The following is a 111223-nucleotide window of genomic DNA, read 5'->3' as shown; positions in this document are numbered from 1 at the left end:
GTCGTAGTGAAATGACAACACAAACGTATTTTTATATTGAAAAATACTACAACTCAGTAAGAAGGCATGGCACCCTAGGGTATAAAAGTCCCATGCAGTACGAACAAGTTAATTAAACCCCGTGTCTACTTTATCGGGGTCAGATCACGCGGCTGATCGCTGACGGCTGAAAGCTGATAGCTCTGTGTTGGGTTTCGCTGTGCTCTACCCAACCTACGCCAGATCCTCAAACTTTTCCCTTTCTAACTTGCAACTTTACTCTCGCAAACTTGCTTCCCCTACCTTGTTATGCGATAAAGCGTTTTATATTTGTAATACAATTAAGGTTTGCTGTGTCTCGTAAGAAAACGACCAAGTCAAAAGGTTCTTCAGGTTTAAATCGTAAAAATAGTGAAGCATTTATTGCTAAGTTCTCATCGCATCCAGATACGCATCTATGCCCGTCGGGTTTAATGTATAAAGTGATTGATGATGTTGCAGGAGAATGCATATCAGAGTTCGATACAGTGGTTATTAATCAACGTATTATGCTTGCTGATGGCAGTATTATTGCCGACAGTTATAAAGCGGGTATGCCTGAGGTGTTCGCATTATCCGAAGCTATAGAAGGGTTAAGAGAAGGGTTGCTATTAATGAATATCGGCTCTCGTTATGAATTTGTGATCCCCCCAGAGCTTGCTTGGGGTAAAAAAGGTAACGGTGGCAAAATTGGCGCAAATGCAGTGCTGCATTTTGATGTTCGTTTAATGCGTTTAGCTTAACTCTCTGAGCATAACAGCCTTAGCATAAGTCGACAGAGTATTTAAAACGCGTTAACGTTCACTAATGGTTTACTGAGGAACATTATGGACGCATTTACTTCACGAGTTTACTTTCTTCGCCATGGCGAAATAGCTACGCCTGGAATTCTTTCTGGGCAAATCGATGTCGATTTATCAGAGCTTGGTCATAAGCAAATGCGTCAAGCCTCTGCTGAGCTCATAAATTTAAATGCCATATATAGCTCACCACTAAAGCGTTGCTCAGTCCACGCTGATTATTTAGCAAATCAGCACTCACTGCATGTACAGTATTATAACGCGCTAAAAGAGTTTAATTTTGGTGATTGGGATGGCCAAGACTACCAACAGCTTTGGCAGCAAACGAGTAAGCCTCATATTGGTGATTTTTGGCAACACCCTTGGCAAGTAAAGGTCCCCAATGGTGAATCTATGGCTGATTTTTACGCTCGGGTAGAGGCATGGTGGCACACGTTTTTACAATCACTATGTGAATCTAAGCATGAACAGTCATTGGTAATAAGTCATGCAGGTGTGATTAAACAAATTCTCGCTATTGTTTGTCAGATGCCAAAACAATCAGCCACTCATTTAAATGTTTTTCATCTTCCTTATGCGAGGCTTATTACACTCGATGTATATATAGATGAACAAGGACAAGCTTGGCCTAAAATTGTTTTTTAGCCATCTAGAGCGATATTCATTGAATTATTTACTTAGCCCGCCATAATACTCATATGCTATGGAATGGAGTGAAATTCTCCAGCTGTTCCCGCAACTGTAATCCATCTAAATAATGGTCAGCCAGATACTTAGCACTAACAACTAATCATCGAGCGGGTCAACTCACATCATTTTCTGGTACTTACCAGTGCTTTCTTGTGCGTTGCGATTGCTCGTCAAGAGAGAATAAGCTTGCAACAAAATAGCCATAGCGCTGCACCATTAATATCAGTGTCTGATTTAAGTTGGGGTACTGCGAATAAAACCATACTTGAATCAATTAACCTTGAGTTAAAAGCAGGGCAGTTTATCGGTCTACTTGGCCCTAATGGGGCTGGTAAATCAAGTCTGCTACGTTGTCTTTATCGTTACTTGAAACCTCAGCAAGGGGTTGTTTTGCTAAGCGGTCAAGATATTTGGCAAATCAGTGCTGATGAATATGCAAAGCAGGTTGCAGTGGTTTTGCAAGAGTCTCCATCGCAGTTTAATTTGTCTTTGTTCGATGTAGTGAGTTTAGGATTAACACCTCATAAGCGACTTTTCAGCGGCACGTCTGCCAATGATAAGCAACGAATATATCAGGCGATAGAGCAGGTTGGTTTGTCTCATCATAGTGAGCAAGCATTTGATTCGCTCTCTGGTGGTGAAAAGCAAAGAGCGCTTATTGCACGTTCTATCGTACAACAACCTAAGTTGCTCATCATGGATGAGCCTACCAGTCACCTTGATGTTAAATACCAAATTCAAATAATGGAATTAGCAAAGTCCCTCGATGTGACAGTGCTTGCCTCTTTCCATGATTTAAATCTCGCAGCGAGTTTATGTGATGAATTATTGGTGATTGATGAAGGGCGTTTGGTTTGTCAGGGGCAACCAAAAGCGGTGCTAACTGAGCAGCTGTTGAGTGATGTATTTGGTGTCTGTGCAGCGGTATCTGCTCACCCTCAATCAAGCACTGATAAGTTTATTCCGCACATCACTTATTTTTATGGCTATCAGACACAGGAGCATCAACATGACTGATGCAATGCGTTTAAGTATCTGTGTTGTCGTAGGGCTTATTAGTTGTTTTTTAGCATTGAGCTTTGGTGCTGCAAATACGCCACTGAGTGATGTTTTTAATGGTTTGTTTAGCCAAGGTAGCGATGAATTTGTGCAGCGTATTATTTGGCAGTTACGTATGCCCAGAACAATGCTGGCATTTTTAGCAGGTTCTGGGCTGGCTCTTGCAGGATTAATTTTGCAGACCGTAACCCGAAACCCGCTTGCTGACCCTTACTTGTTTGGTATTTCTTCTGGGGCTTCATTTGGTGTGGTGTGCTTTATAGCCCTAACCGGTGTGAGTTTTGGCTTTAGTATGTCAGTTGCAGCATTTGCCGGAAGCTTACTTTCTATGCTGTTGCTTATTGCTATTGCAGGGCGTCGCCATGTTGGCCAAGTTGAAGCCATGTTACTCGCTGGTGTTGCTTTATCTTTCTTATTTAGTGCTCTGACTAGTCTGCTGCTTTATTTTAGCGATCCACAAGCCATCACCGCTATCTTGTTTTGGACGATGGGCAGTTTTTCTCGTGCTCAGTGGGGCACTCTTTGGCTGCCGTTTGCAGTTATTATTGCCTGTATGACTTTGATGATTGCATTTCGTCGTCAGCTAAATGCGATGCTGCTTGGTGATGAAAGTGCAGCGACTTTGGGGATTCATGTACAACGCTTTCGGATCATGATGCTACTGCTAAGTTCATTAATAACAGCGGTGCTTGTTGCTATGTGTGGTGGCGTTGGCTTTGTCGGCCTGATGATCCCACATATTGTGCGCTACTTTTCGCCGCAAGGCAGCAGCCATAACTTAGTTATGACCTCCTTGGTCGGTGGCATTTTTATGGTGTGGGTCGATGTGTTATGCCGAACCCTATTGAATAACCAAGAACTACCTGTTGGTGTGATCACAGCCGCTATCGGTAGTGTGTTCTTTTTATTCTTACTTTATTTTCGTAAACAGAGCAGGTAGCGAATGTTTAATATCATGCCTATTGATCAGCAATTTTCAGCTGTAATTCAACAAAAAATAGACCTTAAAACAAAGCCGCTAGGCGCTTTAGGTCAGCTTGAAAGTTGTGCCAAACAATTAACGCTTATTTTTTCAAAGCAGCTTGATAGTGAGCAGGCGCTAGTTGCCTTTAAACCGGTTATTTCAAACCCTTCTCTAGTTGTATTTGCAGGCGATCATGGTGTGGCAAGCCAAGGCGTGTCAATTGCTCCTAGCAGCGTTACATCACAAATGGTGGCAAACTTTGCAGCAGGAGGCGCAGCTGTCAACGTGTTTTGTCGTCAGTTGGGCTGGCAGCTGGAAGTTGTGGATGCAGGAACTCTCAATACTTCACACGATAAAAGTGTGCATAACCAGCGTTTAGGTGAAATCACTGCACCACTGAATACTGAAATGGCTATGTCTCTTAATCAGGTTAAAAAAGGGTTTGCATTAGCCAAGCAGCGAGTTCATTCACTCTATGAGCAAGGTTGTAATACCATCGCCTTTGGTGAGATGGGTATTGGCAATACCACAAGTGCTGCGGCATTAATGGCTGCCTTGTTGTCGTTACCTGCCAGCCAATGTGTTGGTAAAGGCACAGGTGTGAGTGACGAGGTTGTTGCTAAAAAAATCAAGGTTGTCGAGCAAGCCCTTCAATTACATAAAGCTCACTTTGATGAGCCACTAATGACGCTCGCTGCATTAGGCGGTTTTGAAATTGTACAGATCACCGGTGCCATTTTAGCTGCTGCCGAGCTTGGTATAGCGGTGATCGTGGATGGCTTTATTTGTACCGCAGCGGCGCTTGTTGCAACTCGCATTAATGCAAACGCTCGCGATTATATGTTATTTGCTCATGCCTCAGATGAGCAAGGGCATAAAGCAATGCTCAATGCCTTGCACGCATCGCCTTTATTGCAGCTTGATTTAAGATTAGGAGAGGGCACCGGGGCTGCGCTTGCCTTACCTTTACTGCAAGCATCTTTGGCATTTTACAATGACATGGCAAGTTTTGCCGATGCCAATGTTGAGCAAGTTGTCTGATATGAGCGCTGAACAACACACTTCTGACTCTACCCCAAGTCAGCTTCAACTATTTTTACTGGCGCTTAGTTTTTTAACGCGGATACCCGTTAAATTAAACTTTGCAGTATCGAGTCAGGCACTCAATCAGGCCAGCCGCTATTTTGCATTGGTCGGTGTAATATTAGGTGTACTTTTAGCGCTGATCTTTTTACTGCTAAGTTGGTTATTCCCTGCAGCCATTGCAGTCGCGTTAGTTATGGCGTTTAGCTTGATAATCACAGGGGCATTTCATGAAGATGGCCTTGCAGATGTCTGGGATGGCTTTGGTGGTGGTTGGCAAGTAGCAGATAAGCTGAGCATTATGAAAGATAGTCGCTTAGGTACCTATGGTGCTGCGGCGCTTGTGATGGCCTTATTAATTAAGTACCAAACACTCGTCGCACTTAGTGAAGTAACCAGTACTGTGATTATTGCACTTGTTTTAGGGCAAAGCTTAAGTCGGGTTGTAGCAACAAGTTTAATTGCAGACATGGACTATGTAAGTCAGGACGCCACATCTAAAGTAAAACCCATTGCGATGCATTTAAGCACGCAGAGTTATCAAATACTGCTAGCAACTGGCGGTGCGGTGTTAGCAATTGCATGGTTGTTTTTTGGCTTTACTTTAGGGCAATTATTAATACTCATCAGTGTGCTTTGTGTTACTCGCTTACTATTAAAGCGCTGGTTTGAAAAACAGTTATCTGGCTACACCGGCGATTGCTTAGGGGCAGCCCAGCAAGTATCTGAGCTTGTTACTTACCTTTGCTTGGTGAGTTTATTATGAGCCAACAACATACTTTAATTTTAGGCGGTGCTCGCAGCGGTAAAAGCCGTTTTGCTGAGCAGCTGGCAACAGATTCAAACAAGCCGCTTATCTATATTGCCACAGCCAATGCGGGTGATGAAGAAATGACAGCCCGAATTAATAGGCATCAAGCAGAGCGCGCTAAGCATTGGCAGCTTGTCGAAGAGCCTTTGTATTTGGCTAAAGCACTACAACAATATAGCCATGCTGAAAACTGTATTTTAGTGGACTGTTTAACCCTATGGTTGAGTAATTGCTTATGCCAGCAGGGTGAAGCATTTTGGCTTGAGCAAAAAGCGGACTTACTCGATGTGCTATCTCAATTGCCGGGTGAGGTGATTTTTGTCAGCAATGAAGTGGGTCATGGTATTGTGCCGCTGGGTGAATTAAGCCGTCAGTTTGTTGATCATTCAGGTTGGTTGCATCAAGCCTTAGCACAGCAAGTTGCACGTGTTGAGTTTGTGATTGCAGGTCTTGCACAAACCTTAAAAAGAGAACAATGATGAAAACAATAATGGTGCAAGGCACGACCTCAGATGCAGGTAAAAGTACTCTTGTAGCAGCACTTTGCCGGATCTTTGCTAATCGAGGCATTAAGGTTGCGCCTTTTAAGCCACAAAATATGGCGTTAAATAGCGCCGTAACCGAAGATGGTGGCGAAATAGGTCGCGCACAAGCTTTGCAAGCAGTAGCGGCAAAAGTCCCCGCAGAAGTCGATTTTAACCCTATCTTATTAAAACCTAATAGCGATACCGGAGCGCAGGTAATCGTTCATGGTAAAGCGCTTTCGAATATGGAAGCGGGCAGTTATCACGACTACAAAAAAGTGGCGATGGATGCAGTTCTTACTTCGCAGCAGCGTTTAAGTGAACGTTTTGAATTACTGGTTGTTGAAGGTGCAGGGAGCCCAGCAGAAATTAACCTGCGCGAAAACGACATTGCTAATATGGGTTACGCTGAGGCGGTTGATTGCCCGGTGATCATCATTGCCGATATCGATAAAGGCGGCGTGTTTGCTCATTTAGTCGGAACGTTAGCCTTGTTGTCTGAGTCGGAGCAAGCGCGCGTTAAAGGCTTTGTGATTAACCGTTTTCGTGGTGATATTGCGTTATTGCAAGGAGGCCTTGATTGGTTAGAGCAATACACCAATAAGCCAGTGCTTGGGGTGTTACCTTATTTACATGACTTAGCACTCGATGCAGAAGATGCCGTTGCTATAACTAATCAGGTAGATAAACCGCAATTACGCATAGCCGTGTTGCTACTTCCTCATATTAGTAATCACACAGACTTCGATGCACTGCGATTACAACCAGAAATTGATTTACAGTATGTACGTCATACCCAGGCTATTCCAAGTGTTGATCTGATTATTATTCCGGGCAGTAAAAATGTACTCGGTGATTTAGCGTTTTTAAAAAATGAAGGCTGGCATAAACAAATAACACGTCATCTACGCTATGGCGGTAAAGTGCTGGGAGTATGTGGTGGGCTGCAGATGCTAGGCAACTACCTTACTGATCCACATGCTGTGGAATCTAATTTAGGCAGCGCAGCAGGGCTTGGGCTTGCTGACTTTGAAACGCAATTAGGGCAACAAAAAGTACTAAGCCAAGTCTCTGGTACTCTTCATTTAAACAATAGCGATAAAGCAATATCTGGTTATGAAATTCACGCCGGGATTAGTCAAGGGCCGGCACTTGAAAAGCCATTTTTGAGTTTTAATGAACACCCAAGTGGATTCAAAGTAGATGGTTTTATTAGTGATGATAACCAAGTAGCAGGTACTTACTTACATGGCTTGTTCGATACCCCTGAAGGCGTATCTGAGCTAATAACTTGGCTTGCAGCAAATAGCCAAATTAAGCCAATTGATATTAACTTAAACCGTGAACAGCAGTTAAGCCGTTTAGCTAGTATAGTAGCAGAGAATCTCGATATTGAACAAATCATCAATATTTATGAGAACTTCAATTTAGAGACATAAGGAACAACAATGAGCGAACAGAATCAAGATAAGCACCAACAACGCCAGCAAAAAGTAAAACAAAAAGTCGACGAACGGATTGCTGCTGCACAAAAAGAGCAGGGTATTTTTCAGGTTATAACTGGCAACGGTAAAGGGAAATCGACTTCTGGGTTTGGTACTGTTGCACGTGCGGTAGGTCACGGAATGAAAGCAGCTGTGTGTCAGTTTATTAAAGGCACATGGGAGTGCGGTGAACGCAACCTACTGGAAAAAGCAGGAGTTGAATTTGTTATTATGAACACCGGTTTTACTTGGGAAACACAAAATAAAGAGTCAGATACTGCTGCTGCGCAAGTGACATGGCAAGAAGCAAAAAGAATGCTGAAAGATGAGTCGATTAACCTCGTTATGCTAGATGAAATAACCTATATGATCACCTACGGCTATATTGATTTAGACGAAGTGCTAGAAGCCGTTAGCTCTCGCCCTGCTATGCAATCAGTGATTATTACAGGTCGTGGTGCGCACCGTAAACTAACCGACTTAGCTGATACAGTCAGTGAAGTCAGAAACGTAAAACACGCTTTTGATGCAGGAATAAAAGCACAAAAAGGGTTCGATTATTAACATGAGAACCATTAAGTTTGCACTCGTAAGTGTTTTATTTTATTTACCAACATTGGCTCAGGCTAATGAAATAAAAGAGCCTCAACGTATTGTTGCCTTAGCCCCACATATCGTTGAAAACCTGTTTGCGATTGGTGCTGGAGAGCGCATTGTGGGTACTGTTGACTATGCAGACTTTCCTCAGCAAGCGAATGATATCGAACGGGTAGGTGGCTATTACGGAATTAACATGGAAAAGCTGTTGTCGTTAAAACCAGACCTAGTTCTGGCTTGGAAAACGGGTAACAAAGCTGAAGATCTCGCTTACATTGAAAAGTTAGGTATTCCGGTAGCGTACAGCAATCCAAATCAGGTTGATAATGTGGCAGATGAACTACGTAAACTAGGCACGCTTACGCATTTGCAAACCAAGGCAAATAAAGTAGCCAAACAGTTTGAAACTAAACTCAACGCTATTCGTACAGCGCAAGAAGGCAAACCTAAAGTGTCGGTGTTTTATCAATTATGGCCTGAGCCAATGATGACAGTTGGCGGAAATACTTGGATCAATCAGCTATTAACTATTTGTCATGCGGATAATGTGTTTGCTAATAGTGATACAGACTACCCGCGCATTAGTATTGAAAATGTATTGGTTGCCAATCCAGAGGTCGTGATTATTCCAGATGAAAAATCGAAAAAGCCTCAGCCTAAAATTGATTGGCGACAATGGCCTGAATTACCAGCGGTGCAGCATAACCAGTTTATTAGTGTAAACGCAGACTTATTGCACCGTTTTACAATCCGTATGCTTGATGGTTTGACCGACATGTGTGGTAAAATAGACGTTTCTCGTCAGCAAATACAGGCTTCAAAATGAACGATTGGCAAACATTTCTAGATACTGAGCTTGCTAAGCCCTACATGCAAGAAACCTTACAATATGTGGCCGATAGACGCGCAGCAGGCGTTACCGTTTATCCCAAAGACGAACAGGTATTCTCAGCTTTTGATGCTACCCCTTTGAATGAAGTTAAGGTGGTTATTTTAGGGCAAGATCCTTACCACGGAGAAGGGCAAGCCCATGGCTTGTGCTTTTCGGTATTACCAGAAGTTAAAAAGCTGCCCCCGTCTTTGAAGAATATGTACAAAGAGTTGGCTACTGATATAGAAGGTTTTGAGATACCTCATCATGGCTATTTGCAAAGCTGGGCCGAACAAGGCGTGTTCTTACTCAACACAGTATTAACGGTTGAGCAAGGGCAAGCTCATTCTCATAAGCATCTTGGCTGGGAAAAGTTTACTGATGCAGTAATTGCGCTTATCAATCAGCACTGTGACGGTGTGGTGTTTGTGTTATGGGGCGCACATGCTCAGAAAAAAGGTAAACACATTGATACCTCGCGTCATCATGTGATCCAAGGCCCGCATCCATCACCGCTTTCTGCACATCGTGGCTTTTTTGGTTGTCAGCATTTTTCAAAGACAAACCAGCTGCTTACTGATCAAAATAAAGCACCAGTAAATTGGTCGTTGCCGCAAATGCAAAAGGCCCTTACGGGCCTTTAATTAAAAGTCTAATTCATCAAGCTCAACGCTGTCTGTGAAATAGTCTAACTCCTGTAGTTCTTTGCGAAGTCTATGCTTGTCTTTCAACGCTTCGATTTCGCGCCATTTTCTCTTTTTATTTTTTGTAGAGGTCTTTTTTGTTGTACTAGGACCTTCTAATATTTCTAAAATATCGTCTAGGCTATCCATGAACTTCTCCTATTGATTTTTTGAACCTCGGAAATACCTATACCACAGGCTGCTCAAAAATAGAATAAAAAAGTGACAATACTGTTACAGAACTGTGATTGATAGATGAATAGATCAAAGAAGGTGGTTTTTTAGAAACAAAAACGCCACCTAGCGGTGGCGTTTTAAAAAATACTGTAATTTAAATTACATTGCTTTAAAGCGTGCTTCTAATTCAAGCTGTGCTTGAGCAAAAGAACGAATACCCTCAGCAAGTTTTTCTGTTGCCATAGCATCTTGGTTATGTAACCAGCGGAATTGGCCTTCAGTTAGTGGTGCTGGTTTTTCTTCAACAGTAAAGTCGCTCTCTAGTATGTACTCTTGTGCATCCGTTAATTGGCCTAACTCTTCTAAAAGAGCAGGGCTAATCGTTAACTTATCACAGCCAGTCAGTGCGATGATCTCGCCTGTGTTACGGAAGCTTGCGCCCATAACAACCGTTTTGTAATCGTGGCGTTTGTAAAATTCGTAAATGCTACGTACAGATTGCACACCTGGATCGTTTAGCGGATCTGTTGGTTTTTCCATGCCGCTAGCAACGTGCCAGTCTAAGATACGGCCAACGAATGGTGAAATTAAAAATACGTTCGCATCGGCACATGCGCGAGCTTGTGCTTCAGAGAATAACAGCGTTAAGTTACACTTAGTGCCTTCTTTTTCAAGCTGTTCTGCAGCTTTGATGCCTTCCCAAGTTGATGCAACTTTGATAAGGATTTTATCTTTGCTAACGCCTTCTTTTTCGTAAAGGCTCAGTAACGTATGTGCTTTGTCGATAGTCGCTTGGGTATCAAATGATAAACGTGCGTCTACTTCTGTAGAGATATAACCAGGTACGATTTCGCTAATTTCTTTACCAATTAATACAGCAAAGTAATCACATGCTAACTCAAGTTGTTTAGCTGCATCTTGCTCGGTTTCTTTGGCATATTGCCACGCTTTATCTAAATAAGGCTTATACGCTTCAATTTCACTGGCTTTTAAAAGTAGAGATGGGTTTGTTGTTGCATCTTCTGGTTGGTGCTTTTTGATAGCTTCAATATCACCTGTATCTGCAACAATAGATGAATGCTGTTTAAGCCTTTGTAGTGCTGAAGTCATTTGCTTTCCTCATTCCAAGCAAGTTAAAAGAAAATCCATTATAGCGGCCTTTATGCTGCAACACTATGACAGTGTTTAATAGGTCAAATGTCCTTAATACAGAAAACTAGAACATTATGTATGAAAAGAGCAGCGGATAAAGGCAGGACGAAACAAAACGTGCATTTTGATTCAATTAATGTTGAAATTGACATCAAACAAATTACAAGTCAATAGCTAAGTATGATCACTGTTATTTCACCTGCAAAAAATTTAGATTACGAAACACCAGCCACGACCGATAAATTCACTCAACCTGAATTACTCGAGCACAGCGAAGAGTTAATGTCAGTTTGCCGTGATTTAACACCAGCGCAAATTGGTAGCCTAATGAAAATCAGCGATAAACTAGCTGGTTTGAATGCGGCACGTTTCGCCGAGTGGTCACAGCCATTTACGCAAGACAATGCAAAACAAGCCGTGCTAGCCTTTAATGGTGATGTATACGGTGGCTTAGATGCGCAAACGCTAAGCGATGCTGATCTTGATTACGCACAGTCGCACTTACGTATTTTGTCTGGTCTTTATGGTGTGCTTAAACCATTAGATTTAATGCAAGCTTACCGCCTTGAAATGGGTACTAAGTTAGAAAACCCACGCGGTAAAAACTTATATGAGTTTTGGGGCAGTGTTATCGCCGAAAAGCTAAATACAGTGCTTGCTGAGCAAGATAGCAAATACTTGGTAAACCTTGCTTCGAATGAGTATTTTAAAGCGGTTGATAAAAAAGCATTAAATGCACAAATCATCACCCCACATTTTAAAGACTGTAAAAACGGCCAATATAAAGTGATCAGCTTTTATGCGAAAAAAGCCCGCGGCATGATGGCGCGTTACATCATTGAAAATAAAATCACCCAATTAAGTGATTTAAAAGATTTTACTGTTGCTGGTTATTACTTTAGCAGCGATGCAACAGCAAAAGAATTAGAGCCTGTTTTCTTACGAGAAGAGCAGAACTAAACTTTTAGTAAAATGAATTAAAACAGCCGTGCTAAGCACGGCTTTTTTGTGCTTGTATGAAACTGGCGCTTATTTTGCAAAACACCTTTTATGTTTCTTAATGTATCAGGTAGTCGCATGTTAAAAATACCAACCGTCGGTGAAGCCGAAAAACTTATAGAAGAAAAGCTCGGTGGCTGGGTTGATATCATCATAAGCCATATCCCTAACTTTATTGTTGCAGTAATCATTACTATCGTGTTTTCACTGCTGGCGCGTATCGTTGGCTCAATGCTTAGAAAGCTATTACGCCGCTCGTTAGAGTCTTCGCAAATCGCAGACTTAATGTCATCGATAGTAAAAGTCATCGTGTTATGCGTAGGCTTATTTGTAGCCCTTGATTTCTTGGGCCTCAGAGGCACGGTCACCTCATTACTAGCTGGTGCGGGTATCGTAGGCCTTGCAATTGGTTTTGCCTTTCAGGACATGACAGAGAACCTTATAGCGGGTATTGCTATGGGTATTCGCAAACCATTTAAAACAGGGGATGTAATTCGCACTGAAAGCGTGTTTGGTACTGTACGGGCGATTAACCTTAGAAACACCCTCATTGAGAACTTTTATGGGCAACTTATCTTAGTGCCTAACAAGATTCTATTTAGAAATATACTCAGTAACTACAGTACCTTAGGTGTGCGTCGTATCGAAGTGCCAGTGGGAATTTCGTATGCAGATGACCCCGAGCAAGCTGCTGAGGTGATTGTTAAAAAAATCAATGAGTTTGATTTTGTGATCAAACAAGAAGAAACCGCAGTTTACGCCGAAAGCTTTGGTGATAGCAGCGTTAACTTACTAGTTTGGTTTTGGATTAAATACCCCGGCGAAGCGGATTTCATGACCGTTCGCCACAAGGCTGTTGTGGCAGTTAGAAACGCCCTAAGCGAAGCTGACATGACCATCCCATTCCCAATCCGCACGTTAGATTTTGGCATCAAAGGCGGCGAGAAATTAAATGCCATGATAAGCGAAAAGCAACAGAGTAAAGACGCGGAACCACAAGCGACTGATGAGTAAAATTTACTGACTCATCGGCGTGATTTACACAGGGAAGTGTGGTTGAGGTGGAGTTCATTCGCAAAGAAAGTGATTAGTAATTAAAGTAAAGTTATTTGTTATTTCTCATATAATACTCAAACTCCTCTCTACTTATATTAGCTATTGAAAAGTTTGGTATAACTTGCTTTGTTGCAGGTATAGCTCTCGTTTCCGGAGGGAAATGCCAAATATTAAAGTCATTGTTCGGCATTGTATCGTATGCAAGAGAATCCCAACCTAGAATACTTGCCATTTTACTTATAGCTATTTTCTTAGCTAGCTGCATTTGTGCCGAAGGATTAAAAAACAATTGATAACTACTGTTAACTGCGCCAGTTAATATGTCTACTGTTTGTAAGCCCCAATGATATTTAGAATCTTCCATTGCAACATGATGTACTTTTGAAGATGTTGGCAGCTTCGCTAACATATGATTTGTTACTATCTGCATTACTTCATTTTGTTTTGAATAAGAGCTAGATTTTTGATCTGCAAAAACAGTTATTTTTGCATTTTTCGAACGGCTACTCTCACGGATGAGGAAATCATAAGTCGTGTAAAAAGCTGTCTCCTCATTGCTATGCCACTTTCTATATGGTTGCTTATATACTGCTATAGCATGAAATGAAACAGGACTGGTTAATATGAATCTCAGTATATCTATACATAAATTTATCTGACCAGCACTTTTCCTAACTTTTTCCCATTTTATTTCACCTTGTAGACCACTTTTATCGTAAATGTCAGAAATTTTTTGATTGAATTCAGCGAAGTAGTGCTTGGGAATGGCAATTATACCTATCGTGTAGCAGGGACATCCTTTTGAGGTTCCACTTTCATCGGCAAATGCAAATATTTCATCCATGACTCAAATACCTTTTGACTCTCAATAATTTGGTTGTTCATAAATTGTACAAATGAATAATAAAACATTTTTAACAAATTAACTAAGGAATTACTACCGGAAAGTTATCTTCGTAGCTGATGTTCGCGCGAAATGAATTTTACGCCTAGGGTGAGCCGTATCTGACTTAGCGCTTAAAATTTACGGTTTAAAGCTTTTAATTAACGTGCTGGTTTTTGCTTTGCTTCAAATTTTAACCCACAGGCTATTCCCCCTAAGTAAGGGGGTTACATTTTAAGTGGACACCTGTTGCGCAACACGCTACACTTTGGCAATGATCAAGACATTCAAACATAAAGGCTTGAAAAAGTTCTTCGAGACTGGAAGCAAAGCAGGGATTCAAGCCAAACACGAGCGCCGTTTGAGAATGCAACTAGCCGCTATAGATACCGCTTCGATTATTGAAGATATCGATTTACCTGGGTTTAAGTTGCATCCATTAAAAGGCAATCGTGATGGTGTTTGGTCAATAACTGTAAATGGTAATTGGCGAGTAACATTTGAATTTAAAGATGGTAACGCCTACATATTAAACTACGAGGATTATCACTAATGACTATGCATAATCCACCGCATCCGGGTGAATTTATTTCCGATGTATATATGGAGCCTTTCGGTTACAGCTGTAGATTTGTCGCGAAACAATTGGATGTCTCACCTTCAACTCTTAACAGAGTCCTTAAGGGGCAGAGCTCAATTACTCCTGAAATGGCATTAAGATTATCTAAGGCTTTGGGTAGAAGCCCTGAAAGTTGGCTATCGATGCAGGATAATTACGATCTTTGGCAAGCTAAACAAAATGTTAACCTAACCAAGGTACACCCTATTAGTTTTGCAGTAGCGTAATGAGAATAATCACAAGCTTGCTGCTACTTTGGCTGTTCACCTGAAATTTCTTGTGTGTTATTTATAAGAAATAAGCCATCGCGCAAAATAAATTTCACGCCTACGGTAAGCTATTTATGGCTTAGGGCTTGAAATTTACGGTTTAAAGCTGTGTTCCCGTGTTGGGTTTCGCTGCGCTCAAACCAACCTACCTTAAAGTTTTGTCCTACAAAAAAAGCGCAAGCAGTTTAACTGGTTGCGCTTTTTTATTTATTCGGTATACCAATGATTAGTGAAGGATACGTGCTCTGATAGTCCCTTCAACAGCACTTAGCTCTTTAAGAGCGACTTCTGATTGGTCTGTATCTACATCAATTACTACGTAACCAATTGATTCATCAGTTTGTAAGTACTGGGCTGCGATATTAATGCCGTGCTGTGCAAACGCTTGGTTAATTTGCGTTAGAACACCTGGGCGGTTGTGGTGTACGTGTAATAAGCGGCTGCGGTTTGCAAGTTCAGGCAGTGACACTTCAGGGAAGTTAACCGCCGTAATGGTTGAACCATTATCTGAGTACTTAGCAAGTTTGCCCGCTACTTCAATACCGATATTTTCTTGTGCTTCTTGTGTTGAACCACCAATATGCGGAGTCAAAATCACGTTATCGAACTCGCGTAGCGGTGATACGAACTCTTCATCATTTGATTTTGGTTCTACAGGGAACACGTCGATTGCAGCGCCGCTCAGCTTTTTATCACGCAGTGATTCTGCTAGAGCGTCAATATCAACAACAGTGCCGCGAGAAGCATTGATCAAGATTGCGCCTTGCTTCATTACTTCAAGCTCAGCCATACCAATTAGGTTCTTCGTTTGTGGTGTTTCTGGTACGTGTAAGCTAATAACGTCAGCACGTTGTAGTAACTGAGTTAGGTTATGAACTTGCGTTGCATTACCCAGTGTTAGCTTGTCTTCGATATCGTAAAACTCAACGTTCATGCCGATATTTTCAGCCATGATACCTAGCTGTGTACCAATGTGGCCGTAACCAATAATACCTAAGGTTTTACCACGTGCTTCAAATGAACCGTTGGCTGATTTTAACCAACCACCGCGGTGTGCTAGGGCATTACGCTCTGGAATACCACGAAGCAGTAATAAGATTTCACCAAGTACTAATTCTGCAACAGAGCGGGTGTTTGAAAATGGTGCGTTAAATACCGCAATACCACGTTCACGAGCACCTTGCAGGTCGACTTGGTTAGTACCGATACAGAAGCAGCCGATTGCGACTAGCTTTTCAGCTGCTTCTAATACCGCTTCATTAATATGAGTGCGAGAACGAAGGCCTACAAAGTGCACATCTTTAATGCGCTCAATGAGCTCGTCTTCAGGTAAGGATGTTTTTACGTAATCAATATTACTGTAGCCATTACGCTTAAGCGTTTCTACAGCACTTTGGTGCACGCCTTCCAGCAAGAGAATTTTAATTTTGTCTTTTGCTAACGATACCTTACTCATATCCTCATTCCTATTTACTTTATTTGCGGCCCGTTTTTGGTGCCGATAATGACTTTATCTGCGCCGCGATGGGCAAATAAGCCGTTTGTTACTACACCAACAATCTGGTTGATTGTTAGTTCTAATTCTTTGGCGTTGCTGATATCTAAATTGTGCACGTCTAAAATGACGTTACCGTTATCTGTTACAACACCTTCACGGTAAACAGGGTCACCGCCTAGTTTTACTAGTTCACGCGCTACATAGCTGCGTGCCATAGGGATCACTTCAACCGGTAGTGGAAATGCGCCTAATGTTGTAACTTCTTTAGATTCATCAACAATACAAACAAATTGTTTTGCTACCGCTGAAACGATTTTCTCGCGTGTCAGGGCTGCACCACCGCCTTTGATCATCTCATTGTGTGGGTTGATTTCGTCTGCGCCATCAACATACACATCAAGGCTTGATACATCGTTTAGTTCGAATACTTCAATACCCAGTGCTTTTAACTTTTCAGTTGAAGCCTCAGAGCTTGAAACCGCACCAGTAATGGTGTCTTTTACTGTATCAAGTGCATCAATAAAGTGATTCACTGTAGAGCCTGTACCTACACCAACAATGGTATTTTCATTTACAAACTCTAGGGCTGCCCAGGCAGCGGCTTTTTTTAATTCATCTTGCGTCATAATTATGTGCTCAGTTAGCTGTCAGAGAGGGCCTATAGTATACAAACAGTTTGCTTACCATTGGTAGATTTTCTCTGGGGTTATAATGTGTTTTAACGGTACATCCCACGATTCAATTGGCAATGCTGAAACATGCTGACATTGATGGGCAAGGCCTATCAAAATCGGTTTTTGCCAGTTTTCTTGGTAATACCGAGCCAACGTTTTGTCATAAAACCCACCGCCCATTCCTAAACGGTTACCTTGATCATCAAATGCCACTAATGGCATAAGTAAAATATCAAGCTTGTCTAAAGGACATATTTGACTGCAATTCAACTTGGGCTCCAAGATACCATAGCGGTTTGCAGTCATGGGTGAATTTTCTTCATACCTCTGAAAGTATAAAGTTGTGCCATTAAAGGGGTGAATTATAGGCAGATATAAATGCTGCTCTTGCTTCCATAACTCTTTAATTAACAATGAGGTGTCTAATTCGCCATCATTGCTAAAATAAATGCCGATATGGACATTTTTAGGTGTTTTTAGTGATTTTAAGTGTTGAGTAAAATTCACTTTTAGCGCAATGGCTGCATTTTTTTGTTGTTCAACAGTCAGTGAATTGCGCTTTTTTCGAATAGATTGTCTGATTTCTGCTCGTGTGTTGCTCATGTCAATATTAGTGTTAACTTTCTAAAAAGGAGAAAAGTTCAGGAAAAAGCTCCACTACACCCAAAATGATCAATAACACTATGACCATGGCAATAAGCGAATAGAGTAGGGTGTTTGAGCGTTTTTTAACGGGCTCTGTTAATTCGTCTTCAAGTAGCAAGTCATCTTCTTGCCAGCTATCGTCGCTATCAGCAACGCTGTTATTTTCAGGCTCAGGTAAGCGTTGCTCTAAGTCATCAAGTTTTTCTTCTAGGCGAATAAGGCTACTGGTGATGTAATCGAGGGCATCAAAAATACGTTCTTCACGCTCTTTGGTCTGTGCATCTGTATTGCTTGATTGGTTGCTGGTGGCTGCTTGGTTTATCGGTTGGAGCTTGGCTTTAATGCCAACACTTGCGAGTAATTTTGCTTGTTTTAGTGCTTTATCTTGCTCGCTTGGTGCAAATAATGGCTTATGCTCAAACAGGGTTGCAACTTTGTCTGTTGTTGTTTTTAGTTTTGCAGCTAATTGTTCTGTTGCTTGTGCTTGGTCGACACCGGCTTCAAGCCCTGCAAACATTACGCGAAATTTTTCTGCCATTTGCTGATTATCCAAATCCTTAAATCAATGACTTGAGTATATACCCAAAAAGATTAGTGGAAAAACAAAAGCCCGTATAAAACGGGCTTTTTCTATTATGGATTTGCAAATACGCTGTTTAGTATTTTGCTGCTTTGCCTTCGGCTGGTAGTGATTTAAGGATGAAATCACGTAAGTCGTTATTTGATGACTCAAGATCAGCATGGCGTAAATACATCATGTGACCACTGCGATAGCCTTTAAAGCTTAAGCGCTCTTTCATTTTGCCGCTTGGATCTAACTGCCACATTGTGTATTTAGCATCAAAGTAGTTTGTTGCACCGTCGTAGTAGCCAGATTGAATCATCACGTTTAAGTATGGGTTTTGTGCCATTGCTAAACGTAAGTTTTCACCTGTGTTGTTGCCTGAGCGATCCCAAGGGTGAACATTACCAAATAGGTTATATTTGATATCGGTTTTGTAGTTAAGCTCTTCACGTAGGTAATAGTTAATCGCTGGCGTGAATGAGTGTAACCATGAAGTAAGCTCAGCCCAGTAATCAGGTGACTCACCTGCATCACGTTTGTCGATACCTAAATAGCGAGAATCTAAACGGCCTACAGTTTGGCCGCGCTCGCGCAATAGCTCTTTCCAGAAGAAGTTATTTGGGATATCAAGGTTATTTTGCTCAACAAACTTTTCAGATAAACCTGCGTATTTTGCCGCTTGCTTGATAATGGCACGCTTTTCATCAGCAGGTAAGAAACCACCTTTAGCAATTGCAGGTAAGAACTTATTCACGGTGAACTGTTCAACTTCAGGGAGTAACTCGTCTAAGTCTTTTGCTTGTAAGTCTGCGCTAAGTGCTTTGTGGTACCAAGCGGTTGCAGCAAAGTAAGGTAGGCGGTTAGCAGCTTCTACAGGGCCTTCGCGCTTAATACCAATCTCAGTTGGTGATACTAAAATAACACCGTTGATGTACATCCATTGGCGATTTTGTAATTCGTGAGCAAGGCCAGATACACGAGTCGTACCATAGCTCTCACCAATTAAAAATTTAGGAGAGCGCCAGCGCTCGTTGCGAGAAACAAAGGTATTTAGCCACTCTGCTAAGTATTTGATGTCAGCGTTAACACCAAAGAACATTTTTTGTTGATCTGATTTACTTGGTAGCTCACCTTTTTCGTTTTCAAGAACACGTGAATAACCGGTGTTAACAGGGTTGATATAAACAATATCAGCCACGTCTAAAATTGAGTAAGGATTATCTTTTACGCCATAAGGTTGAACAGGGTAGCCTTCGTCATCAATTTTTAATACACGCGGTCCAGTATAGGCAAGGTGCATCCATACTGACGCAGAACCTGGGCCACCATTGAACGAAAAGACTAAAGGGCGTTTTGTTCTATCGTCTACTTTGTCGCGGGTATAATAAGTATATTGTAGCGTTGCAACCGCATCGCCTTGCTCATTCCAAACTGGTTGTGTGCCTGTGGTTGCGGTATATGAAAAGCGCTCACCATTAATGCGGGCTTTGTGTTCTGTCACCACTTTACTGTCAACGTCAATACGACGTCCATTATCAGCAAAGCTTGGAGTACTGAAGGCCAGTGTTAATGCTGTCACTGACAAGCCAATAAAACTAACAAGTTTCATGTTGATTCCTTATTATTCGAATTGCAGCTATTAAAAAGTAAAGCCAACTCGATGACAAACTAATGAGACTAGTCACCAATATTAGCTGTTAAATAAAAGAAGAAATGCAGGGTGAGTTACAAAAAAGTGCACTTTTTAGTAAAGATAGCTTGGTTAAATATTTAGCTAGATTAAAAAATGGCGTATATTGAGCAAGTTTATAAATGGTATACCCAAACCACCTCAAGATGCAGAATTCAGCGTTTCACAGGTGCTTAATATCAAGGCGTTACTTTGCAACAATGGCAGTCCCTTTTAAAAAGTAACAACGATGAGAGTAAGTGCCTGTGTAACGCCCAAAGGGTTGGTTTAAAAGCGATTTATACTGCGTTATTGATTTTAACAATAGAACCACTATTACTTGCAATCAATGCCTTGTTTAAAGCGCTTTTAATTCCAACTGAAACTCGCACCTTGAGGTGGTTTGGGTATATACACGAGCTTAAGAAAGAGAAGTTGCAATGCAAAGAGTGTTAGTTGTAGAAGACAGTAAAGTAGTACAGCAAGTGTTACGGCATTTAGCAGCTCACTACCTTGATGTAGCTGTTGACTTTGCGTGGTCCTTAAAAGAGGGCGTAAACTATATCGCTAAGCATGACTACACATTAGCTTTGGTTGATTTAACATTACCTGATGCGATGAACGGCGAAGTGGCCAGATATACCCTCTCAAAAGATATTCCTACCGTGGTGCTAACATCTAAAATTGATGAATACATTCGTCAGCAAATGTTAGAACTAGGTGTGGTTGATTACGTAGTTAAAGACAACCGTGATTCATATCACTACGCGATTAAACTTGTTGCGCAATTGCTTAGAAATCATGGTTGTAAAGCGCTAGTGGCTGATGATTCGGTGTTAAGTCGTACTTTGATGAAGCAAATGCTTGAAAAGCAGCTTTTCAAAGTAAGTGATGCGCAAGATGGTGAGCAAGCACTACAAATGCTTAAAGACGACCCAGAAATTAAGTTATTGCTAACGGATTATGCGATGCCAACAATGGACGGCTTTGAGCTTGTTAAAGCGGTACGTAACTTTCGTGGCCGCGATGACCTAGCAATAATTGGCCTATCAGGTGCGGGTAAGCATGGTTTATCTGCGCGGTTCATAAAATATGGAGCTAATGACTTTTTAACTAAGCCATTTATGAACGAAGAGTTTCATTGCCGTGTGATGCAAACTATGGAGCAGTTGTCATTAATAGCCGATATAAAAGAAAGTGCATACCGCGATCATCTAACTGGTTTGTATAATCGACGTTATTTTTATCAATATGCTGAAAGAGTATTAAAAAATGTAGAGCAAGATAACGTGCTTGCCCTGCTTGATATCGACTTTTTTAAGAATATCAATGATCAGTTTGGTCACGAGGCGGGTGATCAGGCATTAAAGCAAGTAGCTTCATTTTTGAAAAGAAAGTTTGATGATTTTACAGTTGCTCGTATTGGTGGTGAAGAGTTCGCTGTAGTATTAAACAATATGGATCTCGAAAAGGCTCAGCCTAAGCTAAATACGTTTCGTGAACAGTTAGCTGAGCACGCCTTTTCAATTAATGGTGAACCTTACTCACTAACGATGAGTATTGGTATAACAAAATTCCATAAAGTATCCCTCACAGCTGCAATGCGCACCGCAGATAAAGCCCTTTATCAAGCCAAGCAGCAATCGCGAAATTGCTTAGTTCAACTATAGTTGTGTTAATTGCACCAGAGCAGGTTAATTGTTAAAAAAATGCACCATTAGGGTGCGTTTTTTTTGTTCAAAAACGCAGTTTTGTTTTTAACTTATTGAAAGGATTAAATAAAAAATAGTGGCATAAAGGTTGGATTGTATAAGTCAACAGGATAACAATAAGCGTCCGAAGGGGGCCACTATGAAAATGATTAGTGCAATAATAAAGCCATTCAAACTTGATGATGTGCGTGAAGCATTGGCTGATTTAGGCATTGAGGGGATGACAGTTGTCGACGTTAAAGGCTTTGGCCGTCAACGTGGTCATACTGAGCTATATCGTGGAGCTGAATACCAAGTCGATTTTATTCCAAAGATCAAACTTGAAATTGCAACTCGTAGCGAAAATTGTCAACGCGTTGTTGAAACCATCACAAAAATTGCTTCAACAGGCAAAATTGGTGACGGCAAAATTTTTGTTTACGACTTAGACCAAATCGTTCGTATCCGTACGGGCGAACTTGATGAAGAAGCAATTTAAGGGGGAATTATGGAAAACACTATCGTAGAGTTGAAGTTCTCACTCGACACTTTTTACTTTTTGATGTCGGGTGTTTTAGTAATGTGGATGGCGGCTGGTTTCGCTATGCTTGAAGCAGGTTTAGTTCGTGCAAAAAATACAACAGAAATTCTAACTAAAAACGTTGCACTATTTTCTATTGCTTGCACTATGTTTTTATTAGTGGGTTACAACATCATGTATGTTGATAACGCAGAAGGTGGTTTCATCCCTTCATTTGGCGCATTAATCGGCACGCAAGCTGCTGATGCTGATCACTCTTTAGAGTCTGATTTCTTCTTCCAAGTTGTGTTTGTAGCAACAGCTATGTCAATCGTATCTGGTGCGGTTGCTGAGCGTATGAAGTTATGGGCATTCTTAATTTTTACTGTTATTTTAACCGGTTTCATCTACCCAATCGAAGGTTACTGGACTTGGGGCGCGGGCTTTTTATCAGAAATGGGCTTTGTTGACTTCGCTGGTTCTGCAATCGTTCACGGTGCAGGTGCTGCGGCAGCGCTAGCAGGTGTGCTTTTCTTAGGTGCTCGTAAAGGTAAATACGGTAAAAATGGTGAAATCTACCCAATTCCTGGTTCTAACTTACCGTTAGCAACATTGGGTACATTAATTCTTTGGATGGGTTGGTTCGGCTTCAACGGTGGTTCGCAACTACTTGTTTCTGATGCTGAAAACGCAACAGCAGTTGGCAAAATCTTTTTAAACACTAACGCAGCAGCAGCGTGTGGCGCAATCGCAGCACTATTTGTATGTAAAGTGTTATGGGGTAAAGCTGACTTAACAATGGTTCTAAATGGTGCATTAGCAGGTCTGGTAACGATTACTGCTGAGCCAGCATCACCAACACCATTACTTGCTTGTTTACTTGGTCTATTAGGTGGCTCACTGGTTGTATTTAGCATCGTTGCACTTGATAAAGCGAAAATCGATGACCCTGTAGGTGCTATCTCTGTACACGGTGTGTGTGGTGCATTAGGTATTATGCTAGTGCCACTTTCAAACTCTGATGCAACCTTTGTTAATCAATTAATTGGCTTAGTATGTATCTTAGGATTTGTATTCATCGCGTCATCAATCGTATGGGCAATCCTGAAAAATACCATGGGTATCCGTGTTACCGAAGAAGAAGAACTAAACGGTATGGATCAACATGACTGTGGTATTGATGCTTACCCTGAGTTTGTTTCAGTTCGCAGTAACTAATCTTAGTGCGTGCAATAGCACGCACATAAAAATATCATTGTGTGTTCAAATCGAAGCTCTACTTAGGTAGGGCTTTTTTGCGTTTAAATAAGTCTTTTCTGATAGGCGAAATAGTCGTTTTTTGACTATGCTTTTAATTCTGAATTAATAAGGAAAAACGATGGATAACAAACTCTTGCTTATAATTATTTCGCTGTTTTTACCACCTGTAGCGGTATTTTTGAAAGCGGGTGCTGGTAAAGACTTAGTAATTAACATTATTTTATGCTTTATCTTTTTTATACCTGCTGTGATCCACTCACTCTGGTTGTGTACACGCTAGTCGAGTTTAAGTGACTGTTAATTTTACAGGTGTTAGTATTGTGCTGTTTAGGGCTTAATCCTGTAAAATTAACTGACCAATAGCGAACTCAATGGCTGATAAAAAAACTCCTGCAAAAAAGTCGTCTAGCAAACCTAAAGCGGCATCAAAAAAAACTACTACTAAGCGCTCACGCACATCTCAAGTGCCTGCTAAAACAAGTTTATTGAGAAAACTTTGGTCAATTTTTTGGAAGCTTTCACTCGCAGTAATAGTTGCCATGGTGCTGTATCTAATTTATTTAGATGCAAAAATCACTCGCCAATTTGAAGGCAATAAATGGCAGTTACCTGCACAAGTATATGCCCGCGCAATGAGCTTTTATCCCGGGCAGTATTTGTCTCAGCAAGAGGTTATTTGGGAGTTAAACCGTTTAAATTACTCATCTGTAAACAAGCTAAGCCGTACAGGTCAGTATGTTAAATCGGCTAACAGTATTAAAGTGTACCGTCGCGAGTTTGAGTTTTATGATGGCCTTGAAGATGCACACGTTATTGAGCTGCGTTTTTCAGGGCAGAAATTAGCAACTATCAAAGATAAGTTTGGCCGCCGTTTAAACAATGCTCGATTAGAGCCGGTTCAAATAGCTCGCATTGGTAATGATTCAAAACAAGACCGCGAGTTTGTACCGCTTGATAAATTTCCGCCGATGCTAAAAGATACCTTGCTGGTGGTTGAAGATCGCAATTTCTATCAACACCATGGTGTATCTGTGTGGTCAATTATGCGCGCTTTATACAGCAATATTAAAGCCGGACGTACAGTGCAAGGGGGCAGTACTTTAACCCAGCAATTAGCAAAGAATATATACCTTACCCGTGAGCGTTCACTGGTGCGTAAGTTTAATGAAGCGCTTATTGCCTTGATATTAGATTACCGCTACAGCAAAGATGAAATATTAGAAGCCTACCTGAATGAGGTGTATTTAGGTCAGTCTTATAATCAAGGCGTGCATGGTATGGGCCTTGCCGCTGAGTTTTATTTTTCAAAGCCTGTGGATGAGCTTGAATACGACCAAATTGCGCTTTTAGTGGCTATGGTGAAAGGTCCATCGTATTACAACCCACGTCGTTATAGTGAGCGCGCAATGGAGCGCCGTGATTTAGTGCTGCGCTTAATGGTTGAAAACAAGCTAATTGATACCCGTGAGTACCGCGCAGCATTAAAGCGCCCTATTGATATTGCACCAATGAAAGACAGCTTGCAAAAGTCGTATCCGGGTTACTTAGAATTAGTTAACCGAGAATTAAAGCGCCTGCTACCTGATCAGCAGGTGTTAGATGCTGGGGTGCGTGTATTCACTTATTTTGACTTACAAAAGCAAACGGCCATGGAAGAGTCTGTTGAGGCAAGTCTACCTTATCTAGAAAGACGCCCTAAAACAGAAGAGCTTGAGGCAGCGATGATTTCTGTTAATGTCGAAAAAGGTGGAGTGTCGGCGCTAGTTGCAGGCCGTGACGTACGTTATTTTGGTTTTAACCGTGTGCTTGATACCAAACGTAATATTGGCTCATTAGTTAAGCCAGCAGTTTATTTATCGGCATTTGAAAGTGGTCAGTTTAATGTTGCTACGTTGGTGGATGACTCACCGCTGCAAGTGACTAATGAGCAGGGTAAAGTGTGGCAACCTGAGAACTTCGACAAGCAGTTCCGCGGCCCTATGCCTCTTTATAAAGCATTTAGTAACAGTATTAATATCCCTGCGGTTAACACTGGCCTTGATGTTGGGGTTGATAAAGTAGCTGATACCTTGAAGCGTCTAGGTGTAAAAGGGCGAATTGATCAATATCCATCATTGTTATTAGGCGCTCTTGAGCTTTCAAGCTTTGAAGTAGCGCAGCTTTATACAACGCTGGCTGCTGATGGTCAGTATCGTGAGTTAACATCTATTTCAGCACTGACAGACTCAGTAGGTAAAGTGCTTTATAAGCATGATGTCAGCTCACAAAAACGTTTTGATGATGCATCAATTTACATGACTAAGTATGCAATGAAGCGCGTGACTAAAGATGGCACGGCTAAACGCCTAAATGCTCATTTCCCATCAATTCAGCTTGCTGGTAAAACAGGCACCAGTAATGACTTACGCGATAGCTGGTTTGCAGGTTTTGACCAAAATACCGTAACTGTTGCATGGATTGGTCGCGACGATAACAAGAGCACAGGTTTAACGGGCAGTGTTGGCGCACTAGAGGCCTACATTCGTTACCTTAAACCACTCAACCCTGAAGCTATAGCAGATACTCGTCCGGCTTCTATTCGTTGGGCATTCATTAATGAAGAAACCGGCCTGCAAGCGCCTCCGGGTTGCGGCAAAGTGGTGCAGCTACCCATACGTGCAAGCGAGTTTGAGCCTAGACCTAATTGTCAGCGCTAAACTTGGCCATTGAATCATTTAGCTCAACACAGAGTTGAGCTAAATTTTGTACGCTATTCATTGCCATAAGTGCGCTTTTCTCTGTGTCTCTGGCAAGTTCACTGACATCTTCAGCGTGGTGTAAAGCGTTTTGAATTGCAGTGCCTTGCTGATTGACTTGAACTGCTATTTGCTTTCCTTGCATGCCAATATCAGACATTGATGCTGCGACAGCTAATAAATTATTTTTAGTGTGCTCTGCACTTTGTGAACCTTGTTCCATCTTCTCTACGCTTGCTTGCATTTTATCTTGTGTTAGCTTTGTTGCGGATTGAAGTGAATTAATAATTTGGTGGATCTCATGAGTTTGTTGTTGAGTGCGTTTTGCAAGGGTTCTTACTTCATCTGCAACAACCGCAAAGCCTCGGCCTTGTTCACCAGCTCTAGCTGCTTCTATCGCAGCATTCAAAGCTAGTAGGTTGGTTTGCTCGGCAATTTCATTTATACCATTACTCACGCTACTAATCGCTTGGCTGTCTTTAGCAAGTAACTCTAAGGCAGCAAGACCCTCGTTGAACTCTTGTTGTAAATGACTCATGTGCGTGGCTAAATGTGCGCTTTCATCAGCACCTTTTTGTACTTTTTTGGCTGCAGATGAAGCTAAATCAACGGCTTGAGAGGCAGACACCTCGACATGTTCGGCAGCTTGGCTCATTTCTGATAAAGCTTGGCTAATAGTTGACACACTTTGTTGCTGAACTTGTACATCTTGACTGGTTTTTTCAGAGTGACTCGTCACTGTATCTGTGGTTGTTATGACACTGTTCGTAGTGTGCTTGACTTCATTTACCATCAAAGAAAATGATGCCAATACATGATTAAACTCTTTTCCTATTGAGGTTAACTCATCTTTACCTGTTAACTTTAAACGCGCAGAGATATTACCTTGCGCGGCACTGTTAGCGGTTTCTGAAAAAAGCTTTAGGGTATCAACTACTAAGCGATAAAATCCAAGCATCAAGTAACTGGCTATTATTAAAGATAATAGAGCCGCAGCGATAACAAGGTACAAAATGAATTGTTCATTGTTTAGCTTATAACTAATGATACTCGTAAGGGCTGGCTCAGTGTCAGCAATGTACTCATCTATACTTTGGTTTAAATTCGCTTTAAGGCTCAAAAATTGTGCTTTGCTTAATTCTATCGTATCAGGCTCCAACAGCCTTTGGTTAACTTGTTGCGAGAACTGAGATATGTTTTCTAGTAATGTTTCAGCACTTGGAGATAGTTGCTCTTTTATTTTATTGTCTTGTTGGAAGGCGATGGATAACGCATCTTTAAATTGCCCAGATAACTGGGGCATCGCTTTAATTTGGTTTGATAAAGCAATAAAGCTTTCTGGCGTAAACTTACCTTGATTTAATACTTTTTCAGCACTTTGGTAGGTGCTATTAAGATGGTAAATCAAGTTAGGCAAATGGGTGACTAAAGTACGATTTAAGTAATTAATGGTGAGGTTTTGACTAACAGCTAATTGCGACTCAATTGATACTGTTTCAAGTATGTTTTCTTCACTCGATGCATTGTGAGCATAACCTAAAGTTTGGGCGGAATTCAGCATGTCTTGTTGCTTGTTATCGACAAGATACGATAACAGCAAGCGGTAACTACTGATGCCTTTGTATTGTTGTTTTGAAACTTGGATATTTTCATTTAACAGACTGATTAGAAAAAATAAGCTCAGACACAGAGGAAAAACTAATAAACTAAACAATAAAGTAATTTTATGTTTGTACTTAAGTTGTGCCATTAAATTAACAGCAGGTATTATGAGTCTATTCACAGTTTTCTCGCTAAACAATACTAGTATAAAAAGAATAGACCGAAAAATAAGATATTTTCATTCAAATAAAAAAAGCCCTCACACTTTCATGTGAGGGCTTTTTCAAAATAATAGCTTTTTACAGCTTCGCGAATGCGCGCTCTGAGGCTGCAATGGTGTCGTTGATCTCTTTTTCAGAGTGTTCAGCGCACACAAAGCCTGCTTCAAACGCCGAAGGAGCGAGATAAACACCTTCTTCTAGCATTAAGTGGAAGAACTTTTTGAAGCGTTCTAAATCACACTCAGTCGCTTGTTGGTAGCTAGTTACTTTTTCTTTATCAGTAAAGAAGAAACCGTACATACCACCTGCGTAGTTTGTTGTAAGTGCAATACCTGCTTTTTTCGCAGCGGCTTCAAAGCCTTCACAAATTGCTTTGCTCTTTGCTTCAAGCTCGTCGTGCAGGCCGTCAGCACTTAAAAGTTCTAAAGATTTTAAACCGGCAGCCATGGCAATTGGGTTACCTGATAATGTGCCCGCTTGATAAACTGGACCAACAGGTGCGATGTAATCCATGATTTCTTTCTTACCGCCAAATGCACCCACAGGCATACCGCCACCGATCACTTTACCTAAACAGGTTAGGTCTGGTTTGATGTTGTAGTAAGCTTGTGCGCCACCTAAAGCAACACGGAAACCTGTCATTACTTCATCAAAAATAAGCACAGATTTGTATTCATCACACACCTCACGCAGACCTTCTAAGAAGCCTGGTACAGGTGGAATACAGTTCATGTTGCCAGCAACTGGCTCAACGATGATACAAGCAATTTCGTCAGCATATTTTGCGAAAATTGCTTTTACTTCATCAAGGTTATTAAACGACACAGTTAATGTGTGCTTAGCAAAGTCTTCAGGAATACCTGGTGAGTTTGGTACACCCATAGTCAGTGCGCCTGAGCCTGCTTTTACTAGTAGTGAGTCTGCATGACCGTGGTAACAGCCTTCAAACTTTAAGATTTTGTCACGGCCAGTGAAACCACGTGCTAAGCGAATTGCACTCATTGTTGCCTCAGTACCTGAGCTTACCATACGTACTTTTTCGATTGATGGTACTAGCTCTTTTACTTTTTCGGCCATTAAGATTTCAGTTTCGGTTGGCGCACCATAGCTTAAGCCATTTTCTACGGCTTCTAATACCGCTTGCTTAATAGCTGGGTGGTTATGGCCCATGATCATGGGTCCCCATGAACCAACGTAATCGATATAACGGTTACCATCAGCATCAAAGGTAAAAGGGCCTTCAGCTTTAGTGATGAATAAAGGAGTACCGCCAACGCCATTGAAGGCACGAACTGGTGAGTTAACACCGCCTGGGATTGATTCTTGCGCGCGATTAAAAAGATCTTGGCTAATTGTCATGAATAGTCCTATTGGGTTGTCACGTTAAATGAGTTGGTTTGCGAGGGCTCAAAGAGCCCAAAACGAAGCAAGTTAGCTATTACGTTTACGGCTAAACCAAGGCACGTCGACTTCATATTGCTCAACTTTGTCGGCAACATCTAAGGTTAGAGCAAACAACGCCATGCGAATTAACACGCCATTTTGCACTTGGCGGAAAATTGCTAGGTTGTCGTTGCTATTTAAATCGTTATCTAGCTCGTTTGCCTCTAAACGGCTGTCACGAGGGAGCGGGTGCATCAATACTGAGTTTGGCTTACAGTGTGCGTTGTAAATTGCTTGGCTGATACGGAAACCACCACGGTATTTGTTAGCTTCTTCTTGTGAAGGGAAGCGTTCTTCTTGGATACGGGTTTGATACACAATATCGGCCGCCAAGTTGCCTTCCATCTTATCGACTACTTGAATTTTATGACCTGCGTTATCTACAGCATCTAAAATGTATTCTGGCATTTGTAAGCCATCAGGTGCCACCATAGAGAACTTAACGTCTTTATAATGACAAAGTAATTTAGATAAAGAGTGCACAGTACGGCCATATTTTAAATCACCTACTAGGGCAATGTGCATACCGTCGATGCTTTGGTTGAAGCGACCTAGTTCACGCTCAATTGTTAGTAAGTCCAGTAGGGCTTGTGTTGGGTGCTCATTTGGGCCGTCACCGCCATTAATCACTGGCACGTCACACCCAGTGGCAAACTCAGCAACAGATCCTGCGTCAGGGTGGCGCATTGCGACTGCATCTGCATACGCTGAGATAACGCGAGCGGTATCATACAAAGATTCACCTTTTGCAAGCGCCGAGCTTTGCATACCTGTTGTTTCACGAACCAAACCACCTAGTAAGTTAAATGCTGTACCAAAACTTACGCGAGTACGCGTGCTTGGTTCAAAGAACAAGTTCGCTAAAATTGCGCCCTCTAAAACATTGGTGCGCTTTTGCTTTTTAGCATAAGGCTCCATTTTCTTAGCAACTGCAAAAATACGTTCAATACAATCTCGATCAAGCTGATTGACCGACAGGATATTTTCACCTTGGAAACTTAGCATGGGGTTTGTTCCTAATCATATTTATAGGGCGCTGGCACTCGGTATGGGAGGCCGCATAAATTTGCGCAGTACTATAGCAAATTTTTAACGTTCACAGCAGCAAATTATAAGTTAGGTTTAATAATTGCCAGTGCCACTATAGCTAAAAGGATGAGTACCGGAACTTCATTAAAAATACGGTAAAAGCGATCGCTACGAGTATTGCGATCATGCTTAAAGTCAGCCAGTAATTTAAAGCAATAGCCATGATAAATATAAAGGATAATTACTAACACCAGTTTGTAGTGCAGCCACATGCTGTATCTAAACCAATCACGACCATATTCAAAAATGGTCAGTAAGCCAAATACCAATGTTAAAACGGCAAACGGCGTCACAAAAAACAGTAAGCGGCGTTCCATTACTTTCAGCATTGAGTTACAGGCTTTTTCTTCACTCATTGCGTGGTAAACAAAAAGACGTGGCAGGTAAAAAATACCGGCAAACCAAGCAATCATAAAAAATACGTGGAAGGTTTTATAAACTAATAGCGCAGTCATTTAAGCATCCATTTTAATTGTTATAACAAACTATTGCGTATGGTAAGAATATGTCTGATTTGGTCCCAACGCAAAAGGCCCATAATCTGTTGGTTATCAAGTAGGTTGTAAATATACACCGCACCGCTGCGTTTATCTTTTAGTAAGTCAAAAGCATCGGCTAATGTTGCTTGGCTACTAAGGCCGGCAAGGCTGACATATTTGATGTTACTTTCTTGGTCAGACATCAAACTTAAATCATATTCAGCAAGACGATAGCCATTCTCTTCATCATGAACAATCAGCGGGGTTTGGCTATCAAGGGCATCGAGCGATTCTTTAATTTGTTGTTTGTCGTCACTGTAAAGCAGTTTGAACTGCTCATCCATTTCATCCATCACGCCTACTTTTTGTAATGCTTCTGTGGCAGGCGATATTTGATACTCAAGCCCTTGGAAGTCAAGTTGCTGCATAAAAATAGAGCGGTTACCAAAAAACTGTAATGCTGTGACATAAGCCGTTGAGATCACCAACATGGCTGGCACAATAATCTCGGGGCTTGAGGTTAACTCCATAACCGTAGTGAGTGCAGCAAGTGGTGCGTGTAATGTAGCGGCCAATAACCCAGCCATGCCAAGCATGCTGTAGGTACCCGTGATATCTACTCCTGGGCTAATAAACTGCGCAAAGAAGGCCATTAAGGTGCCCATTAATACCCCAAGCCCAATAACAGGGCCGATGATCCCACCCGGAATACCCAAACCAATAGCAAATAAGGTGGCGAGTAATTTGGCAATCAAGATGGTTGTTAAAAACTGCACATCATCTGGTGATTCAATAGCAATAGTGATGGCGCTCATACCTGAACCCATTGCATGAGGAACCATATAAGCAATTAACCCTGCAATTAACCCTGCCAGTAATAGGCGAGGAAACATGCTAAGCGGTTTAAAAGTGCGGATTATAAGCATCAAGTTTTGATTAAACGCATAGGCAACAGCCCCTAGTGCCATACCAAAAATGATTAAAAATGGGTAATGCCAGCCACTCAATGGGTTCATGGTGATAAGCGCAAGCTCTGAAGCATCACCAAATACAAACTGAGTGGCTAAAGCACCAGTAACCGCAGCGAGCATAATGGGCACAAAAATATGCACTTTATATTCCCTAAGCACCACCTCCATAACAAAGATAACGGCTGCAAGTGGGGTGTTAAATGAGGCTGCAATTCCGGCTGCAACGCCACAACCGGTGAGGGTACGCATTGCATTGTGTGGAAGGTGTAGTTTATCGGCCAGTAAACTGGCACCTGTTGCACCCATATGCACTGACGGGCCTTCTCGGCCCACCGAAAAACCACTGATCAAGGCTAAAGCACCACCAACAAATTGGTTAACCGTGTTATAGAGTGGCATATGACCGTAGTATTTTTTTATTCGATGAATGACAAATGGAATACCAAGTCGATAATGTTTAAATCCAGTTGAAGCTGCAAAAAGGGCAATTAATAAGGCTGCGCCGACTGGTAATAAAACACGTTCAAGAGTAGGAAGCGTAGAAAAGTCATCAGGCTTTTCTAAGAATAAGCTCTGGAAAAACATGATCGTAAGGCGAAAGAATATGATCAGCACTGCCGCAATTAACCCTGCACTCACACCAAGTAAGCACAATTGCACAGATGTTTTAGGCTTTGCTAGTCGACGTCTTAGTCTCTCAAGCCACACGCATATTTCCTCACAGCACTTTTGAGCCGCAGTTTACCAAATCAAACTCACTAAGTCGTTGGCATTTTATATTTTTATCTTCTTTTTGGGAAAATCGAGCTGATTATAATATTTAATGACTGAGCCAAGGTTATGGTTGCATACTTATCACTGTCATAGGAGAGTTATGTTTTTGCTTGTACATGCGCTCATCAGCTTTATTTAATAAGTCATCAAGTGATTTTGCATCATCAGGATATAAAGCATAACCAACACTTGCGCCTACATTTAAATAACCCACCTCAGATGCAATTGGCGTTGATATTGAGTTAATAAAACGTGTTAGAGCTCGCTCAATCTGATTTTGATTTTCTATATCAGTAATGACTATGACAAATTCATCACCCCCAATGCGAGCAACACAATCTGTTTTTCGGGCTGTTTCAAGTAACCGTTTAGCAATTTCAACAAGCACGAAATCACCAACTAAATGACCATGGGTGTCATTGATGGGCTTAAATTTGTCAAGGTCAAAGTATAAACAACCAACCTTACCACCTGTGCGTTCAACACGGTCAAACTCATGATTAATAAACTTACTTAAAGCGCTTCTATTTGCAAGACCGGTAAGATGATCTGTTTGTGCCAACATTCGTATCTGTTGCTCAGCCAAAACCCGCTTGGTAATATCAAAATTGACGCCGATCATCCGTTTTCCGTAGATTCTTCCGTCAGCATTGATATAGCGAGTTCTGCCAGAAGATAAAACGATACGAAACTCAGCATGAAATTCTTCATTGTTTAGTATCGAAAGCTTGAGCTTATTTGTAACGTCCTCATAATCATCTGGGTGTAAGGTGCTCGCCCATGTTGAGTAATTGCCTTTAAAAGATGTTTTTGGAATTTCGAACAAGGTATGCATCCAGTCATCCCAGATTAATTCATTGGTTTCAAAGTTCCACTCCCAAATTCCAATGTGTGCTGCATCTGCAGCCATTGACATCCGTTGATGTAAGTTCTCAAGATCTGTTTTTGCTTGTTTTAATTCAGTAACATCTTCAGATACATCCAGTAAGTAGCGAGCTTTTCCTTGAGCGTCTCTAATTGCGAGCTTTCTGGTTCGAAGATAATGCGTTCGACCATTTATGGTCATAGGCTTCTCAGTTACAAAAAGTGTTTCGTTACTTTTTAGTACATCCCTATCTGTTTGAATAAAATTCACGGCGTCCTCATCGCTAAAAATATCAAAGTCATTTAAGCCAATGAGTTGCTCTTTAGTTTTACCTAAAAGTTGCTCACCTGCTTTATTGACATGGCTAAATGTTAGATGCTCGGCCTCTTTTACGAACAGCATAATAGGTAAGTTATCGAAAATTGTTTGTGTAAACGCTTCTTGGTTTTGAATGTCGCTTAGGTCTTTAATAGTTGCAACGTAAGAGCCTGCTTCTTTTTTGCCAATGGAGCTAATTGTGAGAGTGATAGGAAAGTAGCATTTATCTTTACGTAACCCCTTTAATAGGCGGCTCTTATTTGTACTCACGTTTTCTTTTTTTTGCTGTGGGTCGCAGAATATCTCATCTAACTGCGATGATTGTTTTGGGATTAAAGTGTGGATATGTTTACCGATTAGGTGGGTTGGTTCATAGCCAAAAACAGGAAGAACTGCTGGGTTAGCGAATTCAATTACTCCTACATTATTAAAGCTAATAACGACATCTTGAACTGTATTCAGCACGGCTTCAAGTTTGGCTGAGAGTAAACTTCGTGCTCTAAGTTCGACAATTCCTAATACGAACAGACTTAGGGCTAATAAGACGGATATAATTAATTTTGCAAGCGCAGCGTTATCATGGCCAGATGTATAAATGGTATAATCAGTCTCAAATACAGTCATTGAAATCATACCAATGTAGTGCATGCTTGAAATAGCACTCCCCATAATGACTGCAACGAGAATGTTTATACGTGTTTGGTTTACCTCACGCTCATTTCTAAAATCATTAATCCATAGTGCAATGCCAGAAAGAACAATTGCGACTAAAATCGATAATGAAAATAACCAAGGTTCATAGGCCATGTGGGCTGGCATCATCATTGCCATCATGCCAATAAAGTGCATACAACCAATACCAGCCCCCATAAGTACACTTCGAAAAACTAGCCCTTTGCCACGCCCAATAGTGGGGGAAAGAACAATATAACTTGCAAAAACGCTTGGCAAAATAGAGATCAAAGTGACCGTGATGTTGTATTCAACAGCGATAGGAAGTTTATAGGCGAGCATACCTACAAAATGCATACCCCAGATACCAATACCTAAAAAGCACGATGCTAACAAAGTCCATACAAGGCTTTCATTTCTTAATTGAGAGCTTTTAATTTTTGCTGATAGTAAAAATGAAATGTAAGAAGCAAAGACCGCAGTAAGTACGGATAAGCAAACGAGTAAACTATCGTACTGCGCAGGGATTGTTTGCGAGCTAGTTAAGCTTGGACTAATGAAATGCAGCTTTAAATGATCTATCACTGTGATGGTCCCTCATCGCATAACCTTTACATGGGTAAAAAGTACTACAATTAAATGTTAGTTCAATGCGAATATGTTAGCCAATCCTATACTAAAATATTTTCAATGGGAGGCGATACTTGATTAAAATACTCGGGTATTAGATAATTGCGACCATTATAGGTTTTGAGGGTTTTGGTATGTCAGATGAGTTGCCAATCAAGTTCAGCGATGCAGCAGCTGTTCGCGTTAAACAGTTAATCGAGGAAGAAGAAAATCCTGATCTAAAGCTACGTGTATACGTTACAGGTGGTGGTTGCTCAGGTTTCCAATATGGTTTTACTTTTGATGAAAAAGCTAACCCTGGCGATTTAGAAATTGTTAAAAATGGTGTAACGCTAGTTGTTGACCCTATGAGTATTCAATACCTAGTTGATGGTACCGTTGATTACACAGAAGGCCTTGAAGGGGCTCGCTTTTTTGTGAATAACCCGAACGCAACTACAACCTGTGGTTGCGGAGCCAGCTTCAGCGTTTAATTATTTATGAAAGCCACTTGATGTGGCTTTTTTATTGCTTTAACTTCTCATAATATCCTGCCTCTGCTAAATTTTACGCATTATTAGAAGGAATTTTGCGTTGCCAAATATAATTACAACAATAGAAAAGAAACCCTATATTTTAGCTATCGCCATTGTTTTGGTGATTATATTGTGGATGCTATCCGGCGATAGCAAAGCAGATCAAAACGCGCAGCAAAGTAAAGAACAAGCCCAAGAGCGCTTGCCTAAAGTGCAGGTGATGTCATTAGTTGCTAAGAAAATAAATAAAAACCTGACCTTTTACGGTAAATCAGAGCCTGACAAAATCGCAAATATTAGCGCTAGGCAAGCAGGACAAGTACTCGAAATCTTGGTTGAAGAAGGTCAGTTTGTAAAACAAGAACAGGTTATTTTACGCCTCGATAAGTCTGATTTAGCCGCCCAAATTACATCAGCAGAAGCCTTAGTGGCACAGTATCAAACTGAATACGAAGGCGCCCTTAAGCTAAATCAGCAAGGTTTACAGAACAAAGTATTAACCATGCAAGCGCAAGCTATGTTGCAACAGGCTAAAGCAACCTTAGTTAGCCTTGAATTAAAACTAGAGCGCACTGAAGTACGCGCTGCTTTTGATGGCGTTATTAACAAACGTTTAGTCGAAATTGGTGATTATGTTGGCATAGGCGACCCTATTTTACAGCTCGCTGATTTAGACCCGTTAATTGTTAGAGCCGATGCGACTCAAAAAGAAGTGCAAGGCTTAGAAGTCGGGCAAGCTACTTTTGCTCATGTTTTAAATGACAAAACCTATCCTGGTCGTATTCGTTATATTGCATCTGTTGCTGATGACAGCACCAATACATTTCGCATCGAAGCGGCGTTTGAAAACCCAGGAATGAAATACAAAGCAGGTTTTTCGACTCAGCTAAATATTGAGTTGCCAACTGAGCCTGCAATGTTATTAAGCCCGGCTTTTATGGCCCTTGATGAGCAAGGTAATATCGGCGTAAAAGTCGTGAATGACGATAATATTGTTGAGTTTAAATCGGTGAATCTGGCTAAAAGTACCGAGCAGGGGGTTTGGCTTTGGGGTTTAGGCGAACAAGCAAATGTCATTACCCTTGGTCAAGGTTTTGTGCGTGCCGGTGATAAAGTTGAGCCCGTGTTTACTGAAGCTACGAGCAACTAAGTATGAAAAACTTAATCGCAGCGTCGTTGACTCACACGCGTACAGTTTTATCTATTTTCATCTTGTTGCTGATCTCGGGCTGGGTGACATATCAAACCATCCCTAAAGAAGCGAATCCTGATGTCACCATTCCTTTTATTTATGTGTCGATTATTCATGACGGTATTTCCCCTGAAGATGCTGAGCGGCTATTAGTTAGGCCAATGGAGATTGAGCTCCGCTCGATTGAAGGCGTAAAAGAAATGTCAGCGGTGGCAAGTGAAGGGCATGCCTCTGTGACCCTTGAATTTATCGCGGGTATGGATCCCAAAGAAGCCTTAGCTGATGTGCGAGATAAAGTCAGCTTAGCTAAGGCGAAACTGCCTTCTGAATCAGAAGAACCAGAAGTTCATGAAATCTTGATGGAAGACGAGCAACCGACTATTACATTAACCTTATCCGGTGATGCGCCAGAGCGAGGTTTGTTAACCCTTGCTCGTAATCTTAAAGATGAACTAGAAAGCATTTCTAGCGTATTAGAAGTTGATGTAGGTGGTGATCGCGAGGACATGGTCGAAATTGAGGTCGATCCACTGGCGATGATTTCTTATGGCTTAGAACCGAGTGACATCATTCAACTGCTATCAAATAACAACCGCTTAGTTGCTGCCGGTACACTTGATACTGGTAAAGGACGCTTTGCTGTAAAAATCCCATCCGTGTTTGAGACGATTCAGGATGTCATGGAGCAACCCGTGAAAGTCGTTGGCGATAGGGTGGTACGTTTTATGGACGTAGCAAAAATTCGTCGAGCGTATAAAGACCCAACCTCAATCGCACGTATTAATGGCCGCCATGCGGTTTCGCTGGAAGTAAAAAAACGTGCTGGTGAAAATATTATTGATACGGTCGAACAAGTGAAGCAAGTGGTCAATGAGGCCAAGAAAATATGGCCTGATCATATACGCGTTGATTACACCGGCGACATGTCAAAAGACGTAAAGATGATGCTTTCTGATCTGCAAAATAATGTGCTGTCTGCCGTATTATTGGTGGTTATCGTTATTGTGGCGGTACTTGGTGCGCGCACGGCATTTTTAGTGGGTATTGCCATTCCCGGTTCATTCTTAACGGGGATTTTAGTGATCTCTGTGTTTGGTTTAACGGTGAATATCGTGGTGCTCTTTGCGCTCATCATGGCTGTCGGTATGCTGGTGGATGGCGCAATTGTTGTTAGTGAGTTTGCAGACAGAGCAATGAGTGAAGGCAAACCGCGCAAGGTTGCATATAAACTGGCTGCAGAACGAATGGCATGGCCAATTATCGCCTCTACGGCAACAACATTAGCGGCCTTTGCCCCGCTGATATTTTGGCCGGGAATGATGGGCGAGTTTATGAAATACTTGCCGATTACACTTATTGCTACCTTGTCTGCGTCATTACTTATGGCACTGGTGTTTGTACCAACTATTGGTGGACTAATAGGTAAATCTAGGCCGCTTTCTGAGCAGCAAAAACATGATTTAGAGTTAGCAGAATCTGGCGATTTAACGCAAATTAAAGGGATGCTAGGGCGTTATATTCGAGTGCTTGATTATGCAACAGAGCGTCCTTGGTGGAGCCTTGCTGCTGCAATCGTGTTTTCTATTATGGTGTTTTTTGCCTTTGCTATTTCTAAGCTTGGCGTTGAGTTCTTTCCTGATGTTGAGCCAAATGGCGTCAATATCAAAGTACGTTCTTACAGTGACTTATCCATCTTTGAAAAAGACGTGATCATGAAAGATATTGAGTCGCGCATCCTAAAAGTGGAAGGTATAAAAACTCTGTACGCACGTACTGGTGGTAAAGATCAAGTAGGCACGTTTAGAATGAATCTAAAAGATTGGGATGAGCGTCCGCCCGCAGAAGATATTATCAGCCAAGTTAACGAAATCACGGCAAGTTATGCCGGTGTAGAAATTGAACTTCGTAAAGATGAAAACGGCCCAGGTGGTGGTAAAGCGCTAAGCATTGAGCTGAGCTCTCGGTTTGTTGATGTGCTTAACAGTGAAGCTAAGCGAGTAAGGCAAGCTATCGAGAATGATGGCGCGTTTCGAAATGTTGATGACAGTGCTTCAAAACCGGGCATTGAGTGGCAACTTAAATTGAATCGTTCTGATGCCGCTCGTTTTGGTGCCGATGCCAGTATGTTAGGGGCAAATGTTCAGCTTATTACCAATGGCTTGAAATTAGGGGAATACCGTCCAGATGATGTGGATGACGAGATTGATATTCGCGTACGCTTTCCTCATGACAAACGTGATTTAGGACGTCTTGAAACGTTACGTGTAAAAACCATGCACGGGCAAGTGCCAATTAGTCACTTTGTTGAGCGTCAAGCAGCGCCTAAAGTCGATACTATCCGCCGTGTTGATTCTCAGCGCGTTGTTACCGTTAATGCAGACATGAAGCCGGGTGAACAACTTGCCAAGGCATTGCCGCGCTTACAAGCGCAATTAGAAGAGCAAGGATTAGACCCTCGCGTGAAAATTAAAGTGCGTGGTGAAACTGAAGATCAAGATGAATCAGAAGCCTTTCTTGAGCAGGCTTTTGTGGTTGCTCTATTTGTGATGGGTATCATTTTGGTGACGCAATTTAATAGCTTTTATCAAGCATTTTTGATTTTAAGTGCTGTGCTATTTTCAACTGTGGGTGTGTTCTTAGGTTTAATCGTATTACAGCAACCGTTTGGTATTGTGATGTCAGGTATTGGGGTTATTTCGCTTGCAGGTATTGTGGTTAATAACAATATTGTATTGATTGATACCTATAATGTTTTACGAAGCCAAGGTCTGGCTGCCAAAGATGCGATTTTGCGAACCGGTGCACAGCGTTTGCGTCCGGTATTGCTAACGACTGTTACCACCATTTTGGGATTGATGCCAATGGTACTCCAAGTGAATATTGATTTATTTAACCGTCACATTGATTTTGGTGCGCCATCTACTCAGTGGTGGGTGCAATTGGCAACAGCCGTTGCGGGTGGTTTAACATTTGCCACGGTGTTGACACTTGTGCTTACACCGTGCTTGTTAATGCTGCGAGATCGCCGTAGATAGCAATAGGTAAATTCGTTACCGATTAATTAAAAATGAGTGACCCTAGTGTTGGGTCACTTTAATCATCAGTAAAAAGAAGCCTAAAACTAACGCTGATGCGACCAAAATGTATACAAAGCCATTTTTACCTTGCTTAATTGGTACTCGATTGTGTTTTAAAAATAGGTACCATGCTACACACAGTACAATTGGCAACAAAAATAATATACGAAACATTTCTTAGCCTTTTTCAGTATTTACGTACACTTTAAGCATAAATATGCAGAATTTAAAGCGATACTTTCATCTTGTTTGACTTCCAATTGATCAATTTTTTGGTACAGTTAACCAGTTAACTATAGAGCACATGCTTTAATTTTAGCTACACTAAGACATGTATACTAATAAGGTCCATACCTAAAAGGTGGACATTTGTATAATTAATAATTCAAAGTGAAAATTATTAGTATATAATGTATCCAAGAGTGAGACGGGCAAATTTCACTCTTAAGTTTATTAATTTAAATCATCTAGTAGGAGATGTATTTTATGATGGGTAAAACAGTTTCTTCTGAAGAAAACTCGAAATTAACGAAATGGCTTAAAACTAAACGCCACGAGAAAGGTCACACAATGCGTAGCCTTGCGCAGGTTTTAGGTACACCGCATTCTTTTATCGGTAAAATTGAAAACCAAGAACGTCGACTAGATGTTATTGAATTCATACGTTATTGTGATGCTTTAGAAGTTGACCCGTACGAAGGTCTTAATTTGCTAAAAGACGCATAATTTTTTAGTGCTTTGTGGTGAAATAACACTACTAAAGTAATACAAATAGTGCAGGGAGGCGCTATTAAAATTTCACCATTTATCTCTCCTCTAAAATTACTTTCGTATCTAACTTGTTAAATCCCTTTGATGATAGTTGTTTTCTAGTGCATAAAGCTTATGCCTAATTAAAAATAAGAAAATTAATGAAGGTAAAACCATAAGTGCTGTCACTACAAAGAACATCGCCCAATTTCCTCCTAACCAGTCATCAATGAGCACGCCGCTATAACTTGAAAGTAAAGTTCTACCTAAATTACCTAATGATGCAAGTAGCGCATAGTGAGTGGCACTAAATGCTCGGTCGCAAAGCATAGATATAAACGCCACCATGGCAACGAGAGACCAAGCCTGTGTAAAACCATCAATAATGATTGCAAACGCGTAAAGGCTCAATTTAGGGCCTGCTATAGCAATCCAAGCGAAGGCGAGATTTGAGGCTGCCATCGCAATACCACTAATAAATAAGCCTTTAACAATGCCATATCGTTGGTTAAACAAACTACCTAGAAAGGTGAAAGCGATAGTAAGTACTGCCGTACCTACTTTTGAGAAGGTAGCAATATCGCTATTCGAGAAGCCCACTTCTTTATAAAACACGATAGACATTCGCCCTAAGAAGGCCTCGCCGATTTTAAATAAGAAAATAAAAGCTAATAAAGCCAATGCTGTTTTTACCCCGTTACGGGCGAAGAAGGTTCTAAAAGGATCAAAAACGGTTACAGCAAGCCATGCAATAACTTTAGCAAAGCGAGTTTGCGTACTACCAGCCAGCTTTTGTTGATAGGTTTGCTCAAGCTCTGCTTGAACTGCATCGCGATTTGATTCTGGTTCTTTCGCCCAAAATACGCTGCTCATTAATAGCAGCATCACGAGAGATAGGAAAAAGTAAACTTGTGGCCAATCAATTGAAGGAATGTCGGCCATATAAAACGGTAGGGCGCCTAATAGAGCATAGCCGCTCCACCAACCTGAGGTTGCCATTGCTGCCGCTGCGGTGGCTTTATGGCTCTCATTTTCTGCCAAAGTGTCGATACGAAATGCATCAATAGCAATGTCTTGAGTTGCAGATGCTATTGCAATCACTAAACACAGTGCGGCAGCAAACCAAAGGTTGGCTTTGATATCGAGCCCTGCAAGCGAAAAGGTTCCAATAAAAATGACTGACTGGCAGAGTAAAATCCAGCTACGGCGCTGGCCTAGCCAGTTAAATAAAAAGGGTAACTTTACACGGTCAACGAGCGGTGACCATAAAAAGTTAATGCTATATGCACCAAACACGATGCCAAACAACCCAATCATGCTGCGGCTTAGGCCTTCATCTTTTAGCCAGGCCGACATGACAGAGCCAATCAATACCCACGGAAAGCCGCTGCTAATACCAAAAATAAAAATATTAATTAAACGTTTATCTTTGAAGTATGAGAAATACTCTGAAAAAGAAAGGGTTTTTGTCATAGTGTTGCCAGTTTAAGGGGCGTGCGCCCCTATTTATTATTGATTAGCGTCAAGCACTTTTACGTTTAAGATAACTACAGGATCTTTGGGTACAAAGCTGTAACCAATTTTTTCATTGAAAGCAGTTTCGACACGCATGATTTTGTCTAGAGTTTCGTAGCCATCCATGACCATACCAAATACAGCAAAGCCCCAATCACGACCTGGATTAAGATGGTCGTTGTCGTCCATATTAAAGAAGAATTGACGCGTACCTGAGTGTGGTTTACGGTCTTGATATGCCATTGCGATACTATACATATCGTTTTTTAACCCGTTGCCACTTTCATTGAAAATAGGGTCACCTTCGTACAGACCATCGTAGTCTTTATCGTAACCACCGCCTTGAATTACAAAATCACGTTCGTTGTCTTCATCACGTTCAACACGGTGAAATACACTACCTTGATAGCTACCATCGGCAACGTAAGTTAGAAAGTTATTTACTGTAATTGGTGCCCGTGAACGATCCATTTCGACCACAATACTGCCAAGCGTAGTAACAATTTCTACGCGCGGAAACATATTGTCTTTTTGAATAAACTTACCTTCAGTCGCTGCGAATGAACTGTGAGCAAAAAACAATAAAAAACTAAGTAATAAAATGCGTTTCATGGTTAACCTTCTAAATAGGCGATTAATTCTGGGTCAGATACAATGCGTGTTATAACCTGTTCAGTCAACTTATTAAGTTGACCTTCTATTTTTGCACGGTCATGACTGAGTGGTCCTTCAAGATTTGCGTTGCCGCGGTATATCTTAGTAAAGTTACTCGTACTTTTAATCACTCTTAAACCAAACTCCACATTTGCAGCACTACTGTGCGTCATCATCTTTTCGGTGACAGTTGCTTGCAACTTATGAATATCTAATTCAAAACGTGTAGTTGCTAAGTTTGAAATGTTTGCACCATTACGGCTTAGAGCACTGTCTAAGGCACTTTTCACAGAATCAGCTATTCCAGGGCTTGCAAGCGTTTTTACTTTGTCTGAACCAATGATTTTAAGGGTCACATTGTCACCACGTAAGTCAATTACGCTGGTGCTAACATTACTGTTAATAGTTGAAATTTTCCCGCCTTGATAAACGGGGTTCAAAATTAACTGATTTGGCTGATTGCTACACGCAGATAGGGCGGCTAGCAAGCATAAAGGAAGTATTTTTTTCATTTAGTTAGCTCCATTAATTATTCTTTGTAGCACTTAGTACGACAAACTTTTTATTAGATCCTAATAGCTTACAATTGCCGAACATGCGTTTTAACTTTTCATGATAGTCTAGATGACGATTACCAATAATTCTTAATTCACCACCGTGCTTTAATGTTTGTTTTGCCTGTTTGAACATTTGCCAAGCGATATGATCGGTGACCGCTTGCGCTTGGTGGAATGGTGGGTTACATAAAACAAGGTCAACACTGTCAGGTTGAAAATCGGTTAAACAGTCGTTTTGAACAAACTCACACTGGTCTAATTGCTCAGGTAAATTGTGAGTTATGTTCAATTTGGCAGATTCAACGGCCATGTAGGACTCATCAACGAAGGTTACATGGGCTTTAGGGCAACGTTTGAGAGTCATCAACCCAACAACGCCATTACCACAGCCTAAATCAATGATGCTGCGGGCTTTACTTGTTTGTGGCAAATAGTTAAAGAAAAAGCGCGCGCCGATATCTAATGAGTCCCGAGAAAATACATTGGCATGATTTTGAATTTCAAATTCACTGCCTTCAAGTGGCCAGTTAACAGGAAAGGGGGCTACTTTATTAAGACCACTGGTTTTACTGATAATTAAACGGGACTTTTTAACCGCTAAGCTGGTTGATGTTTCACCGATATACTGACTAAAAGCCTTTATAGTTGAGTTATGAATGTCTTTCGTTTTACCCGCTGCAATGACGTCGATATCGGCAGGTAAAGCCGTACTGATTGCGGCAAGTTGATGCTGAAGATAGCCTAAATTGCGTGGCACTTTTAATATCACTAAATCAACCTGATTAGGTAACGCAGCTAAAGAGTTCAACTGTGTTAGTGATTCGCTCGATAGCTCATTGACTTGTAAATTATAACGGGTAGCTTGATGACCAATATACGAGTCGTTAACTGAATAAACTGTTAACGTATTAAAGGCACAGGCTAAAGCGCCAAAGCTGTCATTGAGTATCAGGATTGAATTTGCATCTGGGTAGTGCTCTTGTACATAATTGACAAGATATTCATCGCCAGAGTCCCATGCTTGAAGACTGCGATTTTTTTGATCTAACGGAAAGCGTTCTAGGGTATAGGTGTTATCACCGAGCTGTGCTTGGGTGGTCATCATGATTTTACGAAAGTATTAATGTATAGGTAAATTCTAACATGCAACAGCCAAACGCCAACCCTAATCATCTACCTGATGGGTTTTCTTACCAAGCCAATACATTGAGTGCGCAAAAAAGCCTCGAATTATTTTACTTTCTTCAGCAGCAGCTCAATTGGCAGCAACCGGCTATAAAAGTGTACGGAAAAAGCCATGTGATCCCGCGTTTGCAATGCTTTATTGCTGATCAGAACGTAAATTATGGTTACTCGGGTTCAAAATTAATCGTTGAGCCTTGGCCAGAGGTACTTGATGCTATGCGTGTACGCTTATCAAGAACTTTGCAGATACCATTTAATGCGCTTTTAGTTAATTTGTATCGAGATGGTCATGATTGTATGGGCTGGCATAGTGACGATGAGAAAGAACTTGGTGAGCAACCAACAATCGCGTCTGTATCACTAGGGGCCGAACGTGTATTTAAAATAAGGCACAAATATAAAAATGAACAATATAGCACTGTGCTGCAAAGTGGTAGCTGTTTAATCATGAATGGTTTTAGCCAGCGCGATTACCAGCATAGTTTGCCGAAGCAGCAAAGACTCAAACACCCTCGAATTAATCTTACCTTTCGTTCAATTATATAAAATCATTGGTAAATTGAGCCATGCCCTTGATATAGTAGCTGGCAATTATTTTCTTATGAAAGGTCTATGACACATGTCAATGCAACAACAAATTGAGCAAAAGCTTGCTGCGGGTATCGAATGTAAACACCTGAATGTTGTCAATGAAAGCCATATGCATAGTCGTGGAACTGAGTCGCATTTTAAAGTGGTGGTTGTGAGTGAAGAATTTGCAGGTAAACGTTTACTTGCCCGTCACCGTCAAATTAATGAGCTATTAAAAGATGAATTAGCAAATCACATTCATGCATTAGCGATTCACACATTTACTCCAGAAGAGTTCAGTGAACAACATGGACAGGCACCTGAATCACCAAAGTGCTTAGGCGGCTCAAAGTTCGACTAAATTAGCAGGACAGTCACTCAAAGTTAGAAAGACAGACACTCAAAGTTAGAAGGACAGTCACTCAAAGTTAGAAGGACAGTCACTCAAAGTTAGAAGGACAGTCACTCAAAGTTAGAAGGACAGTCACTCAAAGTTAGCAGGACAGTCACCTAAAGTTAGAAGGACAGCCACCTAAAGTTAGAAGGACAGTCACTCTAGACTGCTTGTCACTTGGGGTTTTAAGCTCGAAAAATTTACGTGGGTCTGAAAAGTTTTACTGATCAGACCTGTATTTTAACTATTAGCCTTTAAACTAGCGCTAATTTTTATTGTGATAGATATAGGATGATCAATGGTCATTAAGCCGAAAATTCGTGGATTTATCTGCACTAACGCGCATCCAGTAGGGTGTGCTGAGCACGTACAAGAACAAATTAATTATGTGAAAGCGCAAGGACCACTGAGCAATGCACCTAAGAATGTATTAGTGATAGGTGCGTCTACAGGTTACGGCCTAGCATCACGTATCACGGCTGCATTTGGTGGCGGTGCTAAAACGTTAGGTATTTTCTTTGAAAAAGAAGGTAGCGAACGCAAAACGGGTTCTGCAGGTTGGTACAACACAGCAGCATTCCAAGCAGCCGCTGAAGAAGCTGGTTTATGGTCTAAAAATATCAATGGCGACGCGTTTTCTAACGAAATTAAGCAAAAAGCAATTGATACTATCAAAGCTGATCTAGGTAAAATTGATTTAGTTATTTACAGCCTTGCGTCACCTCGCCGTACTGATCCAAATACAGGCGAAACTTACTCATCTTCGCTTAAGCCAATTGGCTCTGATATCACCACGAAGAACTTAAATACTTCAAAGCGTGTGATTGATGAAGTAACGGTTGAAGCAGCAAACCAAGAAGACATCGACAATACAATTAAAGTAATGGGCGGTGAAGATTGGGAAATGTGGATTGACGCATTAAAAGAAGCAGATGTACTTGCTGATAACTTCAAAACAACGGCTTACACTTATATCGGTAAAGAATTAACATGGCCAATTTACGGTCATGCGACAATTGGTAAAGCGAAAGAAGATCTTGACCGTGCAACGCAAGCAATCAAAGAGTCAACAAAAGGCTTAAATGGTGAAGCGTATGTTTCTTCGTTAAATGCGGTTGTGACACAAGCAAGCTCGGCAATTCCAATTATGCCTTTATATATCTCTGCTTTATTCAAAGTAATGAAAGCAGACGGTACTTACGAAGGTACCATTGAGCAAATTCACTCACTATTTACTGAAAACCTTTACGGTGAAACACCACGTTTTGACGAAGGTGGTCATTTATTCCAAAACTACAAAGAGTTAGAAGATGATGTTCAAGCTCGTGTACAACATGTTTGGGATACAGTAGATACAGATACAATTGACGAATTAACGGATTACGTGGGTTACCATAATGAGTTTTTACGTTTATTCGGTTTTGGTATCGAGAGTGTAGATTACGAGCAAGATGTGAATCCTGATGTTGCGATTTCACAGTTGATCGATTAATCGCTGAACAAACTTGATTTTGTAAAGTCGCTTTTTTAAGCGACTTTTTTGTTTCTGGATGAAAATAAAACATCATCAATAGCACTTTGGTCTATATTGAATTTTATTCAAAAGGTTTTTGTAGTCTAAATAACCGTATCTGTCGTATAAATTTCATATTTGCTCTCGCATAGTCACCCTGATTGATGTTAAAATTCGGGCAATATATGTGAGGAGTTTACTGCGTTGCTTGTTTGGGGTGTTAAACAGGCTATTCTTTGATACTTAGAGTTTAACTTGAGCATATCAAATGGCGACGTGGTTGGTACGATTTTTCAGTTTCTTTCCGTTAATGTAATGCAAGTGCGTATGATCAACATAAAAAAAGGTCTGGATTTACCGATAGAGGGCGCACCTCAGCAAGTTATTCACGATGGTTCTGCCGTCAAACGTGTAGCTGTGCTAGGTGAAGAATATATTGGTATGCGTCCAACCATGCATGTTCGCGTGGATGACCAAGTCAAAAAAGGCCAGGTACTTTTTGAAGACAAAAAGAACCCAGGCGTCTTATTTACTGCACCAGCTTCTGGGGTAGTTAAAGAAATCAATCGTGGTGCTAAACGTGTGCTGCAATCTGTTGTTATTGAAGTTAATGGCAGTGAGCAAATCACCTTTGACTCTTTCAAGGCCGACGAGCTTTCGGGCTTAGACCGTGAAAAAGTGAAAGAAGTACTAGTTCAGTCAGGTCAATGGACAGCACTACGTGCTCGCCCATTCAGCAGAGTAGCTGCTTTGGATGCAAATCCTAGCTCTATCTTTGTAACGGCTATCGACACTAACCCGCTAGCTGCAGATCCTGCAGTAATCATTGCTGAAAACACTCAAGCATTTGAAGCAGGTTTAGCTGTGGTATCTCGTTTAACTGACGGCAAAGTATTTGTTTGTAAACAAGCTGGTAGCCAAGTGCCTAGTTCATCAATCCCTCAAGTAGAAGTACATGAGTTTGGTGGTAAGCACCCGGCAGGTCTTGTTGGTACACACATTCATAACTTAGACCCAGTTTCTGCAAGCAAGCAGGTTTGGCACTTAGGTTACCAAGACGTAATCGCGTTTGGTAATTTATTCCTAACAGGTGAAATCTTCACAGACCGTGTTGTTTCGCTTGCTGGTCCACGTGTTAAAAACCCACGCTTAGTGAAAACTCAGCTAGGTGCATCTTTAGATGATTTAGTTGCTGGTGAATTAGAAGACGGTGATAACCGTGTAATTTCTGGTTCTGTATTATCAGGCGCTATCTCTCAAGGTCCACACGCGTTCTTAGGTCGTTACCATGTTCAAGTATCAGTATTACTTGAAGGTCGCGAAAAAGAGCTATTCGGTTGGATCGCACCAGGTGCTAACAAGTTCTCAGTAACACGTACCTTCTTATCTCACCTTGCTCCTAGCCGTCTATTTAACATGACGACTTCAACAGGTGGTTCGAAGCGTGCCATGGTTCCAATTGGTAGCTATGAGCGTGTTATGCCTTTAGACATCCTACCTACACTATTATTACGTGATTTAATCGCACGTGATCTTGATGGTGCTATTTCGTTAGGTGCGCTAGAGCTTGATGAAGAAGATTTAGCATTATGTACCTTCGTTTGTCCAGGTAAATACGAGTACGGTTCAATCCTACGCGATTGCTTGACTACGATCGAGAAGGAAGGCTAGAGAGATGGGTTTAAAGAAATTTCTAGAAGATATTGAGCCGCATTTTGAACCGGGTGGTAAACACGAAAAATGGTATGCGCTTTACGAAGCTGCAGCGACTATTTTCTACACGCCTGGTTATGTAAATAAAGGCAAAACACACGTTCGCGATAACATCGACCTAAAACGTATGATGATTTTAGTGTGGATGGCGACGTTCCCTGCAATGTTCTTTGGTATGTTCAACATCGGTCATCAGGCCGCAGGTGCTTTAGCGCAAGGTTTTGAACTAGCAAACACATGGCAAGTTGGTTTGTTCCAATTATTCGGTGGTGAATTAACTGCTGATTCTGGTTGGGGCGCGAAAATGTTTTACGGTGCCTGCTTCTTCTTACCAATATACGCAGTAACATTTGCTGTGGGTGGTTTCTGGGAAGTGCTATTTGCTTCAGTGCGTAAGCACGAAGTAAATGAAGGTTTCTTCGTAACATCTGTATTATTTGCACTAATCCTGCCTGCAACGATTCCTTTATGGCAAGTTGCACTAGGTATTACGTTTGGTGTTGTAATCGCTAAAGAAATCTTTGGTGGTACAGGTCGTAACTTCCTTAACCCTGCTCTTGCCGGTCGTGCGTTCTTATTCTTCGCATACCCAGCGCAAATTTCAGGTGACACAGTATGGACAGCAGTAGATTCATTCTCTGGTGCAACTATGCTTGGCCAAGCTGTTGTTGGTTCACTTGATTACAGCAACATGGAGCTATGGTGGAATGCGTTCTACGGTTTCATTCAAGGTTCTATGGGTGAGACGTCAACACTAGCACTATTAATCGGTGGTTTATTCCTAATTTACGTGCGTATCGCTTCATGGCGTATCGTACTAGGTGTATTCCTAGGTATGGTTGCAACGGCATTCTTACTAAATACAATTGGTTCAGAAACTAACGCTGTATTTGCTATGCCTTGGCACTGGCACTTAGTTCTTGGTGGTTTTGCATTTGGTATGTTCTTCATGGCAACAGACCCTGTATCTGCATCATTCACAGACAAAGGTAAGTTCGCTTACGGTGCGTTAATCGGCTTTATGGTTGTAATGATCCGTGTTGTTAACCCGGCATTCCCAGAAGGTATGATGCTAGCAATCTTATTTGCTAACTTATTTGCACCATTATTCGATCACTTTGTAGTGCAAGCTAATATCAAGCGGAGGTTGGCACGTAATGTCTAGTAATAACGAATCAATCGGCAAAACGCTAACCGTTGTTGTTGCACTATGTTTAGTGTGTGCAATCATCGTATCGTTTGCTTCAGTTCAGCTTCGTCCTTTACAGCAAGCTAACAAAACACAAGATATTCAACGCAATATCTTAGCGGCTGCAGGCATTGAAGTATCAGGTACTGTGTCAGATACCTTTAACTCAAAAATTGAAGCACGTGTTGTAGACATGAACACAGGTGAGTTTGTTGAAGGTGCTGATCCTAACTCATTTGACTTCGAGAAAACAAAATTCGACCAAGCTCGTAGCTTTGCGTTGAAAGCAGAAGGAATTAAAGACATCGCTGGTATTCAGCGTATGACAAAAAATTCACCTGTATATATTTCGAAGAAACCTGATGGTTCTACAGACGCAATCATTCTACCAATCCAAGGTTATGGCCTTTGGGGTGTAATGTACGGCTTCTTAGCGCTTGAAAGCGATGGTGAAACAGTTAAAAACATCAACTTCTTCAAGCACAACGAAACGCCAGGTCTAGGTGGTGAAATCCAAAATCCACAATGGACTGCTAAATGGCAAGGTAAAGAGTTACCAATCAATATCATGAAGAGCGGTGCGAAGAACGAACATCAAATCGATGGTCTTTCTGGTGCAACATTAACTTCAAACGGTGTTGATCACACAGTTGACTTCTGGACTGGCGAGCATGGCTTTGGTCCATTCCTTGCGAAAGTACGTGAAGGAGCGTTGAAATAATGGCTGATACTAAAGAAATGAAGTCGGTCCTATTTGGCCCGGTATTCGCAAATAACCCGATTGCATTACAAGTACTAGGTATTTGTTCTGCGCTAGCGGTAACATCAAGCTTAAAAAATGCACTAATCATGTCAATCGCATTGACACTAGTAACTGCGTTTTCTAGCTTGTTTATTTCGTCAATTCGTAACCACATCCCATCATCTGTACGTATCATCGTGCAAATGACGATCATCGCATCACTTGTAATCGTTGTTGACCAAGTACTGCAAGCATTCTCTTATGCAACTGCTAAAGAGCTTTCAGTATTCGTTGGTCTAATCATTACAAACTGTATCGTAATGGGTCGTGCTGAAGCATACGCAATGAAGTCACCACCGTTAATGTCTTTCTTAGACGGTATCGGTAACGGTTTAGGCTACTCAGTAGTACTACTAACTGTTGGTTTCATCCGTGAGTTATTCGGTAAAGGTTCACTATTCGGTGTTGATATTATTCCATTAGTTCAAAATGGTGGCTGGTATCAACCAATGGGTCTATTGATTTTACCACCGAGTGCATTCTTCATTATTGGTTTATTCATCTGGGTACTTCGTACCTTCAAGAAAGACCAAGTAGAAGCAAAAGCGTAAGGGGCGAGCAGTGGAACATTATATTAGTTTATTTGTAAAAGCAGTTTTCATTGAAAACTTAGCTTTAGCCTTCTTCCTAGGTATGTGTACTTTCCTTGCTGTATCAAAGAAAGTAACAACGTCAATCGGCCTAGGTGTGGCAGTTATCGTGGTACTAGGTATCTCAGTACCTGTAAATAACTTGGTTTATCACGCTGTTCTTGCACCTGGTGCATTAGAGTGGCTTGGCTACCCAGAAGCAGACCTTAGCTTCTTACGTTTCTTGACTTTCATCGGTGTTATTGCAGCACTTGTACAAATTCTTGAAATGGCATTAGATAAGTTCTTCCCTGCACTTTACAACGCGTTAGGTATCTTCTTACCACTGATCACAGTTAACTGTGCGATCTTCGGTGCGGTATCTTTCATGGTTGAGCGTAACTATAACTTCGGCGAGTCTGTTGTTTATGGTATCGGTTCAGGTGTGGGCTGGGCACTAGCAATTACTTTACTTGCTGGTATCCGTGAAAAAATGAAGTACTCAGACGTTCCTGATGGCTTACGTGGTTTAGGTATTACTTTCATCACTGTTGGTCTTATGGGTCTTGGCTTTATGTCATTCTCTGGTATTTCACTTTAATAGGTAGCGAGGATAAATCATGAATGAGATTTTCTTAGGCGTTGGTGTTTTCATCGCTATCGTTGTTATTTTAGTTTTAGTTATCATTGGTGCTAAATCTAAATTAGTAGCAAGCGGCGATATCATCATCGGAATTAATGGCGACCCAGAAAAAGCTATTAAAACATCTGCAGGTAGCAAGCTATTAGGCGCGCTAGCTGATTCAGGTATCTTCGTTTCATCTGCATGTGGTGGCGGTGGCTCTTGTGGTCAGTGTCGTGTTCACATCAAAGAAGGTGGCGGCGATATCTTACCAACAGAACTTGATCACATCTCTAAAGGTGAAGCTCGTGAAGGCTGCCGTTTAGCGTGTCAGGTAAATGTTAAGAACGACATGGAAATTGAACTTGAAGAGTCAATTTTCGGTGTTAAGAAGTGGGAATGTACTGTTATCTCTAACGATAACAAGGCAACGTTCATCAAGGAACTTAAGTTACAAATTCCTGATGGCGAGTCAGTACCTTTCCGTGCCGGTGGTTATATTCAAATTGAAGCACCAGCTCACCACGTTAAATACGCTGATTTCGATATTCCAGAAGAGTATCGTGGCGACTGGAACCACTTCGGTTTCTTCGATCTGGAGTCTAAAGTAGACGACGAAACAATTCGTGCATACTCAATGGCTAACTACCCAGAAGAAGAAGGCATTATCATGCTTAACGTGCGTATCGCTACGCCGCCGCCAAGAGACCTAAGCCTTCCATGTGGTAAAATGTCTTCGTACATTTGGTCATTAAAAGAAGGTGATAAAGTGACTATCTCTGGTCCATTCGGTGAGTTCTTCGCGAAAGACACTGATGCAGAAATGGTATTCGTTGGTGGTGGTGCAGGTATGGCACCAATGCGTTCACATATCTTTGACCAACTTAAGCGTTTACAATCTAAGCGTAAGATGAGCTTCTGGTATGGTGCGCGTTCTAAGCGTGAAATGTTCTACGTAGAAGATTTCGACGGCTTAGCAGCAGAAAACGATAACTTCGTATGGCACACAGCACTGTCTGATCCACAACCAGAAGATAACTGGGAAGGTTACACAGGCTTCATCCATAACGTACTTTATGAAAACTACTTGAAAGATCATGAAGCGCCTGAAGATTGTGAGTTCTACATGTGTGGTCCTCCAATGATGAACGCGGCTGTTATCAACATGCTTAAAGATCTTGGTGTAGAAGACGAAAACATCTTATTAGATGACTTCGGTGGCTAACACCATACACAAAACAATTAGTTTTGGTTAGAATACAGGCCTCGTAGCACTTAGTGTTACGAGGCTTTTTTATTTCTATACCGAACTCCGTGGTATCTACAAGGTGAATGCTATGAATAGAGTGTTTTATCGCCAAGGCTTGATGGCCTTTTTCCTATTAACTATGACTTTACTCATGGCTGGCTGCGGTCAATCAGATAAGGCTGAAGAGCTTTATTTTGAAGGTAAGACAATGGGCACCACTTATCACATTAAGGTGTTTGCAGAGTCTTCAAAGGTTGCAGGTGTTGATTTACACCCGGAAATTAAGCAAGTGCTTAAAGATGTAAATCAATCTATGTCGACTTACATTCCTGATTCAGAAATTAACCAGTTCAACCAGTTACCAGCAGGGCAGGTAATGCCAATAAGCGCTGATTTTAGAAACGTGGTAGCTGAATCAATTCGCCTTGGCGAATCAACAAAAACGTTAGATGTGACCATGGGGCCACTTATTGACTTGTGGGGCTTTGGTCCAGATAAAAAGCCGACTAAACGCCCAAGCGATGAAGCCTTGGCCGCAATGGTTGCCAAAATTGGTGTTGATAAGCTTGAACTTACAGATGCTGGTCTTATGAAGACGATTGATGGTTTAGAGCTGTCGTTTTCTGCTACAGCAAAAGGCTATGGTATTGATAAAGTAGCACAAGTGATTGAAAGCCATGGTTTTACTAATTATATGGTTGAGATTGGTGGTGAGCTTCGTGTGTCGGGTATTAAGCCAAACAACATCACTTGGAAAATAGCTATTGAGCAGCCTGATGCTGAGCCTGGCGTGCGTAAAGTACATAAAGTAATTGAGCCGGGTACTAATGGTATTGCGACATCCGGTGATTACCGAATTTTTTACGAAATGGATGGTGTTACCTATAGCCACTTAATTGACCCTGTAACAGGTATGCCGAGCCGTCATGATTTGGTATCAGTTACTGTTTTACACCCATCAGCGATGACTGCAGATGGCTTAGCGACGGCAATTACAGTGATGGGCATGGAAAAGGCGCAGAAATACGCCGAAGAGCACGATTTGCCGGTGTACTTAATTGGTAAGTCAGACAATGGTTTAGTAACTTATTCAAGCCCTGCATTTAAACCATATTTGTAGCAGGGCAAGAAGCAGTGTATACCCAAGCCGCCTCAAGATGCAGAATTCTGCGTTCCACAGGGCTTAATATCAAGGCGTTACTTGGGAACAATGGCAGTCCCAGAACGAACTAACAACGATGAGAGTAAGCGCCTGTGAAGCGACCAAAGGATTGGTTTAAAGCGATTTATACTGCGTTATTGATTTTAACAATAGAACCACTATTGCTTGCAATCAATGCCTTGCCTAAATCGCGTTTAATTCTAACTGAAACTCGCACCTTGAGGTCGTTTAGGTATATAATACATGCAGCCTAATTAGTTGGGCTCGATTTAATTGCTGACGATAGGGGCAAAGCAATGTCACTTTTTCTTCTTACATTTGGTCTACTTATTTTAATTGTGGCGGCGATGGCTGTCGGCATGATTGTGCAAAAGAAATCTATGGCCAGTAGTTGTGGTGGCCTAGGCGCTGTTGGTATCGACAAAGCTTGCGACTGCGACGACCCATGTGACAAGCGTAAAAAGCGCATGGCAAAAGAACAAGTCTGGAAAGAGAATCAAATTCTTTAACCACAAAAAAAAGCGCCCAAAGGCGCTTTTTTAATACCTAAATTTTACATGGACAGTCACTTTAAAACTATTTTGAATATTTACAAAGACAGTCACTTTTATCCATGAACTCATTCTTGCAGTAAAAAAGATTTTGTCTACACTTTAGTTACAGCTAATGCATTTCAATTTATCAGTTCAAGGAGTGGACGATGGCTTTAGCAAGGAAGCGGCAAATCTGTTTGTCGAATACCAAATATTATCATTGTGTATCTCGCTGTGTTAGACGTGCCTACCTTTGTGGAGAAGACACACTCACAGGTAAATCATATGAACACCGCAGAGGGTGGGTTGAACAGCGTCTGCTTGCTCTTGCAAAGGTATTTTGCATTGATGTATGTGCTTATGCAGTGATGAGCAATCATACGCATCTTGTGCTTTATGTTGATGATAAAAAAGCAAATAGGTTAACCGATAAGTCCATCCTTTTACGCTGGTTTAAGCTCAGTAAAATGACGCCTTTAGGTCAAAAGTTTCTCTATGGTGAGCCGCTAAGTGATGGTCAGAAAGTATTCTTAAATAAAGAGGTTGCAGAATATAGAGCGCGGCTTTCTAGCATTAGTTGGTTTATGCGAATGCTTAATGAATATATTGCCAGACGTGCGAATAAAGAAGACGAGTGTACAGGTCACTTTTGGGAAGGGCGTTTCAAAAGCCAAGCACTCCTTGATGAATCAGCACTTTTAGCATGTATGGCCTATGTTGATTTAAACCCTGTTCGTGCTAAAGCTGCGAGCACGCCGGAGCAATCGGACTATACCAGCTTTAAAAAGCGATGCCAGAGCGTGAAGGAGTCAAAGCAACCTAAATTACTAGCTCGTTTTATTGGTGGCATAAGTAAGTATAAATCAAAGGGAATACCTTTTGAGTTAAAGTCATACTTGTTACTGGTAGAGCAAACTGGGCGTTGTATCAGCGCGGATAAGCCGGGATATATAGAGCATCATTTACCTCCTATTCTTGAAAGGCTGAATTTCGAACCGGAAAAATGGTTAAAACTAACAACTCAATTTGAAAACTTATTTCGTGGAGCTGCAGGTCGAGTGGGTGCTATCGGAAGTTATTGCAGTAAAACTGCGCGTAAGCGACGAAGTAATCTAGCAAGCTGTAAGTTATTACTTGCTAGTTAACCTTAAATTTCTCTCGACTTTTATTTTTTGCAAACACTTGCAGCTAACTTGTGCTTTTAATTCTCATAAAGCTAAATCTTTTATCTTGGTTTTTGTTGTTAAATTAAGCTAATAGGATAGGTTGCCTACACAGAGATTATTTTAGGTAACAAATTTAAGGTATTTGGAGGTTTAACAGGCACTTTTAACAGTGCCTATCCTTTTAAATCGTGTTTAATCTAAATTAATTAGCTCAGCTCCTAAAACTGCGTACTTATTTTTGCCATTTGCTTGTAAGAAAAAGGCGGCAGGTGCATGAAGTGAAGGTATTGATGTAAATACACTTTTGCATGTGTAAACTGGCCAATTTGTGGAGTTTTCTAGCATATTAATATCGCCAGAAAAGCAACTATAGCCTTGTATTAAAAGCTCTTTATATTTATTTTCGGTAAGCGTTAACGACTCATTTAAAACAAAACTGTTACCGGTTCTAAAGTTCAGGTTGCTTGCATCTAAACTCGTGTAACCTTGGCGGATACTGCTTATATCCCCCAACTCTTTAATAATGGGTGACTGTCCTTTGTTGTTTATTGCTATATCTATCTGGTAATCACCTAGCTCACTCTTTACAGTTACATCATCTATTAGTAAGTCTACCCAATTGTCTTTAGTGTTAAATGGAATGGCGTGGTACTGGGCTATTTTAGCGCTTTTCCATTCCTGTGAAGTTATTGAATCAATAGTCTTTTTATATAAAACACGGTTAACTTTACGGGCTATTTGTCGGTTTGGGTCGTTTGGGTAAGCACCTGATTCAATTAATATAGTTCGGATACCTTTTTCCGAAAAAGTATCTCCAAAACTGCGATAAGAGTAACTGTCGTTGTACTTCCCCAAGTGCCCTGGGATCATGGTTTCAACCGTTTTGGCTAAATGAGCAATAAATTGCATAGCCTCACCACGAATTTTATTCACTTCTCTTGCTTCATTATAGGCGGGTGCTAGCACTGAAATAGTGGCTTGTTCTCCCATTTTTCCGGCACCGTAATAGGCATTCTGATCATGTAAATTAAAGCAGAAGTCAGGTTTGAATTCATTTGCAGCAGCCATGAGTATTTGCCCTTCTTTTGTGCGAAGGGCTTTTGCATCTCGATTTAAATCAATGCCTTGAGCATTATGACGGGTTTGAACTGCAGCGCCATCGGGGTTCACCATAGGGATTATGAGAAGCGTTATTTTATGTTGCCAGCGTTCTAGCCATTGTGCGTTTTCATCTGCTGTTATAAAGCTTAAAAAATCCATTAGTGCGGCAGTTGCTGTATTTTCGTCGCCGTGCATTTGGCTCCACATCATCACTTTGATTGGGCCTGTGCCGATTTTAAGAGAATTAAGTGCCTGTCCTTGGAAAGAGGTGCCGATTTGTTTTAATGTGACGCTGGGGTGTTTTGCTGCGCTTTTTAAGTGAGGTTCTATATCGGCGTAGTAAATCGCAGGTTTATCTAAGCCAGCTACAGCGGTGTCTTCAATCGTATTTGCAAGTGTACTGGTACTTAGTGCTAAAAGGGCTGTGGCGAGTACATATAGGCGCATAATTATCTCTTTTATTCTTTATTTTAATATTATGTAGAATATTATATTTTTAATGGTTTGGCTAATCCTTGTTCAGTATTAAAGCTTCGATTGCTACTGACTAAGTATGCTTTAAATCGCTATTTTTATGCTATTTTCTTTTTCTTCATAGCTTTACGCTATATAAAATACAGTATTACTTTTAAGTACTTAGCTTCAATAGGTTTGTTTTTTTACAGTTTATTATCAAATGGCTAAACAATACTTAACCGTGTGCTGTAAAATTCTACTTGTACCGTCTGTTGACTTTGTTATACTCCACATCGAAATTTCAGTAATTACTGAAACTTTATTGATGAAGATCATGTTACCGCATTAAAAAATAGGGTAAGCCATTTACCTAAAATGCAGTAAAAGCGATAAAAGGCGTGAGTTTTGCGAGCAATTAATCAGTCACAAGGTGTCAAACAGTCTAGCTTAGCTAGGTTGCAATTGGCTGCGCGTGCGTTTTTTGCTGGCAAAGAACTAATGTCAGTTTTAGCCTTGTTGCTGATTAATTCAGCCATGCTAATCAACGGTACATTAGAAGATGCTCACGGGCTAAGAAGTTTATTAAGTGAAGGTGCTTTATACGAAACACCGTTGCTTAATGTTTTGAGTTTTTTAGCTTACCCTGTGGTGTCTTGCCAATTACTTATTGGTTTATGCTGGTTGGTCTTCCATTTCTTCCCTGCGCGTCGTGCAGGTGTCATTTTACGTAAAGCGGCCTTCGCTGCGCGTGAAACGATAAAGTCTTTAGTAGTACACAGCGCTCATGGCTGTCGTGCTCCTCCTCGTGTAAGTGGTTGTCTGTAAATAAGCTTTGTTGCTTAAGTTCAGCCATTTTAGTCGTTTTCTAAGTTGTCTTTACTAAGCACCTAGTGGGTTTTTTACGCCCAAATTTCAGTCAGCCAACCTAAACTCCCTCACTTCTTAGCGTGCCGATTTGTCGTGCTCGTTAGTCAGCCGAGGGATATCTGTAGCATCTGTTGCAGAAAAGCGTCGTGTTCTTATTTCGACAAGTGTTAACTTTTAGGTTGTAGGATATTCCTTTGTCAATTCGAAACCTTTGTAATATTGCTCTAGCGTCTTTAGTGCTGGCCTTGTCTGGCTGTAAAGGCGGGGTACTCGATCCAAAAGGTCAAATTGGTGTCGACGAGAAGTATTTAATTATCGTAGCTACGGTGTTAATGCTGATTGTTGTGATTCCAGTTATTGCCATGACAATTTATTTTGCATGGAAATACCGTGATGGACGAGATCAAGAAATTTACGCTCCAAAGTGGGCGCACTCAAACAAGATTGAAGCTGTAGTTTGGACCATTCCTATCATCATCGTTGCGATTTTAGGTGTGATCACGTGGCAGTCAACGCAACAACTTGACCCATATAAACCACTTGAGGGTAAAGGTAAGCACCTTACTGTTGAGGTTGTTTCTTTGAACTGGAAATGGCTATTCATTTATCCAGAGCAAGGCATCGCCACAGTGAATGAGCTTGTTTTTCCTGCCAATGTGCCAGTGCAGTACAAGATCACCTCAGAAAGCACCATGAACTCGTTTTTCATTCCACAGCTTGGTAGCCAAATTTATTCAATGGCAGGCATGGAAACAAAGCTTCATTTAATTGCTGATGAGCCGGGTACTTTTAAAGGCTTCTCTGCTAACTACAGTGGTGCAGGTTTCACAGGTATGAAGTTCGATGCCATTGCAACAGCCACAGAAGCTGATTTCGATGCTTGGGTAAACAAAGTAAAAAATACTGGTTCTGCATTGACTAAGCAAAGCTATGTTGAACTTGCAAAACCAAGTGAATACGACCCAGTTAAATACTATGCCAGCGTAGATAAAGATATGTTCCATTCAATCGTAATGAAATATATGCAAGCGCATGGCTCTCACGGTGCAATGCAACACGCTATGCCAGAGCACTCAGCTCATAAGAAGCACAGCGAGGACGAGGAATAATCATGTCGTTGTTAGGTAAATTAACATTAGACGCAATCCCGTTTCATGAACCAATTATCATGGTTACCATGACGGTTGTTGCTGTCTTAGGTCTGTTAGTGGCAGGCTTAGTAACAAAATATAAAAAGTGGGGCGTGATTTGGCACGACTGGATCACCTCAATTGACCATAAGCGTTTAGGTGTTATGTACATCATTCTTGCGCTTATCATGCTTTTCCGTGGTTTCGCGGATGCCATTATGATGCGACTGCAATTAGCAATGGCTACTGGCGGTGCAAGTGGTTACTTACCACCAGAGCACTATGACCAAATATTTACGGCACACGGGGTGATCATGATCATCTTTATGGCGATGCCGTTTATGATTGGTTTAATGAACATCATTTTACCTCTGCAAATTGGTGCCCGTGATGTTGCATTCCCATTCTTAAATAACCTTAGCTTTTGGTTAACTGCTGGCGGTGCAATCCTAATCAATATCTCATTATTCTTTGGTGAGTTTGCGAAAACGGGTTGGGTGGCATATCCACCGTTGTCAGAGTTGTCATTCAGTCCAGGTGTCGGGGTCGATTATTATATATGGGCCTTGCAGATATCCGGCTTGGGTACCTTATTAACATCGGTAAACTTCTTAGCGACTGTATTTAAAATGCGTGCACCAGGCATGACATTAATGAAAATGCCTATTTTTACTTGGGCATGCACGTGGGCGAATATCTTAATTGCAGCATCGTTCCCAATTTTAACTGCTGTACTGGCTATGTTAACGCTTGATCGTTATCTCGATTTCCACTTCTTCACGAATGAATTAGGTGGTAACGCGATGATGTACATCAACTTATTCTGGGCATGGGGTCACCCTGAAGTTTACATTCTGATCTTACCTGCGTTCGGTATTTTCTCAGAAGTTATCTCAACGTTTGCTGGTAAACGCCTGTTTGGTTATAAGTCGATGGTTTATGCAAGCGGTGCAATTTCGATTTTAGGTTTTATCGTTTGGCTTCATCACTTCTTTACTATGGGCTCAAGCGCTAACGTTAATGCCTTCTTTGGTGTTATGACCATGGTTATTGCGGTACCGACCGGGGTTAAGTTATTTAACTGGTTATTCACTATGTATCGTGGTCGTTTACGTATTACTGTGCCTGTCCTTTGGACTTTAGGTTTTATGGTGACGTTCACTATCGGTGGTATGACCGGTGTATTACTTGCTATTCCTGGTGCTGACTACGTATTACACAACAGCTTATTCTTAATCGCTCACTTCCATAACACCATCATTGGTGGTGCGGTATTTGGTTATTTAGCTGGTTTTGCGTTTTGGTTCCCTAAAGCAATGGGATTCAAACTTGACGAGAGCTGGGGCAGACGATCTTTCTGGTGCTGGTTAATTGGTTTCTTCGTGGCATTTATGCCGTTATACGTACTTGGTTTCTTAGGTATGACACGTCGCTTAAACCACACGAACAACCCTGATTGGAACATTTGGTTATACATTGCAGCTGGCGGTGCGGTGATCATTATGTTCGGTATCTTGTTCCAAGTTGTACAACTTGTAGTGAGCTTCAAAAACCGCGAGCAACTTGATGATACAACGGGCGATCCGTGGAATGGTCATACTCTTGAGTGGGCATCTGCTTCACCTCCGCAGTACTACAACTTTGCGAAAATCCCTCATGTTGATGACATCGATGCGTGGACAGACATGAAAGAGAAAGGCTTAGCTTACAAGCAAGAAGCCTCTTATAGCCCAATTCATATGCCAAAGAATACATCGGCAGGTGTATTAATGAGCGCAGCTTTAACAACCTTCTGTTTTGCCATGATCTGGCACATTTGGTGGCTTGCAGCCTTTGGTTTACTGGGTGCTATCGTGGTGTTCATCAAACGTTGTTACACCAGCGATGTTGATTACTACGTGCAACCAGATGAAATTGTTGAACTAGAAACGGCTCACAATACAGCCGCTACGAAGGAGGTGAATGCATGAGTAGCATTTCTGCAGGACTCGACACCTTAAACGGCGCACACGGTCATGTCGATGCACATGACCATGAGCACCACGATACAGGTGGTAACACCGTATTTGGTTTCTGGCTTTATCTTATGACTGACTGTTTGTTGTTTGCATCATTTTTTGCAACCTACGCAGTATTGTTTATGAACACTGCTGGCGGTGTGTCGGGTAAAGATATTTTTGAACTTGATTTTGTTGCGGTTGAAACCGCAGCTCTACTACTTAGTAGTATCACTTTTGGTTTTGCGATGATCTCTGCTCATGGGCAGAAAAAGGCGGCTACGTTAACTTGGTTGCTGGTTACCTTTGCCTTTGGTGCAGTGTTTATTGGTATGGAAGTGTACGAATTTCATCACCTAATTGCGCACGGTAATGGCCCTCAGCAAAGTGCCTTTTTAACATCGTTCTTCTCTTTAGTGGGCTTACATGGTCTTCACGTTACAGCGGGTCTTATTTGGATGACTGTCCTGATGATTGAAGTTGTGCGCCGTGGTTTAAACCCACAAACAGTGACACGCCTAAGTTGTTTAAGCTTATTCTGGCACTTCTTAGATGTGGTGTGGATTTGTGTATTTACCGTTGTTTATTTAATGGGAGCAATGTAATGAGTCACAGTGAATCACATGTAATTAATAACTTAGAAGTTCATGCACATAATGATCAATCACATGGCAGCGTTAAAGACTATTTAATTGGTTTTCTACTGTCAGTGGTTTTAACGGCTATTCCATTTTGGGCTGTGATGAGTGGTTCGTTTTCTAAAACGACCACTGCATGGTGCATCGTGAGCATGGCGATTGTGCAAATTTGGGTGCATTTGAAATATTTCTTACACCTAAACTTCAAAACTGAAGACGGCAAGGCAAGTTCATTGTCGTTTATCTTTAGTGCTTTAATCATTGTAATGGTGGTTGGTTTGTCGGTGTGGATCATCTACGAATCGAACGCCATGATGATGTACTAATAACAATTACTTTGTAATTGGTAAAAGATTTACGAAAGGAGCTGGTTAGTCTGAGGTTGTGTCTCCAGTTCTTACAGTCTGTTACTAGCTAGTTTCTTTCGTAATATTGCGTTTGTGCTGAAAATTAGAGGAGTCGAGGAAGTGTTTCGACGTTATTTAAATGTCACTAAACCTGGCATTATCATGGGCAATTTGATCTCTGTCGCGGGGGGATTCTTGCTAGCCTCTCGCGGTGATATTGACCCATGGTTAATGATCGCAACCTTACTAGGGTTATCTTTAGTAGTGGCATCAGGATGCGCGATCAATAACGTGATTGATCGTGATATTGATGTTGCTATGGCGCGCACTCGCAAACGCGTCACAGTAACTGGCGAAATGTCAGCAAAGGCGGCTATGGCACATGGCATCGTGCTTGGTGTTATTGGTTTCGGGTTATTAGCTGTGTATACCAACGTAGTGGCACTCTTATTTGCTACTTTTGGTTACGTCATCTACGTAGGTGTGTACAGCTTATATATGAAACGTCGTTCTGTGTACGGCACCTTTGTAGGAAGTTTATCTGGCGCAGTACCGCCTGTAGTGGGTTATTGTGCCGTAACTGGGCAGTTTGATGCTGGTGCTGTGATTTTATTGGTCATGTTTAGTCTATGGCAAATGCCTCATTCATATGCAATTGCAATCTTTCGTTATAACGACTACCAAGCGGCCAGAATTCCTGTGTTACCAGTAGCGCAGGGGATCGAGAAGGCAAAGCATCACATTGTTTTATATATCGCCGTGTATGCGTTGGTTGTGATGTTATTAACCATTAGTGGTTATACAGGTTTAGCCTTTATGGCTGTAGCTTGTACAACGAGTTTTTGGTGGTTGCTAATGGCGCTTCGTGGCTATCGTCGCAATATTGATGTAAGCGGCTGGGCGCGCCAAGTGTTTGCTTTTTCAATTGTAAACATCACGGTTTTGAGCATAGCGATGGCTTTAGATTACCATTCGGTAGCTCCACAGCTACTTGTTTTAACTTAGAAAAAAGTTGCTAACATATCCCAATGTTACAGTAGCAAAGGCCCGGTTTTTTCTCCACCGGGCCTTTTTTCTTTGTTGTTTTTAAAATCGAGCAGCTTGCTCTACTACAATGCCATGACGAGCCGCTAAACGGCGATGGTCTTTATCATAACCACCACCAATCACGGTTGCGACAGGTACATTGTGTTCAAGGCAGCGTTTGAGAACTAAATGGTCGCGTTGTGCTATCCCTTGCCAGCTTATATCAAGTTTTCCTAAGCCATCTTGCTGCCATACATCTACACCTGCATCATAAAGTACTAAGTCTGGGTTTAGGGTGTTTAATAAATAACTCAGCGTATTGTCAACAACGCCTAGGTATTCACTATCAGCGACATTCGGTGCTAAACCTATATCTAAATCGCTGGCTGATTTTCGAAACGGAAAATTCTTTTCACAGTGAATAGAGCAGGTATAAGCATAGGGCTGATGCGCCAGCATTGCTGCGGTACCATCACCTTGATGAACATCTAAATCAAAAATAAGTATATTGGTTACTTCACCACTTTTTATCAGGGTTTCGCTGGTGAAAGCGAGGTCGTTTACCATGCAATAGCCTGAGCCAAAATCAGTATGAGCATGATGAGTGCCACCCGCTAAGTGGCAAGCAATGCCATGTTTAAGAGCTAAACGTGCTGTTTGTAAGGTGCCCAGAGGCGCAGTAAAGGTACGTGCCATCAGCTCTTTTGACCAAGGTAAGCCAATACGGCGCATCGCTTTTTCATCTAAGCGGTTGTGCCAAAGGTCGTGGATATAATTTTCGCAGTGCACTAACTCAAGGGGCTCAGGGCTGCCAAGCATCGGTTGAGTTAGGTTGTCATTTATTAATCCAAGGTTTTGCACATGCTCATATAAATAAGCAAACTTACTCATCACAAAGCGATGGTTAGGATCGAAACTAAACGAGTAATTTGGATGATACACCAAGGGTAAGTGGGGATTTAACTGCATAGCTTATTAAATAGCTGAATTTGCTACAGCATAACGAATCTAACGGCAAATGTTTACTCTGGCGCGTGAATTAAATGAGCTAACTCGCGATGTAATAATGCCTCATCACCCAGGTTGAGCTCAATCAATCGTTTTAAGTGAGTAATACTATCAATATCGATATGTTCGCAGCGAAGGCCTGCATGCTGATGCTCAACATGGCACAGCTCCACTTGCATTTTAATCTCGATAGTTGATTCTGGCAGGGTAAAGATTAAGTCAGCTTTACTATGAATAGGCACTAAAAATGAATCACTTTTAGTAATGAGCGCACCTTGCAAAGATAGATCAAGTAACTGACAGTGATAGTCGTTATCTTCGATACGAAGGACCGCAGGGCAAGAAAATAATACCCGCGAAAACTCTCTGCGTTCATTCATAGCTGTATCTCCAACTTTAGTTACTTAATAGTATAGATCATAATGGAGTGAGTGATAGCAAAGCTTAATACAACAAAAAAGCCCCTGAGTAGGGGCTTTTTGAGTATCAGCTAATTAGCCAATTTTTTTGTATTTAATACGCTTAGGTTGTGCCGCTTCTGCGCCTAAGGTTTTCTTCAACCACTCTTCGTATTCTGTGTAGTTACCATCGAAGAAGTTAATTTGGCCTTCGTCACGGTAATCAAGAATATGTGTAGCAATACGGTCAAGGAACCAACGGTCATGCGAGATACACATTACACAGCCAGGGAACTCTAAAATAGCGTTCTCAAGTGCACGTAGTGTTTCAACGTCTAGGTCATTGGTTGGCTCATCCAGTAGTAATACGTTGCCACCTGCTTTTAATAGCTTAGCTAGGTGTAAACGGTTGCGCTCACCACCGGATAGGTCTTTAACGAATTTTTGTTGGTCGTTACCTTTGAAGTTAAAGCGGCCAACATAGGCACGGCTTGGGAATTCAAAGTTACCAATTTTTAATACGTCTTGGCCGTTAGAGATTTCTTGGAAAACCGTGTTGCTTTCGTCCATGTCGCCACGGAACTGATCAACCGTTGCAAGCTCAACAGTGTCACCAACAATGATCTCACCGCTATCTGGCGTTTCTTCACCACTTAGCATTTTGAATAGCGTTGATTTACCCGCACCATTGGCACCGATAATACCTACGATAGCGCCTTTCGGCATTGCAAAGTTTAGGTCATCGATTAATACGCGGTCGCCAAAGCTCTTCTTCAGGCCTTTCACTTCGATAACTTGATCACCTAAGCGTGGACCCGGTGGAATGAATAGTTCATTCGTTTCGTTACGCTTTTGGTAATCGTTTTGCTGAAGCTCAGAGAACTGTGCCATACGTGCTTTAGACTTAGCTTGACGGCCTTTCGGGTTTGAACGAACCCATTCAAGTTCTTGCGCGATTGATTTTTGACGTGCTTTTTCAGATTTCTGTTCTTGTTGTAAACGTAAATCTTTTTGCTCAAGCCACGATGAGTAGTTACCTTCCCAAGGAATACCTTCACCACGGTCAAGCTCTAAAATCCAACCTGCTACGTTATCTAAGAAGTAACGGTCGTGGGTTACAGCAACCACGGTACCTTCGTAGTCGTGTAAGAAACGCTCTAACCAAGCAACTGACTCAGCGTCTAAGTGGTTGGTAGGTTCGTCAAGAATAAGCATATCTGGTTTTTCAAGTAGTAAACGACAGATCGCAACACGGCGACGCTCACCACCCGAAAGGTGTTCAATTTTTGCATCCCAAGGTGGAAGGCGTAATGCATCAGCTGCACGTTCTAACACGTTGTCGATATTGTGACCGTCGTGCGCTTGGATGATAGCTTCAAGTTCGCCTTGCTCTTTAGCAAGCGCATCGAAGTCAGCACCGTCCATTGCATACTCGTTGTATACTTCATCAAGGCGGTTTAGTGCATTTTTAACTTCGCTTACTGCTTCTTCTACTGTTTCGCGAACTGTTTTGCTTTCGTCTAGCACAGGCTCTTGCGGTAAGTAACCGATTTTAGTGCCTGGTTGAGGGCGAGCTTCACCTTCAAAGTCTTGGTCAACACCAGCCATAATGCGAAGTAATGTTGATTTACCTGCACCGTTTAGACCTAGCACACCAATTTTTGCGCCTGGGAAAAAGTGTAAAGAAATATCTTTTAAGATAGTGCGCTTAGGTGGCACAACCTTAGAAACTCGACTCATCGAGAATATAAACTTATCTGGTAACACCATGAAAGGAGCCTTCAATTTATAAGAAAAATTAACAGCAAGTATTGTATACCCAAACTACCTCAAAATACAGAATTCAGCGTTTATGATAGGCTTATCATCAAGGTGTTATTTACTCAAAGAGTCATACATTTTAATTAATGACCACTCAGAAACACCACTTCATTTGGACATCTAAACATCTAGAGGTTGAAATTTCTAACTATCCGTTCATAATTAGCAGTCAGATAAGTATGCTCGGAGCCAGCTATGCCCATTACAGTAAAAGATGAATTGCCAGCCATTGCAAAATTACGCCAAGAAAACGTGTTTGTAATGCCAAAAAGTCGCGCGAAAACGCAAGAGATACGCCCAATGCGTTTGGCCATCTTAAACTTAATGCCAAACAAGGTTGAAACCGAAGTGCAGTTTATTCGCTTGTTAGCTAATTCACCGCTACAAGTTAATGTTGAGCTGTTGCGCTTAGATACTCACCGCACCAGTAGTCACTCTGAGCAGCACATGGATACGTTTTATCGCTATTTTTCAGAAGTGAAAGATAATAACTACGATGCCATGATCATAACAGGCGCGCCGCTTGCTCATTTAGAGTATGACGAAGTTGCTTACTGGGACGAGCTAAAAGTTATTTTAGATTGGGCTGAGCAACATGTTACGTCTACGCTGTTTTCGTGTTGGGCGGCCCATGCGGGTCTATATCATCACTATGGCCTTAAGCGCGAACTTAAACCAAATAAATTAAGCGGCGTATTTACCCATAAAAGTTATTTTGACCATGCAGCACTCACTCGTGGTTTTGATGATACCTTTTTAGTGCCACACTCTCGTTATGGTCATATTGATATCGATAAGATCACTGCCTGCGAAGAGCTGGTGGTGTTAGCCGGATCAGAGCGAGTTGGTGCTTACTTAATTAAAAATAAATCAGGCAGCCAAGTGTATATTACTGGCCATCCAGAGTACGATGCTCATACCTTAAAAGGGGAGTATTTACGCGACCAAGAAAAATCAGCGGATGCGCCTAAGCCAGAAAACTACTTCCCTGACGATAACCCAGACAACGAACCGTCGAAAACGTGGCAAAGCCATGCCTTTTTATTGTTTTCGAATTGGTTAAACTATTATGTGTACCAAACTACACCGTATGATATTAACTTAGTTAGCCAAGATGTAAGGACTAACAACTATGCCGAGTAATGCAGTGAATAAACGCGAACAATTAAACGAGGCGCTAAAACAGCGAATTTTAATCCTCGATGGCGCGATGGGCACCATGATCCAAGAATATAAATTAGAAGAACAGGATTATCGCGGTGAGCGCTTTAAAGATTGGCATGTACTTATTAAAGGCAATAACGATTTATTAAGCCTAACTCAGCCAAAAATCATTGCTGATATTCACCGTGCTTACTTAGAAGCCGGTGCCGATATCATCGAAACGAATACCTTTAATGCCACGACTATTTCGATGGAAGATTACGACATGGCGAGCCTTAGCCGCGAAATCAACTTCGAGTCAGCGAAGCTTGCACGCAGCGTGTGTGATGAACTTGAAGCAAAAGATCCTAGCAAACCGCGTTATGTAGCCGGTGTACTTGGGCCAACGTCAAAAACCTGTTCTATTTCACCAGATGTAAATGACCCAGGTTATCGTAATATCAACTTTGATAAGCTGGTGGCGGCGTACGTTGAGTCAACACTGGCACTGATGGAAGGTGGTGCTGATCTTATTTTAATAGAAACCATCTTTGATACCCTTAATGCAAAAGCGGCTTCGTTTGCTGTAGAAGAAGCATTCGAGCAAGCTGGTCGTAGTTTACCTGTGATGATCTCAGGCACCATTACCGATGCCTCAGGCCGAACTTTATCAGGGCAAACCACAGAAGCATTTTATAACTCAATTCGCCATATTAAACCGCTATCAATCGGCCTTAACTGCGCCCTTGGCCCTGACTTACTGCGCCAGTATGTTGAAGAGTTATCGCGCGTTTGTGAAACCTTTACCTCGGTGCATCCAAATGCAGGTTTACCGAACGAGTTTGGCGAATATGATTTAGAAGCTCCTGAAATGGCCCAAGAAATTATTGATTGGGGCAAGTCTGGCTTTATCAATATTGTAGGTGGTTGTTGCGGCACCACACCGGCTCATATTAAGGCGTTTGCGAAAGGCCTTGAAGGTGTTAAACCTCGCCAATTACCTGAGCTTGAAGTGCGTATGCGCTTATCGGGCCTTGAAGCGTGTAACTTAAACTAGGAAACCGACATGACTGACCAAATTGCTGTATTTACTAACGTCGGTGAGCGTACCAATGTAACAGGCTCGGCTAAGTTTAAGCGCTTGATCATGGAAGAAGATTACGAGACCGCTCTCGATGTTGCCCGTGAACAAGTAGAAAATGGCGCGCAAGTAATTGATATCAACATGGATGAAGCCATGTTGGACTCGAAAGCGGCGATGGTAAAGTTTTTAAACTTAATTGCCTCAGAGCCTGATATCTCAAAAGTACCTATCATGGTCGACTCATCTAAATGGGAAGTGATTGAAGCAGGCTTAAAGTGTATTCAAGGTAAGGCCATTGTAAACTCAATTTCACTTAAAGAAGGTGAAGAGCCGTTCATCCGCCAAGCTAAGTTAATTAAACGCTTTGGTGCTGCTGCGGTTGTAATGGCGTTTGATGAAACCGGGCAAGCAGAAACTGCTGATCGTAAGTTCGAGATTTGTCAGCGTAGTTATAAAATACTCGTTGATGATATTGGCTTTCCGCCAGAAGACATTATTTTTGACCCGAACATTTTTGCCGTCGCAACGGGCATTGAAGAGCACGATAACTACGCTGTTGAGTTTATTGAAGGTACGCGCCGAATTAAGCAAGGCTTACCGCACTGTAAAGTGTCGGGTGGTGTATCGAATGTGTCGTTCTCGTTCCGTGGTAACAACCCAGTACGTGAGGCTATTCACTCTGTGTTTTTATACCACGCGATTAAAGCGGGTATGGACATGGGCATTGTAAATGCGGGCCAATTAGCGGTTTACGACGATATCCCCGAAGAGCTGCGTAAAGCTGTAGAAGATGTGATCCTCAATACCGACCCAGGTGCCGGTGAACGACTTGTTGAACTTGCACCAAAATACTCTGGTATGGCGCAAGCAGAGAAAGTAGAAGATTTAGAGTGGCGTACTTGGCCTGTTGAAAAGCGCCTTGAACATGCGCTAGTAAAAGGCATTACCGAGTACATCGACGAAGATACCGAAGAGTGCCGTAAGAGCAAAGCTAAGCCTATCGAAGTGATTGAAGGCCCGCTTATGGACGGCATGAACGTAGTAGGTGACTTATTCGGTGCGGGTAAAATGTTCTTACCTCAGGTTGTTAAGTCAGCTCGTGTGATGAAGCGCGCAGTTGCCTATCTTGACCCTTTCATTGAAGCTGAAAAAGAAGAGGGCGCTACCAATGGTAAAGTGGTTATGGCAACCGTTAAGGGCGACGTACACGACATTGGTAAGAATATTGTAGGCGTGGTACTGCAATGTAATAACTACGAGGTTATCGACCTTGGTGTGATGGTGCCGGCAGAGAAAATCTTGCAAACCGCCATTGACGAAAAAGCCGACATTATTGGTTTATCAGGGCTTATTACCCCATCACTTGATGAAATGGTGCATGTTGCGAAAGAAATGACCCGTCGTGGTTTTGAATTACCGCTACTGATTGGTGGTGCAACAACCTCTAAAGCGCATACTGCGGTTAAAATTGAGCCTCAGTATGATAAAGGTGTGGTTTATGTAAATAATGCCAGCCGCGCTGTAGGTGTGGTTTCTAATTTATTGTCGAAAGAGTTAAAGCCAGCATTTTTAGAGAAAACCAAGGCTGAGTATGAAAAAGTACGTGAACAACAAGCACGTAAAAAGCCGCGCTCAAAACCCGTTACTTTACAGCGTGCTCGCGACAACGCTGTAAAACTCGATTGGGACAACTACACGCCACCTGTACCGAAAAAACTGGGTGTGACTGAGTTTAAAGATGTTTCGATTGCGACGTTAAGACAGTATATCGACTGGACACCTTATTTCATGACGTGGTCAATCGCTGGTAAGTATCCACGTATTCTTGAAGATGAAATTGTAGGTGAACAGGCTAAAAGCTTATTCGCTGATGCTAATGCAATGCTTGATGAGCTAGAGCAATCAGGTGCACTACAACCTCTAGGTGTCATTGGTTTATTCCCTGCAAACCGAGTAGGGGATGACATTGAGATTTACACCGATGAGTCGCGTACAACGCTTTTAACTACATCGTGTCATTTACGTCAGCAAACTGAAAAAACCGACTTTGCTAACTACTGTTTAGCTGACTATATTGCGCCTAAAGGCACTCCTGACTACTTTGGTGCGTTTGCGGTTACCGGTGGTCTTGAAGAAGACGACCTTGCCGATGCCTTCGATGCGAAGCAAGATGATTATAATAAGATTATGGTTAAAGCCGTTGCAGACCGTTTAGCTGAGGCGTTTGCTGAGTACTTGCATGAGCAAGTGCGTAAAGAGTATTGGGGCTATGCGGTAGATGAAAATCTATCGAACGATGAACTTATTCGTGAAAACTACCAAGGTATTCGCCCAGCGCCAGGTTACCCTGCTTGTCCTGAACATACAGAGAAGAAGAAAATCTGGCAGTTACTTGATACCGAACAGCGTATTGGCATGAAGCTAACAAGTTCATATGCAATGTGGCCGGGTGCGGCGGTATCTGGTTGGTATTTTTCTCACCCTGAAGCTAAGTACTACGCAGTGGCGCAAATTCAACAAGATCAGGTTGAAGATTACGCTAAGCGTACCAACATGACTCTTGCAGAAGCTGAGCGTTGGTTGTCGCCTAATTTGGGCTATGAACCAGAATAATAACCTTTAGTTATTCGCTTTTGTTTAAATTAAAAACGAGTCCCAAATGGCTCGTTTTTTATGCCTATTTTTAATCATACTTTTTTCTTTTTAATTGCTTTAATACTGGCAAATTCCTTCTATTTTAAATATTTGTGTTAAAGTTATTGAGATTGATCAAAAAATCTAAGGTGAAATTGTGATTGATACAGTGAATGCAAGTGACAAAGATAAAGCACGATTTTTACGTGTTTTTGCATTTATTGGTTCGATCACCTCGTTCTTAATGGCGATCACCAGCTATCAAGATGGTTACCATGCCCTTAGCTATTTATTGATTATTGGCGGCTTTGTGTTTGCCTCACCTTTTGTCATTAAAAATCGTGACGAAACCATCGCAATACTTATGCTGTACGCTCTCTATTCGATGATGTGTTTTTTAATTGTCTCTGGGGGTAGTAATGGCACTGGGCCATTATGGTTGTTTATTGTATCTCCTGTGACCTTTTTTATTCGTGGTTTAAAGCGCGGAGCGTTTGATCTTATCTTGCTTGCCATTATTATCTCGGTGCTTTTTTATTTTACTGATCAATTTGGCTATTACAGTTATCCGAGTTACTACTTTCCTACACGTGTCATGCTGTGTTTCTCGATTTTATGTATTTTGGCTGGCTTCTACGAATATTACCGCAACAAATACAGTTTGCAGTTAATGGAGCAACTTAAACTTAATCAAAAGCTGGCTCGCACTGACGCGATGACAGAACTCGCTAACCGTCGCTACGCAACCGAATGTTTGCAAGATAAGCGCTTTGGCGAAGGGGCTGTGTTCTTGCTGATGGATGTTGATAACTTTAAGCAAATCAACGACACCTACGGTCATCAAGTGGGCGATGAGGTGCTAATATTTTTCGCTAATGTATTTAAAAACGTGTGCACAGAAGAAGATATTATTTCCCGTTGGGGCGGCGAAGAATTTTTAATTGTGATCCCAACAGGGCATGAGCTTAGAGCTAGAAAAGTCGCTGAAAAAATCCATAAGAAACTTGCTGAAAAGCCATTTACGAGCGGCCAGCATCTTTTTCATGTTACCTTAAGTATTGGCTTGTACGTGCGCGTCGTTGATGAGAGCATGGATCATTGCTTAAACATTGCCGATAAACGGCTTTACCGCGCTAAATCGCAAGGTAAAAATCAAACGGTTGCTGAGGTAGATTTAGCAAAGCATGAGCCAGCTTGATAAATAAAGCCGCAATTAGCGGCTTTATTGATTGCTCAAATTAATGGCTTTTTTCAAAGTCGCTGACTTCACGTTCAGCTTCTTCCTTTGATTTACCGTATTTTTGCTGAAGTTTACCAACCAGCTCTTTACGGCTACCTTCAATTTTATCTAAATCATCATTGGTAAGGTCACCCCATTTACGTTGTGCTTTACCTTTAAGCTCTTTCCAGTTGCCTTCTAAACGATCGCTGTTCATCATAATCTCCTTACTCTGTTAAACATTCACCTTAGTAAGAGCAATCGCTGTACCAATTTGGTGAAACTTATTAAATTATTGATTTGTAGTTGTTTTATGTTTTTAAATCTAATGAGTGGAATTTAAAAGTTTGCAATTACTACGTAGTTTTTAGAATCAGCCTGTAATATTTTCTGTTGAGCTAGTTTTTAGATACTTAGTGGCTCTTAGAGGTATAGCGATTGATTATCCGCGTGTATTCTTCAGTTGATTTTAGTTTACGTAAACTCTCGTTAAACCGGTCTCTTAAGGCTTCATCATGAAACAAAAAACCATTGGGGCTTTTGCCGAACAAAGCAAACCGCTGCACCGGTTCAGACACATCAACCTCCTCATGTTTTGTAATTAACGCTCGGTAGTAGTCAAAAATTTTTCCGTCCATTTGGATCACTTCATACCGTTCACGATATAAAAGCCGTACTTGGGTTGATTGGTCGTATGTTTCTGAATAATTAGGATTTTCTTTTGCCATGTCGCGATATTCAGGTGAAAGTCGCGCTTTAGCACCTTGCCAAGATAGCACGGTATGATGTTTTAGTTGGGCGATGGACTTGAGGTCGAAATTTCGCTTGGCTAGGCTAAACGCAAAGTTCTCATAGTTGTAAGCAATATCTGAAAAGTAACCGTTCATTTGATTAGCTTCAATAACTTTATTGTTTATATCAGATACTACATCAACTAAGTTTTCATTATATAAAAGGATCCGTCTTGCATAAGGCACGTAGACGAATTGTAGTTGGTAACCTTGAGCACCCAGTGTCGCGCGAAGTAAGTCAGGAATAATGCCTGTGTTGTCTTCAGCCATCACCCAAGGTGGAAGTGTATTGCCAAGTGCAACCGTAATCTTTTGCTGGCTATATGCTTTTTGAAGCGGTAAAGCTAAAAATAGCAAGGTGATTAAAATACGGGTGTAAATCCTGAACAAGTTTATTCCTTATTCTGACTTTTGTGCGGTCGTTTAATCAAGAATAAGTCTAAACTGGCAGAATGCAATGTTTTCACTTTTTAAAGCCCGAAATAGAAAATAAGCCTATAGCCATCGCAATTTTTAGTTTTTTGATACAATGCGTGAAAAGAAAGTAAGAGATACCTAACGTGCTGCCAGTTCAAGATATTTATCAATCCCTGTTAACCACATTACAGAGTAACCCAATGGCCTTATTGCAAGCGCCACCGGGAGCGGGTAAATCAACATGGCTGCCTCTAACCTTAATGCGCGAAGGGCACTTTAAACGCATTGTTATGTTAGAGCCAAGACGACTGGCCGCACGCAATATTGCCCAGTATTTGGCAAGTCAGCAGAATGAAATAGTCGGTGACAGTGTCGGCTTACGCATTCGTGGCGAATCAAAAGTAAGTTCTACAACTAAACTCGAAATTGTCACGGAAGGCATGCTGACGCGTATGTTGCAAAATGACCCAGAGCTTAGTGATGTAGACTTACTTATTTTTGATGAATTTCACGAGCGCTCAATTGCCGCAGATACGGCTTTGGCATTTGCCCTCGAAACACAGGCAGCACTTCGCGATGATTTAAAAATATTGCTGATGTCGGCAACCTTAGACGGCGATCGTTACAGTGAGTTTTTCAGCTGTCCTATTATTTCATCACAAGGTCGAAGCTACCCTATTGATGAAGTGTATATTCCACTTAAAGACGAAAGCCGTTGGCTCGATGACATACCTGCACTAATAAAACAGGCGCTTAGTGAGCAATCGGGCAGTGCTTTAGTGTTTTTACCTGGACAGCGTGAAATCATGCGCGTTCAGCAGTCTTTAAATGATTTAAATGATAGCGTTGAAGTATTTAGCTTGTATGGTGAGCAAAATAAAAACGAGCAACAAGCTGCTATCGCGCCTGCTAAAAATGGCAAACGCAAAGTGGTATTAACCACCAATGTCGCTCAAACCAGTTTGACCATTGAAGGAATACGCATTGTGGTTGATAGCGGCAAACGCCGTGCTGCCAATTTCAATTTAAAAACCGGTGTTACAGAGCTTGTTACGCAAAGTATTTCTCGTTCTTCTGCCATTCAGCGCGCTGGTCGTGCTGGGCGAATTGAGCCGGGGGTTGTGTATCGATTAGGCTCTAAACAAACCTTTGAGCGCCGTAACAGTCATGATGCGCCAGAAATTTTGACCAGTGATATTAGTCAATTGTTATTAGAGACAAAGCAGTGGGGGGCATCACTTGCAGAGCTTAGCTTACTCGACCCACCTAGTAGCCAGCAGATTAAACAGGCAACAGCACTTTTAAAAATGCTCGAAGCCATTGATGAAAATGAAAAGCTAACAGCCCTTGGCAGCCAAATGCTTAGCTATGGAGCCGATATTCGCCTCTCGCACATGCTCATTAAGGCTAAGCAACTAGAGCAGCACATGCCTGGTATTTATGTATTAGCGGGGTATTTAACTGCACTGCTTGAAAGCCGCATTAGTATGCCAGCTGATCTTAATTTGGCATTGCATAGCCAGCACAGCAAACCGCATCCAGTATTTAAGCAGCAATTAACTTATTGGCTAACGCGCTTACAGCTCAAGCCGGTTAATGAGCTTAAAACAGAGTACTTGTCGCTGCTGGTGGCGCTTGCCTTTCCTGACCGCCTAGCCAAAAAACGCGGTAATGGTTATTTACTTGCCAATGGTGCGGGCGCCGACTTAAGTGAGGAGTTTTGGCATAACGATGATTATATTGCCATTGCACATATGGGCGGCCATAAAGGAAACCGTGTTTTTGCTGCTGTTGCCTTTATGCCAAGTGACCTTGAAGATGAGCTTTCGCATTTATTTGCTGAGCAAACTCGCTGCGAATACGATGAAAAAGCAGGGCGCTTTATCCATCAAGATGAGCTCAAGCTCGGTGCTATCACCATAGCGAGTCAGCCAAGTAAACAGCCCCTAGATAAGAGCGAACGCACTAAAGCGTGGTTAAACTTATTTAGTAAGCAGGGCTTTTCTTTATTTAATGAACAGCCCGACAGTGAGCAGTTACTTATTCGAACGAGTTTGGCAAGTAAGCTGTTACCAGAATCATTCCCGCTTTTAAATCATGATGATTTAATTGCCGATAGCCAATGGCTTGCACCTTATTTGGATGATATTAAAAACCTTGAGCAATTAAAAAAGTTCAATTACAGCGAAGCAATTAAAAGCTGTTTTGATTGGCAGCAGCAAAGTTTATTGAATGAACTCCTCCCCTTGCGATTAACGGTGCCAAGTGGTTCAAATGTAAAAGTGAGCTATCAGCTCGATGGTCCTGCGAAGCTCAGTGTGCGCATGCAAGAAGTGTATGGCATGACTAGCACGCCTTTGCTGGCCCAAGGTAAACTGCCATTATTAATGGAGCTATTATCACCAGCGAGGCGACCGCTGCAGTTAACTCAAGACTTAGCTAACTTTTGGCAAACGAGTTACCGCGATGTGCAAAAAGAAATGAAAGGGCGTTATCCAAAACATTTTTGGCCAGACGACCCCGCAACTAGTCAAGCGACTAATAAAGTAAAAAGTAAGATGTGATTTTAATGAAGCTGAGTGCTTAGCTCAGCTTCATCACTTGCCTTAGAGCTGCATGCTTCATAAACCGTTACAATTTCCAGCCTTGTTTTGGTTTCTCTTTTGTTGGCTGTTTAGTAGTCTAATTGAGTCATTAGTAAAAAAGAGAAAGCCGGTGTCTGCAGCTATTTCCCTTGCTCAATACGTTAAAAAACGCACAGGTGTGCCTCTGGGGCATAAAGATTCGCTGCGCAATATGCTGACACGCTCGCTGGGTGCGAGTTCGTTTTATCTATTTTGGCGATATTGGAATCCGGTGTGGAGCTATTACTTATCTCGGTATGTCATGAAGCCTTGCAATGACATTATGCCGGTTTGGTGTGCCCTTGTTGTTACTTTTGCCGTCAGTGGTGCGTTGCACGATTTAGCGGTGAGTTTAGTGAAGTTAAAGCCACTATTCTTTTTTACTCCTTGGTTTACTGTGATGGGCGCTTTGGTGTTAGTAAACAAGTACAGCCAACTCCAGTTTAGCTCTGCTCCTTGGTGGTTAAGAGCGCTCGCCAACATCAGCTTTATTGTATTGAGCTTTTGGTTGACGAGCCTCCTTTTTTAGTGCGTTACTGCGTTGCTAAAGGGTAGTCAGTGTAGCCTTTAGCACCGCCTCCAAATAGGGTATCTGGATCATGCTGAGCCAGTTCAATGCCTTGTTCAATGCGCGCTGGCAGATCTGGGTTGGCAACAAACGGGCGACCAAAACCAATTAAATCAGCCCAGCCTGCGGCTAATGCTTGCTCTGCTTTCTCGCCAGTGTATTTGCCCGCATAAATCATTAATCCAGCATAGTTTTCACGTAGCGCTTGCTTAAAACTTTGCTCCATTAAAGGCGCATCATCCCAATCAGCTTCGGCAATGTGCAGGTAAGCAACGTTGAGTTCATTGAGTACTTTTGCTGCGCCGATATAGGTTTCAAATGGGTTATCATCGACCGTCCCATTGAGGGTTGTGAGTGGAGCAAGGCGAACGCCAATACGTTCTGCGCCAATTTCATCACAAACCGCTTGTGTCACTTGTTGTAAAAAGCGTAAACGGTTTTCTAAACTGCCGCCGTATTCATCAGTGCGTTGGTTCGACTCTGAATCAATAAATTGATTAATTAAGTAACCATTAGCAGCGTGAAGTTCAATGCCATCAAACCCTGCATCTACAGCATTACGGGCAGCTTGACGGTATTCGTTTATAACCTGTTTGATGTCGTCATGGCTCATTGCGCGTGGCTGTGCAGTGGCAACAAAGTCGGGTTTGTCATCTTCATCAATAAAAACTTTAACGTCTTTAGCTGCAATCGCTGATGGCGCAATTGGTTGCTCGCCACCTGTATTACTTGGGTGAGACACTCGGCCAACATGCCAAAGCTGAGCAAACATAATGCCACCAGCTTGATGAACTTTGTCGGTTACTTTTTTCCAGCCAGCAATTTGCTCGGCAGTATAAATACCCGGTGTCCAAGCATAGCCCTTACCTAGGGCTGATATTTGTGTGCCTTCGCTGATAATTAAGCCAGCACTGGCACGTTGTGCATAGTAGTCGGCCATTAATTCATTGGCGATATCACCCGGTTGTGATGAGCGAGAGCGAGTCATCGGTGGCATGGCAATACGGTTTTTTAATGTATGACCGGCAAGTTGTATAGTATCGAATAATTTGTTCATTACGGCTCCTTGAAAGCGAATATGCTTTCAGCATAACGAAAATTATTTATGAAATTAATGCCGGTAATAACAAAACACTTTTGTTAAAAGTGCAAAAAAACTACAGCGTTAACCTGGGTGCTATAAAGTCTAAAAACGCTAATACTCGTGATGACACACCGCTGTTTTGATAATACACCGCATGCACTTTTTCGCGACGATTAGGGCTCAGTACTTCGCCTTCGAGCACTTTAACTAAACGGCCTGCTTTTAAATCTTCGTTGATCATAAATTCCGACAACAAGGAAATGCCATGACCTTGAATACAAAGTTGGCGCACAGTTTCACCGCTTGATGCACTGATTGAAAATTTAAGGTCTAAAGGTGTGGTTAGCGGCCAGTGATTTAAATGCGGCGCGTCGGTAAAACCAATAAGCTGGTGTGAGGCTAAGTCGGTTAGCTCATTTAATGGCGGTGCTGCTTTTAAATAATTAGGGCTGGCAACGAGCTGTAATTTACTGACTCCCAAAGTGCGCGCATGCAAGTTTGAGTCAGCAAGCTCACCAATACGAATAGCAATATCGGTTTTATGCTCAAGCAAATCGATAATGTTGTCGTGGCTGGTGATCTCAAGTTTTATGTCAGGATAAGCTTGGTTAAAGGCTTTTAAATGTGGTGCTAATTGGTGAAACACAAAAGGACTTGCGGCATCGACTCTTAATTTTCCTGAAGGGGCGCAGTGTAGAAGCTTTAAGGCTTCTTCGCCTTGTGCTAGCTGACTGAGTGCTTCTCTAGCATAGCCTAAAAATAACTGACCTTCTTCGGTCAGCTCAATACGTCTTGTGGTGCGGTTGAATAAGGTAACGTTTAATGATTTTTCAAGCCGAGTTACCGCCCGTGATATTTTTGCTACTTGCTCATCTAAGGCATTGGCTGCACTTGAGAAGCCGCCGGTATCAACCACGCTAATAAATGCTTCTAAATCTTGGGTGTTGAAGATCACGCTCATGGTTTTACCTTTTCATTTTTGACAAAAGTATTTTGTCACTACTGCTATTTTTTGCAAATTTAATTTTAGCCACAATAGCTGCACTTTCAAAATTAAATAGAGGATATGTGATGCCAATAGCATTACTTGCATTAACTCTCAGTGCGTTTGCCATAGGCACCACTGAGTTTGTGATTGTCGGCTTAGTGCCAACCATCGCTGATGATTTAGCGGTTTCGTTACCGAGTGCCGGGCTACTTGTTAGCTTGTACGCATTAGGGGTTGCGGTGGGGGCGCCAGTATTAACTGCGCTTACCGGACGCTGGAATCGAAAACATGTATTACTTAGCTTAATGAGCCTATTTGTAATCGGTAATTTACTGGCTTGGCAAGCACCTAGTTATGGTAGCTTGATCACCGCAAGGATTCTAACAGGCCTTGCCCATGGGGTGTTTTTCTCAATTGGTTCAACCATCGCTACTGGGCTTGTCAGTAAAGATAAAGAAGCTAGTGCCATTGCGATTATGTTTACCGGTTTAACGGTTGCATTAGTAACCGGTGTGCCATTAGGAACGTGGATTGGTCAGCACTTTGGCTGGCGAGCGACCTTTTTAGTGGTGTCTTTACTGGGATTAATTGCACTGATCGGTAGCGCGTTTTTAATTCCGAGCAACTTAAAGCAAAGTAAACCAGCTACTTTGAGTGAGCAGCTAAAAGTAATGGTGCAACCTAGGCTTTTACTGGTGTACTTGATGACCATACTTGGTTATGGCGGCACATTTACTGCCTTTACCTATTTAGCGCCAATTTTAGAGCAGCAAACTGGATTTGCATCAGCCACCATTAGCTTAATTATGCTGGTATATGGGGTATCGGTTGCTGTTGGCAATATCTACGGCGGTAAGTTAGCTGATAAAAAAGGCCCGATTAGTGCGCTGACCATTATCTTTAGTGCTTTGAGTATTGTGCTGTTAGTGCTGACCTTTACCATGCAATCTAAAGTCGCTGCGGTACTGACCATACTTGTATGGGGGGCATTTGCGTTTGGTAATGTGCCTGGGCTGCAAGTCTATGTGGTTAAACTTGCCGAAAAGTTCACACCGAATGCTGTCGATGTTGCCTCAGGGTTAAACATTGCAGCGTTTAATATCGGTATTGCGCTGGGCTCAGTGTTAGGTGGTGTTGTCGTTGAAAACTACTCATTGCAAGACACTGCTTGGATTGGTGCTATCATTAGTCTAGCGGCGTTAATTGCAACACGATACAGCGGTTATTTAGATAAACGCGAGACCCCAAGGCCACAAACAGCTTAAACTAATATATTGATAGTTCGGGGCTTTGTCGTTATTTTAGGTGCGTAGTTTGATTATTAGTCAATAACTAAAACCACAAGGAATAACGATGAAGCACCTTTATTTTCTAGCTATTTGCCTGTTAAGCACATTTACTAGCCAAGCAAAGCAAGCTAACCCAGAGCTCACAGCATTAGCACAGCAGTACTTTAATACCATGGTTGCAACACAAGCACCTAATGCTACCAACAAAGAGCTAGAAGCTTTTTTAGCTTTATTAACTGATGATGTAGCAAACCAACATTTACCTTATCAAACAGATGATTCAAGAGAGCCAGATGGCAAAGCGATGATGCGCAAAGGCATGACTTTTTACCTTGGTGCGCACACTGAATACCAAGCAAACTTACTCGATACCTTTATTTTTAATGATTCTGCCATTGCTTTGCGTTATACCCATCATGCTAAAGGTATACATCCGCAAAACCAGCAAGAAATTGAATACACGCAAACCATTATGGATGTGCTCGAAATCGAAGATGGCAAGATAGCGGTTATTCGTAAATACCACGAATGAGCCTCGCTTAACTTTTAGCCTAATATGAGCGCTTTTATAAGCGCTTTTTTATTAAAAATACGCCTGCAATAAATTTTCTCTTTTTTCCGTATTTCAGCCTAAAATCATACTTTTTAGGCTTTATTTTGAATAAATTTAAAACTTTTTTATATTTCGGATAATAAACGTAAGAACAGTGGGTTAGCTTAACTTACGAGTGTAGCTTTGCGGTTGTTTACAATTTGTCAACCTTGAATTGCCATGCTCATTACCTTAACCTTTATTTTAATTGAACGTTCAATCAATAAAAAATTATGCCGAAAGTTGGAATGGAACCTGTTCGTCGTCAGCAGTTAATTGACGCCACAATAGAGTCGGTTGCAGAGCTTGGTTTGCAAGGCACCACCATAAATAGCATTAGTAAAAAGGCGGGCTTATCGTCTGGCATTATCAGTCATTATTTTGGTGGTAAGCAGGGCTTAATTGAAGCCACTGTGCGTTATTTATTGACCAGCTTAAAGCAAGCTCTGATGAACCAAGTAACGCCGCAGACCAGCCCTGAGCAACGATTAATGTTTATCGTTGAAGCAAACTTTTCGCGCATTCAGCAGCAAAGCAATAACACCAAAACTTGGTTGAGCTTTTGGGCGCATTCAATGCACGACGCCCAGTTGCATCGCTTACAAAACGTAAATAGTAAACGTTTATTTAGTAACTTATTAAGCTCATTCAAACAGTTAATGAGCGATAGTGATGCCAACTTAGCCGCTGAGTTAAGTGCAGCCATGATCGATGGTTTATGGCTAAGAGCTGTATTAAGTAAGTCAGACCAAGATCAATTCGAACATTGTGAGCAATTAGCTAAAGACTACATTCGTTCACTGATAAAACAGTATGGAGCCTAAAATGACCACACCTGTTTACGAAAATTTTATTAATGGCCATTTTTTAAAGAATCAAACTGGCGATACCTTTGCGGTTAAGAACCCTGCAACGGATGAAGTGATTTATCACGTTGAAATCGCTGATGAGTTTATTCAAAACGCGGCAATCGAAAGCGCAAAACAAGGGTTTGCAGCATGGTCTGCAATGACGCCAATTGAGCGTAGCCGTATTTTATTAAAAGCCGTGGCAATCTTACGCGAACGTAACGATGAACTGGCAAAAGTAGAAGTACTTGATACGGGGAAGCCTTGGCAAGAAGCCGAGTGTGTCGATGTTGAAACAGGCGCCGATGTTATCGAATATTTTGCTGGTCTTGCGCCTGCACAAGTGGGTCAGCAACAAATGGTTGGCAATGACTTTTACTACACACGTAAAGAGCCTTTAGGTATTTGTGCAGGTATTGGTGCATGGAACTATCCACTGCAAATTGCGTGTTGGAAATCAGGCCCAGCACTGGCTGCGGGTAATGCGGTTATTTTCAAACCTTCTGAAGAAACACCTCTTGGTGCAATTAAACTTGCAGAGATTTTCATCGAAGCGGGTGTACCTGCTGGCGTATTCAACGTTGTGCAAGGCGCTGCTGAAGTAGGGCAATGGTTAACAGCAAACCCAAATATTGAAAAAGTGTCTTTCACTGGTGAAGTAGGCACAGGCAAAAAAGTAATGGCAAGCGCTGCTGGTTCACTTAAAGATGTGACCATGGAGCTTGGTGGTAAGTCACCGTTATTAGTATTTGATGATGCCGATGTATCACAAGCTGTTAGTGCGGCAATGTTAGGTAATTTTTATACGCAAGGCGAAATTTGCACTAACTGTACGCGCATTTATGTGCATAAAAATGTTTATCAGCAGTTTATTGATGAGCTGAAAACACGCACTGAGCAAAATATTATTGCTGGCGACCCAATGGATCCGGAGGTGAATTTAGGGGCGCTTATCTCTAAAAAACACCAAGAGCTTGTACTTGGCTATATCGATAAAGGTATTCAAGAAGGCGCAACCTTGCTAACAGGTGGTAAGGCTCTGTCACCTGCATCTGCACCAAACGGTTACTTTGTTGAACCGACCGTTTTTGTCGACTGTAAAGACGACATGACCATAGTTAAAGAAGAGATCTTTGGCCCGGTAATGAGCGTGTTGGTGTTTGATGATGAAGATGACGTTATTCAGCGTGCAAACGATACCCACCTTGGCTTAGCCGCAGGCGTGTTCACTAAAGATATTCAGCTTGCACACCGCGTGATCCATCAATTACAAGCCGGTATTTGTTGGATAAACAGCTATGGTAATTCACCTGCAGAAATGCCAGTAGGTGGTTATAAGCAATCAGGAATCGGCCGTGAAAACGGTATCGAAACCTTAGATCACTATACCCAAACTAAATCGATTTATGTGGGTATGAGCAATATAGAGAGTCCATTTTAATGAGTACACAGAACTATGATTACATCATAGTCGGTGCTGGCTCAGCAGGCTGCGTGTTGGCAAACCGACTATCAGCAGACCCTTCTAATAAGGTGTTATTACTTGAAACGGGCGGTAGTGATAAAAGCATTTTTATAAAGATGCCTACCGCGCTATCAATCCCAATGAATACTGACAAATATGCATGGCAATTTCATACCGAGCCAGAGCCGTATTTAGATAACCGTCAAATGCACTGCCCACGAGGTAAGGTGTTAGGTGGCTCATCATCGATTAACGGCATGGTGTATGTACGTGGTCATGCCAAAGATTTTGATGAATGGCAGCAACACGGCGCTAAGGGCTGGGATTACCAAGCATGCTTACCGTACTTTAAACGTGCTGAATCATTCTACTTAGGTGGTAACAGTTACCGTGGCGATAACGGCCCATTAGGGGTTAATAACGGTAATGAAATGGCTAACCCGCTTTATAAAGCCTTTATCAAAGCGGGCCAACAAGCAGGTTATGCGCAAACTGATGACTACAATGCAGCCCAGCAAGAAGGTTTTGGGCCAATGCATATGACAGTTAAAGATGGCGTAAGAAGCTCTGCTAGCCGTGAGTATTTAGACCCAGTTAAGTCACGTAAAAACCTAACGCTAATCACCGGTGCTTTAGCTGAAAAAGTATTGCTCGAAGGCAAAAAAGCCGTTGGTGTTGAGTTTTCAGTGTCTGGCTCTAAGCAGCAGGCATTTGCAGCAAAAGACGTTATTTTAAGTGCGGGCCCAATTGGTTCACCGCATATTCTGCAATTATCAGGTATTGGTGATAAAGACATCCTGAGCGAAGCGGGGGTTGAGGTTAAACATCACTTACCAGGTGTTGGCCAAAACTTACAAGATCACTTGGAGTTTTACTTCCAATATAAGTGTAAGCAACCAATTACTTTAAACGGAAAATTAGGCCTTGTTTCAAAAGGGCTAATTGGTGCTCGTTGGTTATTAAATCGCTCAGGTTTAGGGGCGACGAACCATTTTGAATCATGTGCATTTATTCGCTCAAAACCGGGTGTTGAATGGCCAGATATTCAGTATCACTTTTTACCAGCTGCCATTCGTTATGACGGTAAAAGTGCCTTTGATGGTCATGGCTTCCAAGTTCATGTTGGGCATAACAAACCAAAAAGCCGTGGTGCAGTAACGATTAAGTCGGCGGATCCTCAGGTTGCGCCAAAGATCCAATTTAACTACTTACAGCATCAAGATGACATTGAAGGCTTTAGAGCTTGTGTACGTCTAACTCGCGAGATTATTGAGCAAAGTGCGTTTGATGAGTATCGCGATGGTGAAATTCAACCCGGTAAAGATGTTCAAAGCGATGAAGAAATAGATGCGTTTGTTCGTCAAGCGGTTGAGAGTGCTTACCATCCGTCATGTTCGTGCAAGATGGGTGAAGACGAGATGGCCGTGGTTAACTCGCAAACTCAAGTGCACGGTATCGAAGGTTTACGGGTTGTAGATTCATCTATTTTCCCAACCGTTCCAAACGGTAATTTAAATGCGCCAACCATTATGGTGGCAGAAAAAGCGGCGGACCACATCTTAGGTAAGCCTGTGTTATCGGCATCAACTGCAGATGTTGCTATGGAAAAACAATGGCAATCAACGCAGCGTAGTTCGGAGATCTAATAAGGCCACCCGCAGTTTCGGCTGTGGGGCTTGCAGTGGCGCGCATCACGAGTTGTTTGTGATGCGTTAATGCGAGGAATAAAACTGGAGAAACAATGAAGTATTATTACTTATTTTGGGGGGGTAACTATGACCTTTTGGCTTAGTGCTGGCATCATTTTTACCCTGTTAGCAATTGCGGTTATTTTATTTAAATGGGGTACGGTAAGGTGTGTTGGCGTCACACCGGTTAGAACGTTTACGTTCATTGCAATTTTATTTACATCGGGCCTAGATGTTGGCTTGATTATGTTTCCACTGACAGAGTTTGCAGGTTATGCAGACATAAAAGCAAGCCCAGAGTATGCGTTTGCCAATCCATTAGCCATCGAGTTTGGTTTTTGGGGCTTCTTGATCTGGGGATTTTATTTCCTTACGTGCTTTTATTTCTGTGTAATAGAACCCAAAGTAAAATTTTTTGAAATTGCTTGGGTAAAACTAATAAATAACATCGTTATTATTGGTACATGCGCATTTACTGCATTTTTACTGCTGTCGAATTTACCTTGGTATTTGCCGTCGCTTGGTGATGGTGAGTCAATTATTCCGACATTCTACTTAATGGTGTTTGCAGCGATTTGTTTTGCTGTGTATTCGAGCACAGACATTAAGTATGTACGCTTTTTAAGTATTTCTACTACTTGGTTGTTTATCGCTTTAATCGCATTTATGTGGTTCGGTGCCTTTGTGGGTTCTGATGCACAAACATCAGCATTTGTTGATAATCTTGCGTTAATTGGCAGCTACTTTGGCAACATTAATGAGTTTGTATTACCACTAAATGATTACCATGCCTTCTACCTGTTTTGGTGGTTTGCTTGGAGCATTATGATTGGTCAATTTACTTCGCGCTTTGTGGGTGGTTTAAAAACTTACCAAGTGCTGGCAGCTATGTTGATTTTCCCGTCTATTCCAATCGCTATCTGGTTTAGTGTTTTGTATCAATACCATGAAGCGGGTATTGCAACAGCAGGCCTGAAAAACATCGCTATGGTGTTTGTTGGTGTGGTGTTTGTGATCAACTCACTTGATTCTTTGATCCGTTTATACACAGATAACCTAAACTTAACGGTGAAACGTTTAGGTAAATTTAATTATATTGCCTTAAATGTGGTGGCGCTTTCATTGTTAACCCTGCTGTTTAAGTTCGACTTTTTACAGATCCAATGGGTTGGTGCGCTCGTTATTGCATTATTTTTCGGCTGTGCTGCGTTTATTGGCTACAGCAAGTTAAAAACAGTGAAAAATATCGAAGGCTCACCAAAAGACAATAAATTAGATTACACAAAAATAGAAACAGTTAGCTAGGGGAAACCAACATGACAACAAGACAAACAGTATTAGCAGCAGCGTTGCCATTGGCATTACTATCGACATCAGCCATGGCTGACTTATCGACTACGGTTACATTGGCATCAGATTACACCTTCAATGGTGTAAGCCAGACTCAGAATGATCCTGCAATTCAAGGTAGTTTAGATTACGCCTTTGCCGATTCAGGCATGTATGTAGGTACTTGGGCTTCAAATGTAGATTTTGGTGAAGGTACTGACATTGAGTGGGATGCTTATTTTGGTAATTATGTTGAGATAAACGATGCCCTTAGTGTTGATTATGGTATTGCTTATTACTCTTACCATGGTGAAGATTACTCAAGCGACGGTAATTATTTTGAGACTTATGCAAAGTTTGGTTACACCAATAGTCTGGGTTTCACAGAACTTAACTTTTGGTACGCTTGGGATTATTTCGGTACCGATGCTGGACATGTAATTTCTATGCTTGCGCATACCTTTGAAATTGCCCCAAATCATGCAATTCGTGCCAGTTTTGATGTATCTAACTCATTAGATGGCAATAAGTTTGCTTGGGATGGTAATGACAAGTCATACAACCATTATCGTTTAGCCTATCAAACAAGCTTTGCAGGTTTTGATTTTGAGCTTGCTGGCGAAAATACCAGCCTAGACTGGGATACCGCAGACGAGCGTATTGTCGCGTCTATTTCACGTAGCTTTGATTTATAAGTAGCGTTTTATAGTACGGCTTTAATAAAACGGCTAACCTTTGTTAGCCGTTTTTTTATGCTTAGAATATGGGTATTAAATCTCTTCGCCTTCGTGTTGCATCGCTAAATCATCAAGCTCTGCAAGGGTGTAATCAAAGCCACTATTATCGACTTCGTAACGTATTTTCACGCCATAACCACCTTGGCAAAGACTCGCAGTGACCTTAGCCACTGACCAATGCTTAAGCTTGTTTAAAAACCGATTGGCGGTTTGCTGTGAGTCAAAGCGATAACTGACTTGCGATTCCATCTCTTTTCTAGCCTAAAATTTTTTCGAGAGTGTATGAAATTGCTCTGTTTAAATCAATTGCTCATTGAAAAACGCCAATGTGCGTTGCCATGACAGCTCCGCCTGTTTTTCATCATAACGAGAGGTAGAGTCGTTATGAAAACCATGATTTGCCTGTTCATACATATGCATAGTATAAGGCACTTGATGTGCTTTTAAGTCGCTCTCGTATTCTGGCCACGTTGCATTAACGCGTTTATCAAATTCAGCTAAGTGTACAAGTAGCGGAGCTTTGATATTTTGTCTGAGTTCTTTAACGGCTGGAGTGCCGTAATAGGGCACGCCCGCATTGATTAGTTTGCTATCAACTGCTGCTAGGTAGTTAACCATATAACCACCAAAGCAAAAGCCTACCGCACCGAGTTTACCATTACTATTTGGGTGTCTTTTTATGTAATCAGCTGCGGCGATAAAGTCTTGTTGGATTTTTTGTTTATCCATAGAGCGCTGCATGGCGCGGCCTTCATCGTCATTACCAGGATAGCCACCAAGAGGGTGTAATGCATCGGGCGCAAAGGCAATAAACCCAGCTTTGGCAATGCGGCGAGCAACATCTTTAATATAAGGGTTTAAGCCCCTGTTTTCGTGGATCACTAATACTATTGGGAGCTTGCCGGTTAAATTAGCGGGTTCGACTAAATAACCTTTACCTTCGCCGTGACCTTTAAACGAGTCAAAGGTTTTATAGCTGGCTTTGATATCAGGGTCATTAAAGGACACTTGCTCAGCTAATGCGTAGTTTGGCAGTAAAGCGCTACTTAGCATTGCCATTGAATAACCAAGGGCGACTAAGCCACCTAGCTTTTTCATAAAGGTACGGCGGTCCATCAAGCCATGGGCGTATTCATCGTACCAATCGAAAGCTTCTTGGGGAATGTGATTATGGCGTTGCTCAGTCATACTTATATCCTTTAAAAACGAGTTAGGTTTATAACTTTAGCTGAAATATCAGCGATTAACAGCCAGTTGCTTTGTTTGTATTACCACATCCATAAAGCGGCGCTGCCAAATAACCTTAAAGGCTTTATTAAATAGGTATAAAAATATTAGCGGCATTAATAACAGCTTTAAAATCAGTAGAGACAAGATATTCAAAAAGTCGATGAATAAGTCTTCGACGGCTGCCACCATGTTGCTAATGCCAGAGCTAACGGTGTCTATAATTTTACTCACTTGCGACGATTGGTCTTGATTGAGTGATGCATTTAAGTTTTCTAGTTGCTCGTTTAAGGCGTCTTTGTCTAGGTTTAGCTGTCTTTGCTGGTTTAGTACCGCATTAAACTGCGCTGTTAATTGCTGCTTTTTATCAAGTAATGGCTTGGCTTGTTCAAGCTCAGTAAAGGTCAGTCGCTCAGACAAGCTGCGAGTTGCTTGAATCGCTTCTATTTGGCTATCGACCTCTGTTAGCTTAACTTTGAGTTCTGTCGCTTGCTGGTGGTTCTTAATCTGCTGCTCATTTAATAGAGAGAGCTTGTCGAAGATGGTTTGTTTTTCACTATCGACCTCGGCCTTTAGCTTGGCAGATATGGCCGAGGTATTATTTGCACTGCTATTCACTGTCTCGACTTTCTCGCTCACCAGCTCACTTTGCTGGTTAATTTGCTCATCTAAGAATATCTGGCTGACGAGGCCTGTTGCCAGCACCACCGCAGGCACTAAAAACCGAATTAAAATCAGGCTTGCCATAATCTTATGACGTAAGTTAGGTAAATAGTTACGCCATTCACAGATAAAGTAAGCGACGACCGAAACAGTAAAAACACCACTAAAAATAACCCCAGAAGAAATGGTGTATAAAATGCGCTGTAAAAATAACGAGCCTATTGCAAGGCGCATAGCATCCGACATGTATTCAGCTAGGTCATTTACTGGGTCGAGTAGTTGTGCAGGTTGAATACTGGCAATACCAATGCCCACTTCGGCTGATTGCAATAGCGATATAGCAGCATTAACTGTACGAGATGAAGCATACACTAGGGTTGATTGTACAAGGGCGCTGTCGATAAAGCGCATAATGAAATGGTTATAATGCTCTAGCCAACAAAGAAGTAGCAGTATTGTAAGAGATAAATACTTGATAATATGTTGTTTAGTTAGCATAACGCCCCCGACAGTTAGTACGCTTCTTCACGCTACACTATTCATAGCCGTTGAAGCAATCTAATAGGATTGAATTATTTTGCCGATTAACTGTCTATGAATTGCTATTCATCGCTTTAGAGGAAATATGAAAGAACCTGCATCAATTGGCCAGTGCTGTATTGAAGATTTAGATCCCGTGCAAGACTTAGGTCGCTTAGTCTCTTATTTACGTTCAAATCTGGTGACTCATCTTGATAATGCGTTAGAGGATAAAGAGCTAACGTCGGCTCAGTATATCGTGGTTGTGCTACTTGCACGCGGTAAAGTAAATACCTTGGCTGAGCTTTGTGAGCACATGGTGTATGACCGTGGTGCCATGAGTCGATTACTTTCTCGTTTAGAAGACAAGGGCTTAGTTGCTAAGAAGCAGTCAGTTGAAGATCGTCGTTCAACTCTTTTATGCCTCACAGAAAAAGGCCAACAGCTCTACCCGGAAATTTTACCCACTGTAAATGATATCTATTGCAAAGCACTCACAGGCTTCTCTGATGATGAGCAAAAGCAACTCGCAAGCTTACTGTTTAGAGCAATTCATAATTTAAAAGTATAAATTTCTCTAAGCGGTACATTGTCGCTGTAGATGCATTTTGATAATATGGTTGCCTAGGCATTTAATTTTAACAAGTCCGGGTTGTTATGTTTGAATCATCTTTGCTTGCGCAGCTTCTCGCTCAATTTCCAGCTCATCAATTTAGCCCAGAAGGTTTGTCGGTTGTTCACACAGGCCGCTTTGCCAATGCAATTGTTTATCGTTATAAAGACGCGCAATTTGATCTAATTATTAAAGACTTTCAGCACAGCCCGTGGTGGGTGAGAAAAACCATCGCGCCGCTATTTATCAATCAAGAGTACAAGGGGCTGGCACGCCTGCAAGACGTAGACGGAGTGGTCGATAACTTTTGTCGTTTGTCATCAATTGCCATCGCTTATGATTTTATTGAAGGCACGCCACTTCGCCAGCTTGCCTTGCAACAGCAGCATTTACCGGGTGATTTCTTTAAAGAGTTTGAGCGTTTGGTAGCAAAAATGCATCGCCGCGGGGTGGTGCATCTGGATTTACGTAATTTGGGAAATGTGATTTGTTCAAAAGATGGCAAGCCTTATATTATTGATTTTCAGTCAGCGATTCGCTTTGCACGCTTTCCGCGCTGGTTACAGCGTTTTATGCGTGGTGCCGATATGAGTGGGGTTTATAAGGCGTGGCAGAAGTTAGCCAAAGACTCGTTACCGCAAGCAAAGGCGGATTATTTGCATGACTTTAATCATGTGCGTAAGCGTTGGATTTTTAAAGGTTATCCGATTCAACGTGCCTATTTGTGGTGTAGCGGAGCAGTTACTCAGATTCTTAATTCTGAATTTGTTCGCAGTATATTAGATAGATTCTAAAAAGCGCGCTTGCACGCGCTTAGTGGGGAGAACTAGTATTTAGGCCAACCGTTTGCATCCCAATTCAGGGTGCTGATGAGCAATTTAGGGGTGCCATTGTCACCTGCATCATAGGCATGACGAACAATCACATCGGTATTTAAAATGTCTTGTCCCCCTGGACCTACCCATTGGCTGTTACCCGCATCTAGAATGCTACCGCCGCTAGCTAGCATGTCGGTGCCATTTTTATCTAGGTATGGGCCGCGGATGTCACTAGAGCGACCATACGCAATACGGTAAGTACTATTCGTGCCATCACAGCATTTGCCAACTGAAACAAACAAATAGTAATAGCCTTGGCGATACACTATGGTAGGCGCTTCGATGCCACCAGAGCGACTTGCTAAAGAGTAGATTTGACCAAATGGTTTCATGGTCATTGGGTTAATACGTGTTAGTTTAATACCCGAATTCCATGAACCAAAGGCAAGCCAAGGTGCACCATCTTTTGCCACCACAAGATCAGGGTCAATGGCGTTATAATTATTGCTATTGGTCGTGTTAATGACTAAACCATCATCACGCCAATCACCGGCTGCTACACTGCTTGCTGATGTAAGGCCAATAGCGCTAACACGTGAACCAAAGGTCGAAATCGAATAATAAAGCCAGCTACGACCATTGTAGCTTTTTAATTCAGGCGCCCAGACATCAATTCCATCATGATCTGGCACATAGTTGCTCCACCAGCTTAAACCATTTGAGAAAATTGGTTGCGCATCATTCCAATCTACACCGTTGCTTGAATATTTACCGTAAATACCAGGGCCAGTTTGAAAAACCCACCAAGTGCCATTTTCATAGCCAAGGGTTGGATCGTGGGTGACTAAATTACCTGTAAGTGGCCAGTGATCTGCTGCGCCATTGGTTGTGGATGGATCCCAAGGGGTTGATTCAACATTAGCAAGCTTGGTTAGCTGCCACTGCTGTGCATCGCTGCCGTTGTAGCTCCACTGGCTAATATTTGCGCCATCGTTGCCATCAAAAGCATAAAGGTCGAGTGCCTTACCACTGTGATCGTTAATGAAGCTGTAATAGCCGCTACCTTCATCATTAATTTGCCAGTGTTGGCTGGCAACATCAGCATACTCATATTGCACCACATTACCGCCATCAGCAGTCGAGAAGTCAAACACTTCGAGGGCTTTACCACTGTTTAAGTTAATAACCGAATAGTTGCTGCCACCTATGTTAGTGATTAACCAGCGCTGGGTGTCGTGATTAGTGTCAGCCCACTGACTAACATTCGCACCATCGTTGGTTTGCGCGCTGGCTACTTCAACAAATTTAGCACTGTACTTTGATTTAATGGTGTATACGCCATTATCAATCGCATAAGCATTGGGCAGTATGAGTGTTGCTGCCAAGCTGAGTGCAGCTAGGGCTTTTTTTGAAAGTATCATTGTGTCTCCAAATCATTGTTATTGAGCTTTCCTTGTGTGTTCTGCTCCTTGGATGAGTTTTGATCAACACCAATTAATTAAGAGTAATGGTGCAAATGAAAACTATTTATAATACTTTATTATATTATTACCTTTGTAAAGGTTAATGGTAAATTAATTAACAAAAATTTTACCTTCAACTGTTTTGGAAGGGACTTTAGTGTTTAGCTGAGATACAAAAAAGCCACTCAGTGAGTGGCTTTTCGGATGTTATTGAGTAATAAACTGGCTGGGAATATCCCATTTGAGGGTATGCAGTTGGCCTTGCCAAGTTTGGATGGTGATCCACAGTTTATCATCTGCTGATATGGTTTTAGGAGCTATTGCGTGGGCGTGCTGACCATGATTGGTGCCATGCATTATGCCTTCTTCATCTTTAGCAAACTCCGTTAGTGCTAAAGGCGCTTGGCCAATATTTAAATACGCCTGTCGAACATTGCTTATGTCACCTTGATTAAAGGCGATAAAGAAATCCTTCACATACTCATTGTGGTGTGAGTACGGGGCATCTTCATTTAGCGGCATCGGGGCGATTTTAAATTCGCCCGCTTGTTGCTCTTGCCAAAGTGCAGGAAACTGAGGGTTTAATGACTGATAAATAAACCATACAGGTAAAGCCAGTACCACAGCATGTAAAACATACTTTTTACGTTGCCACCAAGTTGCTTGTAAACGAGCCATTAGTTTGCCTCCTGAACGTTATTCACTGGCGCTGATTGGCGCGCTTTTACAGGTTTGTTATTTACTAATTTTGCGGCGTACATCATAAAACCAGTGATCGACATACCACTTAAAATCAAACCAAAGATAAACCAAATAACCTTTGTCCACAGACCGCCAATATTACCGTAATGCAGCGGATCGGCGATATGCGAAAGGGTGAGTAATCCCGACATGGTTTCTGGGCTTTTACTTGCTGCAATTTCACCCGTCCAAGGATTGATTGAAGTTGAGTAAGCGTAGTTATCGTAGAAAATAGTATCGCCACTGCCCATGATATTAAACATGCCGCGGTTATGCTCTGGCAGCATCACATAACTAGGTTTGAAATCTGGGAATTTCTCTTTGGTAATAGCCAGTGCCGCTTTTAAATCGGTTGGCGGTGTTTGTTTATTCGCAGGCAAAGTTGAAACCGCCACGAGCGGTGCATGCTCTTCTATGTCTATTTCGTTATGCCACATGATGGCTTGCACTAAATACCACAGGCCTGTGAGTGCCATTACTGCCATAAACCAAATTGACCAAACGCCACTTAGGGTATGTAAATCTTTTAGGAAGGTTTTTTTGCCTTGGTTAAAACGTAGTTTTGGCTGACTAAATGCACGCCAAAAGTTTTTATAAATCACTAAGCCTGTTACTAGTGCACCTAAAATAACAAAAGCCATGGCGCTGACAAGATAGTAACCTACGCTGTAACCCTCTTGCCAAGGGAAGAATAGCCAGCCGTGCAGGGTACGCATAAATTCAATGAATGAGATCGTTTCATTAACCGCTTGTACTTCGCCAGTGTATTGATTGACGTAAGCCACAGCGTAAGGTTTGTCGGTATCAGTGAAAATAACCGCATTTACCAAGTAAGGCTCATAATTGAGTACACTCATTACATCGGCAGTCGGGTAGGCTTTTTCAACGCTATTAATAACTTGATCAACACCAAGTGCTGGTAAATCATTTGGGTTGTTTGCACGTGCTTCACTGTTGGTCAGCCAAGTAAGCTCATGGCTTATCACAGATACAGTGCCTGTGACGCAAATAAAGCAAAATAGCACCCATACTGGGAGCGAAAACCAACCATGTAGTTGGAACCAAAGACGTTTACTCATGGTAAAAATAGCCCGACGTTAATTGATGATAGTAATTGTTATCATTTAAATTGTACTACAATCTTTTGAGTAAACACAATCTCTGTCGACGAGCTGCAAAAAAGGCGCTTTAAGCGCCTTTATCATTAGTTTGGTTGAGGGTAACAATTCGTTGTGGGAAAGGTATTTCGATATCCGCCTCTTGAATTACTTTAAATACATTGCGGTTCACCGCTAATTTGGTCTCAATAATCTTGGTGGTTGGCACCCAAAAGCGATAGCTCAAGGTAACACCGCTCTCAGCAAAACGCTCAATACCGACTTGTGCATGAGGAGAGTCACTAACTAGCTCATGATCGTTTAGCACCTTTTCGATAAGCTCAATAGCAAGGTCTGCATTGGCATCATAAGCGATGTCTATTTCACCTTTAACTAACGAATAGCTAAACGAGTTATGTATAATTTCGCCAACAATATGTTTGTTAGGAATGGTGATTTCGACTTTTTCTTCGTTAATTAGAATTGTGTGACCAAGTTCAATGGTTTTAACTTGTCCACTGACACCTTTTACTTCGATGGTATCGCCAACAACAAATGGCCTTGTTGCAATGATAGCAAGGCCCGCACCGTAGTTTGAAAGCATGCCTTGCATTGCTAAACCAGCACCTAAAGATGCGGCACCAATGGCAGCGACAAATGGGGTCACGCTAATGCCAATTTTGCCAAGGGCAATAACTAAGAACATAATGATCAGCAATACTTTGATGACATTACTGACAAAGTTGGTGAGGGTAATATCGATATTGTGACGTTGCATGAGGCCAGCAACCATGTTCGATACTTTTTGCGCAATCCATAGGCCAATAAATAGAATTAAGATAGCACCTAAAATTTGCATACTGTAGGTGACCAAATATTCCATGATTAGATTGTAGTATTTTTCGACTTGTTGTATTTCTGAGTCAATCATGTGTTTTCCTAACAAGGTTACTGCGAATTCTGACTATACCAGAACATGCTGTATTACAGGATAGAGTAGCGGCACGATTATAGCACTGAGTAGCGCACTTAATGCCATCGCCACAGAGGCAAAGGCACCCGCTTTTGGCTGATCACTAATCAATGATGCTGTGCCAATGGCATGGCAAGCCGTACCAATGGCAACGCCTTTTGCTTGGGCATTGCGAATATTTATCAGCGAGAAAATCAAATTACCAAATATTGCCCCAAGTACGCCAATAAAAATCACCATGGCTGCCGCTAAAGAAGGTATGCCGCCTAGCGACTCTGTTACTAACAAGGTGATGGGGGTTGTTACAGATAAACTTGCTAAAGATGCGCTTAACTGTGCTGGGGCTGCAAAAAAATAACAAATAAGCGACGCGACAAAGGTGGCATTGATCACCCCTAAACTACAACTTATGAGAATTAGCAGCAGGTTCTTTTTGACATGGATAAATTGCTGATAAAGCGGTAAAGCCAATGCCACAATGGCAGGCTCAAGCAACCAGCTTAGAACTTTACTGTGCTCGGCAAAAGGCTCATAGGGGAGCTTAAGTGCCACTAACAAGGCTGCAATTAACACAATTGCCCAGCACACAGGGTTACTAAGCGCTTTAACAGTGGCGTGCTGGGTTTTCGCGTTTAAAAATCGCAGTACTAAGAAAAGTACAATAATAAGCGGGACGCTGAGCCACCATAAACTAACTGTCATTTTCACGGCCCTTAAAATATGCGATAACAGCGCCTATGATTAAAACACTACTCAGCGGCACGACTATAAAAATAGTCAGTAATAAAGGCCAGTTCTGTGAAATTAAACCCAGATGTTCAATAATACCAACCCCTGCAGGGATGAAAAACAACGGCATGTAATTAAGTAAAGGGCTGGCTGTTGGTTTTAAATGCTGTTCTTTAACGAGGCCTGTTAACAGTAGCACGAGAAGTAACACCATACCGATTAATGGAGCAGGGAATGAGCTTTCAAGCAAAGCCGTTAAAAACTTTGCAACGGCTAAGCAGGTAAGAATAATAACGCTACTGATAAGGTATTTCATAAGTCAGGATAATTGCGAATAAAGTACAACTACATCATACCCTTGTCAGTTGTACTATGCGACTTTAGCTTACCATGATTTGGCATTATTAAACTTGATATCCTCTGCGCCTTTCGCTTTTGCAATCGCTTTTTTAGTATTTGGATTCATCAGTAAGCGAATTTGACTCCAGGTTTCTTTAGCGAGAATCTTGCGCTGCTGTGAGCGAAAGCTTTGCTGTGTGATTCGTTTAATTGCAGCAAGGGTATCTGGCGAGCGCGCCATGAGGGTTTCTAGTACAGCATCGGTTTGTTTATCAACGTCATCAGTAAGTTGTGTAACTAAGCCATATTCTTTAGCGTCTTCAGCTGAGACAGGCCCTGCATGACTTGCCAACCAAAGTGCTTGGTCACGCTTCATTAAACCTGCCAGCACTACGTTAGCCCCCATATCAGGGCACAAGCCCCACCGGGCTTCCATGATCGCTAATTTAGCGTTTTTATCGACGATGCGATAATCAGCGCCGAGTGCGATTTGCATACCGCCACCAAAGCAGTGTCCGGTTACTTTTGCAATCACCGGAATACTTAAGTCTTGCCAACCTAGCACCACTTTTTGCGCTAGATTTTGGTTTCCTGGTAACCATTTGAATAAAAGTTTAATGATATTACTCGGCTTTTTCATCACCGCAGCAACATCCAGTCCAGAGCAAAAGTGTTCGCCTTCGCCAGAGATAACCACCGCACGTAAGCTGCGATCACGTTTAATTTTTTTGATTACGTTTGAAAGCTCGACAAACATGGCAAAACTCAGCGCATTTTGTTTCTCTGGACGAGCAAGGCTAACCCATGCGACTTGTTGTTTTATTTCTAGTTTTATCATGGTGACTCCTCTGACCTGTTTGTTAGAGCTTACGAGTTAATTACATCTAAGTAAAGAATTGCTGATGTGTCGCAAGTAATCATTATATTTTCCAAAAATGGGTAACCTTGTCATATATTTAGTTACAAATTGGTGTATATTTTTAAAACAAAGGTGCTAGTTCGCAGCTAGCTTTGTTTTGTGATTAGTTAGATACTTTCGCAAAATCTCATGACACGACTAGACTTAGTTTTAAGTCGCGCTACTAGGAGTAAATATATGCTGATGGGCAAAACAGCTCGCATAACTAAACAATCATCTCGTTCTTTGGCTTTTGCTGCAATTTCTGTCGCATTAACAACTACATTAGTTGGCTGTTCAGATGATAAAGCACAACAACAAACTACGCCGCCACCGGCCGTATCAGTATTTAATGTCGTCACACAGGAAGTTGGTAATTACCGAGAGTTTGTCGCGCGTACTGAAGCATTCCAAGAGGTTGCGATTAGAGCCCGAGTTGAGGGTGAACTCATTGAACGCCACTTTAATGAAGGCTCATCGGTTGAGAAAGATCAGCTTTTATTACGTATTGACCCATCTGAGTATCGCTCAACTGTTGCAGAAGTTGAAGCCGATCTAAAAAGTAAAATTGCCGCAGCGGGCGCCGCTGAAAGAGATTTAAAACGTGGTAAAGATGTGGCTGCGCAAGGTTTTATTTCACAATCAGACCTCGATAAACTCACCACAAATTTTGAACAGGCTACAGCAGCTGTAAAAGCCGCGGAAGCTGAGCTTGAAAAAGCAAAACTTAATTTAAGCTATACTGAGATACGCGCACCGTTTGCAGGGCGCATCGGTAAAGTGAACTATGATGTGGGTAATATTGTTGGGCCATCATCTAATGAGCTTGCAGAGCTGACCGATGTTGACCCAATTTATGTAAGTTTTCAGGTTGAAGAAGCTGACTACATCTCTTATCGCCAAAATAATCAAGCACCTTCAGATAAAGACCCTCGTGATGTGCCTATCGACTTAACTTTGCGTTTACCAAACAACTCAACTTTTGCTGATAAAGGCGAACTTGATTTTGCAGATACCAAAATTAACCGCAATACAGGCACGGTTGAGCTAAGAGCCGCTTTTGATAACCCTGATGGCATCGTTATGCCGGGTCTATTCGTCACTTTAATCGTTGAAAGTACGAATAAACAAGACTTGGCACTCATTCCTCAAGTTGCAGTGCAAGAAAACCAGCAAGGTAAGTTTGTACTCGTTGTTGATGACGAAAACAAAGTGGCTATGCGGATTGTTAAGCTGGGTCGTCGTATTAATGCAATGTGGGTGGTTGAGTCTGGTTTAGAGGCGGGTGAAAAAGTCATTATTGAAGGTTTACAAAAGGTACGCCAAGGCGCTGAAGTGAAAGCTGTTGAAAAAAATGTCGATGAAACAACCGGCACTATTTCTAGCAAAGCTAACTCTTAGGAGTGAGATATGATCAGTAAAACCTTTATATCTCGCCCAAAATTTGCCTTGGTAATTTCGATTGTTATTACCATAGCGGGTTTAATTTCAATGGCCTTGCTGCCTGTGAATATGTACCCGCAAATAACCCCTCCGCAAGTACAAATTAGTGCCAATTACCCGGGTGCAAGTGCGCAAATTGTTGAAGAGTCGGTGATCCGGCCCATAGAAGAGCAAGTTAATGGCGTTGAAGATATGATGTATATCGAATCAACATCGTCGAATAACGGCACGGCCAACATAACTGTTTACTTTAAAGTCGGTACAGACACGGATATAGCCCAAGTTAACGTACAAAACCGTGTGGCACTTGCTGAAGCAGGGTTACCTGAAGAAGTTAAACGCCAAGGTGTATCGGTTAAGAAAAAGTCGAGTTCGATGCTTCTCGGTATCAACCTGTACTCTAATCAAGAAAATATCGACGCTATTTTCTTAAGTAACTATGCAACCAATTACTTAACCGAGCCACTTGGCCGTATTAATGGGGTTGCCTCTGCTGAAGTAATGGGGGAGCAAACCTATTCAATGCGCTTGTGGTTACGCCCAGATCGAATGGCATCATTAGGTTTAACTGTGTCAGAAGTTCAAGCGGCACTGCAAGAGCAAAATACCATCGTAGCCGCGGGTAAGCTGGGTGCTGCACCCTCAGCACCGAGTCAGCAATTTGAGTATTCGATTCAGGCTAAAGGGCGCTTAAAAACCCCTGAAGAGTTTGGCCAAACCATTATCCGCTCGAGCAAAGATGGTAACTTTGTGCGCTTGAATGATATTGCCCGTATTGAATTAGGTGCAGCAAGCTACAGCACAACAGCAAAGTTAAACCAGCAAGACACTGCATTCATCGTTATTTATCAGCTAACAGAGGCGAATGCGACGCAAGTAGCTGCTGATGTAAAAGCCCGTATGGCAGAGCTTGCTAAACAGCTACCTGATGGTGTTGAGTACTCGATTCCTTATGACACCACAGAGTTCATCAATCGCTCGATTGATGAAGTGGTTGTCACCCTTGTCCAAGCGGTTGGCTTGGTTATTTTAGTGGTATTTTTATTCTTACAAAATTGGCGCGCTACGCTCATTCCAACGGTGGCTATTCCGGTATCTTTGGTGGGGACTTTCGCGTTTATGATGATGATGGATTACTCCATCAACTTAATCACCTTGTTTGGTTTAGTACTTGCAATCGGTATTGTGGTCGATGATGCCATTATCGTTATTGAAAACGTTGAGCGAATACTAAAAGAAGAAAAGCTGCCAATTAAAGAAGCGGTTACCAAAGCGATGGAGCAGGTATCGGGGCCAATCGTGGCAACGACCTTAGTATTACTTGCGGTGTTTGTGCCAGTAGGCTTTATGCCGGGAATAACTGGGGAGCTTTATAAACAGTTCTCGGTGACGATTTCATTTGCGGTACTCATTTCATCTTTAAATGCACTGACTTTAAGCCCTGCATTGTGTGCTTTATTGTTAAATGAAAAAGCCATGAAGCCGATTAAATGGTTAGCCCCATTCGAAAATATCATTACTCGTTCGACCAATGGCTACAGTAAAGTTATTAACTTTATCCTCAAACGTACCGCGAGAATGGCATTGTTTGCGGTGGTTATTTTTGCGGCTGCAGGTTGGCTAGTAAAAACAGTGCCTACAGGCTTTGTACCAGCAGAAGACCAAGGCTTTCTTTTTGTTGATGTGCAATTACCAGATGCGGCAGCTAGCGGTCGTACCCAAGATGTAATGCATAAGCTGGGCGAGATTGTAAGAAATGAACCAGCGGCAACTGACTTTATTGCGGTTTCTGGCTTTTCATTACTCGGTGGTGCGGGTTCTAATAATGCGCTTGGTATTGTGGTACTCAAGGATTGGGAAGAGCGTACCAGCCCAGAGCTTGGCTTACGTGCAGTACTAACGCGCCTGATGGGGCAGTTCTGGGCGATGCCAGATGCGCAAATCATGGCCTTTAATCCGCCTTCAATACCTGGACTTGGCACAAGCGCAGGCTTTGAGTTTAGGTTACAAGACAGTGAAGGACGCGAGCCTGCTGAACTTGCACAAGTGTTAAATGGCTTAATTTATGAAGCGAACCAGCGTCCAGAGCTGTCAAATGTTTACAGTACATTTAGAGCAAATGTGCCACAGTATTTCCTTGAAATTGACCGTAATAAGGCAAAAGCTCAAGGGGTGGCGCTTAGCGATATTTTCTTAACCTTGCAGGCGCAACTTGGCTCGTTATACATAAATGACTTTAACCAATTTAGCCGTACTTACCGCGTTATCATGCAGGCGGAAAGCCGTTTTCGTCAAAACCCTGCAGACTTACAGTACTACTATGTACGTAATGATGAGGGAGCAATGGTGCCGCTCACTACATTGGCTAAGCTGGAGCCAATTTTAGGCCCTACAAGCTTAACGCACTTTAACTTATATCGTAGTGCAAGCATTAGCGGACAACCTGCAGCAGGTTATGCCAGTGGTGATGCCATTAAAGCAATGCAAGAGCTAGCTGAGCAATTACCTACAGGCTATGTGTATGAGTGGGCTGGGCAGTCTAAACAAGAGATTGAAGCGGGTAATATGGCGCCAATCTTATTTGGCTTAGCGGTGGTATTTGTGTATCTATTCTTGGTTGCGCAATACGAAAGCTGGACAATTCCGTTTTCGGTCATTGCAGCGGTACCGTTGGCGTTATTTGGTGCCATGCTTGCGCTGTATGTGATCGGTATGGAAAACAACATCTATGCGCAGGTTGGTTTAGTGTTACTGATTGGCCTATCCACCAAAACCGCTATTTTGATTGTCGAATTTGCTATGGAAGAGCGTGCGGCAGGTAAAGGTATTTTTGAAGCGGCTCTTAATGCGGCAAGATTACGCTTTAGGGCCGTATTGATGACGGCATTGTCGTTTGTACTTGGCGTATTACCGCTGGTGTTTGCAAGTGGCGCAGGGGCTGGCAGTCGAATATCGCTCGGTATTACCGTGTTATTCGGGATGTTAGCTGCAACCATTTTTGGCACCTTGCTTGTTCCTCTATTTTATACGCTCGTGCAATCAATGCGCGAAAAGATAAAAGGCACAGCAAGTGCGGAGTAAAATCTGTTATTAATTACAAAAAAGTCAGGGCAACCTGGCTTTTTTTTTGGTAAAACTCAAAAGAGGTTTGTTATCATAGCCAGATTCAAAGCGATACACATGTGCAGAGGTTTAAGGAATGGCTGGTCCACGCTTATACAGTGAAGAAGAAGTAACTCATCAGGCTTATGATATCTTTTTAGAGTTAGCACCTGATAATTTAAGCGAGCAAGATATTGCTGATTTTAACGAGCACAGAGAAGAGCTTGGCTTTATTGAAGAAGGTGAGCCTGACGAGCAGTGGCAAGATTTTGTTGCACTAGAAATTGAACCTGAGCTATTTGTGCAAGTCTTAGTAGGACTTGAATTCGACAATCAAGATATCTTGTTTGCGAAAATTTTAATTAGCCGAGACAAAGATGCACCGTTTTGCCACATTCTTTGGAAAGATAGCGAATAACTCTCCAGCCGATGTTTGACTCTACTTTTAGTTGTTTTAATTCAATAAAACGAATTATTTTGCCCGCCCTACTAGTTTGCAGTTGGCAGGCTTTTGCTGTTGATCCGTTTGAAGACTTTCATGAGTACGGGCAATTATCAGAAGAAGAAATCCATAAAATTCATAAAGGCGAGTTGCTGTACGGAGATATGGAGTTTGGTTTTATGGTAAGCCGCGGTAATACCAACTCAACTAGTTTCAAACTTAAAGGTAACCTTTACCAAGATTTCGAAAAGTGGCGTAACCAATTTAAGCTCGATACTTTATACAAACGTGACCGTAATGAAGAAACCGGTGATGAAGAAGTTTCTGCTGACCGTATTTTTGTATCAGGCCAAGGTAACTATAAGCTAAATGTGAAAAATGAGTCATTTTTCATTTACGGTGACTATGAGCGAGATAAGTTTAGTGGTCTTGAGTTTAAGAGCACCATAGCGACGGGTTACGGTAACCGCATTTACCAAGGTAGCAAGAATAAAGTCGATATCGATGTGGGCCCTGGTTTATACCGCTCGGTGGCTGATCAAGAGACTGCAACAGAAGAAGATGAAACAAAAACCGGTTATCTGCTTCGTCTAGCGCTGCAGTGGGAGCGTACGGTTTCTGCTCGCACTCGCTTTAATCAAGATGTCAGTTATGAACAATCATTGTCAGGGTTAAACTCGCGTTTAAAGTCAGAAACATCCCTGATCAGCAAAATTATGGGTGATGTATCACTCAAATTTACTTACATGTATCGCTATAACTCAAAACCAGAGGAAGATAAGCTCAAGTACGATTCTGAGCTGAGTGCAACCTTTGTTTATAGCTTTTAAGAGAATACTTCAGAATGTATCAACATAAACAGTACGCTATTTTTATTTTTGTTATTTTAGGCTGGATTGGCGCCTTCATTGCCTTAGCTTGGAACTTAATTGGTGCAGATATTCCTCTTATGGTGTTTAGCGCTATCTTAGTGCTGGTGGCCTTTTTGTTTCATGGCTTAACGATTAAGGTGAGCGATAAAACAGTAAGCTGGGCATTCGGTCCGGGTGTATTTGGAAAAACCGTGACTTTTGATGAGATTGAATCTGTTCGAGCGGTAAGTAATTCATTTCGTCATGGTATTGGTCTGCGTATCACCCATGATGGCTGGGTTTACAGTGTATCTGGATTTAGTGCTGTTGAATTGGCAATGAAAGACGGCACGCACTATCGCTTAGGAACCAATGACCAAGAAGGTTTACTGGCTGCGCTTAGAGAACATATTGCTGAACCTGTGACAGACGCTTCTGTGGATACAGAAGAAGTAGTCGAACAGATATAAGAAAAGCGCCAGTGGCGCTTTTTTATAGTAATGGTTTAGTGGCTGTGACCACAACCACCTTCACCGTGCACATGACCATGTGCTAATTCTTCTTCAGTTGCATCGCGTACTTCAAGTACTTCAACATCAAAATGAAGGGTAATACCTGAAAGTGGGTGGTTACCATCTACAATAACGTCTTCGTCTTGAATTTCGATGATCATCACTGATTGGTCGCCAGCGTCAGTCGTAGCGCGGAACTGCATACCCACTTCAATTTCCATACCTTCAAACATTGATTTTGGTACTGCTTGCATTAGGTCATCGTGACGCTCACCATAGCCTTGCTCTGGCTCAACAGTTACGCTGAATGTGTCGCCCGCTTCTTTACCTAATAGCGCATTTTCGAGGCCTGGAATTAAAAAACCCGTGCCAACGATAAACACCAGTGGCTCGCCATCGAAAGAGTTGTCGATGGTGTTTTTGTTATTATCCAATACTGAATAATGCATTTTTACCACTTTGTTTGCTGCTACGATCATAGTCATTCCTATTTATTCATCTTCGAGAGAGTAAGGCAGAGCTTGAATAGATAACTCTACCTGAGGGAGGTGTTTAGCTCGCAAAATTTGGCCAGCTTCATTATCGTTCGGAAGCACAACAAGGCCCATTAAGGTTTGCGTTTGTTGATTAAAACTTTGGCTAATAAGCTTGCCAGCACGGCGCCAGTTTTCGCCCAGTTGGGTTTCAAGTTCTAGCTCATCAAGCAAGCCTTCAGCTTTGCCCGAAACTATGTACATAGCACGTTTATTTTTGCCTAGGTATTTCATACGAGCAACGGTTTCTTGCCCTGTGTAGCAACCTTTTCTGAAACTGATACCACCAAGCGCTTGCAAGTTAACCATTTGCGGTACGTATTCGCCAATAGCGTCGCTGTTTAATGACGGCTCGCCTGCGGCAATAGCTGCCTGTTGCCATAACGCGTCATCATCAAGAGCTGTGACGTTATCAGGTAAGCTAAATTCGTCGTTGACCATAAGCAATACGCGGTTATCTGCAAGCTTTAACGCTTTACCGCCAGCAAAATCGACTGCGTTGTGCTCACTGTCAAAATTAATTGCTAAGGTTTCTAGTGTCGCTGTTAGGTCATCACCTAGTAAGCCAATTAGCGGTTTTTCAGATTGCTGAATTTCTACTTGCGAAAAAACGGCGTATTTTTTTAACTCGACTAGCGATTGCTCTACCTCAGGTTTTGACCCTGCAAGGTAATAGCTATCAAGGTGTGAAAACAACCTAAATACACCCCAAAGCTTGCCTTTTGCATTACAGTGGCCAGCCCAAAGGAAGTTATCATTAGTTAATTTGTTGATATCTTGCGTAATTTGTCCGTGAAGGTAAGACAACTTATCTTTGCCAGTTAGGCTGATAAGTGAATAAGATAAAGGACATGCGTAAACAGTCGACATAAAAACCTTCTTTACGATATGAATGAGCGCTAATGATAACTTAGTTAGGGTAGCAATTTAAATAGCTGTTTATTCGATAGCAATTTGGTAAACTGCAGACAAATAAGTACGAGGTTTAAAATGACTGAAATTCACAGTAAAGAACGTATTCGTTGGGCATGCCGTCGCGGTATGTTAGAACTAGATGTTTTATTTATGCCATTCGTTGAAGAAGCGTTTGACTCACTATCAAAAGAACAGCAAGCCGTTTTTCAACGCTTACTTGAGTGCGATGATCCTGATTTATTCGCATGGTTTATGGGTCATGAAGAGTGTAAAGACCCAGAGCTAAACGGCATGGTTGCGTTAATTTTAGACCGAGTTCGTGTATAGGTTTACCGTTACAAATAACACCCCCGACCACAAACCCTTTGTGGTCTTTTTTTGCTTAACAGCCATTATTTTATGTTTTGCTTATCAGCATGTTATCGCTCAACTGTTGGTTTGCTTTGCGTGCTTTTTCTTAGCCATTCTTAGTTTTAAAAAAGTCCAACAAGCACAACCTGAAAAGGGTTTTATAATTTTAGAGCAAGCAGAGCTTAGATTTGCAAACGACAAACTGAAAGTACAAGGCCAAATAACGGCTAAAAGCTATGTGTTTGCTAATTTTGTAGTGCTGAGGTTAGCTGGGTTTTATCAATCACACTGGCTGATTATAAGCTCAGCCAGTGTTGATGAAGAAAGTTTCTCGCGCTTAAAGCGTGCAATTATTGCAGTGCAGCAACCGACTTAGGCGTTAAAATTGTCGGTGTTGGATTTTCGTTTTGCTCTGGGTAATCAATCGTGTAATGAAGACCACGACTTTCTTTACGCTCAAGGGCGCTGCGAATAATAAGCTCTGCAACCTGTACTAGGTTTCGAAGTTCTAATAAGTTATTTGTCACCCTAAAGTTTGCGTAATAGTCGTGAATTTCTTGCTGCAGTAATTCAACGCGGTGAAGCGCACGTTCTAAACGTTTTGTTGAGCGTACAATACCCACGTAATCCCACATAAATAACCTTAGCTCATGCCAGTTGTGGGTAATAACGATTTCTTCGTCTGAGTTAGTTACGCGACTTTCATCCCATAATGGTAAGGCTTCAAGGGCAGGGCTTGCATCGATTTTGCTCAGAATATCTTTCGCGGCAGCATGGGCAAATACAATGCACTCAAGTAGTGAGTTGCTCGCCATACGATTAGCACCGTGTAAGCCTGTGTAAGCTACTTCGCCAACCGCATATAAGTTATCTAAATCTGTACGGCCATTAAAGTCGGTCATAACACCGCCGCAGGTATAGTGTGCAGCAGGCACCACAGGAATGGCTTCTTTGGTAATGTCGAGGCCAACACTTAAGCATTTTGCGTAGATAGTTGGGAAGTGCTCAATGATAAAATCTTTATCTTTGTGGCTAATATCAAGGTACACACAATTCGCACCAAGGCGTTTCATTTCAAAATCGATGGCACGAGCAACAATATCGCGAGGGGCAAGTTCTTCGCGCTCATCAAAGTCTTTCATAAAGCGAGTGCCATCAGGGCGTTTTAAATACGCACCTTCACCGCGCATAGCTTCTGTGATCAAAAAGTTTTGCAGCTCTGGGTGATACAAACTTGTTGGGTGGAATTGGTTAAATTCCATATTGGCTACACGGCACCCCGCACGCCATGCCATTGCGATACCATCGCCACTTGATACATCTGGGTTAGAAGTATATAAGTACACTTTACTTGCGCCGCCTGTTGCCAGTGATACGAACTTAGCTGCGATAGTTTCAACTTTTTTATCTACACAATTCCAAACATACAAGCCGTGAACATGCTTGCCTTTTTTAGCTAAGCTTTTATCTGTGATTAAATCAATGGCATTGTAATTTTCTAACAGGGTGATGTTAGGGTGTGCTTGTACTTGGCTAATTAAGGTTGTTTGCACTGCTCGGCCAGTTGCATCGGCAGCATGTAAAATACGACGATGACTATGACCACCTTCGCGAGTTAAATGAAAACGTTCTTTACCTTTTGAATCGAACTCCATATCAAAAGGTACGCCTTGCTCAATTAGCCACTTTAAACATTTTTTAGCATTGCTCGCTGTGTAGTGAACCGCATCACGGTCACATAATCCGCCGCCTGCATCGAGAGTATCTTCAACATGAGATTCAATGCTGTCATTCTTTTTATCAAATACTGCTGCAATACCACCTTGAGCATATAAGGTAGAACCCTCAGTTAATGCGCCTTTACTAAGTACTGTCACCTTACAGTGATTAGCAAGCGATAAGGCAAGAGATAGGCCAGCGGCGCCGCTGCCAATGATAGCGACATCAGTAATGTGATGTTTATTTTGGTTCATGTCTGTGGTCTTTGCGGTTACAATGCTCGGCTAGTAGTGCCAAAAGTTTGAGCAAATAAATTTTTATGTGGTATACGTATATGTACCATATTTGCTTTAACACTATTAGTCATTTTAATACGTTATACCAATCTTATTAGTTTTATCGTCACATAAACAGTTTATTGTTAGCTGTTTTAAATTGTGAGTTTAATTTAGATAACCGTTGATTTTTAAGCAGTTATTGAGGTTGTCGTGTAATAAGATTGGTATGACTCAATTTATTTGCGTGCTATTTTATAAAAAAATCATTTTAAACTGAACTTTTATATTCATGGTGCAGTCAGAGTTTGTGTAAACAATGGCGAGTATATGAATAGCAAGCAAGAATCAAACAGAGGAGTACCGGCTCGAATGAGCGAGCAGGATTTGGATTTAGCGCTAGTTAAAAGGGTCCAGCAAGGAGATAAAAACGCCTTCAACCTATTAGTTAGAAAATATCAGAATAAAATTGCAGGTTTGATTTCACGTTATGTATCGAACCAAGGTGATGTTGCTGATGTCGCACAAGAAGCTTTTATTAAAGCCTACCGTGCTTTACCTAACTTTAGAGGTGATAGCGCCTTTTATACTTGGTTGTACCGTATCGCCGTAAATTGTGCTAAAAATTACTTAGTTGCGCAGGGTCGCAAACCCCCAGCTAACGATGTTGATGCCGAAGAAGCAGAATTTTATGACAGTGCAGATGCAATGCGTTCAAACGCATCGCCAGAAAACCTGTTATTAAGTGACGAAGTACGTGCTGTAATTTTTAATACGATTGATAGTTTGCCTGAAGATCTAAAAACCGCGATTACCCTTCGTGAAATTGAAGGTATGAGCTATGAAGAAATAGCCGTGGTTATGGATTGCCCTGTGGGAACGGTGCGTTCACGTATTTTCCGTGCCCGTGAGGCGATTGATAATAAATTGAATCCATTAATAGGTGAGTCTTAGTATGACAAAAGCAGACGTTAACAAGTTGGATAATGAGCAGTTGTCCGCGTTACTTGACGGCGAGCAGCAGTTAACTGATCAAGCGATCACAAACGACGATGTGTCTACATTTGGTCGTTACGCAATGATTGGTGATGTAATGCGTGCTGAGGCAAATAACAACGCTTTTAATTTTGACATTGCAGATGCAGTGGCTGAATCACTAGAGCAAGAACCTGTTTACGCAGATTTCGCGAATAAAACAACGGCACCAAAAAGCGAAGAAATCGTGGCGGCAACAGGCACTGATAACGTAGTAGCATTTAATTGGCGTCGTCCATTTGCCCAAGTGGCCATTGCTGCTAGTGTTGCCATGTTTGCTATTGTGGGCGTACAAACTTTGCCACAAAACAGTGAAGTGCCACAAAATGACATCCCAACATTACAAACTGTACCATTAACCGGTATGGCCTCTCCTGTTAGTTACTCATCTGAGCAACCTGCATTAGAAAATGCAGAGCAAGGTTTACGTGAGTTACAACAACAGCGTATTGGTGCATTAGTGCTTGAGCACCAACGTCAAGCACGTGTTGCATATTCGCTAGAAAAATCGCAAACTGCAGAAAATGCAGACGAGGAAAAAAACTAATTAAATGAAAGTTTTTACTTTTATTTTGTCGCTGGTATTAACGGCTCCAGCCATTGCCAGCGACGAAAATCCCGCCAAGACTTTATTAAATGATATGGCTATGGCCGTTCATACTCGCAACTTTGACGCATCATTTGTGGTTGTAAAAGGCCAAGCCATGGAACCCTATCGCTGGTTACATGCAAAACAAGGCGATATTGAGCTTGAGCATTTAAGTTTACTCAACGGCGCTGGCCTAGAAATGGTGCGCGTTGATGATCAAGTGACCTATTTTGAGCCTCATTCTGAGCCTTATTCAGTGAAAACAGACTCTATAGCCGGGCCAATTCCTGAAGTGCTTTTTAAAGATATCAATCGGCTAAGCGCTCACTATGATTTTGTGCTTGGCGGAAAAGGCCGTATTGCAGGGCGCTCAGCACAGTTAGTGCGTATCGAATCAAAAGATGAATACAAATATAACTATTGGATTTGGCTAGATACTGAGTCATCGTTGTTACTTAAATCTGCCTATGTGAATCACAAAGGTGAAATGCTTGAGCAGTTACAGTTAACTCATATCAGCGTAACAGAGCAGCCAGCACCTATGTTAGTTGAAATGCAAAATCGTGACTTTCCAGCAGTCCTTGCGACTAACGATTTAGCCAGCGATGGTGACGGCGCAGCGAATGATTGGAAAATTGGTTGGCTCCCTGATGGCTTTAAGTTATTAAAGTCAGATCGCCATAAACTTGATTTAAATAATGAACTTGCTGACTATTATTTATATTCAGATGGGTTTGTTGAAGTGTCTGTTTTTATTCAAAGACCGTTACCTGGAAAGCGTGCAAGCGGCGCTTTAACCTCAGGTGCAACGACTGTGTATGTGCACAATGGTGGTAGCTTTGATGTATCGGTTGTTGGTAATATCCCAGCTATGACAGCCAAAGCTATAGCTGAGTCGGTAGCGCGACCTCTTTAAATCATGATTGAACAAACACTCACTGTCGTGTCAGTTAAAGGCACGACAGCGAATTTAGAAGCAGAACAAAAGCAAGCCTGTGCCGGCTGTAATGGTCGTTGTGGTTCGCAAGTTTTTGCAAAGCTGTTTGGAACAGCTAAAAAAACCTTTCCTTATACCTTCGAAAAAGAGCTCCAAGTAGGGCAAAAAGTAACTTTAGCACTCGATGATAGCCACTTAGTTAAACACGCTATGGCTGTTTACATGCTACCCCTTTTGTTTAGTTTAGGGTTTGCTTTAATCGCATTTTCGGCTTTTTCGCTTGCCGAAGGCTGGCAAATTTTAGCCGCCGTGATTGGTGGTTTGACGGGCTATGCGATAGCAAAATCAAGGGTTAAGAGCCTGAAGCATGATATTAAAGTAATAAAAATTCACCCAATTACTATTCCTTTCACTCAAATAGATGGTGATTAAAGCCAATTAAATGTAAAATTGTCGCTTTATACACTTAGTCCATTTTATATAGAAGTTTAGAATCCAGTTTATGAAGCATATCCGTAATTTTTCGATCATCGCCCATATTGACCATGGTAAATCGACTCTCTCTGACCGTCTTATCCAAGTTTGTGGTGGTTTAACAGACCGTGAAATGCAGCAGCAGGTGTTAGACTCAATGGACATAGAGCGTGAGCGTGGTATTACCATCAAAGCGCAAAGTGTAACGCTAAATTATAAAGCTAAAGACGGCGAAACATACCAGTTAAACTTTATCGACACGCCAGGACACGTTGACTTCACATACGAAGTATCACGTTCACTTGCAGCCTGTGAAGGTGCACTTTTAGTTGTTGATGCGGGTCAAGGTGTAGAAGCTCAAACTTTAGCTAACTGCTACACAGCAATCGAAATGGACTTAGAAGTTATTCCAGTTCTAAATAAAATCGACTTACCACAAGCCGATCCACTTCGTGTAGCAGAAGAAATTGAAGACATCATTGGTATCGATGCTCTAGATGCAGTGCAATGTAGTGCTAAAACGGGTATTGGTATTGAAGAAGTACTCGAAATTATTGTTAAAGATATTCCGCCGCCAGAAGGTGACAAAGACAAGCCACTACAAGCGCTTATTATTGATTCATGGTTTGACCCATACCAAGGCGTTGTATCACTAGTACGTATCAAACATGGTGAATTACGCTCGGGCG

At 41.8% G+C, this 111223-nt stretch carries 110 protein-coding genes and 1 riboswitch (1 of these 111 running past the window's edge); of the genes, 70 read left to right on the top strand and 40 right to left on the bottom strand.

Going from position 1 to position 111223, the window contains the following annotated elements; translation table 11 throughout:
* The first annotated feature begins 11 nt into the window (after window positions 1-11).
* The 12 genes from IRQ78_RS20840 (at window position 12) to ung (ending at window position 9545) form a co-directional block, all read left to right on the top strand.
* Window positions 12-116 carry an IS3 family transposase gene (locus IRQ78_RS20840; protein ID WP_138602026.1) on the top strand — a complete coding sequence of 35 codons (105 nt, stop codon included), beginning with the start codon at window positions 12-14 and terminating at the stop codon, window positions 114-116.
* A gap of 216 nt (window positions 117-332) precedes the next feature.
* Window positions 333-761, top strand: a complete 429-nt coding sequence (locus IRQ78_RS15480) for an FKBP-type peptidyl-prolyl cis-trans isomerase (RefSeq protein ID WP_194442630.1) — start codon at window positions 333-335, stop codon at window positions 759-761.
* An 84-nt stretch (window positions 762-845) separates the two neighbouring features.
* A complete protein-coding gene (locus IRQ78_RS15475) occupies window positions 846-1463 on the top strand; it encodes a histidine phosphatase family protein (protein ID WP_194442629.1) in 618 nt (205 codons plus the stop codon).
* Between the two features lie 60 nt (window positions 1464-1523).
* A riboswitch (cobalamin riboswitch) is annotated at window positions 1524-1591 on the top strand.
* Window positions 1592-1694: 103 nt separating this feature from the next.
* Window positions 1695-2525 carry an ABC transporter ATP-binding protein gene (locus IRQ78_RS15470; protein WP_194442628.1) on the top strand — a complete coding sequence of 277 codons (831 nt, stop codon included), beginning with the start codon at window positions 1695-1697 and terminating at the stop codon, window positions 2523-2525.
* Entirely contained in the window at window positions 2518-3507 is a 990-nt protein-coding gene (locus tag IRQ78_RS15465; protein WP_166341869.1) for a FecCD family ABC transporter permease, read from the top strand. Before IRQ78_RS15470 ends, IRQ78_RS15465 begins: the two co-directional genes overlap by 8 nt.
* 3 nt (window positions 3508-3510) lie before the next feature.
* Entirely contained in the window at window positions 3511-4572 is a 1062-nt protein-coding gene (gene cobT, locus IRQ78_RS15460) for a nicotinate-nucleotide--dimethylbenzimidazole phosphoribosyltransferase (protein ID WP_194442626.1), read from the top strand.
* On the top strand, window positions 4526-5380 hold the full coding sequence (locus IRQ78_RS15455) for an adenosylcobinamide-GDP ribazoletransferase (RefSeq protein WP_228482653.1): 855 nt from the start codon (window positions 4526-4528) through the stop codon (window positions 5378-5380). Before cobT ends, IRQ78_RS15455 begins: the two co-directional genes overlap by 47 nt.
* Window positions 5377-5904 (top strand): bifunctional adenosylcobinamide kinase/adenosylcobinamide-phosphate guanylyltransferase, encoded by a 528-nt coding sequence (gene cobU / locus IRQ78_RS15450; RefSeq protein ID WP_194442624.1) that lies wholly within the window; start codon window positions 5377-5379, stop codon window positions 5902-5904. The genes IRQ78_RS15455 and cobU overlap by 4 nt, the downstream gene beginning before the upstream one ends.
* The gene (locus tag IRQ78_RS15445; protein WP_194442633.1) at window positions 5904-7388 is read left to right on the top strand and encodes a cobyric acid synthase; all 1485 of its coding nucleotides are present in this window, start codon (window positions 5904-5906) and stop codon (window positions 7386-7388) included. The genes cobU and IRQ78_RS15445 overlap by 1 nt, the downstream gene beginning before the upstream one ends.
* Window positions 7389-7397: 9 nt before the next feature.
* Complete coding sequence (gene cobO, locus IRQ78_RS15440; protein WP_194442623.1) at window positions 7398-7997, top strand: cob(I)yrinic acid a,c-diamide adenosyltransferase; 600 nt, start codon at window positions 7398-7400, stop codon at window positions 7995-7997.
* 1 nt (window position 7998) lies between these two features.
* Complete coding sequence (locus tag IRQ78_RS15435; protein ID WP_194442622.1) at window positions 7999-8856, top strand: cobalamin-binding protein; 858 nt, start codon at window positions 7999-8001, stop codon at window positions 8854-8856.
* The gene (gene ung / locus IRQ78_RS15430) at window positions 8853-9545 is read left to right on the top strand and encodes a uracil-DNA glycosylase (RefSeq protein WP_138618093.1); all 693 of its coding nucleotides are present in this window, start codon (window positions 8853-8855) and stop codon (window positions 9543-9545) included. The genes IRQ78_RS15435 and ung overlap by 4 nt, the downstream gene beginning before the upstream one ends.
* Here the strand turns inward: ung and IRQ78_RS15425 are convergent, their stop codons facing one another.
* Complete coding sequence (locus IRQ78_RS15425; protein ID WP_054554247.1) at window positions 9546-9734, bottom strand: DUF3545 family protein; 189 nt, start codon at window positions 9732-9734, stop codon at window positions 9546-9548.
* A gap of 186 nt (window positions 9735-9920) precedes the next feature.
* Entirely contained in the window at window positions 9921-10871 is a 951-nt protein-coding gene (tal, locus tag IRQ78_RS15420) for a transaldolase (protein ID WP_194442621.1), read from the bottom strand.
* A gap of 222 nt (window positions 10872-11093) precedes the next feature.
* Here tal and yaaA point away from each other — a divergent pair, with 222 nt between their 5' ends.
* Both yaaA and IRQ78_RS15410 read left to right on the top strand, forming a co-directional pair.
* Entirely contained in the window at window positions 11094-11873 is a 780-nt protein-coding gene (gene yaaA / locus IRQ78_RS15415) for a peroxide stress protein YaaA (RefSeq protein ID WP_062566697.1), read from the top strand.
* A 117-nt stretch (window positions 11874-11990) separates the two neighbouring features.
* Window positions 11991-12926 carry a mechanosensitive ion channel family protein gene (locus tag IRQ78_RS15410; protein ID WP_194442620.1) on the top strand — a complete coding sequence of 312 codons (936 nt, stop codon included), beginning with the start codon at window positions 11991-11993 and terminating at the stop codon, window positions 12924-12926.
* A gap of 91 nt (window positions 12927-13017) precedes the next feature.
* Here IRQ78_RS15410 and IRQ78_RS15405 read toward each other — a convergent pair whose 3' ends face one another.
* Window positions 13018-13812, bottom strand: a complete 795-nt coding sequence (locus IRQ78_RS15405; protein WP_054554251.1) for a DUF3800 domain-containing protein — start codon at window positions 13810-13812, stop codon at window positions 13018-13020.
* 313 nt (window positions 13813-14125) lie between these two features.
* Between IRQ78_RS15405 and IRQ78_RS15400 the strand changes: the two genes are divergently transcribed.
* Both IRQ78_RS15400 and IRQ78_RS15395 read left to right on the top strand, forming a co-directional pair.
* Window positions 14126-14404, top strand: a complete 279-nt coding sequence (locus IRQ78_RS15400) for a type II toxin-antitoxin system RelE/ParE family toxin (protein ID WP_054554252.1) — start codon at window positions 14126-14128, stop codon at window positions 14402-14404.
* Window positions 14404-14697 (top strand): HigA family addiction module antitoxin, encoded by a 294-nt coding sequence (locus tag IRQ78_RS15395; protein WP_138618087.1) that lies wholly within the window; start codon window positions 14404-14406, stop codon window positions 14695-14697. The genes IRQ78_RS15400 and IRQ78_RS15395 overlap by 1 nt, the downstream gene beginning before the upstream one ends.
* Window positions 14698-14965: 268 nt before the next feature.
* Here the strand turns inward: IRQ78_RS15395 and serA are convergent, their stop codons facing one another.
* The 5 genes from serA to IRQ78_RS15370 form a co-directional block, all read right to left on the bottom strand.
* Complete coding sequence (serA, locus tag IRQ78_RS15390; protein ID WP_054554254.1) at window positions 14966-16195, bottom strand: phosphoglycerate dehydrogenase; 1230 nt, start codon at window positions 16193-16195, stop codon at window positions 14966-14968.
* 14 nt (window positions 16196-16209) lie between these two features.
* Window positions 16210-16863, bottom strand: coding sequence for a ribose-5-phosphate isomerase RpiA (gene rpiA / locus IRQ78_RS15385; protein WP_054554255.1), 654 nt, complete (start codon window positions 16861-16863; stop codon window positions 16210-16212).
* 54 nt (window positions 16864-16917) lie between these two features.
* Complete coding sequence (locus IRQ78_RS15380) at window positions 16918-17514, bottom strand: 5-formyltetrahydrofolate cyclo-ligase (RefSeq protein ID WP_054554256.1); 597 nt, start codon at window positions 17512-17514, stop codon at window positions 16918-16920.
* A 13-nt stretch (window positions 17515-17527) separates the two neighbouring features.
* Window positions 17528-18094 carry a hypothetical protein gene (locus tag IRQ78_RS15375; protein WP_194442619.1) on the bottom strand — a complete coding sequence of 189 codons (567 nt, stop codon included), beginning with the start codon at window positions 18092-18094 and terminating at the stop codon, window positions 17528-17530.
* A gap of 118 nt (window positions 18095-18212) precedes the next feature.
* On the bottom strand, window positions 18213-19730 hold the full coding sequence (locus IRQ78_RS15370; RefSeq protein ID WP_054554258.1) for a S10 family peptidase: 1518 nt from the start codon (window positions 19728-19730) through the stop codon (window positions 18213-18215).
* A gap of 500 nt (window positions 19731-20230) precedes the next feature.
* On the opposite strand from IRQ78_RS15370, the gene IRQ78_RS15365 reads away from it, so the two are divergent.
* The 5 genes from IRQ78_RS15365 to mrcB all read left to right on the top strand — a co-directional run bounded on the left by IRQ78_RS15365 (window position 20231) and on the right by mrcB (window position 25957).
* Window positions 20231-21460, top strand: a complete 1230-nt coding sequence (locus IRQ78_RS15365) for a diguanylate cyclase (RefSeq protein WP_166341859.1) — start codon at window positions 20231-20233, stop codon at window positions 21458-21460.
* A 181-nt stretch (window positions 21461-21641) separates the two neighbouring features.
* Window positions 21642-21980 carry a P-II family nitrogen regulator gene (locus tag IRQ78_RS15360; RefSeq protein WP_054554260.1) on the top strand — a complete coding sequence of 113 codons (339 nt, stop codon included), beginning with the start codon at window positions 21642-21644 and terminating at the stop codon, window positions 21978-21980.
* 9 nt (window positions 21981-21989) lie between these two features.
* Window positions 21990-23219: an ammonium transporter gene (locus IRQ78_RS15355; protein WP_054554261.1), complete on the top strand. Its 1230-nt coding sequence runs from the start codon at window positions 21990-21992 to the stop codon at window positions 23217-23219.
* 160 nt (window positions 23220-23379) lie between these two features.
* Complete coding sequence (locus IRQ78_RS15350) at window positions 23380-23541, top strand: YqaE/Pmp3 family membrane protein (protein ID WP_082401591.1); 162 nt, start codon at window positions 23380-23382, stop codon at window positions 23539-23541.
* A gap of 91 nt (window positions 23542-23632) precedes the next feature.
* Window positions 23633-25957, top strand: coding sequence for a penicillin-binding protein 1B (gene mrcB, locus IRQ78_RS15345; RefSeq protein ID WP_194442618.1), 2325 nt, complete (start codon window positions 23633-23635; stop codon window positions 25955-25957).
* On the opposite strand, the gene IRQ78_RS20835 is transcribed toward mrcB, so the two are convergent.
* From IRQ78_RS20835 to IRQ78_RS15315, 6 genes are all read right to left on the bottom strand, one after another.
* On the bottom strand, window positions 25941-27779 hold the full coding sequence (locus IRQ78_RS20835; protein ID WP_194442617.1) for a methyl-accepting chemotaxis protein: 1839 nt from the start codon (window positions 27777-27779) through the stop codon (window positions 25941-25943). The two genes, mrcB and IRQ78_RS20835, sit on opposite strands and share 17 nt — an antisense overlap.
* A gap of 118 nt (window positions 27780-27897) precedes the next feature.
* On the bottom strand, window positions 27898-29178 hold the full coding sequence (hemL, locus tag IRQ78_RS15335; RefSeq protein ID WP_194442616.1) for a glutamate-1-semialdehyde 2,1-aminomutase: 1281 nt from the start codon (window positions 29176-29178) through the stop codon (window positions 27898-27900).
* A gap of 72 nt (window positions 29179-29250) precedes the next feature.
* On the bottom strand, window positions 29251-30267 hold the full coding sequence (locus IRQ78_RS15330) for an aspartate carbamoyltransferase (RefSeq protein WP_138601777.1): 1017 nt from the start codon (window positions 30265-30267) through the stop codon (window positions 29251-29253).
* A 104-nt stretch (window positions 30268-30371) separates the two neighbouring features.
* Window positions 30372-30806 carry a CopD family protein gene (locus tag IRQ78_RS15325; protein WP_054554266.1) on the bottom strand — a complete coding sequence of 145 codons (435 nt, stop codon included), beginning with the start codon at window positions 30804-30806 and terminating at the stop codon, window positions 30372-30374.
* A 20-nt stretch (window positions 30807-30826) separates the two neighbouring features.
* The gene (locus IRQ78_RS15320) at window positions 30827-32509 is read right to left on the bottom strand and encodes a chloride channel protein (RefSeq protein WP_138601775.1); all 1683 of its coding nucleotides are present in this window, start codon (window positions 32507-32509) and stop codon (window positions 30827-30829) included.
* 130 nt (window positions 32510-32639) lie between these two features.
* A complete protein-coding gene (locus IRQ78_RS15315; protein WP_138618079.1) occupies window positions 32640-35015 on the bottom strand; it encodes a diguanylate cyclase domain-containing protein in 2376 nt (791 codons plus the stop codon).
* Window positions 35016-35194: 179 nt separating this feature from the next.
* Between IRQ78_RS15315 and erpA the strand changes: the two genes are divergently transcribed.
* The 3 genes from erpA (at window position 35195) to IRQ78_RS15300 (ending at window position 39802) form a co-directional block, all read left to right on the top strand.
* Entirely contained in the window at window positions 35195-35533 is a 339-nt protein-coding gene (gene erpA, locus IRQ78_RS15310) for an iron-sulfur cluster insertion protein ErpA (protein WP_036966451.1), read from the top strand.
* A 100-nt stretch (window positions 35534-35633) separates the two neighbouring features.
* Window positions 35634-36725, top strand: coding sequence for an efflux RND transporter periplasmic adaptor subunit (locus IRQ78_RS15305; protein ID WP_228482652.1), 1092 nt, complete (start codon window positions 35634-35636; stop codon window positions 36723-36725).
* Window positions 36726-36727: 2 nt separating this feature from the next.
* Complete coding sequence (locus IRQ78_RS15300; RefSeq protein ID WP_194442615.1) at window positions 36728-39802, top strand: efflux RND transporter permease subunit; 3075 nt, start codon at window positions 36728-36730, stop codon at window positions 39800-39802.
* A gap of 42 nt (window positions 39803-39844) precedes the next feature.
* Here IRQ78_RS15300 and IRQ78_RS15295 read toward each other — a convergent pair whose 3' ends face one another.
* Window positions 39845-40018, bottom strand: a complete 174-nt coding sequence (locus tag IRQ78_RS15295) for a hypothetical protein (RefSeq protein WP_171043836.1) — start codon at window positions 40016-40018, stop codon at window positions 39845-39847.
* Between the two features lie 312 nt (window positions 40019-40330).
* Here IRQ78_RS15295 and IRQ78_RS15290 point away from each other — a divergent pair, with 312 nt between their 5' ends.
* A complete protein-coding gene (locus IRQ78_RS15290; RefSeq protein WP_054554271.1) occupies window positions 40331-40570 on the top strand; it encodes a helix-turn-helix domain-containing protein in 240 nt (79 codons plus the stop codon).
* A gap of 108 nt (window positions 40571-40678) precedes the next feature.
* Here the strand turns inward: IRQ78_RS15290 and IRQ78_RS15285 are convergent, their stop codons facing one another.
* From IRQ78_RS15285 to IRQ78_RS15270, 4 genes are read right to left on the bottom strand one after another with little or no spacing between them, the layout of a single operon-like run.
* The gene (locus IRQ78_RS15285) at window positions 40679-42067 is read right to left on the bottom strand and encodes an AmpG family muropeptide MFS transporter (RefSeq protein WP_194442614.1); all 1389 of its coding nucleotides are present in this window, start codon (window positions 42065-42067) and stop codon (window positions 40679-40681) included.
* Window positions 42068-42103: 36 nt separating this feature from the next.
* Window positions 42104-42721 carry a peptidylprolyl isomerase gene (locus IRQ78_RS15280; protein ID WP_054554273.1) on the bottom strand — a complete coding sequence of 206 codons (618 nt, stop codon included), beginning with the start codon at window positions 42719-42721 and terminating at the stop codon, window positions 42104-42106.
* Window positions 42722-42723: 2 nt separating this feature from the next.
* Window positions 42724-43275 (bottom strand): YajG family lipoprotein, encoded by a 552-nt coding sequence (locus IRQ78_RS15275; protein ID WP_138618073.1) that lies wholly within the window; start codon window positions 43273-43275, stop codon window positions 42724-42726.
* Window positions 43276-43288: 13 nt separating this feature from the next.
* Complete coding sequence (locus IRQ78_RS15270; RefSeq protein ID WP_194442632.1) at window positions 43289-44422, bottom strand: methyltransferase; 1134 nt, start codon at window positions 44420-44422, stop codon at window positions 43289-43291.
* A 41-nt stretch (window positions 44423-44463) separates the two neighbouring features.
* On the opposite strand from IRQ78_RS15270, the gene IRQ78_RS15265 reads away from it, so the two are divergent.
* From IRQ78_RS15265 to IRQ78_RS15210, 12 genes are all read left to right on the top strand, one after another.
* On the top strand, window positions 44464-45051 hold the full coding sequence (locus IRQ78_RS15265) for an alpha-ketoglutarate-dependent dioxygenase AlkB family protein (protein WP_194442613.1): 588 nt from the start codon (window positions 44464-44466) through the stop codon (window positions 45049-45051).
* A gap of 73 nt (window positions 45052-45124) precedes the next feature.
* A complete protein-coding gene (locus tag IRQ78_RS15260) occupies window positions 45125-45436 on the top strand; it encodes a BolA family protein (RefSeq protein ID WP_054554277.1) in 312 nt (103 codons plus the stop codon).
* Window positions 45437-45767: 331 nt separating this feature from the next.
* The gene (gene fabV / locus IRQ78_RS15255) at window positions 45768-46961 is read left to right on the top strand and encodes an enoyl-ACP reductase FabV (RefSeq protein ID WP_194442612.1); all 1194 of its coding nucleotides are present in this window, start codon (window positions 45768-45770) and stop codon (window positions 46959-46961) included.
* Between the two features lie 348 nt (window positions 46962-47309).
* The gene (locus tag IRQ78_RS15250; protein ID WP_054562348.1) at window positions 47310-48653 is read left to right on the top strand and encodes a Na(+)-translocating NADH-quinone reductase subunit A; all 1344 of its coding nucleotides are present in this window, start codon (window positions 47310-47312) and stop codon (window positions 48651-48653) included.
* 4 nt (window positions 48654-48657) lie between these two features.
* The gene (locus IRQ78_RS15245) at window positions 48658-49860 is read left to right on the top strand and encodes an NADH:ubiquinone reductase (Na(+)-transporting) subunit B (RefSeq protein ID WP_054554279.1); all 1203 of its coding nucleotides are present in this window, start codon (window positions 48658-48660) and stop codon (window positions 49858-49860) included.
* A complete protein-coding gene (locus tag IRQ78_RS15240) occupies window positions 49853-50605 on the top strand; it encodes a Na(+)-translocating NADH-quinone reductase subunit C (RefSeq protein WP_054562304.1) in 753 nt (250 codons plus the stop codon). Before IRQ78_RS15245 ends, IRQ78_RS15240 begins: the two co-directional genes overlap by 8 nt.
* Window positions 50605-51237: an NADH:ubiquinone reductase (Na(+)-transporting) subunit D gene (locus IRQ78_RS15235; RefSeq protein WP_054554281.1), complete on the top strand. Its 633-nt coding sequence runs from the start codon at window positions 50605-50607 to the stop codon at window positions 51235-51237. Before IRQ78_RS15240 ends, IRQ78_RS15235 begins: the two co-directional genes overlap by 1 nt.
* A gap of 10 nt (window positions 51238-51247) precedes the next feature.
* The gene (gene nqrE / locus IRQ78_RS15230; protein ID WP_016708692.1) at window positions 51248-51856 is read left to right on the top strand and encodes an NADH:ubiquinone reductase (Na(+)-transporting) subunit E; all 609 of its coding nucleotides are present in this window, start codon (window positions 51248-51250) and stop codon (window positions 51854-51856) included.
* A 19-nt stretch (window positions 51857-51875) separates the two neighbouring features.
* The gene (gene nqrF / locus IRQ78_RS15225) at window positions 51876-53102 is read left to right on the top strand and encodes an NADH:ubiquinone reductase (Na(+)-transporting) subunit F (protein ID WP_054554282.1); all 1227 of its coding nucleotides are present in this window, start codon (window positions 51876-51878) and stop codon (window positions 53100-53102) included.
* 112 nt (window positions 53103-53214) lie between these two features.
* On the top strand, window positions 53215-54246 hold the full coding sequence (locus tag IRQ78_RS15220) for an FAD:protein FMN transferase (protein ID WP_138618069.1): 1032 nt from the start codon (window positions 53215-53217) through the stop codon (window positions 54244-54246).
* A 338-nt stretch (window positions 54247-54584) separates the two neighbouring features.
* Window positions 54585-54797, top strand: a complete 213-nt coding sequence (gene nqrM, locus IRQ78_RS15215) for a (Na+)-NQR maturation NqrM (RefSeq protein ID WP_055020649.1) — start codon at window positions 54585-54587, stop codon at window positions 54795-54797.
* A 191-nt stretch (window positions 54798-54988) separates the two neighbouring features.
* Window positions 54989-55966, top strand: coding sequence for a transposase (locus tag IRQ78_RS15210; protein WP_194442611.1), 978 nt, complete (start codon window positions 54989-54991; stop codon window positions 55964-55966).
* Between the two features lie 213 nt (window positions 55967-56179).
* On the opposite strand, the gene IRQ78_RS15205 is transcribed toward IRQ78_RS15210, so the two are convergent.
* Window positions 56180-57535: a M14 family zinc carboxypeptidase gene (locus IRQ78_RS15205; RefSeq protein WP_194442610.1), complete on the bottom strand. Its 1356-nt coding sequence runs from the start codon at window positions 57533-57535 to the stop codon at window positions 56180-56182.
* Window positions 57536-57949: 414 nt separating this feature from the next.
* Here IRQ78_RS15205 and IRQ78_RS15200 point away from each other — a divergent pair, with 414 nt between their 5' ends.
* The 6 genes from IRQ78_RS15200 to cyoE all read left to right on the top strand — a co-directional run bounded on the left by IRQ78_RS15200 (window position 57950) and on the right by cyoE (window position 63528).
* The gene (locus tag IRQ78_RS15200) at window positions 57950-58369 is read left to right on the top strand and encodes a hypothetical protein (protein WP_063706310.1); all 420 of its coding nucleotides are present in this window, start codon (window positions 57950-57952) and stop codon (window positions 58367-58369) included.
* Between the two features lie 236 nt (window positions 58370-58605).
* A complete protein-coding gene (gene cyoA, locus IRQ78_RS15195; protein WP_054562298.1) occupies window positions 58606-59520 on the top strand; it encodes a ubiquinol oxidase subunit II in 915 nt (304 codons plus the stop codon).
* Window positions 59521-59522: 2 nt separating this feature from the next.
* The gene (cyoB, locus tag IRQ78_RS15190; RefSeq protein WP_054554289.1) at window positions 59523-61511 is read left to right on the top strand and encodes a cytochrome o ubiquinol oxidase subunit I; all 1989 of its coding nucleotides are present in this window, start codon (window positions 59523-59525) and stop codon (window positions 61509-61511) included.
* Entirely contained in the window at window positions 61508-62143 is a 636-nt protein-coding gene (gene cyoC / locus IRQ78_RS15185) for a cytochrome o ubiquinol oxidase subunit III (RefSeq protein ID WP_054554290.1), read from the top strand. The genes cyoB and cyoC overlap by 4 nt, the downstream gene beginning before the upstream one ends.
* Window positions 62143-62502 (top strand): cytochrome o ubiquinol oxidase subunit IV, encoded by a 360-nt coding sequence (cyoD, locus tag IRQ78_RS15180; RefSeq protein ID WP_138600215.1) that lies wholly within the window; start codon window positions 62143-62145, stop codon window positions 62500-62502. The genes cyoC and cyoD overlap by 1 nt, the downstream gene beginning before the upstream one ends.
* Window positions 62503-62643: 141 nt before the next feature.
* Window positions 62644-63528: a heme o synthase gene (gene cyoE / locus IRQ78_RS15175; protein ID WP_054554292.1), complete on the top strand. Its 885-nt coding sequence runs from the start codon at window positions 62644-62646 to the stop codon at window positions 63526-63528.
* Window positions 63529-63609: 81 nt separating this feature from the next.
* Here the strand turns inward: cyoE and IRQ78_RS15170 are convergent, their stop codons facing one another.
* The 3 genes from IRQ78_RS15170 to ettA all read right to left on the bottom strand — a co-directional run bounded on the left by IRQ78_RS15170 (window position 63610) and on the right by ettA (window position 66725).
* Window positions 63610-64518 carry a histone deacetylase family protein gene (locus tag IRQ78_RS15170; RefSeq protein WP_194442609.1) on the bottom strand — a complete coding sequence of 303 codons (909 nt, stop codon included), beginning with the start codon at window positions 64516-64518 and terminating at the stop codon, window positions 63610-63612.
* 53 nt (window positions 64519-64571) lie between these two features.
* Entirely contained in the window at window positions 64572-64937 is a 366-nt protein-coding gene (locus tag IRQ78_RS15165; protein WP_054554294.1) for a PilZ domain-containing protein, read from the bottom strand.
* Between the two features lie 114 nt (window positions 64938-65051).
* Window positions 65052-66725, bottom strand: coding sequence for an energy-dependent translational throttle protein EttA (gene ettA / locus IRQ78_RS15160; RefSeq protein WP_054562291.1), 1674 nt, complete (start codon window positions 66723-66725; stop codon window positions 65052-65054).
* Between the two features lie 246 nt (window positions 66726-66971).
* Between ettA and IRQ78_RS15155 the strand changes: the two genes are divergently transcribed.
* From IRQ78_RS15155 to IRQ78_RS20830, 4 genes are all read left to right on the top strand, one after another.
* On the top strand, window positions 66972-67919 hold the full coding sequence (locus tag IRQ78_RS15155) for a homoserine O-succinyltransferase (RefSeq protein WP_194442608.1): 948 nt from the start codon (window positions 66972-66974) through the stop codon (window positions 67917-67919).
* Window positions 67909-68976, top strand: coding sequence for a homocysteine S-methyltransferase family protein (locus tag IRQ78_RS20670; RefSeq protein ID WP_228482651.1), 1068 nt, complete (start codon window positions 67909-67911; stop codon window positions 68974-68976). Before IRQ78_RS15155 ends, IRQ78_RS20670 begins: the two co-directional genes overlap by 11 nt.
* A gap of 9 nt (window positions 68977-68985) precedes the next feature.
* Window positions 68986-71616 carry a methionine synthase gene (metH, locus tag IRQ78_RS15150; RefSeq protein ID WP_228482650.1) on the top strand — a complete coding sequence of 877 codons (2631 nt, stop codon included), beginning with the start codon at window positions 68986-68988 and terminating at the stop codon, window positions 71614-71616.
* A gap of 178 nt (window positions 71617-71794) precedes the next feature.
* On the top strand, window positions 71795-72835 hold the full coding sequence (locus IRQ78_RS20830) for a GGDEF domain-containing protein (RefSeq protein ID WP_194442607.1): 1041 nt from the start codon (window positions 71795-71797) through the stop codon (window positions 72833-72835).
* Window positions 72836-72875: 40 nt separating this feature from the next.
* Here the strand turns inward: IRQ78_RS20830 and IRQ78_RS15140 are convergent, their stop codons facing one another.
* Window positions 72876-73073, bottom strand: a complete 198-nt coding sequence (locus tag IRQ78_RS15140) for a CsbD family protein (RefSeq protein WP_138619436.1) — start codon at window positions 73071-73073, stop codon at window positions 72876-72878.
* Window positions 73074-73269: 196 nt separating this feature from the next.
* A complete protein-coding gene (locus tag IRQ78_RS15135; RefSeq protein ID WP_228482649.1) occupies window positions 73270-74037 on the bottom strand; it encodes a substrate-binding periplasmic protein in 768 nt (255 codons plus the stop codon).
* Between the two features lie 170 nt (window positions 74038-74207).
* Between IRQ78_RS15135 and hrpB the strand changes: the two genes are divergently transcribed.
* Window positions 74208-76628: an ATP-dependent helicase HrpB gene (gene hrpB / locus IRQ78_RS15130; RefSeq protein ID WP_194442606.1), complete on the top strand. Its 2421-nt coding sequence runs from the start codon at window positions 74208-74210 to the stop codon at window positions 76626-76628.
* Between the two features lie 151 nt (window positions 76629-76779).
* Window positions 76780-77217 (top strand): membrane-bound O-acyltransferase family protein, encoded by a 438-nt coding sequence (locus IRQ78_RS15125; RefSeq protein WP_194442605.1) that lies wholly within the window; start codon window positions 76780-76782, stop codon window positions 77215-77217.
* A gap of 4 nt (window positions 77218-77221) precedes the next feature.
* On the opposite strand, the gene IRQ78_RS15120 is transcribed toward IRQ78_RS15125, so the two are convergent.
* Both IRQ78_RS15120 and IRQ78_RS15115 read right to left on the bottom strand, forming a co-directional pair.
* On the bottom strand, window positions 77222-78313 hold the full coding sequence (locus tag IRQ78_RS15120) for an alkene reductase (protein WP_194442604.1): 1092 nt from the start codon (window positions 78311-78313) through the stop codon (window positions 77222-77224).
* Window positions 78314-78413: 100 nt separating this feature from the next.
* Entirely contained in the window at window positions 78414-79301 is an 888-nt protein-coding gene (locus tag IRQ78_RS15115) for a LysR substrate-binding domain-containing protein (RefSeq protein WP_194442603.1), read from the bottom strand.
* Window positions 79302-79411: 110 nt separating this feature from the next.
* Here IRQ78_RS15115 and IRQ78_RS15110 point away from each other — a divergent pair, with 110 nt between their 5' ends.
* The 7 genes from IRQ78_RS15110 to IRQ78_RS15080 all read left to right on the top strand — a co-directional run bounded on the left by IRQ78_RS15110 (window position 79412) and on the right by IRQ78_RS15080 (window position 87234).
* Window positions 79412-80593 carry an MFS transporter gene (locus tag IRQ78_RS15110; protein WP_054554305.1) on the top strand — a complete coding sequence of 394 codons (1182 nt, stop codon included), beginning with the start codon at window positions 79412-79414 and terminating at the stop codon, window positions 80591-80593.
* 88 nt (window positions 80594-80681) lie between these two features.
* On the top strand, window positions 80682-81149 hold the full coding sequence (locus tag IRQ78_RS15105) for a nuclear transport factor 2 family protein (RefSeq protein WP_054554306.1): 468 nt from the start codon (window positions 80682-80684) through the stop codon (window positions 81147-81149).
* A gap of 293 nt (window positions 81150-81442) precedes the next feature.
* Window positions 81443-82033, top strand: coding sequence for a transcriptional regulator BetI (gene betI / locus IRQ78_RS15100; RefSeq protein ID WP_054554307.1), 591 nt, complete (start codon window positions 81443-81445; stop codon window positions 82031-82033).
* Between the two features lies 1 nt (window position 82034).
* Window positions 82035-83498 (top strand): betaine-aldehyde dehydrogenase, encoded by a 1464-nt coding sequence (gene betB, locus IRQ78_RS15095; protein WP_194442602.1) that lies wholly within the window; start codon window positions 82035-82037, stop codon window positions 83496-83498.
* Window positions 83498-85168: a choline dehydrogenase gene (gene betA / locus IRQ78_RS15090; RefSeq protein WP_194442601.1), complete on the top strand. Its 1671-nt coding sequence runs from the start codon at window positions 83498-83500 to the stop codon at window positions 85166-85168. The genes betB and betA overlap by 1 nt, the downstream gene beginning before the upstream one ends.
* Window positions 85169-85297: 129 nt before the next feature.
* Entirely contained in the window at window positions 85298-86515 is a 1218-nt protein-coding gene (locus IRQ78_RS15085; RefSeq protein WP_054554310.1) for a choline transporter, read from the top strand.
* Window positions 86516-86526: 11 nt separating this feature from the next.
* On the top strand, window positions 86527-87234 hold the full coding sequence (locus IRQ78_RS15080) for a TorF family putative porin (protein WP_138600250.1): 708 nt from the start codon (window positions 86527-86529) through the stop codon (window positions 87232-87234).
* Window positions 87235-87309: 75 nt separating this feature from the next.
* Here the strand turns inward: IRQ78_RS15080 and IRQ78_RS15075 are convergent, their stop codons facing one another.
* The 3 genes from IRQ78_RS15075 to IRQ78_RS15065 are packed head-to-tail and all read right to left on the bottom strand — an operon-like array spanning window position 87310 to window position 89664.
* Window positions 87310-87525: a hypothetical protein gene (locus IRQ78_RS15075; protein WP_054554312.1), complete on the bottom strand. Its 216-nt coding sequence runs from the start codon at window positions 87523-87525 to the stop codon at window positions 87310-87312.
* A 48-nt stretch (window positions 87526-87573) separates the two neighbouring features.
* The gene (locus IRQ78_RS15070) at window positions 87574-88464 is read right to left on the bottom strand and encodes a dienelactone hydrolase family protein (protein WP_194442600.1); all 891 of its coding nucleotides are present in this window, start codon (window positions 88462-88464) and stop codon (window positions 87574-87576) included.
* Window positions 88465-88512: 48 nt separating this feature from the next.
* On the bottom strand, window positions 88513-89664 hold the full coding sequence (locus IRQ78_RS15065) for a hypothetical protein (protein ID WP_194442599.1): 1152 nt from the start codon (window positions 89662-89664) through the stop codon (window positions 88513-88515).
* A 127-nt stretch (window positions 89665-89791) separates the two neighbouring features.
* Here IRQ78_RS15065 and IRQ78_RS15060 point away from each other — a divergent pair, with 127 nt between their 5' ends.
* Together IRQ78_RS15060 and IRQ78_RS15055 are read left to right on the top strand one after the other, a co-directional pair.
* Window positions 89792-90256, top strand: coding sequence for a MarR family winged helix-turn-helix transcriptional regulator (locus IRQ78_RS15060; RefSeq protein ID WP_194442598.1), 465 nt, complete (start codon window positions 89792-89794; stop codon window positions 90254-90256).
* Window positions 90257-90342: 86 nt separating this feature from the next.
* Window positions 90343-91092 (top strand): RIO1 family regulatory kinase/ATPase domain-containing protein, encoded by a 750-nt coding sequence (locus IRQ78_RS15055; protein WP_194442597.1) that lies wholly within the window; start codon window positions 90343-90345, stop codon window positions 91090-91092.
* Window positions 91093-91124: 32 nt separating this feature from the next.
* Here IRQ78_RS15055 and IRQ78_RS20825 read toward each other — a convergent pair whose 3' ends face one another.
* The 7 genes from IRQ78_RS20825 to IRQ78_RS15020 all read right to left on the bottom strand — a co-directional run bounded on the left by IRQ78_RS20825 (window position 91125) and on the right by IRQ78_RS15020 (window position 97296).
* Entirely contained in the window at window positions 91125-92537 is a 1413-nt protein-coding gene (locus tag IRQ78_RS20825) for a family 43 glycosylhydrolase (RefSeq protein WP_054554317.1), read from the bottom strand.
* Window positions 92538-92786: 249 nt separating this feature from the next.
* Window positions 92787-93257: a hypothetical protein gene (locus tag IRQ78_RS15045; protein ID WP_054554318.1), complete on the bottom strand. Its 471-nt coding sequence runs from the start codon at window positions 93255-93257 to the stop codon at window positions 92787-92789.
* Window positions 93257-94399: a PepSY-associated TM helix domain-containing protein gene (locus IRQ78_RS15040; RefSeq protein ID WP_054554319.1), complete on the bottom strand. Its 1143-nt coding sequence runs from the start codon at window positions 94397-94399 to the stop codon at window positions 93257-93259. The genes IRQ78_RS15045 and IRQ78_RS15040 overlap by 1 nt, the downstream gene beginning before the upstream one ends.
* 109 nt (window positions 94400-94508) lie before the next feature.
* Window positions 94509-95348, bottom strand: a complete 840-nt coding sequence (locus tag IRQ78_RS15035; RefSeq protein WP_054554320.1) for a mechanosensitive ion channel family protein — start codon at window positions 95346-95348, stop codon at window positions 94509-94511.
* 33 nt (window positions 95349-95381) lie between these two features.
* Window positions 95382-96092, bottom strand: a complete 711-nt coding sequence (locus IRQ78_RS15030) for an LrgB family protein (protein WP_166341800.1) — start codon at window positions 96090-96092, stop codon at window positions 95382-95384.
* Window positions 96082-96435, bottom strand: a complete 354-nt coding sequence (locus IRQ78_RS15025; protein WP_194442596.1) for a CidA/LrgA family protein — start codon at window positions 96433-96435, stop codon at window positions 96082-96084. The genes IRQ78_RS15030 and IRQ78_RS15025 overlap by 11 nt, the downstream gene beginning before the upstream one ends.
* 69 nt (window positions 96436-96504) lie before the next feature.
* Window positions 96505-97296 carry a crotonase/enoyl-CoA hydratase family protein gene (locus IRQ78_RS15020; protein ID WP_194442595.1) on the bottom strand — a complete coding sequence of 264 codons (792 nt, stop codon included), beginning with the start codon at window positions 97294-97296 and terminating at the stop codon, window positions 96505-96507.
* A 258-nt stretch (window positions 97297-97554) separates the two neighbouring features.
* On the opposite strand from IRQ78_RS15020, the gene IRQ78_RS15015 reads away from it, so the two are divergent.
* The 5 genes from IRQ78_RS15015 to IRQ78_RS14995 all read left to right on the top strand — a co-directional run bounded on the left by IRQ78_RS15015 (window position 97555) and on the right by IRQ78_RS14995 (window position 103664).
* Entirely contained in the window at window positions 97555-98757 is a 1203-nt protein-coding gene (locus IRQ78_RS15015) for an efflux RND transporter periplasmic adaptor subunit (RefSeq protein ID WP_228482648.1), read from the top strand.
* 9 nt (window positions 98758-98766) lie between these two features.
* Window positions 98767-101880 (top strand): efflux RND transporter permease subunit, encoded by a 3114-nt coding sequence (locus IRQ78_RS15010; RefSeq protein WP_194442594.1) that lies wholly within the window; start codon window positions 98767-98769, stop codon window positions 101878-101880.
* A gap of 118 nt (window positions 101881-101998) precedes the next feature.
* Window positions 101999-102319, top strand: a complete 321-nt coding sequence (locus tag IRQ78_RS15005; protein ID WP_054554325.1) for an HI1450 family dsDNA-mimic protein — start codon at window positions 101999-102001, stop codon at window positions 102317-102319.
* Between the two features lie 59 nt (window positions 102320-102378).
* Window positions 102379-103173: a DUF481 domain-containing protein gene (locus tag IRQ78_RS15000; protein ID WP_370316364.1), complete on the top strand. Its 795-nt coding sequence runs from the start codon at window positions 102379-102381 to the stop codon at window positions 103171-103173.
* A 14-nt stretch (window positions 103174-103187) separates the two neighbouring features.
* Window positions 103188-103664, top strand: coding sequence for a hypothetical protein (locus tag IRQ78_RS14995; protein WP_138600268.1), 477 nt, complete (start codon window positions 103188-103190; stop codon window positions 103662-103664).
* A 35-nt stretch (window positions 103665-103699) separates the two neighbouring features.
* Here the strand turns inward: IRQ78_RS14995 and IRQ78_RS14990 are convergent, their stop codons facing one another.
* Together IRQ78_RS14990 and ygfZ are read right to left on the bottom strand one after the other, a co-directional pair.
* Complete coding sequence (locus IRQ78_RS14990) at window positions 103700-104185, bottom strand: FKBP-type peptidyl-prolyl cis-trans isomerase (protein ID WP_054554327.1); 486 nt, start codon at window positions 104183-104185, stop codon at window positions 103700-103702.
* 12 nt (window positions 104186-104197) lie between these two features.
* Window positions 104198-105109, bottom strand: a complete 912-nt coding sequence (gene ygfZ / locus IRQ78_RS14985) for a tRNA-modifying protein YgfZ (RefSeq protein ID WP_194442593.1) — start codon at window positions 105107-105109, stop codon at window positions 104198-104200.
* A 120-nt stretch (window positions 105110-105229) separates the two neighbouring features.
* On the opposite strand from ygfZ, the gene IRQ78_RS14980 reads away from it, so the two are divergent.
* Both IRQ78_RS14980 and IRQ78_RS14975 read left to right on the top strand, forming a co-directional pair.
* Window positions 105230-105481 carry an FAD assembly factor SdhE gene (locus IRQ78_RS14980; RefSeq protein ID WP_054562257.1) on the top strand — a complete coding sequence of 84 codons (252 nt, stop codon included), beginning with the start codon at window positions 105230-105232 and terminating at the stop codon, window positions 105479-105481.
* Complete coding sequence (locus tag IRQ78_RS14975) at window positions 105474-105881, top strand: protein YgfX (protein ID WP_194442592.1); 408 nt, start codon at window positions 105474-105476, stop codon at window positions 105879-105881. The genes IRQ78_RS14980 and IRQ78_RS14975 overlap by 8 nt, the downstream gene beginning before the upstream one ends.
* Here IRQ78_RS14975 and nadB read toward each other — a convergent pair.
* On the bottom strand, window positions 105856-107478 hold the full coding sequence (nadB, locus tag IRQ78_RS14970) for an L-aspartate oxidase (RefSeq protein ID WP_054554331.1): 1623 nt from the start codon (window positions 107476-107478) through the stop codon (window positions 105856-105858). The genes IRQ78_RS14975 and nadB overlap by 26 nt on opposite strands.
* Before the next feature lie 393 nt (window positions 107479-107871).
* Between nadB and rpoE the strand changes: the two genes are divergently transcribed.
* The 5 genes from rpoE to lepA form a co-directional block, all read left to right on the top strand.
* A complete protein-coding gene (gene rpoE / locus IRQ78_RS14965) occupies window positions 107872-108453 on the top strand; it encodes an RNA polymerase sigma factor RpoE (RefSeq protein WP_036969086.1) in 582 nt (193 codons plus the stop codon).
* Between the two features lies 1 nt (window position 108454).
* Window positions 108455-109081, top strand: coding sequence for a sigma-E factor negative regulatory protein (locus IRQ78_RS14960; protein WP_138600274.1), 627 nt, complete (start codon window positions 108455-108457; stop codon window positions 109079-109081).
* 4 nt (window positions 109082-109085) lie between these two features.
* Window positions 109086-110039 (top strand): MucB/RseB C-terminal domain-containing protein, encoded by a 954-nt coding sequence (locus IRQ78_RS14955; RefSeq protein WP_054554333.1) that lies wholly within the window; start codon window positions 109086-109088, stop codon window positions 110037-110039.
* A 3-nt stretch (window positions 110040-110042) separates the two neighbouring features.
* Window positions 110043-110492 carry a SoxR reducing system RseC family protein gene (locus IRQ78_RS14950; RefSeq protein ID WP_054554334.1) on the top strand — a complete coding sequence of 150 codons (450 nt, stop codon included), beginning with the start codon at window positions 110043-110045 and terminating at the stop codon, window positions 110490-110492.
* A 70-nt stretch (window positions 110493-110562) separates the two neighbouring features.
* Window positions 110563-111223, top strand: the beginning of a protein-coding gene (gene lepA / locus IRQ78_RS14945; protein ID WP_054554335.1) for a translation elongation factor 4. It continues 1127 nt past the right edge of the window; only the first 661 of its 1788 coding nucleotides appear in the window; its start codon is at window positions 110563-110565; its stop codon lies beyond the right edge, outside the window.

It is taken from the genome of Pseudoalteromonas simplex (genome assembly GCF_015278155.1).
GTDB classification, from domain to species: domain Bacteria; phylum Pseudomonadota; class Gammaproteobacteria; order Enterobacterales; family Alteromonadaceae; genus Pseudoalteromonas; species Pseudoalteromonas simplex.
The sequence above is the reverse complement of the archived record's forward strand: the minus strand, read 5'-3'. Positions and strand labels throughout refer to the sequence as shown.

Excerpts from the sequence above, each read along its gene's own strand:
- IRQ78_RS15020 (WP_194442595.1), bottom strand. The coding sequence starts at position 97,296 with ATGATAAAACTAGAAATAAAACAACAAGTCGCATGGGTTAGCCTTGCT.
- IRQ78_RS15330 (WP_138601777.1), bottom strand. The coding sequence starts at position 30,267 with ATGCTAAGTTTCCAAGGTGAAAATATCCTGTCGGTCAATCAGCTTGAT.
- metH (WP_228482650.1), top strand. The coding sequence starts at position 68,986 with ATGACTGACCAAATTGCTGTATTTACTAACGTCGGTGAGCGTACCAAT.
- IRQ78_RS15410 (WP_194442620.1), top strand. The coding sequence starts at position 11,991 with ATGTTAAAAATACCAACCGTCGGTGAAGCCGAAAAACTTATAGAAGAA.
- IRQ78_RS15405 (WP_054554251.1), bottom strand. The coding sequence starts at position 13,812 with ATGGATGAAATATTTGCATTTGCCGATGAAAGTGGAACCTCAAAAGGA.
- IRQ78_RS15035 (WP_054554320.1), bottom strand. The coding sequence starts at position 95,348 with ATGATTGACTCAGAAATACAACAAGTCGAAAAATACTACAATCTAATC.
- IRQ78_RS15290 (WP_054554271.1), top strand. The coding sequence starts at position 40,331 with ATGATGGGTAAAACAGTTTCTTCTGAAGAAAACTCGAAATTAACGAAA.
- IRQ78_RS15395 (WP_138618087.1), top strand. The coding sequence starts at position 14,404 with ATGACTATGCATAATCCACCGCATCCGGGTGAATTTATTTCCGATGTA.
- IRQ78_RS15085 (WP_054554310.1), top strand. The coding sequence starts at position 85,298 with ATGACCTTTTGGCTTAGTGCTGGCATCATTTTTACCCTGTTAGCAATT.
- IRQ78_RS15045 (WP_054554318.1), bottom strand. The coding sequence starts at position 93,257 with ATGGCTCGTTTACAAGCAACTTGGTGGCAACGTAAAAAGTATGTTTTA.
- IRQ78_RS15220 (WP_138618069.1), top strand. The coding sequence starts at position 53,215 with ATGAATAGAGTGTTTTATCGCCAAGGCTTGATGGCCTTTTTCCTATTA.
- IRQ78_RS15155 (WP_194442608.1), top strand. The coding sequence starts at position 66,972 with ATGCCCATTACAGTAAAAGATGAATTGCCAGCCATTGCAAAATTACGC.
- nqrM (WP_055020649.1), top strand. The coding sequence starts at position 54,585 with ATGTCACTTTTTCTTCTTACATTTGGTCTACTTATTTTAATTGTGGCG.
- betI (WP_054554307.1), top strand. The coding sequence starts at position 81,443 with ATGCCGAAAGTTGGAATGGAACCTGTTCGTCGTCAGCAGTTAATTGAC.
- IRQ78_RS20825 (WP_054554317.1), bottom strand. The coding sequence starts at position 92,537 with ATGATACTTTCAAAAAAAGCCCTAGCTGCACTCAGCTTGGCAGCAACA.
- IRQ78_RS15455 (WP_228482653.1), top strand. The coding sequence starts at position 4,526 with ATGACATGGCAAGTTTTGCCGATGCCAATGTTGAGCAAGTTGTCTGAT.
- IRQ78_RS15295 (WP_171043836.1), bottom strand. The coding sequence starts at position 40,018 with ATGTTTCGTATATTATTTTTGTTGCCAATTGTACTGTGTGTAGCATGG.
- IRQ78_RS15300 (WP_194442615.1), top strand. The coding sequence starts at position 36,728 with ATGAAAAACTTAATCGCAGCGTCGTTGACTCACACGCGTACAGTTTTA.
- IRQ78_RS15165 (WP_054554294.1), bottom strand. The coding sequence starts at position 64,937 with ATGAATGAACGCAGAGAGTTTTCGCGGGTATTATTTTCTTGCCCTGCG.
- IRQ78_RS15205 (WP_194442610.1), bottom strand. The coding sequence starts at position 57,535 with ATGCGCCTATATGTACTCGCCACAGCCCTTTTAGCACTAAGTACCAGT.
- rpoE (WP_036969086.1), top strand. The coding sequence starts at position 107,872 with ATGAGCGAGCAGGATTTGGATTTAGCGCTAGTTAAAAGGGTCCAGCAA.
- IRQ78_RS15350 (WP_082401591.1), top strand. The coding sequence starts at position 23,380 with ATGGATAACAAACTCTTGCTTATAATTATTTCGCTGTTTTTACCACCT.
- IRQ78_RS15245 (WP_054554279.1), top strand. The coding sequence starts at position 48,658 with ATGGGTTTAAAGAAATTTCTAGAAGATATTGAGCCGCATTTTGAACCG.
- IRQ78_RS15375 (WP_194442619.1), bottom strand. The coding sequence starts at position 18,094 with ATGGCAGAAAAATTTCGCGTAATGTTTGCAGGGCTTGAAGCCGGTGTC.
- IRQ78_RS15140 (WP_138619436.1), bottom strand. The coding sequence starts at position 73,073 with ATGAACAGCGATCGTTTAGAAGGCAACTGGAAAGAGCTTAAAGGTAAA.
- IRQ78_RS15170 (WP_194442609.1), bottom strand. The coding sequence starts at position 64,518 with ATGCAGTTAAATCCCCACTTACCCTTGGTGTATCATCCAAATTACTCG.
- IRQ78_RS15235 (WP_054554281.1), top strand. The coding sequence starts at position 50,605 with ATGGCTGATACTAAAGAAATGAAGTCGGTCCTATTTGGCCCGGTATTC.
- fabV (WP_194442612.1), top strand. The coding sequence starts at position 45,768 with ATGGTCATTAAGCCGAAAATTCGTGGATTTATCTGCACTAACGCGCAT.
- ung (WP_138618093.1), top strand. The coding sequence starts at position 8,853 with ATGAACGATTGGCAAACATTTCTAGATACTGAGCTTGCTAAGCCCTAC.
- IRQ78_RS14980 (WP_054562257.1), top strand. The coding sequence starts at position 105,230 with ATGACTGAAATTCACAGTAAAGAACGTATTCGTTGGGCATGCCGTCGC.
- IRQ78_RS15445 (WP_194442633.1), top strand. The coding sequence starts at position 5,904 with ATGAAAACAATAATGGTGCAAGGCACGACCTCAGATGCAGGTAAAAGT.
- IRQ78_RS15055 (WP_194442597.1), top strand. The coding sequence starts at position 90,343 with ATGTTTGAATCATCTTTGCTTGCGCAGCTTCTCGCTCAATTTCCAGCT.
- IRQ78_RS15060 (WP_194442598.1), top strand. The coding sequence starts at position 89,792 with ATGAAAGAACCTGCATCAATTGGCCAGTGCTGTATTGAAGATTTAGAT.
- IRQ78_RS15325 (WP_054554266.1), bottom strand. The coding sequence starts at position 30,806 with ATGACTGCGCTATTAGTTTATAAAACCTTCCACGTATTTTTTATGATT.
- IRQ78_RS20670 (WP_228482651.1), top strand. The coding sequence starts at position 67,909 with ATGCCGAGTAATGCAGTGAATAAACGCGAACAATTAAACGAGGCGCTA.
- ettA (WP_054562291.1), bottom strand. The coding sequence starts at position 66,725 with ATGGTGTTACCAGATAAGTTTATATTCTCGATGAGTCGAGTTTCTAAG.
- ygfZ (WP_194442593.1), bottom strand. The coding sequence starts at position 105,109 with ATGTCGACTGTTTACGCATGTCCTTTATCTTATTCACTTATCAGCCTA.
- IRQ78_RS15355 (WP_054554261.1), top strand. The coding sequence starts at position 21,990 with ATGGAAAACACTATCGTAGAGTTGAAGTTCTCACTCGACACTTTTTAC.
- cyoB (WP_054554289.1), top strand. The coding sequence starts at position 59,523 with ATGTCGTTGTTAGGTAAATTAACATTAGACGCAATCCCGTTTCATGAA.
- IRQ78_RS15025 (WP_194442596.1), bottom strand. The coding sequence starts at position 96,435 with ATGAAATACCTTATCAGTAGCGTTATTATTCTTACCTGCTTAGCCGTT.
- IRQ78_RS15280 (WP_054554273.1), bottom strand. The coding sequence starts at position 42,721 with ATGAAACGCATTTTATTACTTAGTTTTTTATTGTTTTTTGCTCACAGT.
- IRQ78_RS15040 (WP_054554319.1), bottom strand. The coding sequence starts at position 94,399 with ATGAGTAAACGTCTTTGGTTCCAACTACATGGTTGGTTTTCGCTCCCA.
- IRQ78_RS15030 (WP_166341800.1), bottom strand. The coding sequence starts at position 96,092 with ATGACAGTTAGTTTATGGTGGCTCAGCGTCCCGCTTATTATTGTACTT.
- IRQ78_RS15425 (WP_054554247.1), bottom strand. The coding sequence starts at position 9,734 with ATGGATAGCCTAGACGATATTTTAGAAATATTAGAAGGTCCTAGTACA.
- IRQ78_RS14960 (WP_138600274.1), top strand. The coding sequence starts at position 108,455 with ATGACAAAAGCAGACGTTAACAAGTTGGATAATGAGCAGTTGTCCGCG.
- nadB (WP_054554331.1), bottom strand. The coding sequence starts at position 107,478 with ATGAACCAAAATAAACATCACATTACTGATGTCGCTATCATTGGCAGC.
- erpA (WP_036966451.1), top strand. The coding sequence starts at position 35,195 with ATGTCAGATGAGTTGCCAATCAAGTTCAGCGATGCAGCAGCTGTTCGC.
- IRQ78_RS15365 (WP_166341859.1), top strand. The coding sequence starts at position 20,231 with ATGCAAAGAGTGTTAGTTGTAGAAGACAGTAAAGTAGTACAGCAAGTG.
- yaaA (WP_062566697.1), top strand. The coding sequence starts at position 11,094 with ATGATCACTGTTATTTCACCTGCAAAAAATTTAGATTACGAAACACCA.
- cobO (WP_194442623.1), top strand. The coding sequence starts at position 7,398 with ATGAGCGAACAGAATCAAGATAAGCACCAACAACGCCAGCAAAAAGTA.
- IRQ78_RS15015 (WP_228482648.1), top strand. The coding sequence starts at position 97,555 with ATGCTGATGGGCAAAACAGCTCGCATAACTAAACAATCATCTCGTTCT.
- IRQ78_RS14995 (WP_138600268.1), top strand. The coding sequence starts at position 103,188 with ATGTATCAACATAAACAGTACGCTATTTTTATTTTTGTTATTTTAGGC.
- IRQ78_RS15210 (WP_194442611.1), top strand. The coding sequence starts at position 54,989 with ATGGCTTTAGCAAGGAAGCGGCAAATCTGTTTGTCGAATACCAAATAT.
- IRQ78_RS15080 (WP_138600250.1), top strand. The coding sequence starts at position 86,527 with ATGACAACAAGACAAACAGTATTAGCAGCAGCGTTGCCATTGGCATTA.
- rpiA (WP_054554255.1), bottom strand. The coding sequence starts at position 16,863 with ATGACGCAAGATGAATTAAAAAAAGCCGCTGCCTGGGCAGCCCTAGAG.
- IRQ78_RS15360 (WP_054554260.1), top strand. The coding sequence starts at position 21,642 with ATGAAAATGATTAGTGCAATAATAAAGCCATTCAAACTTGATGATGTG.
- IRQ78_RS15070 (WP_194442600.1), bottom strand. The coding sequence starts at position 88,464 with ATGACTGAGCAACGCCATAATCACATTCCCCAAGAAGCTTTCGATTGG.
- betA (WP_194442601.1), top strand. The coding sequence starts at position 83,498 with ATGAGTACACAGAACTATGATTACATCATAGTCGGTGCTGGCTCAGCA.
- tal (WP_194442621.1), bottom strand. The coding sequence starts at position 10,871 with ATGACTTCAGCACTACAAAGGCTTAAACAGCATTCATCTATTGTTGCA.
- serA (WP_054554254.1), bottom strand. The coding sequence starts at position 16,195 with ATGAGTAAGGTATCGTTAGCAAAAGACAAAATTAAAATTCTCTTGCTG.
- IRQ78_RS20840 (WP_138602026.1), top strand. The coding sequence starts at position 12 with ATGACAACACAAACGTATTTTTATATTGAAAAATACTACAACTCAGTA.
- IRQ78_RS15075 (WP_054554312.1), bottom strand. The coding sequence starts at position 87,525 with ATGGAATCGCAAGTCAGTTATCGCTTTGACTCACAGCAAACCGCCAAT.
- IRQ78_RS15435 (WP_194442622.1), top strand. The coding sequence starts at position 7,999 with ATGAGAACCATTAAGTTTGCACTCGTAAGTGTTTTATTTTATTTACCA.
- IRQ78_RS15115 (WP_194442603.1), bottom strand. The coding sequence starts at position 79,301 with ATGAGCGTGATCTTCAACACCCAAGATTTAGAAGCATTTATTAGCGTG.
- IRQ78_RS14990 (WP_054554327.1), bottom strand. The coding sequence starts at position 104,185 with ATGATCGTAGCAGCAAACAAAGTGGTAAAAATGCATTATTCAGTATTG.
- IRQ78_RS15400 (WP_054554252.1), top strand. The coding sequence starts at position 14,126 with ATGATCAAGACATTCAAACATAAAGGCTTGAAAAAGTTCTTCGAGACT.
- mrcB (WP_194442618.1), top strand. The coding sequence starts at position 23,633 with ATGGCTGATAAAAAAACTCCTGCAAAAAAGTCGTCTAGCAAACCTAAA.
- IRQ78_RS15250 (WP_054562348.1), top strand. The coding sequence starts at position 47,310 with ATGATCAACATAAAAAAAGGTCTGGATTTACCGATAGAGGGCGCACCT.
- IRQ78_RS15270 (WP_194442632.1), bottom strand. The coding sequence starts at position 44,422 with ATGACCACCCAAGCACAGCTCGGTGATAACACCTATACCCTAGAACGC.
- cobT (WP_194442626.1), top strand. The coding sequence starts at position 3,511 with ATGTTTAATATCATGCCTATTGATCAGCAATTTTCAGCTGTAATTCAA.
- IRQ78_RS15275 (WP_138618073.1), bottom strand. The coding sequence starts at position 43,275 with ATGAAAAAAATACTTCCTTTATGCTTGCTAGCCGCCCTATCTGCGTGT.
- IRQ78_RS15065 (WP_194442599.1), bottom strand. The coding sequence starts at position 89,664 with ATGCTAACTAAACAACATATTATCAAGTATTTATCTCTTACAATACTG.
- IRQ78_RS15010 (WP_194442594.1), top strand. The coding sequence starts at position 98,767 with ATGATCAGTAAAACCTTTATATCTCGCCCAAAATTTGCCTTGGTAATT.
- IRQ78_RS15465 (WP_166341869.1), top strand. The coding sequence starts at position 2,518 with ATGACTGATGCAATGCGTTTAAGTATCTGTGTTGTCGTAGGGCTTATT.
- IRQ78_RS15240 (WP_054562304.1), top strand. The coding sequence starts at position 49,853 with ATGTCTAGTAATAACGAATCAATCGGCAAAACGCTAACCGTTGTTGTT.
- IRQ78_RS15285 (WP_194442614.1), bottom strand. The coding sequence starts at position 42,067 with ATGACAAAAACCCTTTCTTTTTCAGAGTATTTCTCATACTTCAAAGAT.
- IRQ78_RS14955 (WP_054554333.1), top strand. The coding sequence starts at position 109,086 with ATGAAAGTTTTTACTTTTATTTTGTCGCTGGTATTAACGGCTCCAGCC.
- hemL (WP_194442616.1), bottom strand. The coding sequence starts at position 29,178 with ATGACAATTAGCCAAGATCTTTTTAATCGCGCGCAAGAATCAATCCCA.
- IRQ78_RS15380 (WP_054554256.1), bottom strand. The coding sequence starts at position 17,514 with ATGAGCAACACACGAGCAGAAATCAGACAATCTATTCGAAAAAAGCGC.
- cyoC (WP_054554290.1), top strand. The coding sequence starts at position 61,508 with ATGAGTAGCATTTCTGCAGGACTCGACACCTTAAACGGCGCACACGGT.
- IRQ78_RS14950 (WP_054554334.1), top strand. The coding sequence starts at position 110,043 with ATGATTGAACAAACACTCACTGTCGTGTCAGTTAAAGGCACGACAGCG.
- cyoD (WP_138600215.1), top strand. The coding sequence starts at position 62,143 with ATGAGTCACAGTGAATCACATGTAATTAATAACTTAGAAGTTCATGCA.
- IRQ78_RS15120 (WP_194442604.1), bottom strand. The coding sequence starts at position 78,313 with ATGAACAAATTATTCGATACTATACAACTTGCCGGTCATACATTAAAA.
- IRQ78_RS15475 (WP_194442629.1), top strand. The coding sequence starts at position 846 with ATGGACGCATTTACTTCACGAGTTTACTTTCTTCGCCATGGCGAAATA.
- nqrF (WP_054554282.1), top strand. The coding sequence starts at position 51,876 with ATGAATGAGATTTTCTTAGGCGTTGGTGTTTTCATCGCTATCGTTGTT.
- IRQ78_RS15260 (WP_054554277.1), top strand. The coding sequence starts at position 45,125 with ATGTCAATGCAACAACAAATTGAGCAAAAGCTTGCTGCGGGTATCGAA.
- IRQ78_RS15005 (WP_054554325.1), top strand. The coding sequence starts at position 101,999 with ATGGCTGGTCCACGCTTATACAGTGAAGAAGAAGTAACTCATCAGGCT.
- IRQ78_RS15265 (WP_194442613.1), top strand. The coding sequence starts at position 44,464 with ATGCAACAGCCAAACGCCAACCCTAATCATCTACCTGATGGGTTTTCT.
- cobU (WP_194442624.1), top strand. The coding sequence starts at position 5,377 with ATGAGCCAACAACATACTTTAATTTTAGGCGGTGCTCGCAGCGGTAAA.
- betB (WP_194442602.1), top strand. The coding sequence starts at position 82,035 with ATGACCACACCTGTTTACGAAAATTTTATTAATGGCCATTTTTTAAAG.
- IRQ78_RS15370 (WP_054554258.1), bottom strand. The coding sequence starts at position 19,730 with ATGAAACTTGTTAGTTTTATTGGCTTGTCAGTGACAGCATTAACACTG.
- IRQ78_RS15110 (WP_054554305.1), top strand. The coding sequence starts at position 79,412 with ATGCCAATAGCATTACTTGCATTAACTCTCAGTGCGTTTGCCATAGGC.
- IRQ78_RS15105 (WP_054554306.1), top strand. The coding sequence starts at position 80,682 with ATGAAGCACCTTTATTTTCTAGCTATTTGCCTGTTAAGCACATTTACT.